The sequence below is a fragment of the Planctobacterium sp. AWM4_229 genome (assembly GCF_056160305.1).
Genome location: NZ_JBSWWX010000005.1, coordinates 230,686 through 346,028, shown reverse-complemented (window position 1 = coordinate 346,028; position 115,343 = coordinate 230,686). Strand labels below are relative to the sequence as shown.

The window sequence follows — 115,343 nt, the reverse complement described above, 5'->3', positions numbered from 1 at the left end:
GGCAATAAGCGTGGCCAAGGCAGCACCTTGTATCCCCATAGCAGGAATGGGACCCCATCCAAAAATAAGGATCGGATCAAGAATGGCATTGATGGCGCCACCTAAGGCCATAATCATGCTGGGTGTTTTGGTATCACCATTGGCTCTGAGCACAGCATTACCCACCATGGGCAACGACAAAAAGATTCCGGCACCGTACCAAACTAACATGTAATCTTTGATATACGGCATTTCCGCTTCAGATGCCCCCAGCAGGGTAAAAATAGGCTCAATTGAAATGAATCCCACAACGGCCAATACAGAAGCCATAATAAAGGAAAGTATTAACGCGCCAGTGCCGACCCCGTGAGCCGTGCTTTTATCACCGGCGCCCATCAGGCGGGCAATAGTCGCTGAGGTACCTATGCCTAAACCGATGTTCAAACTGATAACAGTGAAGGTAACAGGAAATGTAAAACTAATAGCTGCCAGTTGTTCAGTCCCTAACAGGCTGACGAAAAAAGTATCCACCAGTCCAAAGGTCATCAGCAAGATCATGCCGTAAACGACGGGTATGGTCATCGTTTTCAGGGTCGAGTGAATGTTCCCTTCTAATAAATTGGGTGCTCTTGAGGCGCTGGACACTATATGGTTACTCGTTTATTGGTAATGGAAGTTTGGGGCTTAGTTTAGATATCAAATATTGACCGGTTAAACGACCGTCTTATTCTTTGCTCAGCCAGAATTGTCGCTTAGTTTACTTTATGGTTTCAGGATAGGCTACGCCGTCTACAGATTAGTTTGTAACTTTTTTTTGTCGAATTATTGCTTTGCAATAAATTATAAAAATGACTGGCTGGCAGGTGCAACAGCAAAAAAGTACAAAAAGCGCAGCAAACCAACCCGATTGTCAAATAAATGTCATATAAATATCTATGTATTTGTTTCAACGAGGCGCCATTACAGTCACTTCGACTTTGGAACCGCTTTCATCTTTCTTGATGCCTTAGCCATTTGCAAAACAAAATCAAGCAAAAAAAGTGTGTTTTTTTAATTTTTTTTTGTTGACTTAACAAATAACACACAAGCTAAAAAACGCTGTTCAAAAATAAACCAGAGTCGGGGTGGCAATTCTTAACGAAATCTTAAGCTATTGTTTTGATTGAACTTAATCACTTATTTTAGATTTTTTTAGATAACAACTTGACACGGTACATTGGGGCCTGCGCGCATGTGTTCTAATTTAATTCACATAGTTATCCACAGATTTAGTGGATAACTGTGGATTTCCCAATAAACACGGGATGTTGGAGGTTTTGTGGTAAAAAAAAGGTAAGTTAACACTAACGTTAAGCAGCGCTTAATGTCGTTAACAAATTGTTAATCACTGTATGTAAAATCAGTATCCAGATCATTTAATAGATCTTTTTTTCATAAATTTGTCATTTTTATAATCGTATTCTGTGGGATACGTTTAACCCACAACTTATAAGTGACAAAAAACAGTCGTATACCAATCTAAATATGAATGACTTTTCATTTTGGTTCAGTCGCACCAGAACATTTCCGAAGAACTTCAGTACTTTCCGACAAGCCATTCTGTTTTTACGATTAAACGCAGTGATAGCGACTTCTTAGGCGAATAAATCAGCGATTGAAAAAATAATTTTGTAATAATATTGACACCTCCCGGTCAGCTCTTTATTATTCGCGTCCGTTGTGACGAGGCGGGTTGTGATGCCCTCAAACTTAAGCCTCTTTAGCAACGTAAAAATTAAGTTACGTTCCCCCTTAGCTCAGTTGGTTAGAGCGACGGACTGTTAATCCGCAGGTCCCCCGTTCGAGTCGGGGAGGGGGAGCCACTTAATTTGACACAAAATGTCTATCTGTTCCCCCTTAGCTCAGTTGGTTAGAGCGACGGACTGTTAATCCGCAGGTCCCCCGTTCGAGTCGGGGAGGGGGAGCCACTCTTTACTTCAGCATATTTCTTCGCACTTTTCAGTAAAAACTAAAAATAACCTTATGATTCATAAGTTGTTTATCTGCTCATAAAACTGGATAATAGACTCCGTTTTTCACCATTCACCCTATAATCTTTAAAATGCGCTCATGACTGAATTTTTGCTGCTGCTTTTAAGCACGGTACTCGTGAACAATTTCGTCCTTGTACAGTTTCTCGGTTTGTGCCCCTTTATGGGCGTTTCCAGCAAGCTGGAGACGGCTATTGGTATGTCAATGGCGACGACTTTTGTATTAACGCTCGCTTCAGTTTGCAGCTACCTGGTAGAACAATACGTCCTGTTTCCATTAGGGCTGACGTACCTGCGCACCCTCAGCTTTATCTTAGTGATTGCGGTGGTGGTGCAATTTACCGAAATGGTGGTGAATAAAACCAGCCCTACTCTATATCGTTTGCTGGGTATCTTCTTACCTCTCATCACTACCAACTGCGCGGTATTGGGTGTCGCCTTGTTAAATATTAAAGAGCAACACAGTTTTGTTGAGTCAGTATTATATGGCTTTGGTGCCGCTATCGGCTTTTCAGTGGTATTGGTGTTGTTTTCTGCCATGCGGGAACGCCTTGCCGCAGCTGACGTTCCGGTGCCATTTAAAGGCGCTGCTATCGCGATGGTAACTGCGGGATTAATGTCACTGGCCTTTATGGGCTTTTCTGGATTGGTTAAGTTTTCTTAGGGAGTCGGTTTGAGTTTTATTGCGATTACGCTGCTGGCATTACTTTTTGGCGCATTATTAGGCTATGCGGCAATTCGCTTTCGTGTTGAGAGCGATCCACTCGTTGATCAGATCGACCAGATATTACCGCAAACTCAGTGTGGCCAATGCGGTTATCCCGGCTGCAAGCCCTATGCCGAGGCTATCGCCAACGGTGACGACATCAATAAATGCCCTCCTGGTGGCGAAGCTACCATTAAAAAACTTGCGGAATTAATGGGCGTTGAAGCGAAACCGCTGGACGCCGCCCACGGCGAAGAAGACGTTAAAAAAGTCGCTTATATTCGCGAGGACGAATGCATCGGCTGTACTAAGTGCATTCAGGCCTGTCCTGTGGATGCTATTGTTGGTGCAACGCGCCAGATGCATACCGTTATCGTTGATGAGTGCACCGGTTGCGATCTCTGTGTCGCCCCCTGCCCAGTAGACTGCATTGATATGGTGCCTGTTAAAGAAACCGAAAAGAACTGGCGCTGGCAACTTAACGCCATCCCTATTAAAGAAGTAAAGTAGGGATAATGCCATGCTGACAGACATCATCGCTAAACTAAAAAAAGGCCAGTTTTGGCAGTTTCCTGGCGGCGTAAATCCGCCCGGTAAAAAATCCCTATCTAATGAGCAAGAGATTGAACGCCTTCCTTTGGCAGATAAACTGTATATCCCGGTCAAACAGCATGTTGGTGTTGCCGGTCGAGTCTCAGTAGAAATTAATCAGCGGGTGTTAAAAGGCCAGCAATTAACCCATAGTATGAACCCCTTTGCGGTGCCAATTCATGCACCCACGTCTGGCACCATTATTTCAGTAGAGGACCACGTATCCAACTCCCCTTCCGGTATTGAAGAAAAAACCATTGTGTTACAGCCCGATGGTCAAGAAGAGTGGATCGATCTCAAGCCCCTCTCCGACTACCAATCGTTGCCTCGTGTTTCGCTCGTAGAAGAAATTTGCAGTGCTGGCATAGCCGGAATGGGCGGTGCCGGCTTTCCTGCTCACATCAAGTTATCATCAGGCAAAAACATCGAGTTTCTGATCATCAATGGTGTCGAATGCGAACCTTACATTACCTCAGATGATCGCCTCATGCGCGAACACGCCTGGCAAATCCGCCAAGGCATAGATGTGTTGTGTCATATTCTAAAGCCACAGCAAGTACTCATTGCCATCGAGGACAACAAACCTGAAGCGTTTGCAGCGATGGAGATCGCCTTTCAGGATAACAGTAACTATTTATTGTGTGCGGTAGAAACCAAATATCCCGCTGGCGGCGAAAAACAGCTTGTTCAGGTGCTTACCGGCAAAGAAGTGCCATCAAGAGGCTTACCGGTAGACATTGGTATTATTATGCACAATGTCGGTACCTGCTTTGCGATAGCTGATGCGATATTCAGTGGTAAACCCTTGATCGAAAGAGTAGTAACCCTGACCGGAGAAGCGATTGAGCGACCACAAAACGCTTGGCTACCAATCGGCACTCCGGTGGGACATGCCATTGAGCAAGCCCGTTACATAACCGAAAAACAGGCGCAAAAACGTATCATTATGGGTGGGCCCATGATGGGTTATACCTTGCATTCGGACCTGGTGCCGGTGGTAAAAACCACTAATTGTTTATTAGTTCCCGCCGACACTGAAATGCCCACACCGGGAGAGGAACTACCCTGTATTCGCTGCGGAGCCTGTGCCGATGCTTGCCCAGCGGGTCTATTGCCACAACAATTGCACTGGCACGCGCAAAGTAAAGAATACGACAAAGCCAAAGAGCTCAATTTGTTTGACTGCATAGAATGTGGAGCCTGCGCGTTTGTCTGCCCCAGTAATATTCCGCTGGTGCACTCCTATCGCAGTGCTAAAGCAGAAATTCGCATTCAGGAAGATGAGGCACTGAAAGCCGCCAAAGCTAAAGAACGCTTTGAAGCCCGCAATGCTCGCTTAGAAAAAGAAAAACAAGAGCGAGAAGAAAAAGCCCGTCAAAGTGCGGCAGCCCGTGCTGAGCGGCAGAAAAAGAAAGAGACTCAACCCGACAAGCCCGAAGCCGGCACAGCAAATGATCGCGTCGCTGCCGCGCTTGCCCGTGCCAAGGCTAAAAAAGCGCAGCAACAATCAGAGGCTGCTTCTTTGCCAACCAAGGAAGAGGACGCACAAAGCAGCGTAGCGCCATCCGGTCAGCAAGATAGAGTTGCGGCAGCTATTGCCAGAGCCAAAGCCAAAAAAGCGCAACAAGCCCAGGCCACAAACGCTGAAGGTGAACAGCCAAGCACCTCGCAAACCGAGCCAGCAAAAGACACAACCGACGTCAGCCCTGAGCCCAAAGAAGTCGCTGAGCCCAAAGAAGTCACTGAGCCCAAAGACGCCGCTGAAGTGAATCCGGAAGAGGATAGAAAAGCCCGTGTTGCTGCTGCTATTGCCCGAGCCAAAGCGAAAAAAATGCAAAACAATGCAGCAAGCAGTACTCAATCTTCGACATCTGAGAAAGCTGAAGAGCAACAACCAGAGCTTGTGCTGGAAGAGCCAAGTCAAAACGATGCGCCTTCGGATGAAATGGCAACAGCTGAACCTTCCAAACAAGATAAAATTGCCGCGGCTATCGCCAGGGCTAAAGCCAAAAAAGCAGCCAAGGCTCAGTCTGAAAATAACACTGAGGACGAGAACTAACCCGTTATGAAATTATTCCTTGCCAGTTCTCCACATTTACGCCAGAAACGCAGCACCCAGGAAATCATGCAGCTGGTCATGCTGTTTGCGGTACCGGGTATCGCGGTGCAAACCTGGTTCTTTGGCTTTGGCACTTTAATCAATATTTTTATCGCCTGCCTTGTGGCAGTCGTTACCGAAGTGCTCATACTTGAGCTGCGTAAAAAGAATTTTGAACTGGCCATTAAAGATTCCAGTGCCCTTGTTACTGCATTGCTACTTGGTATCTCTATTCCGCCATTCGCCCCCTGGTGGATGACAGCCATTGGCGCTTTTTTTGCGATTGCTATCGCCAAACAGTTGTACGGTGGATTGGGTTTTAATCTGTTTAACCCGGCCATGACAGCTTATGTGGTGTTGTTAATTTCCTTTCCGGTACAAATGACTGCTTGGGCGCCAGTGATGGAACTGTCTCAGATCAGCCATAACCTGATGGACGCCCTGTCAATCACCTTTACCGGCTATACCACAGAAGGCTATAGCGTCTTGCAGCTTAGAACCAACATTGATGGCTTTACCATGGCCACCCCGCTGGATGAAATTAAGAATCAGCTAAACAAGGGCCTCACGGTGCCAGAAATTACCAGCTCTGCCCTTTTTATCGACGCAGGAAACATTGCGGCGGGTTTCGGCAAAGGTTGGTTCTGGATCAATATTGCTTTCCTGCTAGGCGGCTTTTTATTGCTGCAATTTAACCTGATCAACTGGCACCTCCCGGTGGGTATGTTAGCGGGTTTGGGCATTCCAGCTCTGCTGGCATGGATTGTTTCGCCTGATACCAATGTATCGCCACTGCTACATTTATTTAGCGGTGGCACTATGTTGGGCGCGTTTTTTATTATTACCGACCCAGTCACTGCTGCCACCAGTAACAAAGGACGAATAATCTTTGGTTTTGGGGTTGGGCTTTGGGTTTACATCATCCGCACCTGGGGTGGCTATCCAGATGCCATCGCCTTTTCGGTATTGCTGATGAATATGTGTGTTCCGGTGATAGACTATTACACGCGCCCAAGAACTTATGGTCACGGCCAGCAATCAAGCGCCCAGCACAAGAGCGGGAGCAACAAATGATCAAGGGTATTTCCAGAAATGGGGCGATCTTGGGTGGTTTTACGCTTGCCACCACTATGCTAATTGCCATCACTCATTGGGTCACTTCCCCGGTTATCGCCAGACAAGTGCAAAGCAAAGCCCTGCAAACCATCACAGAGGTATTTCCAGCAAACTATTGGGATAACGACATTGCTCAAAACTGCGCCGTGCTTAGCTCACCAGCTGGCGACGAATATAAAGTCTATCGCGGCTTTCTCAATCAACAACCATCGGGTTTAGTGATAGAAGCCGTTACTAAACAAGGCTATGGTGGCAATATCAAGTATCTGGTTTCCGTGGTCGATAACAGCAAGATTGGTGGTGTGAGAGTGCTAGAGCACAAAGAAACACCGGGGTTGGGAGATAAAATTGAACTGCGTATCAGCGACTGGATCCTCGCCTTCGATAACCAAGCCACAGTAGCCGTTAGCCGCCCTGATTGGGCAGTGAAAAAAGATGGCGGTCGCTTCGATCAGTTTACCGGTGCCACTATCACCCCCCGCGCCATTGTGAACGGTGTAAAAGACACGGTCATTTTCGTACAGGAAAACTACCAGGCGATATTTGATTTACCAAACCAATGCAACGCCGCAAAGGACACCGCCAATGACTGAATATCAACAACTGACCTGGCAAGGCTTGTGGAAAAATAATGCCGCATTAGTGCAATTATTGGGATTGTGCCCGTTACTAGCCGTAACCAGCTCGGTGGTGAACGCCCTCGGCTTAGGTATTGCCACTACCCTGGTATTGATCGGCTCAAACTGCACAGTTTCCTTAGTGCGAAACCTGGTTCCGAATGAAATTCGAATTCCGGTGTTTGTGCTAGTTATTGCCACCTTTGTAACGATCGTTGAATTGTTGATGCAGGCCTATACCTATAGCCTCTATCAAGCACTGGGGATATTTATTCCATTAATCGTAACCAACTGCGCCATCATTGGCCGCGCGGAAGCCTACGCGTCAAAAAATCCGCTGAAGCAATCCGCCTACGACGGTTTCATTATGGGGATGGGCTTTTTAATCGTGTTGGTACTGTTGGGCGCCATGCGTGAATTGTTGGGTAATGGCACCCTGTTTGACGGTATGCATTTATTGCTGGGTGAATGGGCGCGCAGCCTGAAGTTACAGATCTTCACCACCGACAGTCCCTTCCTGTTAGCAATTTTACCGCCCGGTGCCTTTTTGGGTATGGGGCTTCTCATCGCGCTGAAAAACCTGCTCAATGACCGCGTTGAGAATGCCGTGGAAGGCCCACAAACACAAAAAGAAGTGACCCGTGCCCGAGTCACCAGCGACGCCTGATCAACTCTCACAGATTAAAGAAATAACGCATGACCACAAGCCTGTCTAAACAAGAAAAAGTAAAGGCCATTGTTGCCATCCTTGATGAGCTCTATCCAGAAGTGCCAATTCCATTGGATCACAAAGACCCTTACACGTTATTGGTGGCGGTATTGTTGTCGGCACAATGCACGGATGAAAGAGTCAATCAAATCACACCAAAACTCTTTGCCAGAGCCGATACCCCATACGACATGGTGATGCTTAGCATTGATGAGATTAAAGAGATCATCAAACCCTGCGGCCTGTCACCCATGAAATCCAAGGGCATCTGGCACCTGTCAGATATGATCATCAAACAACACAACGGCCAAGTTCCAGCAGACTTCAAAGCCCTGGAAGCCATGCCCGGTGTGGGACACAAAACCGCGTCCGTGGTGATGGCACAAGCCTTTGGCATCCCCGCCTTCCCCGTCGACACCCACATTCATCGCTTGATGTATCGCTGGGGTTTGTCTAACGGTAAGAGTGTTGAGCAAACCGAGCGCGATGCTAAACGATTGTTCCCGAAAGAAAAATGGAATGACCTGCATCTACAGATTATCTATTACGGACGGGAGTACTGTCCGGCCCGCGGGTTCTCGTTGGACAAGTGCATCATTACCCGCCAATACGGGCGCAAAAGCTTTATCAACGAAGTATTGAAAGCACAGAGTAAAAAGAAAAAGTAGGCAGCGATACTTTTTCAAACTATCTAAGTAACTACGACAAGGACCGTCGTATCCCACCGTGTTTAGTAACTTCCACCGTTTACATAATTGAATAATGTCAGTGACTGCCTGTTTGCTAAGGAATACTCAAATAGCATACTATTTTGTCTGATTTTAGAGCTTTTTGATGAAATGCAACTGCTGGTTGACAAAATACCAACTCCAATTGCTAGTGTGCAACCCCTACTCTGCCTAATCTGTGGGAAATTTGATTAACCGAGAAACAAACATGCTCCTATCAGAAAAAATTAGCAAACTAAGAAAGAAATTTGGCTGGTCGCAAGAAGAACTCGCAGAGAAATTGGCGGTCTCCAGGCAATCTGTATCTAAATGGGAGAGCACAACAAGCATTCCCGAACTCAATAAAATTATTCAGATGGCCAACATTTTTAATGTAACCACTGACTTTTTACTAAAAGATGAAATTGAAACAGAGGAGTATCTGGACAGTAGCTCAGAGTCAACATTACCCGGTGTGGATTTGGAACAGGCAATCCAATATGTCGATTTTCATAAACTAAAAGCGAATCTCATCGTGAAAGGAGTGGCATTACTGGTTTGTTCAGCCGCGCCGATGTTTTTCCTCTTAGCTTTAGCGAGGGCCGGAAGTGTGAGTCTGGATGTCAATGCTGCTACCAGTATTGGTCTGATTTTGATTTTACTGATGGTTGCTGCGGGAATACGGTTACTCATCAAAACAACACAATATGATGCGCTACTTGCTCCAATAGAAAATAACGAGTTTGAGTTGGCCTATGGTGTGCACAGTGCGTTTACAGAAAAGCTGCACTCATTTACCCCTCGCTACAACAACAGATTATCGCTGGCCATCACCTTATTTATCTTGAGTTCCGCTCCGCTTATATTAACCGCCATATATTCTGGGCGCGCTGATTTGATTTTTCTTATGTTAGCAGTACTGCTGTTTATCGTGGCGGTGGGTTTGGCTGTCATTATTCCCGCTTCCAGCGAATATGAAGCATACAAACACATCTTGAATGAAGGCGACAAAAAGCGCGGATTAAGCCAGAGTGAAATACATGCAATGAAACTTGCCCCCTTCTTCTGGCCCCTTGCTATTGCAATCTATTTGGGTTGGAGCCTTTGGACAATGCAATGGGGTGTTACCTGGATAGTCTTTCCGGTTGCGGCGGTACTATTTGCTTCAATGGTAGGACTAATGGGTTTATTGGACAGCAAATCGCCTTAACCATAAACACTATTTAATTTTCAAATTGTGTGAGATTTACCAGCCATTCAACAAATCTTCGACTTTGCAGGTTATTGCTAAAACGCAGCTTTTGTTGACGAGTTTGGTCAGTGAATACCACATTACATTTGTTGATAGATATCGATGCAATAGGTAAGGCGGCAGAATAGTGGTGCCCTTCAAAATAGTATGACATTAAATAACTTCCTTGAATTATGAGAGGAGTTTCCCGGATACACTGTAATGTTTCGGAAACAGGTCTAAGAATTGAAAATAAATTTGAATCTTTGTGGGGGAGCAAAAGGCCGAGAAGAAAATTCGGCCTTTAATATAGAGTGGTGTCGCTTAGCCTACAACAACGTTGCTGGCTTGAGGGCCTTTCTGGCCTTGCTCAACGTTAAATGTAACGCTTTGGCCTTCAACTAAGGTTTTGAAGCCTTCCGATGCAATTGAACGAAAATGAACAAAAACGTCTTTACCACCGTCACTTGGTGATAAAAAACCAAAACCTTTTTCTTCGTTAAACCACTTAACCGTACCTGTTACTGAATTTGACATAATAATTACCTTTTAAAAATCTTTTTGTTTGGTGAAATCACCGATGAAGCGATAGAACGATCTGGCTAGTAAAGCATGTATATCGATAAAAGCCTTTGGATTAAAAAGAAGATTAAAGAGGGTACAGCGCAGTAGTAGAGAAGATTTACAATCTAAAGCCCAGCCACGATACAGGGATTACATGCCAATGTCTATTATTATTGGAAAGTTATTGGATAAAATTTAAACGCGCTTTTGATGTTTTTCAAAGTGCAACAATCACTACCTTAGGTACATTTGCGAATTTGTATGCGCCACTGCGCGCCTGAACCAATATTGTATTTCTTGGCAAAATTAGCGTTATTTACAGCTAATGACAGGCTAGAGCTACTGTTCAGGTAGACCAAAGGTTTGTTAGGTGAAACGCTGTTAAATGCCTCGACAAACGGTAAAATAGCATCAAATTTTTCGCTTTCAAATTTATGTATTCGTACACACACTAAATCCCCTTGTGCTATGTCCGCTTCTGCCAATAGTTTTGCTTGAATGTTGGTCCTCAAGTTTCCAAATCGTGAATCGACTTCAGTAATAATCCCTTGAACAATTCCTTCAGAAAAAATTGCATTGTGTTGAAAAGTCATTTCCTGCGATACGTTGTTGTGTCGAATATTGGTAAATCCACGCTTCGGACAAAACGTATAAGTATTATCCTGATTGCGCTTTTTACCTTGTCCTATTACCCATCGAAATGTCAGGCAATGGTCTGCTCCGTCAAGCTCAATAATTTCTATTTTGACTGGTCTTTTAGAGCCGTATATTCGCACTTCCCCTTGTTTCCAATACCCCAGAGGGAATTTACTGCCCAAGCCGTCATAAGTACGAGCCCCCCATTGCTTGCGTTTGTCGTAGATCCTTACCAGTCCATCTTTGCTATTATTGATAGTAAAAAATGATTCAACTTGGCCTGTATTTTTAGTTTCAAATACTCTGCGATAATAGGGTATTTCGTTGCCTACCCATTCAATCTTGGTGTCATTGACCTTGGTTTTAAAAGGTCCGGTAACATGATAAGTATCGCATGGTCTGTTTTTACCGCTCACAGTTGCACAAGCTTTAGCATCAACCTCTTTTAAAGTCAGCTCATGTTGTCCATCCCAGTTCGAACCAGTAAAAAGCTCTACCGGAATAAAACGCTTTTGGGTTTCATCATCATAGGCTTTATCCCAAACAGTCTCTTGCGCGTTGGCCATAGCGATAAAGGCCAAACATGAACTGCATAAAAAAATGAGAAGTAAGAGAGTGAAACGTTGCATTGAAATTATGTTTCCTTTTTAAACTGAGATCCTTCGGCAGATAAAACAAGCAGATAGCTATTCATCATAAAACTCAAGATGTGAAACCATAGTGATCTGCAAAAACAGACTCAACGGATCAATTGTAAAGCTCTGTGTCACGAATGATTCATGAGGGAATTGTTTCAATAAATGGCCGAGACTATTGTAGAATTCGGACCTTAGATAATTCGATAGAAAAAAGGACCGTTATTATGAGAATGCTGCACACCATGCTGCGTGTTGCCGACCTGGACAAATCTATCGCTTTTTATACAGATGTTATGGGCATGAAGCTGTTGCGCAAAAGCGATAACGAGCAATACCGCTATACCCTGGCGTTTGTGGGCTATGGGGATGAGTCAGAGCAGGCGGTTTTGGAGCTCACCTGGAACTGGGATACAGACAATTACGAGATGGGCAATGCCTATGGGCACGTAGCATTTGCCGTAACAGACATATACGCCATGTGCGACACCATCAAAGCGCGAGGTGGAGATGTTTACCGCGAGCCCGGCCCGGTAAAAGGCGGCAGTACCGTTATCGCGTTTGTGCGGGACCCCGACGGTTATGCTATTGAGCTGATTGAAATCAAAAGTTAATCCGCATACTGTAGGGTAAGGCTAATGTATCCATTTTCTTGAAAAACACCTCAAATCTTAGCCATGAATAAACAAACCATTGCTGCGCTACTTTTTTTCTTTGTATGTAGCTTTACCCTACTGGCAAAGCCTCTGGTCATCGCCCACCGCGGCGCTTCAGGTTACTTGCCAGAGCACACCAATGAAGCCTTAGTCATGGCTTATATGCAAGGTGCAGATTATGTAGAACAAGACCTGGTGCTCAGTAAAGATGGGTACCTGATGGTATTACATGATATTCACATTGATACCACTACCGATGTGGCGCAAAAATTCCCGAACCGAAAACGCCAGGATGGTCGCTATTACGCCATTGACTTCAATCTCACGGAACTCAAATCCCTGCAAGTTACAGAACGCACCAATACAGAACAACAACAAGTGTATGAAAACCGCTTTAGAGGCAAAGCCGGATTTCAGATAGCAACACTGGCAGAGCACATTCAGATTATTCAGCAACTAAATCGTCAACTGAATAAAAACGTCGGTTGGTATATCGAAATCAAAGCCCCCCAATGGCACCTCGACCAAGGCCAGGACATTACCGCAATTCTGCTTAATAGCTTGAATAAACATAACCTCAATCACAAAAAAGCCAAGGTATTTGTGCAGTGTTTTGATTTTAAACACACTAAACGCTTGCGCCGGGAACTGGGACTGAAAACACAGCTTGTACAACTTATTGCAGAAAATGACTGGGGTGAATCGGATACGAATTACCAGTATTTAAAAACCCCAGAAGGACTTTCAGAAATCGCAGCAGTGGCCGACGGCATTGGTCCCTGGATACCACAAATCCTGAGCTTGAAAGAAGATCAATATGTTACTACCGGTTATACTGAGCGAGCACAAGTCGCTGGACTGTTAGTTCATCCATACACTTTTCGTACAGATGCACTGCCAACAGGGATCTCTGAACAAGAATTATTGGATGCCCTATTCCAGATTGCCAAAGTAGATGGGGTATTTACCGACTTCACTGGTACAGTTGTACAATACCTCGAGGTAAACAAGGAAAACTAATATGCTTTTCACCGTGTTTAAACAATTTCTGTTGTTGGGTTGCATTAGTTTCGGTGGCCCAGCCGCTCACCTTGGGTATTTCAAAAAGCGTTTCGTGGATGAACTCAACTGGCTAAGTGAAGCAGACTACGCCCAAATAGTCGCGTTGTCACAATTCCTGCCAGGCCCTGGCTCAAGCCAAACGGGTTTTGCCATCGGCTATCGCATGGCAGGTTTGGCTGGCGGTATAGCAGCCTTTGTGGCATTTACCCTACCCTCGGTCATCATCATTTTATTATTGGCCAGCTTTGGTGCCGTGTTAAGTGACTCGCCTGTCTACCATGGCATTGTGCAAGGCTTAAAAATACTGGCAGTAGTGGTGGTGGCAGATGCCACTTTGGGTATGTTTAACAGCTTCTGTAAAAACAAAATCGCCCAGACACTGTTCGCTGTTACTGCTGCGAGCTGTATTTTATTACCATCACTCATGCTGCAAATGTTGTTATTGTTAATCTGTGCTGTGGTGGGTCTGATTTGGTTAAAGGCCAGCGCAGCGCCGCAAAACAAACCAACATCTGCCGTCAAACCCAATTCCCTGGCACTGTTGCTCTTTGGCTTAATGCTATTGGGTTTACCGTTTGCTGCTCACATTGCACCGGAACTGGCCATGGCAAATACCTTTTTTCACGCCGGTAGCCTGGTGTTTGGTGGTGGACACGTGGTCCTGCCCATGTTGCAAAGTATGTTGAGTGATACTATCAGTAACGATGTATTTCTGTCGGGCTATGCCGCCGCACAGGCTATTCCTGGTCCCATGTTTACCTTTGCCACCTGGTTAGGTTATCACTGGTTACCTGCAACACCTTTATTGGGAGCAAGTATTGCCACCCTGATGATCTTTTTACCGGGGTTTTTATTGCTTATTGGATTTTTGAAATCCTGGCAATCCTTATCTGACAACCCAAAATTACAAGGTGCAATGCTGGGTATTAATGCCTGCGTTACGGGATTATTACTTAGTGCGCTGTATCAACCAGTGTTTATCAGTGCAGTCAATGGGGCGATAGAAATGGTGCTGGTAATTGTGGGGCTCTGGCTTTTGAAGTCCATCAAAGCCCCGGTGATGTGGCTGGTTGGATTTTATGTATTAGCCGGGGCTACCCTGTTAGTTTAATAGCCCGCAGAACCGGTTTGTACCGTGACAAACGCCAGAAAAATCAGGTAGGCGGCGGCGCCAAAGCCAATGGAATTACAGCTCAAAAAGATGAATTTGCGAAATGCTTCTAACGGCCCTTGGTCTGCTTTTTTGCTTATGTTCATTAGGTTACCTTGCTATTTTTTAAAATCACTTGCTCTGCTTATGCTATCGGCCAAAATGCAAAAATACTTGAGCCTTTTTCATCACCCAAAAAACCAAAGCACAGCCAATATCGTAAATAATGATTTAACGACTAAACTACAATTACCGTTTCAGGACATGAGAACCTTCTTATGAAAGCAACACCATTTTCTAAAATCATCCTGCTGATCTCTTTCAGCCTGTTTTCGTTTGCCCTATGCGCAGATTCGCTGCCTGATATTAAGAACTTAAAGCAACTGCCAAATCAGGTTTACACCGGAGGCCAACCCGATAAAGCTGAACTTGAAGCTCTGGCCAAAAGCGGGGTTAAAACCATCATCAATTTCCGTGGTGAAGGTGAGTTCAGCGACTTTGACGAAGCTGCGCTAGTGGAACAACTGGGTATGAACTATTTGCATATCCCCATTGATAGCAAAGATGCTTTATCACAGGAAAACGTGGCACGCTTTCACGCGGCGTTAAACGAACATCAGGATGGTGTGTTTTTGCATTGTGGTAGTGGCAATCGCGTAGGAGCCATGTTTGCTTTGGACGCATTTTGGAACAACGACAAGTCTAAAGAAGAAGCCATCATTATTGGCCTTGAGTCAGGTATGACATCACTTAGAGGCCATGTAGAGAGTCTGCTCGACGCTCAATGATATAACTCGTTTGATCGTGTAGGGGTCAGAGTCAAAATAAATGAAAAGCAAGTTAACGATTTAAAAGTAAGACTTTGAGACCAATTTAATTTGACTCTGACCCCTCGATTTTTTTCTCGTTATCTCGCAAACTAAACAAAAACAACAATAAATAGTCTTACCATGATGAGTTTCATTGGCCTGTTCGGTGGCCTTGCCCTTTTGATCTTCCTTACCATTCGCGGTTTTAATTTGTTTATTGCCGCTCCCTTATGTGCGCTGTTCACGGCACTGTTTTCCGGCTTGCCCGTATTTTTGGGAGACAATAATTTCGTCAGTAGCTATATGAATGGCTTTTCCGGCTTTGTTGCCGCCTGGTTTTTTATGTTTTTACTGGGAGCCTTATTTGGCAAGTTCATGGAAGACACAGGTTGTGCTGATGCGATTGCCAATACCATCATTGGCAAACTGGGTAAAAAGCACGCTGTCGTTGCAGTCGTATTGGCTTGTGCGGTGTTAACCTATGGCGGTGTCAGTGTTTTTGTGGTGGCATTTTCGGTGTATCCCATGGCGCTGAGCTTATTCAAAGATGCTAACCTTCCCCGCCGCTTTATTCCGGCGGCGTTGGCGTTTGGCTCAGTGACCTTTACCATGACCAGTGCTGGCTCTCCGGAAATCCAAAACTGGATCCCCATTAAATATCTGGGTACATCCCCTTTTGCCGCCTGGGAAGTGAGCCTGGTGGTGTCTTTGTTTATGGCAGTTTGGGGGTTTTGGTGGCTGAATAAAATGATCCAAAACGCCGTGGCTAATGGCGAGCGATTTAAAAGCCGGGAAAGCGATCCCGACCTCACTGAGCAGCGTGAGTTACCAAACTTTTGGCTCAGCATCTTACCTTTGTTTGTGGTATTGGGGCTATCATTCGCCTTTCATGAATCCATTCAGCAACTGGCACTGATTGTGGCGCTTGGTGGTGGAGTGCTCACCTTGCTGGTGCTCAACTTTAAACGTTTCAAAGATATTTCTTCCGCGGTGAATCAGGGCACGGTGGGCGCGCTATTGGCAATTGGTAATACCGCTGCGGTAGTGGGCTTTGGTTCGGTGGCAAAAGTGACTCCGGCGTTCGAAAGCGCCGTATCTGTGATGACCAGCTTACCCGGCAATGAACTCGTAGGGGCGGCGGTGGCCGTGAGTGTAATAGCAGGATTAACGGGGTCAGCTTCTGGAGGTCAGGCGATAGCAATGCCACTGCTTGGGCCGCATTATTTAGAGCAAGGAGTGAATCCCGAGCAATTACATCGCATTGTATCTATCTCATCTGGTGCCATCGACACCCTACCCCACAATGGCTATATCGTGACCACTATTCGCGCCATCTGTGGCGAAACCCACCAGCAAGCATATTGGCCTGTGGCTGCGTTGACTGTCGTTATTCCACTAGTAGGTTTGATGTTAGCCGTTGCTCTGTTTTCGATTTTGTAGATTCGACTTTAGTCGGAAAGCGTTGGTTAAACCACACACTGTCGTCGAACTAAAGTTCGACCTACAAATAAACGGGCATTCACGCCATCCATGGTGCTCAAGCTCAACCTACAAAGACTTGATGTATGCCGTTTATGTCGGGAACATTTAAACGGCGATGTGGACAGCCTTGGTTAAAGCACACACCGTCTTCGAACTAAAGTTCGACCTACAAGGACAACGATTACGCATAAAAAAAGCCGCTTGATAGCGGCTTTCTCAAGAAATGTCAGGTCTATACCTTCTGCATGCGGATCACGACCCGTCGGTTTTTCGCCCGTGAGCTGGATGTACTATTGGGGGAAGCATGACGACGTTCCCCGTGACCAGTAACATCAATTCGCCCAGAGTCGACGCCTAATCCCACAAAATAATCCCGAATGGCGCCAGCCCGTTGTACCGAAACTTCCTGGTTTTTAGACTTACCACCGTAACTATCGGTATAACCATCTAGCAACACTAACTCCAATTCCGGATCTTCTTGCAGATAAGCACCAATCATATCCAGCTTGCGTTTGGAGGCCTTAGTCAATTCGGAGCCACCGAACTTGTAAGTTAACACTGTGTATTTAATGTCGTCGAAGCTAAAGGGCAACAGATTAGAGACACAATTGACAAACTGCTCGTAGGGCTCGTGAAAATTACTGGCGTTTAGCGCCACTGCCACCTTATCGTATTCGCTGTACCAATCCTGATAATAAAGTGTGGGCCAAAAGCCCTTCTCCAACTCAGATAACATTGTCCAAGCGGCTTGCTCGGGTAAGTCGCCATCGAATTGCTTGCGAATAGTCATATCCGCAATATTTTTGTGCATCAGTCCCGGCATCCATTTTGGCGGCACTGAGTACACTGCAGCTACGCCGTAATTCTTAGGCAAGCGCAGCATATCCAGGTTAAATTCCATGTTCAGAATTTTACTGGCCATACTGGTAAAAGACGCCGTACCGTATCCCGGAATGCGATGGTTCAATGTACACTGCAGCCGATTGGGTTGGTCATTGAACCAATTGGACTCTTCCACGTCCGCTTTGTATTGCCGCAAACTGGCATTCGCCAATAGGGGCATGACTAATAACAATGCCAATAACTTTTTCATTATTGCCTCGTTTATTCTTTTCTTTTATTACCGTCTAATACAGCAAACAACGCTTGCTGCTCTCTCCACACCCTGTATCGACCATAATAAAAAAAGGTTGAACTTAAAAAAACAACCTGGCTCTCAACCGCATACTTACATTGTTCAGTTTAACAGCGCAAAAGTAAGTTTGCCTAATTTGTTATCGTAAATTGCTGCTTCACTGAGCAACCGCTAGATTAAACATGGATAAGTGGCTCTAAGCCTGCAATAATCAGGGTTTTTGATTCTCAGGATCTCAGTCAGGATTACTATGCAGGATGATGGACACGCTATTAACGAGCGTTTTCGCGGTTACTTCCCCGTCGTTGTAGATATCGAAACAGCAGGCTTTAACGCCAAAACCGATGCATTACTGGAGATCGCAGCGGTTACATTGAAAATGAATTACGAAGGATTTTTGTCCATCGATAAAACTATTCATTTTCATGTAGAACCTTTTGAAGGCGCGAATCTGGAAAAATCAGCCTTGGACTTCAATGGAATCGACCCACATTGTGCATTGCGCGGTGCCGTATCAGAAGAAGTCGTACTTAAAGAAATGTTCAAGGAAATACGCAAGCACCAAAAAGATGCCGATTGTCAGCGCTGTGTCATGGTGGCGCACAATGCCGCTTTCGACATGAGCTTTTTAAATGCTGCCACCGAGCGACAAAATATCAAACGCAGTCCTTTTCATCCGTTTGTCTCGTTTGATACTACCAGTTTGTCAGCGCTCATTTATGGTCAAACGGTATTGGTAAAAGCTTGCGAGGAAGCTGGTATTGCCTTTGATCAGGAAGAAGCGCACTCAGCATTATATGATGCAGAAAAAACCGCACAGCTTTTCTGTAAAATCGTTAACCGGGTAAAACACTTAGGTGGCTGGCCGCTATAAGCAAGAAATTTAGAACACTAAAAACAGAAACCATTAAAAAACCCGGCAGCTGCCGGGTTTTTAGTATCTATTGGGAACGGAGCCTTACAGGCCTTCTGCGTTCTCAGACAGGTAAGCTGCAACGCCAGCAGGGCTTGCATCCATACCTTTTTTGCCTTCAGACCAACCAGCCGGGCACACTTCACCGTGCTCTTCGTGGAAGTTCAAAGCATCAACCATACGCAGCATCTCATCGATGTTACGGCCTAATGGCAAGTCATTTACTACCTGGTGACGCACCATACCTTCTTTGTCGATTAAGAAAGAACCACGGAATGCAACACCTGCATCTGGGTGCTCAACGTCGTATGCTTGACAAATTTCGTGCTTAACGTCTGCAACCAAAGTGTATTTAACCTGACCGATACCACCGTCTTTCTCGGCAGTGTTACGCCATGCGTTGTGAGTGAATTGTGAGTCGATAGAAACACCGATCACTTCTACACCACGCTTTTGGAACTCTTCATAGCGGTGATCGAAAGCGATCAGCTCAGAAGGACATACGAAGGTAAAATCTAAAGGATAAAAGAAAACAACAGCTGCTTTGCCTTTGATAGCTTCGGCAAGGTTGAATTCGTCAACAATTTCACCATTACCCAGTACTGCTGCAGCAGTGAAATCAGGAGCCGGACGACCTACTAGTACACTCATTATATTCTCCAATAATAGTTAACTAATTTTTCTCACAGACGCAGCGTCTGCGAGAATACAAAATCGAATACGGGAAGGATATAAGGACGGTTCAATAAAAACCAATCTATTAATTCAATCAAATGATTCGATTATTCCAATCATCTGTTGAGTTTCTAATCACTTGTTCGAAAACATAGCACAAACAAAAAGTTTTGATGCTGAAGTGCAGAAAAATAATACAAGTTAGCCCTTGCATTTTTCTAAATAACAATTATTATCATTTGTATCGGCAAGTGAGAATGATTTGCATCTCCAAATTTACCAAAAAGCCGATATGAGTTCACTTTAACTATTTTCAGGAATTATTGATGTACGTTTGCCTTTGCAACGCAATTACCGACAAAGATATTAGACAAGCCGTCACTGAGCAGGGTGCTGGCAATATTCGCGATCTGCGCAATCACATGTCTATCGCAAATCAATGTGGTAAATGTACTCAAATCACTCAGCAAATTATTGATAGCACGATTCTGGACGAGTCACTATTTAAAGAGGTTTGCTAAGCTACTCCTAAATTGTCCTTCTGAGATTTGTAGAGGGCCCGCGGCCCTCAAGCATTTTTAACTCTCTGCACTGTCACCGCTATTCGCGCGCTCAGCCGCTTCTTTAATCAATGGTTGTAACTCACCTTGCTGATACATTTCCAGCAGGATATCACTACCACCAATCAACTCACCTTCCACCCATAACTGAGGAAAAGTCGGCCACTCTGCGTATTTTGGTAACTCGGCACGAATGTCGGGGTTTTGCAAAATGTCTACATAAGCAAACTGCTCTCCACAGCTCATCATGATTTGCGCTGCCTGAGAAGAAAAACCGCAACTTGGCAGTTTAGGTGAGCCCTTCATGTACAGAAGGATCGGGTTTTCAGCAATCTGCTGTTTGATTTTATCTAGCGTTTCCATTGTCTGGTCCTGTTATTTACTGACTGTTGCAACCATAATTGCGGTGATTGGCATTTTTTCAAGATCCAGCCTGCCACGCAACCTGCTTTTCATACCAAAATTTAAAGTGATCGGTTTAAATATTTTAAAGCGTACCTATATACCGGAACGGAAATAGTTAAAATTTTTCTTTTTAAGAAATCCCGCACTCTGCCTTTTCATCCTGCGATTTAGGGTCTAGGATTGTGCTTCACGAACTCATCAGCCGATTATTTGGAGATTATTATGGCGTTTGAATTACCCGCATTACCTTATGAAAAGAATGCATTAGAACCACACATCTCTGCAGAAACTCTGGACTTCCACTACGGTAAACACCATGCCACTTACGTGACTAAACTCAATGGTCTGGTTGAAGGTACTGACATGGCAGACAAATCTCTGGAAGAGATTGTTAAAAATTCTACTGGCGGTGTATTCAACAACGCTGCACAAATCTGGAATCACACTTTTTACTGGAATAGCTTAAGCCCAAATGGTGGCGGTGAGCCTTCTGGTGCATTGGCAGATGCCATTAATGCAAAGTGGGGTTCCTTCGATGAGTTCAAAGCAGCGTTTAACGACAAAGCGGTAAACAACTTCGGCTCCAGCTGGACTTGGTTGGTTAAAACTGCCGATGGCAGTTTAGACATAGTTAACACCAGCAACGCGGCAACTCCTTTGACTGAAGAAGGCGTTACACCATTGATGACGGTAGACTTGTGGGAACACGCCTACTACATCGATTACCGCAACTTGCGTCCTAAGTACATGGAAGCTTTCTGGGCGTTGGTTAATTGGGACTTTGCTACGGAAAACTTCGCGTAAATCATTCCTGATACAATAAGAAAGCCCGCTGTCGCGGGCTTTTTTGTGTCTAGTGTAAATGTTCTTTGAGGAATGAAATGATTCTTTGCTGAACGTCTTCCTGATGCTTAGAAAGACCATGGTCACCATCGGGGTACACCACCAGCTCATGAGGATGATTCAGCTCTTTAAGACGCTCTGCGGCTCGCTGTGATTGTGATACATCCACACGCCAATCTTTATCCCCGTGTAGCAATAAAATCGGCACATCATGATTGAGTTCATCCATCCAATAAACGGCTGAACGTTTACTCAGCTCCGCTGCTCTATTCTGTTCAAATCCGGGGATCATGTGTTTCATCAAGCGTTCCATTTCCGGACGGCGCAGCAATTCCGGCGCTTGCTCTACTACGCCAGCCCCAACTATCATTGCGTCTATATCAGTTGTATTTTGGCGCATTGTTTGCCAGGTCATCATCCCCCCTCGGCTCCAGCCAAAAAGCGCGATCTTATCGGGGTTAGCATTAGGGATAGTCTTGGCGATTTCAATTAAACGCAAAACATCGTTAACGTCCGCTCCACCAAACTCATCTTTGCCTTCACTGTATCTTGAGCCGCGATAATTGGACGCCAGTACCAGGTAGCCTTGCTCGGCAATGGGCAACAATCGATTGGCTAAAGTCACCCGTGTAACGTTGTGTCTGAAATTGCCGCCACGGTTGTAGATCACCACCGGCAGCTTGCCGCCTTGCCAGTTTTTTGGCCAGGCCATTACACCGGATATTTTTAAGCCATCAGATTGATAATTCATCCAGTAACTTTCCGTGTTTTTAAGTACTCTATCTGTTTTTTCAGCATCAAGAGTTCGTTCAAAACCTTTGAGAAACCGGGCTGGGCTATTTGTTTTTACGTCTTGCAGCCAGGCAGCATACCCTGCAAAAGGTATTGCCCGCCCTACCCGGTTAATGGCATCAACATGATAACCAGTTTCAAGCAATGGTGTGGCCTTGCTTGGCACTTGTTGTGCTTGCGAACTCCTTTGTTCAGACTCAATAGAAGTGCTGGAGCAGGCCGTTAATGTAGCAATAAGAGTAAGACTAATTAGTCGTTTAAGCATATAAATTCCCTTTAATATCAATCAGGTGTAAATAATAATCACTTAAAAGCAATAAATTTTAATCCAGAGTATGCCTGGAAGACGGGGTAATTTCTACACCTGGTATCAGTAAGACATTATTTGATACATTGTTATTTTTGAATTGTCATCAGCAGGTCACAAAAAGGCGTAAAATCAGGTCCCTACTTTCCTCATGTTTATTCTTGTCATGTTAAGTGTTCTGGCAGTTCTTATTATAATAATTGGACTAATACTGGTGCCTCTCCCTATACCTTTTGGCGTATTTTTCATTGTTGCTGGTCTTGCCATGTTACTTTCTGTGAACCCCAACGCCCAGCAAAAAATGCAGCAGTTGCGCCGTCAAAACCCAAGGTTAAATCACTGGCTGCATGAGATCACAAAGCGCGCGCCTCGCTTTCTACGTGTGGTTTTGCACAAAACCCGGCATCGTCCCATTACTACCTCACGGAAAATACTGCTTCGGAATAATTCACAAAGCTGAACGTTTTACAATAAACAGCTGTATAAAACTTATGTGGGTTATAAAAAACGCTAACAATTCTCGTTGTGGTTAGCACAAAAAAAGCACAAAGCATTGATATAGCAAAACATTTTGATACGAATTTTCTTAGCTAAATTTAATCTAACAGTGCAACACATTAACCAGTTTTAGGGTCTAACATTAAAGAAGCGCTATACAAATAAAGCCAAATTATGGCTTACCATGTTGGGGGTTTTCTCATGGGAATATTCGAACATTATCAACAACGTTACGAAGCTCACAAAGAAGAAGAATTCAGCATTCAAGAGTATCTTGAGCTTTGCAAACAAGACAAAACGGTTTATGCCAACGCCGCAGAACGACTACTACAGGCTATCGGCGAGGCCGAACTCATCGACACGTCACAAAATCCGGCACTCAGCCGTATCTTTTCCAACAGGGTGATCTCCCGCTATCCGGCATTCGCTGAGTTCTACGGCATGGAAGATGCCATCGAACAAATCGTTTCCTACCTGCGCCATGCGGCTCAAGGCCTGGAAGAGAAAAAACAAATCCTGTATTTACTGGGGCCTGTGGGCGGCGGTAAATCCTCTTTGGCTGAAAAGCTAAAAGAGCTAATGCAAAAAGTGCCCATTTACGCCATTAAAGGCAGCCCGGTAAATGATAGTCCACTGTGCTTATTTGATGCCGGGGAAGATGGCGAATTGCTACAACGAGAGTACGGCATTGCACAGCGTTATTTAAAGCCCATTATGTCGCCTTGGGCGCGCAAGCGTCTGCACGAGTACAACGGAGACATCAGCAAGTTCAGGGTGGTTAAGGTTTATCCCTCTATCCTGGATCAAATGGGGATTGCCAAAACTGAACCCGGTGATGAAAACAACCAGGATATTTCGTCTTTGGTGGGCAAAGTAGATATCCGCCGCCTGGAAGAATTTGCCCAAAACGATCCCGACGCATACAGCTATTCTGGTTCTCTGTGTAAAGCAAACCAAGGGTTAATGGAGTTTGTAGAAATGTTTAAAGCGCCAATTAAGGTGCTACATCCTCTATTAACCGCTACCCAAGAGGGCAACTACAACCCTACAGAGGGCTTTTCTGCCCTGCCCTTTGACGGATTAATTCTGGCCCACTCTAATGAGTCAGAGTGGCAAAGCTTCCGCAACAACAAAAACAACGAGGCGTTTTTAGACCGGGTGTACATTGTAAAAGTGCCTTACTGTTTGCGGGTATCGGAAGAGATCAAAATTTACGAAAAACTGTTGCAAAGCAGTGAGCTTACCAAAGCGCCTTGCGCTCCCGGCACCTTGGAAACCCTGGCGCAATTTAGTGTGTTATCCCGTTTAAAAGAACCGGAAAACTCCAATATTTTCTCTAAGATGCGAGTCTACGATGGCGAAAGCCTGAAAGACACCGACCCCAAAGCCAAGTCTTATCAGGAATACCGCGACTATGCTGGCGTTGACGAGGGCATGGAAGGCTTATCCACTCGTTTTGCTTTTAAGATTTTATCGCGAGTGTTTAACTTTGATCATCAGGAAGTGGCGGCCAACCCGGTGCACTTGTTTTACGTGCTGGAGCGCCAGATTGAACGAGAGCAATTCCCCACCGATCAAGAAGAGCGTTATAAAGAGTTCTTAAAAGGCTACCTCATTCCCAAATACGTGGAATTTATCGGCAAAGAAATCCAAACCGCTTATCTGGAGTCTTACTCAGAGTACGGGCAAAACCTGTTTGACCGCTACGTGATTTATGCCGATTTTTGGATACAGGACCAGGAATATCGCGATCCGGAAACCGGGCAGCTGTTCGACCGCGAAGCGCTCAATGCTGAGCTGGAAAAAATCGAAAAGCCCGCAGGCATCAGTAACCCCAAAGATTTTCGCAACGAGATAGTCAACTTCGTACTGCGGGCCAAAGCCAATAAAAGCGGCAAAAACCCGTCCTGGACCAGTTACGAAAAACTGCGCACCGTGATTGAGAAAAAGATGTTCTCCAATACGGAAGATTTGCTGCCGGTGATCTCTTTCAATACCAAGAGTTCGGCAGAAGATCAGAAAAAACACGACGATTTTGTGAAACGGATGGAAGAAAAAGGCTATACGCAGAAACAAGTGCGTCTGTTATGTGAGTGGTATCTGAGAGTCAGAAAATCATCATAACGCCCCTTGCAGTAACACAGGAGAGGCTATGGCGCATTTTATCGACCGACGTCTGAACAGCAAAGGTAAAAGCACTGTCAATCGACAGCGCTTTATCCGGCGCTACAAACAGCAAATCAAAGAAGCGGTGTCTGACTCCATCAGCAAACGTAGCGTTACTGATGTAGATTCCGGCGAAGAAGTGAGTATTCCAACACGGGACATCAAGGAGCCGGTATTTCACACCACCAAAGGTGGCAAACGAGAGCAAGTACATCCGGGTAACGACCAATTCAGCACAGGTGATAAAATCAAGCGCCCACCAAGTGGCGGTGGTCAGGGCGGTGCCGGTGAAGGCGATGCCAGCGACCAAGGGGAAGGACAAGACGATTTCGTCTTTGAGATCTCCAAAGACGAATACCTGGATTTGTTATTCGAGGAATTAGAGCTACCCAATCTGAAAAAGAATCAGCTGGACAAGCTGGTGCAATACGAAACTTATCGAGCAGGCTATCAAACCGATGGTGTGCCTGCCAACCTGGATATCGTACGCAGCTTAAAAGGCTCAGTAGCCAGGCGCATTGCCCTCACCTCAGGCAAAAAGAAAAAGCTAAAAGAGTTGGAGGCCGAGCTTGCGGAACTAAAAGCTGACAAGTTAGACCATCAATTACGCATTCTGGAGCTTGAAAAGGAAATCGCAGAGCTTAAAAAAGCCATCGCCAAAGTGCCTTTTATCGATACCTTTGATTTGCGGTTCCGCAATTATGAAAAGCGCCCCAAACCCACAAGTAAAGCGGTTATGTTTTGTTTAATGGATGTGTCGGGCTCTATGGACCAGGCCACCAAAGACATGGCAAAACGCTTTTATATCTTGCTGTACCTGTTTTTAACCCGCACCTACAAAAATGTAGAAGTGGTGTATATACGGCATCACACCCAAGCCAAAGAAGTGGATGAGCAGGAGTTTTTTTACTCTCAAGAAACGGGCGGAACAATTGTATCCAGTGCCCTGCGCCTGATGGATGAAATTATTCGCGACCGTTACGATGCCACCGAATGGAATATCTATGCCGCCCAAGCATCAGATGGTGATAACTGGGCGGACGATTCCCCGCTATGTTCAGATATTATGATGCAGCGCCTGTTACCTGTGGTGCGCTATTACGCCTATATTGAAATTACTGAACGACAACACCAAAGCCTGTGGCGGGAATATCAAAAAATCGCTGAGATTCAGGACCATTTCGCCATTAAACACATTCAAACTGTGGAAGACATTTACCCGGTATTCAGAGAGCTTTTCCGCAAAAACGTGGCTAAACAACAAGGAGTCGCTTAGTGGCAGTATCTCCTCCAAAACGCAAACGCTGGGTGAAGCCCCTTTCCGATGGCCCCGACTGGAGTTTTGAATTACTCGAGCAGTACGAAGATGAGATTGACCGCGTAGCAAAACACTATGGCCTGGACACCTACCCCAATCAGATAGAGATCATCACTGCCGAACAAATGATGGATGCCTACGCCAGCGTAGGTATGCCTATTAACTACAGCCATTGGTCCTATGGCAAAAAATTTATCTCTACTGAGCAGCATTATCGCCGTGGTCAGATGGGCTTGGCTTACGAGATTGTGATCAACTCAGACCCTTGCATCTCCTATTTAATGGAGGAGAACACCATTACCATGCAAGCGCTGGTGATGGCTCACGCTTGTTATGGCCACAATTCGTTTTTTAAAAACAACTACCTGTTTAAAACCTGGACAGACGCCAGCTCGATTATTGACTACCTAGTGTTTGCCAAAAACTATGTGGCGAAATGTGAGCGCCGTTATGGTATCACCGAAGTAGAGAATATCCTGGACTCCTGTCACGCCCTGATGAATTATGGTGTGGACAGATATAAACGACCGCAAAAAATCTCCATTCAAGAAGAAAAAGAACGACAAAAAGAGCGCGCCGAATACCTACAATCGCAAGTAAATGAACTTTGGCGCACGTTGCCCAAAAGCGAGCAAGACAAGCTACCTCAAGAACGGCGTTTTCCGGAAGAGCCACAAGAGAACATTCTGTATTTCATTGAAAAAAGTGCGCCACTATTGGAGCCCTGGCAGCGAGAGCTGGTGCGCATTGTGCGCAAGATATCCCAGTACTTTTATCCGCAAAAACAAACCCAGGTGATGAACGAAGGTTGGGCTTGTTTCTGGCACTACCACATCCTCAACCATCTCTACGATGAGGGCAAAGTCACCGACCGTTTTATGATGGAGTTTCTCACCAGTCACACCAGTGTTGTCATGCAACCAGAATACAACAGCCCCTATTACAACGGCATTAATCCTTATGCGCTGGGGTTTAATATGTTTATGGATATCAAACGCATTTGCACTGACCCCACCGAGGAAGACAAAGAGTGGTTCCCGGAATTTGCCGGCGCTGATTGGCTGGAAACCGTGCATTTCGCCATGAAAAACTTCAAAGACGAAAGCTTTATCAGCCAATATTTGTCACCCAGGATGATGCGTGAATTTAAACTGTTTGCCATCGAAGACGACGAGCGGGAAAGCTTTCTGACGGTGTCGGCGATTCACAACGAGTCCGGCTATCGCGCCATTCGCGAAAAGCTCTCAGCACAGTATAATCTGAGCAATCTGGAGCCCAATATTCAAGTGTACAATGCCGATGTGCGCGGCGACCGCTCGTTAACCCTCAGATATATCCCACAAAACGGTATACCGCTGGCCAAATCCAGCAAAGAAGTAATGAAGCACCTGCACCGTTTATGGGGCTTCCCGGTAATTCTGGAAGTGGACGAGGATGATATGCTGCCCTATGTGCTGGAGCGCTGCCCTGCTGATTAGTTGTAGCCTCAGAGGCTAAATATCCAGATGACTCAAGGGGCTAACTACCCCGTTTCCGCCTTGTTGCAAAACGTGCGTATAAATCTGTGTGGTTCTAATACCAATTCCAACAAACATTTACCCAGCTCAGTGGGAGATGAAAAGCATTTAGGCAAGGCGGATGTTTAAAGGTCTAGTGGGGCTAAATCAAAAACATCCAACACCGTATAAATGCTTTTCAGCCCCATCGAAGACGCGCCTCAGAAACATTATTTCTTTGTTGTGCGAAGTTCACAAGACCACCAGTATTCTCTCATTCGCACGCCTCGAACTAATGTCTCTGAGGCTGCGCTGAGTGTGCAAATGTTTATTGGAATTGGTATAACATCACTGTGCCCCAACTGCGCCTGAACAGTTCTGATATCTGCACCAGATTGTAAAAGATGAGTAGCAAAAGAATGGCGTAAAGTGTGTGGGGAAACGAGCTTGCTGATTTTCGCCTCACGTGCCGCTTTTTTAATGGCTCGTTGCACACTTCGTTCATCAATATGATGACGCCTGAAGAGGCCAGATTGCGGATCGACTGATAAGTTTCCCGAAGGAAATAGATATTGCCAGCTTAGCTCTTTGTGAGCGTGTGGATACTTTCTCGCTAATGCATCTGGCAGCCAAACACCAGAGTAGTTTGGGTTGGCAAGGTCAACGGCATGAACCTTTTCCACTTCTGCAATTTGCCTTTTTAACGCCAGGTTGAGCTTTTCAGCCAGAGTGGCAATGCGGTTTTTGCCGCCTTTACCATTCCAGATACGGACACTTTTATAATCAAAATCAATGTCACCTACCCTTAACCGCACACACTCCATAAGTCTAAGACCGCTACCATATAACATCGAAACAGGTAGATTCATTCTTGCTGAAACGACACTTAATAGCTGTGCTATTTCACTTTTAGTTAGTACGACCGGGAGCTTCCTTTGTTTATTACTTTGCTGAAATCGCAAATCCTGATTAAGTGGTTTTTCAATGACACATTTATACAAATAAGATAAAGCATTTAAGGCTAAAGCCTGAGTGGCTGCTGACACCTTACGACGACATACCAAATCGTTCAGAAACGCCTCCACCTGCTGACCACCCATTTCTGATGGGTGGGTATAGTGATGGAAACGGATATATGCTCTGATCCAATACAGATAGGCTTCAATCGTTCGCTTGGCATATCGCCTTTGCCACATTTTGCTGGCCACCTGACTTAACAGTGATGACTTTTCCATGTCAGTCCTCCTTTTAACTCAGTTTAAGTCGACAAAAGTTTCTAATAAACCAATAAAAAGTACAGTTTTTGATAGAAAAAAATCATGACTCGAAAAGGTCAATAGAAAGTGATTCAACCAATAGCAGTGTTAGACGACACAAGTTCGTATTTTGCCAACTGAATGAACACAAGTTCATTCTGTATCCCAACAATTGCGGGGACTTCAGAGTATTGAGATAAATTGACTTTGCGGGTTAGACGAATTAAGTTCGTGTTTTAACACGAACTTTGTTCGTCTAATAATAGTTAAAAGCCATGGAAGAAAAACCCAAATCTAACGAAAAGAAACGAGTATTAAGGGTAGTACTCTACATTATCGGAGTTGGTGCATCTCTGATTTATGCAAGTATGAAAAAAGAAGAAGTAAATGAACATATCTTTAATGCGGTTCAGAATGATATCTTTGGGATCCAAGGTGTTAGCACAAATTTAAGCAAGTATTCTGTAAAAAATGACCTAATTCATATTGAGATTGCATCAAACGGCTTACCGAACAAAGCCAGCCACTACAAACCTACACTTCTGGCATTTGTTTGCACTGATATTCTTTTGGTGCAGCATCTAAGGAGTAATAAAACAATAGTACTGGACATGACAGCGTATGACCGTGAACATGGTCAGTACGTTAATATGCGAATAAAACAGGACAGGTGCGCACATGGCTCTTAACAAATCGGTTCAAAACGGACACAAAAACGTTGGCTGTGTTCGTGCCTCACAAAGTTTAGCCAACGCTTTTGTGCTCGTTTAACCGGGCCGTTATGTTTCAAGGAAGCTAATGAAAATAGTAGTTGTACTAATAATTATGCTTTTGCCCTACAAAGGGGCTTTGGCGAATGCTTGGTTAACTGACAGCGTTAAGCATGTGAGTGTTAAGTATGGGAACGGCTGTATTCTGCTCGAAGGAGGAGAAGTGATCAAAGTGGATTTAAGCACTGACGCTGGAAAAGTTGAGATGTCCCTTGCGTTAACGGCATTCACTGCTCAAAAACAATTGCAAGTTTATCAAACCGACGAAACGCCGGTAGGAGGCTGCAATAGTGGTGAAACTATTAAACCTCATACAATGATGAATATTAGAGATTGAAACATAACAAGAAAATTTAAAACTGGACAAATACTCGTTGGCTGACCTTCGTTCCTCAGGCAGTATAGCCAACAAGTATTTGCCCTTTAATTTAGACGTTATGTGTCACGTAAATTAACAGGCATGAAAGTTAAAGAAATCACTTCTATTGGATATTATCGGGATGGAGGCTCAATAGGCATGGGCTTCAAAGCAAAAAAAAGAATTTTTTTCTCACAAAGTAATTTTCTATGAACTGTTTTTGAAAAACAGAGCGTGGGAACAAACCCCAGATACAGATTTCCACTCCCCCAAGATATTCCTGGAAAGCTGCAATAGCGGCAATTTGGTTCGAGAGCTAACTTGGGAAGAGGCAAAGGATTTTGTTTCTAAACTCTCGTTTTCTGATGAAAAGTTTCATGAGATGGTTAAGATTATTAATAACAGCGGAAAAAACACATAACAAAAAATTTTAAAATTGGACGCTTACTCGCGGGCTCCCCCTCATTCTTCGGGTATTATAGCCAGCAAGTAATCGCCCTTTAAATTAACCGTTATGCGCCTATGGGCTCCAACAAAAAATGAACTTCTTAAAAAGATTTTAAAATGATAAAGATAAGTAAAGCCATTATCTGGTCTTGTATCCTGGTGAATTTTGTAGACGTCGCCCTCGCTGATTCCAACATTACTGACGTAGAAATAAGACGTATGGAAAGTTACACTTCTTATTCAGATGTAAACTTCGACATCCCTTTGATTTTAACTGAGCCGTGCCCTTCCGGAGGTGAATTTTATTTACCTTCTGGGGATGCAACTCAAAACGAGAATACTCAACAAGTTTACTCATTGTTGCTTGCGGCCTTTATAAGTAAGAAAAAAGTCAGTTTATCCTTTAAAATCAACATGTCGCCAAACTTCACTTCTTTAAGTAATAATTGCGAAGTTCGTAAAGTATGGGTTCCAATGTAAATTATTTAAGGAAGACGCATAACAAGAAAATTTAAACGTGGACAAATACTCTTTGGCTGGCCTTCGTTCCTCAGGCAGTATAGCCAACAAGTCTTTACCCTTTAATTTAGTAGTTATATGCCACCCGAATATGGACATCTTAAATCAATTACAAGCTTGGTATAAATCAAACTGCAATGGAGATTGGGAACATTCTTTTGGTGTATCAATCGACACATTGGACAATCCAGGCTGGACAGTAACCATCGATTTGGCTGAAACTCCTCTATGCAACAAAGACTTTGAAGCAATTGAACTAAATCTCAATAGTGATAATGATTGGCTATTTTGCAAAGTAGAGAAAGAGAAGTTTGTTGGTGCGTGTGGACCTGACAAATTGGAACAACTACTCACTGTCTTTTTAAGTTGGGCACGTGGCATATAACAAATGCAATCAATCTGGACAAAAATCCATTGGCTCCCCCTCGTTCCTCGGGCATTATAGCCAATAAATTTTCGCCGTTTATTGCGGTCGTTATGTGCCACGCTAGGTCAATTATGAAATTTCTTATTATCGTATTGTTTGCGGCAACTATATCATTGCCAATAAATGGAATGGAGCTTTCAGATCCTGCTGCAAAATGGAAAAAACTCTGTAATGGAGAGCTTATCGAAAATTTTAAAAGTGAGGATGAGGCCATTGGAGCATGCACTATGGGCTTCGCTTTTTACTTAATTGGCTTATCATCACCAAGCACTCCGGTGGAAGAGCATTTGTTCCCATGTGTTGACTTTGGCATTGAAAGTACCGCTGCAGAATTTGTAAAGTTTATGGATAAAAATAGAAAGTATGAATCAGTACCAATAATCGATGTCTTGCCAAGTTTCTACAAACTAAATAAAGACTGTGGCACATAACAAATTAAATCAAAACCGGACACAAACTCGCTGGCTCTGCTCGTCCCTCGCAAAGTTTAGCCAGCTCAATTGTGCCGTTTATTTACGACGTTAGGAATAACCTCTAAATTCGATGCGTAATCAAAGCACATTCAAAAAACTAGGTTTTGGCTCGTTGATACTGTCGCTATTAACTTATGTTTATGTCGCATGGGATGACCTCAATGGAAAGTATCTTTTAGCTGAGCAAGATTATGTTCAGATAGATGGAAAAGTAGTTTATTCAGCCGTCGAAGAAAAAGAAGTGCGCTACGATAAAATCAACTACTACCCAGTAGTTAAGTACGATTTTTTTGTAAATGGTAAGCGATACAATTCTGACAAAGTTCATTTCAACTATACAGCTCACAGCAACTTGGCAAGTGCTAATAAGGCTCTAGAAAAATATCCGATAAATAAAAAAATTATCGTTTTTTACGAGAAAGGCAACCCGAGCTTCTCTGTAGTCGAGCCTAATAACTATGAAAAAGGTAATGAAGTGGTTGTATTATTATGCATAGTTTGGGGGGTAGGAATTATTGCTTTATATAATTGGCATGAAAAAAGAAAGCGCCGTCAGAGTAGTTATTCCTAACAAACAAAGTCATCGGAAAACCACTCGCTGGGCTTCGCCCAAAGCGCTCGCGTTTTCCGCTGCTTTGAGGCGTTAGCTGTCTTAAGAATTGAGCAAGAAGGAGATAAAATGCCAACTATAAAATTTAAAGGTCCTGCTCTTGTTGCTAGTGCAGAAGAAAATGATGATGGGTCACTTGATTTAATAACAGACAAGGTAATCTTGGAGTCCTTAAATGGGCTAAAGTACGAAGAAGAGGAATTCTCCGATTATTTATTTGATGGCGAGGAAACAGAGCGTTTTGCAGAGCAAGTATCTGGCGGTATCTTGTCATTCGAATATGACGCTTCTTCTAGCTCTTTGATCGGGTCTATTGAATATCTGCTGTCTCGCCCCCTTTCTGAAGATGAAGTCGAAGCTCTCGAAGAATACACAGTGGAACAATTAACTGATGGTATAGGTTCCAATTTTTCTCAGGAAAGAGCTTTGAGTGGTGAAGTCACACCGTTTATAAACATTGAAGAATTGACCCGTGATCAAGCCAGCTAACAAACAGCTCAAACCGACCTCCACTGCGTTGCTCGTTTTGTGCGTTTCCGCTACGCTCGCACAAAACAATCAACTCCGTTCCGGCGGCTTAGCTGGGCGTTAGCCGCTAGGTAAAAGTTTGAAACCACCGTTCTACGAAAAAATCCTAGATTTGGCATCGTTAATGACAGATGAAGAATCTGAAGTAATGTGGAATGCTCATAGAGAACTGAGAGAAATCTGTGAGACTCATCAAGATTCACAATTAGATCATCCTTTCCAATGGGAAACCCTAGGAGACTTCACCCCTGACAACAATATTGCTATTTCAATTTACTTAGAAGCTCTGAGTCTCGCTGTTTCTTTGAGTTTGGTCGAATATATAGCTTCCATAAATTTTGCTCTTGCTGAAAGGTTTTTTGAATTAAATGATTACGCGAGTGCCCGAAAGTTTGTAAATGAAGCAAATTTTGCAGCTCAGCAAATAGAAGACCAAGACATCAAAAGTGATATAAGTGAATTGTTGCGGAGAATAACGGCTAACAATGGCAATTAATCCCGGACAAAAATCCATTGGCTCACCTTCGTCCCTCAGGCATTATAGCCAATAAATTTTCGCCGTTTATTACGGCCGTTATCTAGCAAGGAGTATCGGGTGAATCGGATTCTTTTATTTCTTATTTTTTTATCGTTTGCAACAAATGCAAATGAGTTTTCTTTTGCTGATGCGTCCATCAATATACCTAAAGGTTTTGAGGGGCCGATTGAGCGCAGTATGGGACAAGGTGCATCAACTATTGCATTTCGTCATCCACATGAAGATGGAAATAACGCGACGCTATTGCAAATAACGACTTGGAATCCAGGCACACCATTCCCTGAAATGAATGATGATGAGCTTAGAAAAGGTTCAGCTCAATATCTCGAACAATTCTTATCAGGTATAGCTCGAAAACGAAGCAATTTTGAAAAAAGTGAGATCGAGTTCATTGAAATATCGGGAGTTCCTGCGGCCAAAATTCAGTGGAGTGGTGAAATTGATTCAAAGCAAGTTCACGGTGTAATGTATTGTTATGTATTTAATTCGAAGATTATTAGCTTGCATACTCAAGATTTATTTGAGTTTAACGGTCGCTATTTGAATCAAGCTGTTATGTCATTTGAGTCAATTAAACTAGCTAGATAACAAGTTACTTAAAAGGACGCAAAACGCTTGGCTTGTGCTCCTTCGTCGCTAATTTTAGCCAAGCATTTGTGCGCCAGTTAGTAAGGCGTTAGGTTTAATCAATTCAGCTGGCACTTAATAAACAATTAAGAAGGGAATTAAAATGAAAAAAGAAATTTTGATGTTGTCTTTGGTAGGATTATTTAATACAGCTCATGCAAACTATGTTATTGATACAGAGATTTGTGCTGGAACGGAGTATATTAACGACCTTAATGATAATTTAGTTAAATACGATCCCAGCATTCACACATTTGTAACTGAATCTACACCTATTTACTATTCAGGGTATGAAACGGTTCCACATATTTGGTTAACTAAAAACCGAAACACCAATATTTTTGCTGTAAATACCGCAGAAGCCCCCGTGAACTTTTTCTTCCGACCCACTTATTACTCAGAATCGACAGGTACACAAACTTCAATAAGTCCAGAAAGTTTTTATGGAGCGTTTAGTAGTTCAAATTCGCCGATATCAGCTGGCGGAGCTAGCATGCAAGGAAAATCACATGGCCGAATCTCTGTCACAAGCTCAAGTTCATCTGTTTACTTTGGTTTTGGTGATATTTATTGGGATTCATCAACTTGTTTTGAAATTCCGCCAATGAAAGTTACCATCGAGTCCCAGTATTATGATCAAACCCCTGCTAGAGGCGGCATTTCAGTATATTTAGTTAATGAAGGAAAGGCTTGGTAAAACCTAACAAGAAAATTTAAACATGGACAAATACTCGTTGGCTGGCGTTCATTCTTCACGCAGTATAGCCAACAAGTATTTGCCTTTTAATTTAGCAGTTAGGCTGCATTAGCACTTATGAAAATTGAAAAACCTACAATTTTTGGAACTGGTTCCGTTGAACCATCTGCCAAGTGCCCAAAATGCAACCTTATAATGTATCTGGGACATCAATGCCCACATTGTGAATATTCCCTGACCTCCCAAGAGCAAATACACCAAAAGGAGTTTTGGATACGGAAACGAAATTCAAGCTATAAAAAAGGATTACTGGTTTTTGGCCTGTTTTTTCTGCTTGTCTGGTTGTTTCATGCTGCCTAACAAAAGCGATCAATCCGGACAAAAATCCATTGGCTCCCCCTCGTTCCTCGGGCATTATAGCCAATAAATTTTCGCCGTTTATTGCGGCCGTTAAGTCTCTAATGGAGCATCATGGACTTATTGAAATTACTAAAGGATAAAGCTGAATACTTCTCCGCATCAGAAGATGATAGAGGGGTATCTAGCGTTGTGAGTCACATTGAAATTGCCGAAAGACATTATGAGAACGGTAAGTCTGGAGACGATTACTTATTTAACGATGTGATCTATAGGAGTAATCAAGCATTTGAAGGTGCTTTAAAAGAAGCATATAGAATAATTGCTGGTAAAAATCCAAATAAAATCACTCCTCATAAAATAGAAAAACACTTTGAAGAGAATGACGTACTGAAAGAAAGAGTGTTGCAGTTGTTTACTAATTACAGAACGGAGTGGAGAAACAAATCAACCCATGATTATAAGTTGTATTTTTCTGAGCAAGAAGCTTTTCTAGCAATAGTAAATATCTCAGCATTTATTAATATTCTTTTAGATCAAATGGTTGAAAAGCAAGCCTACGACAAAGAATCTGAAGATTTAAAGAGATCTCCTGTAGAAAAAGATTTAGATTCGGCTCGTAAGACACTAAATGACAGAATAATTGACCTTCTCCTCTCCTTTTCTAAGGAGGTTCCTGACAAAGCAATGGGAACTACAATACCTCGAATAACTGAGGTAGCCCTAATAGGTTCACTGACAGCTTTCGTTAATAATTTGGCTGAGGATGTTAGTATCTATCCTGAATTCTCAATAATGCGTAAGAATGATGGACGGAGGTACATTGCAGACTTCTTCCTTCAAAAAGGTGAAGATAAACTAATTATCGAAATTAAAAATTCAATGCATGGCCTTTCTAGAGTCTTAAACGGTGGTACAGAGCAATTACTTAATTACCTTACAGCTTCTGGTGTAGAACATGGCATTCTTTACATTCCACCAATTTCACAAAATGAAGAGATGGAAGTTACTAAATTGACTAAGTCTATAGGTGGTGTTTCATATAGCTTAGTCCAAATTTATCCTAAGAAAAGACTTAACAAGTCAATGCAGCGGACCGCTAATGCGGCAGCTGATTGAGGCGTTAGCTACCAAAGGGAAATTGTATGCATAAAGAGAGTAATTACGAAGAATGGAAGGAAATCAGAGAGCGAGCTGACAAAATTGCAAACACAGCGTTTCTAATCTCTGGAGGGGCATTATCACTTTCAATTACCGTTTTATTGGGTAACAAGAAAACACTACAACTTTCTGAGCATACTAAAACATTAGCTGTTGATGCTTGGTATTTTCTTTTGGCTTCAATTTTTTTGTTTATCATTCTTAAGGTAATCCTGATTGCTCAGGCCATGACACTCCAATCAAATGCATCGTTTTATGACAAGCATTTGTTCAAATTCAACATCAGCTGTTAGTTAACGGGACTGGCGGGGCTTGTAACGTTGGCTTTGGGTCTGTTTAATATGATTGAGGCCGCCATTTCAGCAATTGGTAGCTAACAAAAAATTTTAAACTTGGACGCTTACTAGCTGGCTCCCCCTCATTCTTCGGGTAGTATAGCCAGCAAGTAATCGCCCTTTAAATTAACCGTTAGCTGCCACTTGAATATCGCAATTAAAATTTTGTTATCACTTCTCTTTTCAATCCTTTTAACCATTGGTGGCTTATTGGTTTATTACTCTGTAGATCGGACCATAAGAGTTGATTTTATTCCGGGTGAGTTTCATTACTGCGGACAGGTTATAACCGACCACGACTCAGAATACATAAATATTGTGGAGTGGCTTGGGAACAATGATGAAGGTTGGAACTATGATTGGAATACTCCCGTCGCAGGGGTTCGCTACGGAAGTCCAGCTTTCAACATTTCAGTGTTTAAAAGCGGAGTAAGTGTTTCATACAAAACCGATACTGGTTACGACAGATTTATCAAAACTGTAGAACACAATTTACCAATAAGCTGCCCTGTGCATTTTAGTGAGTAATAAAGTAACATTGAACTATGCCAACAGTTTTAAAGTTAGGCCCCTATCGTTTCTTTTTTTATAGCAACGAAAATGGTGAGCCACCACATATACATATTCAGCGCGAACGAATGCTAGCGAAGTTTTGGCTCCGGCCTGTTGCGCTTGCAAGTTCTACTCGCTTTCCCGCCGATGAGCTTCGTAAGCTGGGAAACTTGGTAGAAGAACACAAATCTTTGTTTTTGGAGACGTGGAATGAGTACTTTAGCAGTTGAACTTCATCCGTTAGCACAAGATGTTAAATGCACAGATGAATCTATTGTGGTGCAACTTCTTGATGGTCGGACAATTTCTGCACCACTTGTCTGGTTTCCTCGTTTAGCTAGTGCAACCAAAGAGCAACGAAATAACTGGGAATTATTAGGCGATGGTGATGGCATTCACTGGCCAGATGTTGACGAGGATTTAAGTGTAAAAGGTCTATTGTCGGGAACCCATTAAACGGCAGCTAACAATCGGTTCAAAACGGACACAGAAACGTTGGCTGTGTTCGTGCCTCACAAAGTTTAGCCAACGTTTTTATGCTCGTTTAACCGGGGCGTTATAACCTACAGAATCTTTTTGGCATCTCTGTAGAAATTTTCGTGGGAACCAAAAGTAAGAAGCTCCAAAACGACTGAACCACTTTCATAGCTATATCCCAAAAGTGTTAACTGTTTCGCCATTTTGAATTTGTATACACGCATAAAAGACAGATCACCCTTCTTTTGCTCTCCCAATTGAGGTTCCTGCATAAGCGCTTTAACCGCATTATCCAGATCTGCTTTCTGATTTTTATGGAGCTTTTTGACAGCTTTTTTAAAAGTACTTGTTTGCAGGACTTTTGTAACTTTAGCCAAAGTCATAAACCTCTAACTTTCCTGCGTCTTTTTCTGCTTTAGCAATAATCGCTTGTTTTACAAATTCATAGGGTAAATCAGGGTTGTCCTCCATCATTTCGCCAATCTTAGCCCAATGCTCAATTTGCTTTGGTGTTGAGCGATTCAGTGCTTTTCCTATTATGCTGGCTTTTTCAACCAGATCCTCATCGAGTCTAATACTTGCTGTAGCCATAATCGCTTCTCCTCTAAACACAACCATTGTGGCAATTTACCACAATTGTAGAATTCGGTTGTAACAAAAGCAATTAATCCCGGAAAAAAATCCATTGGCTGCTCCTCGTTCCTCGGGCATTATAGCCAATAAATTTTCGCTGTTTATTGCGGCAGTTATACAACTACAAGGGTGTTGTGATGGAATTAAAACTCGTTTCAGAAAAAACTATTAACGGAATATCGACTAGAACAAATAATGCAGCAGAAATGAGTCCAAATGGAAAAATACCCGCATTGTGGCAATCTTTTGATAAAAGTATTCCTGTTAACTATCAAAATGGTGAACGTGTTTATGGTGCTTACTACAACTACGAATCCGATCACAATGGGATGTTCACGGTTCTCGCTGGCTTCGATGGTGATTCCTACCCATCAAATGTAGATATTGAGAAAGTCACTATTCCTCAAGGAAAGTACCTGGTATTCACACATAAAGGGAAAATGCCTCAAATCGCCATCGATGCGTGGAAAGACGTTTGGGAATACTTCTCTAATGAAGGCTGTGAGTATAAAAGGCTATTTTCAACAGACTTTGAATATTACCCAAACGGCAATGAAATAGAAGTCCATATTGCGGTGCAATAGATACATAACAAGGTGCTTAAGGACGGACGTAAAAAGTTTGGCTTCGCTCGTTCTAATCTAGCAGCATATTTATAGCCAACAAGTCTCTGCCCTTTAATTTAGTAGTTAGATACCAAGGAGAATTAAGTGATATTTATTGCAGGATTAATTCTTGTCGCAATCGGGTTTATTCATTCATATCTTGGTGAAAGGTACATTCTCATTCGATTGTTCAGGGGCGATAACATCCCGCATTTGTTTGGTAGCGACCATTTTACAAAGGGTACTCTGCGTTTTTGCTGGCATGTAATGTCTTTGGCTGCCTTTGGTTTCGCTGCAATACTTTTTCATACGCCATCACATAGTAGCTTCATCCTGTTAGTTATTGGAATGGTGTTTTTCCTCAGTGCCGTACTTTCTATCTACTTCACAAAAGGCAAGCATTTGTCGTGGGTGGCTTTTTTAACAGTTGCTATTTTGTGTTGCCTGGAGTTTTATGGCCTCTGACAATCCAATTAGCTCGCTGGCTGCGTTCTTACCTCACTTAGTATTGCCAGCGATTATTCGCCCGTTATCGGAGCGTTTTTATACCTAAAACTTACGTTTGAGTCATGGATGAACCTCATGAATAAGATTTATTTTATTAAACTTCTAATTACGATTCTGTTCTTGTTCCCCTTCAAGGGTTTTGGAAACAGCCAATCAAGCCATGATGCTGATTACCAAAGCAAGTATCAACCTATGCTGGATAACCTTATATCTAAACACATTCCTGGAGCAGTACTTTTAGTCGAAACTAAAAATGGTAGTTACATAGGTAGTGCTGGTTTCAAAGACTTAGAAAAAAAGAAGCCTATGACAACAGATGTTGTCATGCCCAACGGGAGTGCTGGCAAAAAGTTAACTGCACTTTTGGTGGCGATGTTAGCCGATGAAGGAATACTTAGTCTCGATGCTCCGATAGATAAATATCTTGAAAGTGAAATACTCAGCCAAATTCAACATTCGAACAAAATGACATTGCGACAGCTGTTAAATCATACAAGTGGAATTTTTGAATATAATGATGTTGGTAACTTTGATTTTTTCAGTACGCAATATGCTCAAAAAGGAAATGTCACAACAGATATGTTTCCTTTAAAATTTGTGTTTAATCAGCCAGCCGACTTTGAGCCGGGAACAGGACACTCGTATTCTAATTCTGGCTACGCATTAGCTGGCGTAGTTTTAGAGCGAGTTTTGAAAGAGCATCCATCCAAGGCGATTCGAAATCGAATTTTTGTTCCACTCAATATGGCATCTAGCTACTCAAAAGGCGTGGAAGAGCATAAGCCAGAGTTAGCTTCGGGTTTCTTTATAAATGATATAGAGCCATCGTTTCCATTACCAATGAATATTTGGGTAGATACCAAAGAGATCATTGGAACAACCGCAACCTCTGATGCTCCACTAGCCTCAAGTGTAAAAGATATGGCTAAATTATTACGAGCTATCGTAATTAATAACGATGTCATCAATCAAAGTGTTAGAACACAAATGATAGGCGAAGAAAATTTAGTTGATTCTTGGGGCCCACGTTTTTATCGTTCCTCTGACTTCTATTATGGGCTTGGTATTTGGGTTGAAATAATAGACGGGAAAAAGTTCTATCATCATGGTGGTACTGAGTTTGGATATTTTACTCAAAATATTTATATACCGGATGGCGATATAAGTATTACTGCATTCGCTAACTGTGGTGTTAATGACCATTGTGAAGAGGAGTTTCAGGATTTCACGTTTGAAGTTTTAGACTCGTTTTTAAATATTAGAAAGGGCAAATAATAAGCGCATTAAGGGCGGACGCGTAACATCCTGGTTGCGCTTCTTCGCGAATTTTAGCCCGGTTTCATTAGCCCATTATGCCGACGTTATTTGCCCCAAATTATTAACACAAAAGGATAGTCTGTGACCTTCTATACTAAGAAGCTGCTACTAATATTGATTTCAGGATTAAGTTTTTTATCTTTAGTTGCGTGCAATGGAAACAATGAAGTCGATCTTGATTCTTTCGTGCAAGCTGAAATCAATGCGTTTTTAAATGCAGAAAAGGCTCAAGTTGCTTCTATTGCGATAGTCAGCGATAGCAACATTTACCAAAATCATTTTGGTAAGTTAGGCGATGGAGCGGGCCCAAACAACCATACTATTTACGAACTAGCCTCAATAACCAAAACTTATACCGGGTTGCTACTTGCCAAAGCCGTTCAGGATGAAAAAGTAGATCTTGATGGGGACATACGAGTCTACTTAGAAAATCAAGAATATAAAAACTTAGAACGTTCTGGTAAATATATCACTTTACGGCATTTAGCCACTCACACTAGCGGCCTCCCCAAAGACTTTGCATATAGCGCGGATGATGCTCAAAAAGGTCTGATCATTGAGCGCTTGTCCGCTTACTCAAGAGAAAACTTTTTCAGCGACTTGAGTCGATTTAAGCTTAACTCTGAACCCGGTGAGCACTTTCAATATTCTAATGCTGGTACTAAATTAACCGCTTATATCTTAGAGTCTGTTTATAACAAACCTTTTGACTCTTTAATATCTGAATTCATAACGGCAAAATCAGGAGAGCTGAATACCAAATTTCAGCGAAGTCACCCGGGTTTAGATAATGTCACAACGGGGAAAAATCAGCGGGGTAAAGTAATGCCCTTACTCAGTCCCTATTCATGGGCAGAGGGCGGGTTAACTTCCTCAACAGAATCAATGACACATTATCTGCTTTATCAACTTACATCAGAAAATCCTGAAGTAGCCCTCTCTCATCACTTACTTGCCGGGGATAGTTCAAATCATGGCACAGCGTTTTTCTGGAATACCTATGAATATGATTCTAAGACACGAATGCTCTATCACAGTGGAGGCTCACTCGGCACTTCCAGTTGGTTAGCTATCTACCCTAAACTGAATATTGGCGTATTCATTGTTGCCAATGTCTCAACAGAATACTCGCAAGGTAAACTCAATGAAATATCAAATAACATTGTGAATAAAATTAGTGATATATGACAAGCCGGTTAAGGGCGGAGGTAAACCAGTTGGCTTGCACTCGTGTCTCACTAATTTTAGCCTCTTAGCGGGGCGTTGGAATTATGGAAGAATTATTGTGGAAATCTGGAAGTTAGTGTTTTTTTTACCTGCCTGTTTCGCTCTGAATATGACGCCAGGTCCCAATAACCTATTGTCTTTGAACAATGCTCGTTGTTACGGCTTCAAGTCTGCTTTTATTGCTGGATTTGGTCGTATAGCGGCATTTGGTGTAATGATTGGCCTGGCAGCTTCAGGTTTAGCTGTTGTGCTCTATGCTTCTGAAAAGCTGTTTTTAACCATTAAAGTATTGGGGGCTACTTACTTATTGTGGATTGCCTTTAATCTTTGGCGTTCGGATGTAAGTCCTGTCTCAGAATTAAAAAACACTGACAACCTACCCGGTTTGGCCAAACAAGAGTTTTTGTTAGCCGCAGGTAATCCAAAGGCGATATTAATCTTTACCGCCTTCTTACCACAGTTCGTGGATGTTTCGGCTAATGTAACTGAGCAGTTCTTCGTTTTAGGCGCAATTTTCCTGCTCCTGGAAATGGGGGCAATATCGGTTTATGCCATGTTCGGAATATATTTAAGGCAATGGTTCATTCAGCCCAAAATGGCAAAACGCTTCAATAAAGGTTGCGCAAGCTTTTTAGCAATGTCAGGAGCGAGCCTGTTACTCAATCGCCAGCAATAATACTTATGCATGGTGTTGGGTCATTGAGGTGAATTATGGGAAATTTGCATTGCCGTTTAGCGATAATGTCTGTTAGCCAAGTGTTAAAGGTCACGTAATTTTTAGATACACGGAGTCAATTTTGTTCAAGCTTTACTATTACCCCAATAATGCCAGTTTAGCGCCTCATTTTTTGCTTCATCATTTGGAAGCTGATTACCAGTTGATATTAGTTGATAAGGAGTCAAACTCCCAAAAATCAGCGGATTATCTCAGGCTCAATCCGGCTGGCCGAATTCCTACCTTAGTTCTGAATGACCAGCCAATTTTCGAAAGTCCTGCTATCTGCATACACCTGTGCGAATTGCACCCCGATTCAGATTTGATGCCATCGTTGGGCGATGCCAATCGTCCCCTGTTTTTTCAATGGCTGGCGTTTCTCAACAATACGCTACAAGCAGAACTCATGGTCCGCTATTATCCTCATCGTCATACTAATGATGAAGCCACTATTCCAAATGTTGTGGCAGCACAGGACGAAAGGATTGCTGATGCATTGTCGATTATCGATGACCAGTTAGCGCATGGCGAATACTTGTTAGGGGATACCTTAACAGCATGTGATTACTTCTTATTTATGCTGGCAGAATGGTCGTTACCTGCTAAAAGGTCACCGCTCGAATTTAAACACCTGGCAGCGTATTTAAAACGTCTGTGCACAAATCCAACAATTAAAGCTGTTTGTGAGATTGAGGGAATAGACCTCACCCCATTTGAATCACACTCCTAAGGATAAGTTTAAGCCGATTTGCATGGCATGGGCTTTTGGTTTGAATCGGCTCAGGTGATTGGGGCACAATAGCTAAGGTTCGGTGGCAGCGCAGCTCAACAGGTTGTTGGGCGTTATATAAAAGGAGGAACAAAAAAACATGGATGAACTTTTTAGAAAATACACAGCCGCATTTGATGCATTTAATCCAGAAAATATAGCGCAGCTTTACCGTTTACCTTGTGCTATTTGCGATGCAGATGGTGCCCAAACGTTTACCGATAACGCTGCGCTTGTGAAGAAATTTTCTGCTAACTGTGAAACGATGCGCGGTTTTGGTTATCAAAAGGCTGAATTTAATGTGCTTGAGAAGCAACAACTAGGCAAAGATAAAGCCGCCATTACTATTAGCTGGAGAGTTTTTACCAATAGCTCCAACATTGATTTTCGTACGCTTTATATTTGCCACCAAATTGACAATTCCTGGTATATCTTTAGTGCCAACGTGTACGAAGGCAGTTTTTGTATTGCCGAATAACGAGTCAATTAACGTATTCGTTCGTTGGGCAGTGATTCGCTAACGGCTCTCGCCCTTCAAGAATGATTGCCAAATAAATTTCCGTCGTTTATTTTGTTCTGCTGCGGTTTTGTTGCCACTCATGGAGACATTAAGTTATGGACTTATTACCTTATCTTCCAGAATTGCTATCAGTTAGCCTCATTGCAATATTCATGGCTATCAGTCCTGGTGCTGATTTTGTTATGATCACCAGAAACAGTATTTTTTATGGCAGAAAAGCAGGTTTATACTCCTCGCTAGGGATAAGTCTTGCCATATGGGTCCACGTGGCATATTCCATAGCGGGTCTTGCCATCATCATTTCGCAATCCATTGTTTTGTTTTCCATTGTTAAATACCTTGGCGCAGCTTATTTAATTTACATGGGCTACAAAACGTTTAAATCAAAATCGACCTTACATATTGAGCAAGAGGCAAACTTTGAAGCGCTGTCGAACATAGCGGCATTCAAAATCGGTTTTATCACCAATTCACTCAACCCCAAAACTACAATATTTTTTCTGAGTATTTTCACCCAGGTAGTGGATCAACAAACTCCGATTTGGTTGCAACTTGTGTATGGCGCCATCATTTCATTGGCCCATTTACTGTGGTTTAGTTGCGTAGCTCTGTTCCTCAGCCAACCGGCATTGCTCAATAAGTTTCAATCGTGGAAACAAGGTATTGAGAAAGTGATTGGGTCTCTACTGATTGGTTTTGGCATTAAAGTGGCAACGACAAGTGCCAACTAAGCGCGCTTGTTAAAAAGCACGTCTGAGCGATAGCAGCAGAAGCTGCAGTCGTTAAGTATGAGCCAGATAATCATAAACAATGGACAGTTGAATGATACAAAATATGTCAATGGAGCCCTTAGCAATCAGTCATTGCCAGGAACTCTATGAGCTTACTGAGGCCAACCGTGATTATTTACGGGAATGGCTCCCCTGGCTAGATATGATTAATTCCAGTGCTGACACCAAGCACTTTATCGAGTCAAGCATTAAGGAGGCATCCGCTGGCGGAGCGCCAACTTTCGCGATTTTGTATAAAGGCGCCATCTGCGGTGTTGCTGGTTTTCACGAAATTAATAAGCAGCACAATATCGGCTGCATCGGCTACTGGTTAGCACAAAATTATACTGGAAAGGGCCTGATAACGGCGGCTGTAAAAGTACTCCTGCAAATCGGCTTTAGCCAGTTTAAACTGAATAAAATTGAAATACGCTGCGCTGAAGAAAACCATAAAAGCCGGGCGATACCAACGCGCCTTGGCTTTATCCATGAAGCAACGTTACGCCAGTGTGAGTGGCTTTATTCAAAATACGTTAACCATGCTGTCTATTCAATGTTGGCAGAAGAATACGATGCTGCAAACATTACTGCATCACCAGAATACAATTATAAAAGATAGAGCCAACAAACAATGTGTTGAGAGGAAAATATGGAAATTACAGCCAAGAACAACGACGTTTTTGAGTTTCGCCCATTAACAACTGACGACGGTCAACGGCTAGGGAATTTCTTTGAAGGGCTATCAGATGACACTCGTTCAAAGTTTGGGCCTCACCCGCTCACTAGCCAGTATGCCAGTGAAGAACTGTGCCCTCGCATAGGAACAGACAATGTATCCAGATTTGTTATAAGTTCTCCAGCCATGATTGTGGGCTACTTTATCGTGGACTTTAACCATTACCCACATGAGGCATCGCGTTACGATGCCTACCAAATCCCGCTGGACTTTAACAAAGATCCCGTCTTCGCTCCCTGTATTGCCGATAAATATCAAAGCCTGGGTGTAGCCAGTCAGGCTTTGAAAGCACTCATCAACCTTTTGACCGAAAAAGGCGTGCGCAGTTTGGTTTTAATGGGTGGTACTCAACAGCCCAATCTCTTGGCACGCAACTTCTACAAGAAATTTGGTTTCGAAGAACAAGGGGAGTTTTACACCGATTACAATGGCTTAAACAATATCGACATGCGATTAGTTTTATAATCACCTGACAATAAGCTAACTCGGTATTTAAGCACCTTGGGTTTAAAGCCACCAATCGCTTCTCAAAGGAATTGGCATTTTTATGGAATTACTTAACTATTTAAATAAGTACTTTGTTACCAAAACAGAATTAATAGAACTCACTAAGGTAAAGGAGGCAGAGTTAAATGAACTTCAACTGCAAGGTTTGATGCCGCAGTGTTCATACAAACTTAAGCTGAATCTGGAAAGCGACTCCTTTTTTGGTGTGCATAACGAGTCACAAGAGTTGCAGTATTTCGCAAAAGGCTACATCTCCTGGTTAACCGAAATCAACACCCTTAAAAGTCGCAATGACGCTTTTGCGACCTTCTCAAGTCGCTATAAAGCAGCGGTGAGCCGACTGAAAGATGAAGGCCACACGCCTAATGACCCCAAAGTGAATGAAGGCCTGGACTTACATGTAGAAGAGGAGTGGTCGCACTTCTTAAAAGGTATCTATGGTTTGTGTACCAAGACAGGTTTACCCGAAGACATCGCGGCTAAAGAGCTTGCAATACTTGAAATCAACGCGCTTAACGAAACAGAAGCTCTAAACCCGGAGCAGTTACAACAACTGCAAAAAGCGGTTAATCTGCTGGATTCGGTAAGTGCTTTGTTTGCGCCCCATGAACGCTTGAAAAGCTCGCGCCATAGGCTTGTGGATGAAGTTCGCCGTCGCTACCAATTAGCCATTAACTAAATTGTGTAAAGCCAGGAACAACGAATTAATATGAATATTGAAGAACACTTAAACCAGTTTGAAAAAAACAATAAAAACCTGTTTGGTAGTAAGCATATCTGGCTCATAACAGTTTCTATATGTGCACTTGCTTTACTGCTTTTTGTCACCCTTCCCCCAGTAACGGCAGCAATATTATTAGCCATAGCCGCGTTTTTTTGTTTATTTGCTTATACAGGGTATGCCATCAAAAAAACCAATGAGCGCATATCCTTATTAGAAACTAAAATCAGGAGCAATCAATGAGCGACTCTTGGGACGATTATGCCGATGGCTGGGACAGTAATGATGCTGTGATTCACTATGCCAATAAAGCGCATGAGGCTTTATTAGCAACAATTAATCCGGCTAGAATGACTGTTCTCGACTTCGGCTGCGGTACCGGGTTATTAACGCAAAAGCTGGCACTCGTTGCACACTCGGTAGTGGCACTGGACACCTCCTTAAAAATGCTTTCGGTACTTGAGCAAAAAGCGCTTAAAAACGTAACTACTTTCCATGGAGAGTTGACTCAAGTGGCGATTGAAAGTGAGTCATCGTTACAGCAAAAATTTGATTTGATTGTGGCTTCATCAGCCCTGGCATTCGTTCCGGACTATGTTGCTACTGTGAAGCTCCTGGCTTCACAACTGGCAACAAACGGTGCACTGGTGCAATGGGATTGGCTAAAAGCAGAGAGTGCAGAAGGCATGGGTTTTTCTAAAGAACAAATTGAGATTGCTTTGCAACGTGCCGGATTGAAAGATATTCAGATTTCCGTGCCATTTACCCTCAACAGTCCGCAGGGCGATATGCCAGTTGTGATGGCGGTTGCTAAAAAAACAATAGCAACACAGTAATTACCTCTGATGTAATTGCCTCGCTGCGTATTAACTTTACTCTTAGAAACTCTACTTCTGAGGCTTAAGAGATGAAAGTGGTTGCTGTATGTTTATTTCTGGTTGGGTTAATTCACCTGTTACCACTACAAGGGTTGCTCGGTGCTGAGCGCATTGCCGGGCTCTATGGCGTAGCTGTTAACGACAGCAATATGGCGATACTCTTATTGCACCGGGCAGTATTGTTTGGAATTTTGGGCGGTTTTTTTATTTTTAGTGCTTTTAAACCGGGGTTACAACCAGCTGCAATCGTATCGGGATTGATAAGCACGTTGAGCTTCATCCTCATCGCTCAGCTTTTTGCCCCTGTGAATAATGCCATGAACAAAGTAATTATCGCTGACTGGATAGCGGTAGTGCTATTACTAATTGCGACAGCCATCGTGTTGAAACAACAGTTATTGAGATAAACCTTTGCGGCCTACTGACATTGCGACGCACTTCTCAATAACAGCACTTAACATTGACAGTTTTACAAGGTGAGGTCACTCTGGTTGAGAATATTTAGTAAAAAGAGTGAGTTATGAACAACAAAATTATTGGAATAGTCATGATTGTTATTGGAGTCGCTCTGGCTGCGTGGGGTTACGATGTTTATGATTCTGCCAGTGCTCAAATTTCCCGAACCTTTAGCGGAGACACACCTATCGAAGCGTGGGCCGGTATGGTAGGCGGAGCCATTTTGGTTCTGGTGGGGTTACTGCGTCTCAAATAAAAAGCCATTTTTTATCGAAATTGTGAAGCAGCTAACATTATCGCCGCTAGCGGTAAAAGTTGGTTGCGATAAACTATATCCATTGTCTCAGACAACAGGAATTACCAAAAAGGAAAGCGAAGGAGCGCTTATCGCATGGACGCGAACGATTCCTCTCCTCTATTAATTAATTATCCTCTAAACTAAACTCACCTGCTTAAATCGGGCACCTGGGGTTAACACTTCAATTAACTTAATTTGTTCCACCAGCACAGCTTCTGTTCCTGATTTAGATTCGAGAGTTAAAACTTCCTGGCGCTCAGCACTTAACCCGACGTCTACTGCTTTACCTTCGATATCAGTATGATTTTTTAAGGTGATTAAAACCTCATAGTGAAACATACAAATGATTTCGAGGTAGTCGTGCAAATCACAACTTAGCATGATGCTCTCCGGTTAATGAACTGAGGATACAGACCAGATCAGAGCCTGGTCTATTTCTGCACATGAAAGAAAATGTTCCCCTGCTAATTCTTTAGGCCAGACAAAGATTGTTCCCATGTAATAAATCAGGCTAACATAGGAGAAACATGTTTTGATGAGTAAAAAACTGTGCGATTAGTGGTGATCCTGTTAAGTGGTTTACTGGCGCTTTCGGTGGCGCTTAATGTCTATTTTTACGCACAAATGACCATAGGAGGATTCGCCATAGAGCAAGAAGATGTGACCTCTGAAAAATCCAGGCTCACCGCGCCAGTATCTTCTGTAACCACCATCAATGCCCCCTCTCCCATTGAGATCGCTTTCAGCGAATTTGATTTTGAGACTGTGCTTAGCTTGTATGAACAACAACTGCAAACCTCACCTGAACAAGCAGAGCAGAACCGAAAGTACTGGTTTGAGCGCATCCATTCGGCCATTAATCATGCCAAAAGCAGCCAAACTACTCATCCCTTTGGGGGCTTTATTACCGACTATTTAAAGCTCTGGCCTTACGACAGTGAATTCCTGTATCTGGAGATACTCAACGAACAAAGTGATAACGATCCGTTGGAACTGTTGGTTTCTTTGTACAACCTGCAGCAGGCGGAGGTAAGTGAAGATTTGGAAGTACTACTGCAAAGAAAAACCAAACAAGAATTTGATTTTATGGTGCAACAATTAACTCAGTTAGGGGCCTGGGATGTGCTGGCCACATCGCTGGAAACCTTAATGCCCTACGATCAAGGTAATCGCGAGTTATTGGTTAATCTGGCTTATGCCTATTCACAATCAGGTCAGTTTGGGCTGATGGAAAGCATTATCGCGTATTTACCGCAAAACGATGCCGAAATCGCGCGTTTGCGGGAGTTCAGAGATAAGCAATTGGCCAAAGAAGAAGTTACCAGCACCCAAGACAGTGGTATTCCACTGGACAGAATTGGTGATCAATTCCTGGTTTCCACTCTTATCCAGGAGCGTTTTGAAGCCTTGCTAATGATTGATACTGGCGCTTCCACTACGGTTATCAGCAGCCAGCTGTTCCGTTCTATCCGGCGCAATGTGGACACTGAATATCTGGGTCGTTATAACATCAATACTGCCAGTGGCAGAGTGCGCGCCCCTATATATCGCTTTAAAAGTTTAAGTGTGCAAGGCTATCGAGTTAATGACATTGCTATGGTGGTTTTACCTTTAGATGAACTGCAAGCCGATGGTCTATTAGGCATGAACTTTTTGCGGGCATTCCGCTTTTTAATCGACCAGGACAGCGGCAGTTTGCACCTGTTCACTCGTGCTTAAACCGCCTTACGCATGTCGGCAGATTTGACCAGCGCCATCATTAGGGCACCTGTAAGGGAAGCCCCTGCTGCGATTAAAAAGGTGAGTTGAGCGCCATCTCCTTGTTGCCATAAATGCCCTGACAGATAACTTCCGAGCGAACCACCAAGGCCAAAAGACACACTGACATAAATAGCCTGACCGCGACTTTTTTGATTATTACCAAAATGAAAATGAATGAACTGCATGGCCGCGGCGTGAGCCAGACCAAAGCTAAAAGCATGAATGCACTGACTTAACAGCAATAACATTGGCTGATGGGCAAATTCCGCCAACGCAGTCCAGCGCAAGGCGGTCAAAACCAGACACAATATCAACGTGTATTTAACCCCCATGCGATTAATCATCTTACCCGCCAGTAAAAAGATGATCACTTCTGCCGCTACACCCAAAGACACCAGCCAACCAATTTCTTGAGCATCGTAGCCAATATCACGCATATAGAGCGCGAAAAAACCGTAGTAAGGAGCAAAGCTCAATTGCAACAAGATAGAGGCTAACATAAACAGCACAAAGGCCGGATGTGTCGCCACTTGCCAGATAGATTTTTGCTGTTGTGCCGGTGTATGGCTTTTACTGGCATCCTTGAGTAATAAACTCATTAGCAGTAAACCCGACAGAATAATGGTATTGAGTAACAGGATACTTTCAGAGCCACGGGCATCCACTAGCATGCCCGCCACAATTGAGGCTACAATAAAGCCCACACTGCCCCAGAGACGAATATTGCTATAGGTTTTGGCGTCACCGTCGACAGAATTTAAAGTAATGGTTTCCATTTGCGGTGCGATGGCTGTCCAGAACATCATTACCAGACCAAATGCCAGACTTATGCCCCAGAATCCTTGCACTTCAAACAGCAACAGATAGCTCAACAAAGTAATAACACAACCGGCCTGCATCACCCTGAGGGTTTTACCAGACTTGTCCGCTATTACAGCCCACAAGTTAGGCCCAAGAATGCGTACAAAGGTGATCACCGCGATAAGCTCACCTATTTGCTGCGAGCTAAAACCCCGCCCATCGAGGAAAACCCCAAGAAACGGCACTGTGACACCAAAATAGCCGAAGTAAAAGAAATAGGTGAGCGCCAGCAGGACCAAACTCTGCCCTGCTGTTTTGACTGTCTCAGAAGATGGAGAGAAATTATTCAGTGATACTTCCAGGTGAAACTTTTCCTGGTATCACAGGAGTTTCACAAGCCACATGAGCATTTTGCGCCCGGTGACGCAGCAGCTGGTCCATGATCACTAAAGCCAGCATGGCCTCAGCAATAGGCACGGCACGAATACCGACACAAGGATCGTGACGTCCTTTGGTAATGATCTCGGCAGAATCTCCGCGCACATCGATGGTTTCACCTGGTACACTGATACTGGATGTCGGCTTCAGCGCCATATGGGCCACAATATCCTGGCCGGTAGTAATGCCACCAAGAACCCCTCCAGAGCGATTAGAAGTAAAGCCTTTCGGAGTTAACGAGTCTCGGTGCTCACTGCCTTTTTGCGTGACTACATCAAAGCCATCACCAATCTCTACCCCTTTTACTGCGTTGATACCCATTAGCGCGTGGGCAATTTCGGCATCGATGCGGTCAAAAACCGGCTCGCCTAAACCCACAGGCATATTAGTGGCAACGACTGATACTTTCGCACCAATAGAATCGCCTTCTTTTTTCAAATCCCGCATATAGGCATCCAACGCCTCTAGCTTGCTCGCATCGGGGCAAAAGAAAGGATTATCGTTAATAATGGCGCGGTCTACCGATTCGATTTTTACCGGCCCTAATTGCGACAGATAACCAAAAATTTCGATATTGTGTACTTGCTTAAGATATTTCTTAGCGATACCACCAGCCGCAACTCTGACAGCAGTTTCTCTTGCTGAAGAGCGACCGCCACCGCGATAGTCTCTGGCGCCGTATTTTTGTTGATAAGTATAATCAGCATGACCAGGTCGAAAAATGTCTTTGATCTTTGAATAATCTTTAGAACGCTGATCGGTGTTTTTGATAAGTAATCCGATAGAAGTGCCGGTAGTTTTACCTTCAAATACTCCGGATAAAATCTGGACTTCGTCCTCTTCCCGACGCGCGGTGGTATAACGAGACGTTCCTGGCTTGCGACGGTCTAAGTCCGGCTGTAAGTCAGCTTCGCTCAATTCAAGTCCCGGCGGGCAACCATCTACAACCCCACCAATGGCAATACCATGGCTCTCGCCAAAAGTACTTACCGAAAACAATTTTCCAAAGGTATTTCCCGACATTATGCGTTCTTTTCTCCGTTGTTCCAGGCTTCTAATTCTGCTTTGTTTATGGCAAATATGCCGTCACCACCCAATTCCAAATTCACCCAGTGCAAAGGCAAATCAGGATAGGCAGCTGGAATATGTACCAGAGAATTACCTACTTCGACAAATAACCAACCGTTATGACTTAGGTGTTGTGCTGCATTTTTGAGGATATTATCCACTAAATCCAGACCATAGTTACCCGCTGCCAGCCCCAGTTCCGGCTCGTGATGAAACTCTAGGGGTAAATCCGACATATCCTCAGCATCCACGTAGGGCGGATTACAGATGATCAAATCGTAGATCTGCCCTTGCAAGTTGCTAAACAGATCCGACTGGATGGGAAACACCCTTTCACTGAGTTGGTGTTCCTGGATATTGATTTCCGCCACTTGTAATGCATCATCACTGATATCTACGGCATCAACGCTGGACTCAGGGAAAGCATAAGCAGCCGCAATGGCAATACAGGCGCTGCCGGTACACATATCTAAAATGTGCTTTGGTGGTGCTTCCAACCAGGAGCTAAAACCATTAGCCAGTAATTCCGCGAAAGGCGAACGTGGCACCAGCACACGCTCGTCCACATAAAAAGGGACCCCTGCAAACCAGGCCTGGTTGGTGAGATAGGCCAAGGGAACGCGTTTTTCAACACGCAATTGTACAAGCTCTAAAACTTGTTGTTTTTCACTTTGAGTTAAACGCGCCTTAAGGAAGTCTTCATGCACCGGCTGAGGTAACTGTAACACTTGCGCAATCAGGCTCAGCGCTTCATCCCAGGCGTTATCCGTACCATGGCCAAAGTATAAATTTGCCAGATTGAACTGCGTCATGGTCCAACGGGCCAGATCCAGCACGCTTTGCAGATCGCTTTTGACCTCATTCTTATGTTGCTCGGTAAGTTGGTAGTCGCCGGACACGTTTGCTCTCCATTGGCATTGTAAAAGCCGCAGTTTACCTTATTTTGAGTAATAACTGGAATGCGCTTGTGGGTAAAAACAAGATTAAACCCCACTGTTTTGCTAAACTGCGCCGACTGATTAACTAACAACCGATACCATGCACAGAAAAGACCCCGGGCGGGAATTCTCAGAAGACGACGATCTGCAGCTATTTCAACAAGCCGTGCGTGGTGTTAAACCCTTGTCTCAGGACAAGGTTGTTCATCCTTCAAGGCCCGTGAAACAAGCCCGCAAATGCACCGAGAAAAATCGCCACAGTGCTCAAGAGCAACGGCGAATGCGGGCCAGCTTTCAGTTTTCTGACGGCTATGAGGCCTGGTTCGATCCCAATCAGCCAGTGAAATTTTCTCGTTCTAAAACTCTTTCAGGGGAGGTAAAGCGACTTCGCCGTGGCGAGTATCCCCCCGATTTGACCCTGGATCTGCATGGTTACAATCGCGAAGATGCCAAATGGGAGATTGCGGAATTCATTCATACCGCCAAAAAATATCATCACTACTGTGTCTGTATTGTGCACGGCATTGGCAGTCGGATCCTGAAACAGCAAATACCCAACTGGCTGGTGCAACACCGGGATGTTTTGGGCTTTCACGAGGCACCACTGGAATGGGGTGGCAAAGGTGCACTACTGATCTTATTGGACGTGCAAGACCAGGAATCAGGGGAATGGCGACATCGCTAAGCCTGCCTAAGCACTAATCTGAAGCTTCCTGCCCCTCCTCGGCAAGCGGCAATACCAAGGTAAATACCGAACCTTTACCCGGCTCAGACTCCACCAGAATGTCCCCACCGTGGGCCTCGATAATCCCGTGGGACACACTTAATCCAAGGCCAGTGCCCACACCGATGTCTTTAGTGGTAAAAAACGGGGTGAACAAGCGATTCAAGGTGGTTTCGTCCATGCCACAACCGTCGTCAGCAACCGCGACATTTAAATGGTTATCACTTGCTTGTACCGACACCGTGATCTTGCCATTTTCCTCAGTGGCATGGGCGGCATTAACCAGCAAATTGATCAACACCTGCTGCAGCTGGCTGGCATTGCCGTTCACCGGCGGTATTTGTTCCGGCAGTTGTAAAAGTAATTGCCGATCATTTTTTAGTACATTGCCAGCCACTTTTCTCGCTTTAGAGATACAGTCAGCAATATCGACATTTTGATATTCTGCATCACCACTGTGGGAGAAGTTCTTCAGGCTGTTAACAATATCGGCCACCTTCTCGGCACCATCTTCATTGTCTTTAACCAGCGATTCGATATCTTCCATCAAAAACTCGATGTCATGCTCATCACATAGTTTGCTAAGGGCGGCGCTGTCCAGTTGTTGGTTTTCAGAAGCTCGTTGCTTAAGATCGGTAAGGAAGCTTTTTAGATCGTTGATGTAATCCTGCATCACGCGGTGATTAGACAATATGAAGCCAATCGGATTATTTATCTCGTGCGCAACGCCTGCCGACAGCTGCCCGAGTGAGGCCATTTTTTCTGAATGCACCAGTTGGGTTTGGGCAGTTTCAAGGCGAGTAATCGCCTTACTCAACTGGCGGTTTTTTTGCTCCAGTTTGCGTTCATCCACACGGCGTAAAATCCCGGCCCGAATATGGCTTTTAGCAGTATCCAGCACGTACAGAGTTTCTTCGTCTAACATTTCCTGGTCGAGTACAAACACCAGCCAGCCCACTTTGTCCTGAATCAGTTCAAAATTCAGTGCCACCAGCCATTGCCCATTAATATCGAATTTCGCCAGACCATTCGGTGCATCGCGCATATACCAGTTATCCAGAATCTCATCCGACTCAGGCAATGCGTTGAGAATAACTGAATACAGCTCAGGTACTTCGCGCCAGTCGTTTTCACCGTACCAGACAACCGCATTTTTGCTGGTGCGCACTTCCCCTCTGTCAGAAACAAAATAGGTAGCACACACGGCATTGGCAAACTTCGCGGTTAAATCTGCAGTGCTGTGCAACAGCTCATTGAGGTCTTGATCTGATGCCACGCTGGCAGAAGCTTTAGCCAGGTATTCCAACTCTCGTTGACGTTTGTGACTGTTATTTAAGGAGCGTTGCAGTGCTTGATTGGAATAATAGATTTGCCTGGAGTAGTCCTCCAGTTGTTTCTCCGCCGTTTTGCGGGCATTGCGCTCCCGTTCAACTTTGCGTTGTAACACGGCGATTCTTTTTTCCAGCTCCTGACTCAAAGTACACGCAACTCAATAAGATAGGTTAATAAAATACTAATACAGCCTAGAGAAAAGTCACCTGGACATTAGTCGAAATAGCTACACAGCATTAAAAAATACCGAAAAACCACCCGCTCTTAAGATCCTCTTCGCAAGTTTTAAGCTGTTTAGCATAGGTTAATGAGCGGGCCTTCACTTTTTTAGATACCGCGATCAACCATTTTTTCCTGAGATAAGTTTTGCGTTTGTAACCGCCCCACCCCTCGTGATAATTGAGGTATTGAGCATAGGCATCCCACTTGGAAATACCGTTAATTTTATAAGTCTTGCTAATAAACCATCCCATAAAATCGATGGCATCTTCAAAATCATCTCGGTCGGCGCCTGAATTCCCGGTTTCGCGAACATAATCAGCCCATGTTGGGGTTTTAGCTTGGGAGTATCCATAAGCGGAGCTGACTCGCCCCCATGGGATCAAGCCGAAAAAAACGTAGTCTCTGGGCGGCCGGGCATCATCTCGAAAAGAGCTTTCCTGATACATCATGGCCATGGGTACATGAATGGGTACGCCCCATTTGTCACGCATATCAGCAGCGGCATCATACCAATCATCTTTCTCTTCAAATATCTCACACAGGTTGTGCTTATTTTTAGGTGGAGTGGTGCTGCAGGAGGCTGCAAACAGTGAAACAAAAGCCACAATAAAAATAATTTTAATTTTTTTTGTATGATTCCGGAACTTTTTGCTCACTGATGACGTCCTAATTCATGTGTGTTCTAGTTATTGTGTTTTCCCTGGAAGTAACTTACGCCTGACCTTGTTGTCAGGCGTTTTTTTTTGCACCGCCAAAAAACACATTAAACACCAAATTGTTGCCGCATAAAGGTATCAAAGTCGATCTTGTCATTGGCTTCAATTTTGGCTCTGGCCTGTTGCGAAAGCTCAGCTTGCTGCACAAAGAATTCCTCACTATGCACCGTATATGCGGCGTCCATTAATGTGCGCTTGTGTTGCTCCGCAAGACTGATAGCTAACTCACCATTATCCAGTTTCTGCTCCTGCAGCATATTGAGTATGCGTCCGGATAAGGTTAATTCTGGCTCAAGGATTTTCTCCATCTCACCCGCCAGAGCCTGGGTGTAATCTTTACAGCGATTGACGTTGTCCAACAATTCTGCAAGAGGTTGCATTTCGGCTACTAGTTGTTTCGCCCAATCTCGCAATAACACGGGTTGCCCTGCCCGGCTGAGTGTCGCCTCAGGGCAACGACCGGTTTCCACCGCCACTTTAATATTGTGCTCGGTTTCCTCAAAATCCCCGGTTGCAAACGGGGCACTTGGACGAGTTAAACAGTGCAATAAAAACACATCCAAAAAGTGAATTTGCTGTGCTTCAACGCCAACCGGAGAAAACGGATTAACATCTAATGCGCGTACTTCGATATAGCTTACGCCTCTGTCGTCCAATGCATCCGTGGGTTTTTCCAAACTGCGCGTCGGCTGTTTTGGTCTGATGGGAGAATAAAGCTCGTTTTCTATTTGCAGCACATTACCATTCAACTGCTGGAACAGACCATTGTGCTTTCCGTTGAACTTTTCGAACTGCGGTGATGGCGTCTGAATAGCCTGACGCAGTGAGGCCACGTAGGCGTCCAACTCGTTATAACAAATCTGCAAACTGGATTGCGCATTATTGGTGTAACCCAAATCGCTCATACGCAGGGAAGTCGCTCCTTTGAGATAAATCGAGCCTTTGCCAATTTCCTCAAACGGTAGATTTGAGCTTTTACCTTGTAAAAATGAACTGCACAAGGCTGGTGAAGAACCATAAAGATATGGGATCAACCAACATGTACGGCGATAGTTGCGTACCAACCCCATATAAGCCGCAGAGATATCTTGTTGGGAACCTGATTGCCCCAGCGCTTCAGACAAATAAGGTGTCCAGAAGTGGCCCGGTAACGAAAAGTTAAAATGCACTCCAGCGATAGCTTGCATCATGCTGCCGTAGCGATTTTTTAAGCCCTGTCGATACAGAGTTTTCATACGACCGACGTTGGATTCACCATAATAAGCCAATCGAATTTCGTCCTGGCTTTTGATAAAACACGGCATGCTCATGGGCCACAACATCTCATCGTCAATGTTGTGTACCACAAACTTGTGGATATCCTGCAATTGCTGCAATGTTTTTTGCGTGCAGCTCTCAGGCGGAGTAATAAACTCCATTAAAGATTCAGAAAAATCAGTGGTGATAAAATGATGAGTTAAAGCAGAGCCTAATTTGGCAGGATGATCGGTACTGGCCAGTGTTCCATTGGTATTAATTCTCAAACACTCCCGCTCAATACCGTGCTGAATGTCACGCAATGTTGAGGCTACATGAGGTTGCTGTAGAACTGTCAACCTTTTGTAAAATGCTTTATCTGTGTTTTGCAAAACCCATTCCTATCTTTGCACCGCATCGTTATACGGTTTTACCATAAGGCTAGCCTGATATGCGGAGCATATCGGTTATTTCAAGGGCTTACCAGTAGATACCAGCAAGCCTTATCTATAAGAGCCGCCTGAGCTGGATTAAATTTCCAGTGGCATTAATTTTCTGCCTTGAGACTCAGCCCATCGTTTTATTTCTTCAGCCAACGCTTCGGTATCCGCAACCAATACAACTTGCATGGAATCGGTTTGCAAATGCTTTGCCGCGAGTTGATTCAGGGTATTTAACGTCACGTTAGCAATAATTTTATTCTGCTGTGCTGGATAGCTTTTATCCAGTCCATACACCGTCATTTGCCGTAAAAAACGCGCCTTACTGGCGGGTGTTTCGTATTTAAGTGCATCCCCTTGGGTATAGGCACGGCGCATAAACTCCAGTTCTTGTTGCGTCATCCCCTGTTGCTGATAGGTTTCGATTTCAGCAAACAGTTCTTTAAGTGCAGCAACAGTATGCTCTTTGTTAATCGCTCCACCGGCCTGAAAACGCCCCAATGTTTTACCCCCCACAAAGCTACTGCGGGCACCGTAAGTATAACCTTTGTCTTCTCTTAAGTTCAGATTGATACGACTATTAAACATACCGCCTAACGGGAAGTTCATTAAATTGGTTTTGAAGTGCTCACCAGTGGCGTCATAAGCTAAAAACGGTTTAATGATGGCCACAATAGACTGTGCCGCATCGGCATCGTTAACCAGATAAATGGCCTTTTCTTTAAACTCAGGAAACGGTTTATAGGCGGGTATTTCGTAAGCTTTAGCCGGCCAGCTATTGATAAAATCCAATGCCTTGAGTAATTCTGGCTTAGCCAAACTTCCCACTGATATCACACTGGCTTTGTGCGCATTGTAATAATCGTTGTAAAACTGTTTAACATCTTCAAGGGAAATATTGTTTAGCGTCTGTACTGTGCCTGAGTCAGGGATAGCGATGCGATTCTGTTCACCGTACAACACTCTAATTACCGCTTTTGAAGACAAGGTTTGCGGGTTCTTGTCCGCCTGCTGTAAAGACTGCATTAGGCGAGTTTTCAGTCTGACAAAATCAGCCTCGTGAAATGCTGGTCGAAATAGTTTTTCTTGCAACAAGGCCAGCGTAGCATCGATATTTTCTTCAAGACTGTTGACGTAAACCGAAGTAAAACGTCCACCGGCGGAAAAGCTGATGCTGCTGCCCAATTTAGCCAACTCGTTAGCCATAGCTTCATTACTGTAGTTTTGGGTGGCCTCGGACATCATCATGGCCGTCACGCTCGCCAGCCCCGCTTTATCAATGGGGTCTAGCAGAGGGCCACCTTCTAAATTGATAACCAGAGTAACGGTGGGTGTTTCTTCAGTTTCATGGGCCATCAAAGATACCCCATTTTTCAGTTCGGTTTGCCAGAAATCGGGAACATTAACAACCGGATTAGGCCCTGCTTTGGGCACAACTGAACGATCAAAATCATCTTCTGCTGGTACTGGGGCGACAGGTTCCTCAGTTACTTTGGCGCTGATAGTACGCTCTGGTTTAACAAAATCTGGCGCTTTGGCCTGCATCGCCAGTTGCCCTTTGGGCACAATACTTAAAATGACACTGGCTTTATCCTTGATGTAAGTATTGAAGACCCGCATAACATCAGCTTTAGTGACCGAGCTGTAACGCTCGATATCGTACTGCACTTTATCTGGCTCACCGGAAAAAATCTGATTTGAAGCCAGAGTACTGACTTTGCCAGCAACACTTTGCAAACCAAATACCGTCCCGGATTTAATGCTGGCTTTAGTGCGCTGCAGATCATCATCACTGACGCCACGCTGTTCAAATTCTTCCAGGGTTTTGCGCATGATCTCCTGCAATTGTGCCAATGACGGCACCCTCTGTGGATTGGGCAAAGCAATTAATTCAAATTGACATGCCAGTTCCCGGCAAGGATGGCCGACTCCGGCGTGTACCGCCCAACCTTCTTTCACCAGGTTTTTATAAAATAGTGAGGTTTTTCCGCCCCCTAAAATATCGGATAAAACATCCAGTGGCGCTTCATCTTCATGACGCACATATACCGTTGGAAAGGTCATTTGCAGCAATGGCAAATGCACATCATCTTCAATTGTCAGGTAGCGCTCTTCGGTCAAGGTTACTGGCATCTTTGCCAGTTTTTCCACCTTTTGGCCTCTGGGAATAGCGCCAAAGTATTTGTACACCCATGCCAGTGTTTGCGCTTCATCAATAGCACCACCGATACTAAGAACGGCGTTGTTTGGACCATACCAACGAACAAAGAAGGCTTTTAAATCATTAACGTCAACTCGGTTTAAATCTTCGATGTAGCCGATAACCGGCCAGCTATAAGGGTGGTCTTTGGGGTACAGGGCTTCTGCAATTTTTTCGGAGCGCAAGCCGTAAGGCTGATTATCCACCCGCTGTGCCCGTTCGTTTTTAACGGTTTCTCGCTGTACTTCAAATTTTTCCTGGGTCACGGCATCCAATAAGAAGCCCATACGGTCCGCTTCCAGCCACAACACCTTTTCCAATTGGTTGGCGGGGACAGTCTGATAATAATTAGTGCGATCGGAATTCGTGGTGCCATTCATGTCACCACCCGCTTCAGTAATCAGCTCAAAGTGTTGTTCGTCGGCGACATTTTCGGATCCCTGGAACATCATATGTTCAAAAAAGTGAGCAAAACCAGATTTCCCCGGCTCTTCTCTGCTGGAGCCCACATGATAGGTCACATCCACGTGTACCAACGGATCTGAATCGTCCTGATGCAGAATAAGCGTGAGTCCGTTGTCCAGTTGATATTTTTTATAGGGAATTTGGTAGTCGCCCTGCGCATCACTTTTATCTTCCAATAACACGATACCCGATGGCAAAGACGTTTGTTCCGAAGCTGGGTTATTGACCGAGCCAGAATATTGGCAAGCAGAGAGTGACAAAAAAGAGAGCGCCAAAATGAGGCGAAGTTTTACAACCATAAGATATTCCCTGAATCATAGTGGACATTGCAAATCACCAATAATGGCATCTCAGCTTGCGAATGAGAACCCGCATTGTGTAACAATCATTGGCCAGCACTGAATTGTGCAGTCAGACAACAAACAGAAATAATTCTTTTTTAGCTTTACTCGTAAAGCAGTTGCATTCTCTGCCAGGAAACTGAAAAATAAGGGAAAAGCAGTTGAAGGACTCGGGGCATCTTATGCAACAGGACAAAGAAACATTATTTGATACTGAGTTTGGGCTTAACCAGCTCAGTGGCAATAGAGAGTTACTGATCAAAATGTTAGATCGGTTTGCCGCCGATTACGCATCAGTGGGTCAAGAGCTGCAAGACGCTGTTGCACAGCAAGATATCGCCACAGGAAAAGCAAAAGCTCACACCATTAAAGGTGTTGCCGGTAACCTGGGACTTTGGAAGCTGCACCATAGCAGTAAAGAACTTGAGGAATTATTTAAGGCACCCGACAGCGACTTTACAACCTGTTTGGCCAGTTTTAACCAGGTAATGAGCGATACCTTCGCTGCCCTTGAACAATTTAAAACTGGAGATAGCGCCCCCAACGATACTGCTACTGATGCTGAAGAAACACAGTCCAGCGACTCACCCGTAGATGCCAAAGACGAACTCACCGCCCTTTTGGAAGGCTTTGAGTTTATTGATGCCGATAAACTACAACAACTCCTCCAGAATGCGGGTATCGCAGAAGACAAGCACGGTGAAATCACACAAGCCATTAGCGACCTGGACTACCCAACCGCCATTGAGTTATTAAATAGCTGACAGGTTCTCGTGCAAATAATCGATTCAATGACAATCCCGGTAATCGCAGAACACCGGGATTTTTTTATTGTGAATAAACCTGCTGGTATCAATGTTCATCAGCAGGAGCAGAGTGATGGATTAATCACTCGCCTCAAACAGCAACTGCAAAGCAACGAGTTATGGCTGGTTCATCGCCTGGATCAAATCACCTCTGGTTGTCTGGTTATTGCGCGCAATAAGGAAACTGCCAGCCAATTTGGCCAGCACTTTCAGCAGCGTAATGTAAATAAGTTTTACCTGGCTCTGTGTGACAAACGGCCGAAAAAAAGACAAGGGCTCATCAAAGGCGATATGAAAAAAATTCGCTCGGGTAAGTGGGCGCTGTCCCGCTCATTTGAAAATCCAGCAATAACGCAGTTTTACGATATGGGCCTGGGTAATGGGCTGAGATTACAACTATTAAAGCCCTATACCGGTCAAACCCATCAGCTCAGGGTAGCACTCAACAGCCTAGGAAGTACCATCTTAGGAGACAGTTTTTACGGTGGAACTGTGGCAGACAGAACCTATTTACACGCCTGGCAAATTGCCTTTGAACTGAATGGTGAAAGGTATCAGTTCTCTTGCCTGCCACAAAGCGGAGAACACTTTCTCTCACCTGAATTCATCAATAAAACTGAAGAAATCCAGCCGGTAATGACAAAATTCCGCTGGCCAGAGATTGCTTTCAATGACTCGGACAAAGCGCCGTGAAGGTTGCCGTTTTAGGTAGAGGTGCGATTGGCTCCCTGTTGGTTGCGCAAAGCCAAATCAACCAAACACCATTCGATATGTGGTGGCGCACGCCAGAACGAACGGATATTCGCGTATGGTTGAAAAATGGCGACGTGATACACCTGAAACACGCTGAAAAAGTACCGCCCGATTTGCTTATTTTACCGCTTAAAGCCTGGCAGATAAGCAAGGCATTGGAAGACATTAAGCCCTACCTCAATCCTGATACCTGTATTGGGTTATTACACAATGGTTTGGGAACCGAAGAAATTACGCTGAAGACTTGTCCCGAAAATCCGATTTTGCGTTTAACCACTAGTAAAGCGGCCCGTAAAAAAGGCAATGATGTGTATGAGACTGGCTATGGTCAAAGCCATGCCGGTTGGTTGCGCAAGCCAAACACTGCACAACGGATAGCCATTGAGCGTTTGATATCACAGGTACTCACACCTTGTGATTGGCATAGTGATATTAACCAGCCACTGTGGCAAAAGCTGGCCATCAATAGTGTGATTAATCCGCTTACCGCCATATATCAAGTGAATAACGGACAGCTTGCAGATAAACGCTTTCAAAAACACATTGATGAACTGCTCAGAGAGTTTTGCCGCATCAGTGCGCTGGAAAACAGACACTTTGATTTTGAGCAACTGAAGGCAGCCGTTGCCAAAGTGATAGCGCTAACGGCAGATAATTTCTCTTCCATGCACCAGGATATTAGTCATCAGCGGCCCACAGAAATAGACTTCATCAATGGATTTTTACTGAAACGGGCAGAGCGTCATGACATTACTCTGCCCCTGAATCAATCACTGTATAGCCAAATAAAACAGTTAGAAAACAGCTACCCTGATAGCTAAGTCACCTATTAAAGTCCGAGAACACTATGGACGGTAAACCTTAACATTTTTAAAACCGCGTTCTTTTAATACCAGCGCTTGCATTTTACTCATTACACCGCGATCACAATATAAATAATAAGCACGACTTTGATCCAGGTCGCCAAAGTCGGTGGCCAGCTTATAAAATGGCATGGTCTCTATCGTGCAGTGGTTGATTTGCAACGGATTGTGGTCGCGCTCTGCGGGTGCGCGAATATCCAAAAGCACTTCACCGGGTTGTAGCTCATTACTGGATTCAACGGCAATAATTTCCCGCTCGGTCTTTTCTCCCAGGGTTTTAATATCTTCTACATTTGCCGCCGACACCACTTGCTCAATGAGCGCCAGATTGCACTTACTTTCCTGCTCTAATACTTTGTCCAGCGGTGCTTTAACATTGGGTTTGATGGAAATCACACCACAATACTCCGGCATGGACTTGGCAAAATCCTCAGTACCTATCTGTCTGGCAACATCAATAATATCAGCTTTGTCAGAGCAGATGAGAGGACGCACCACTAACTTATCCGTTACCTGATCTATTACGTGCAAATTAGTCAGTGTTTGGCTGGATACCTGCCCCAAACATTCGCCGGTGACCAGGCCTTTGATTTGCAGATTATCAGCAACGATACTGGCAGCGCGCAACATCATCCTTTTCAGGATAACCCCCATGTAACCGCTTTCTACATTTTCCAGGATGTCGGCAACGATAGGTTCAAAATCCACAGCAATAAACTTAACGCGATGGGACGGACTGTAGTTTTTCCACAGATAGTGGCTCACTTCACGTACGCCAATCTCATGCTCTCGACCGCCTAGATTGAAGAAACAGAAATGCGTTTTCGCGCCACGGCGAATCATTTGATAGCTGGCAACACCGGAATCGAAACCACCCGACATCAAAGACAGCACATCTTCCTGGCTAGGCAACGGCATGCCGCCAAGCCCCTTAAATTTGCGCTCCACCAAAATGAGCTTGTTGCGATCAATTTCCAGGTGAATTGTTACATCGGGTTTCTTGAGTTTGACGCCGCCGGTTTCGCAAAACTGATTCAACCCCCCACCCACGTAAGCTGCTACCTCAGTTGAGGTAAAGGATTGCTCGCCTTTGCGTTTCACCCGCACCGCAAACGTCTTGCCTTGCAATTGATTGTGCCAAACTGCTTTAACCTGCTGATAGATATCATCAAGATCGGCATACTCAGACTCCTGTACCACCAGAACTTGATCCACCCCGGGAATACGAGCCAGCAGATACTCCACTTTGGTACAAACCTCGCTGTCATCGGATTTGACGTTAACCAGGATTTTGTCCCACTGATTCTGAATCGCAGAAGGAATGTGATTCTGTCCCAGAATCAAGCGAATGTTGGATTCCAGTAAACGAATAAAGCGCTTGCGCACATCTTTACTTTTAATGGTAATTTCGGGGTGTAACTTTACCAGGAATCTCACAGCTCTCTCCGGTTCAAAAAAGGGCGCAGATTATACCTGATTGCAATTCGAACAGGCAATTAATTGCAATAATTGTGGCTTATGCACCATCCTCAGAAACGGAAATGGGATCAGAAAATTTGGGTTTGCCCTGATTAATGGCAATTTCCACGCGGCGATTGCGATTGTTATCGGAGTCTTGTCCCGGCATCTCCAGCGGTTGAGTATCGGCTCGTCCCACCACTTCCATGCGTCCTTCGTCAAAGCCGTTTACCAGCCTCAACACCTCAGCCACCGCAACGGCTCGTTGTGCCGACAAGTCCCAGTTTGAACGATACAGTTCATTGGAAATTTGCTGGCTGTCACTATGGCCGGATATAGTAATTTCGCCGGGCATATCCACCAGCAGGCCACCTATTTTTTGAATGACTGGGACAAACTGTGGTTGTAAGAACGCAGAACCCGCAGAGAATGAACCATTCTCCTTGATACGGATCACGATTTGCTGACCCAGTGATTCCATTTCGATGGAACCATCAATAATTTCACGCTGCAGCTTTTCAGCCACTTTTTTCATATTTTCGTTAACTTGTTCCTGGCTTTGCTGCTGCGTAGGCACTGAAGAAGAAGAATCTGTCGCCGTTTGTTGTGCCTGACCACCACGCTGTTGCCCTCTTTGCTTTTGCCTGCCGCCAGCGGAATCTTCATCACCCGCCTGAAACTCCAGCATTTGCTGAGTCATTTCAATGGTTTGTTGCTGAATATTCTCAATAGGGGTTGGATCAGGACGACCCGGTCTGAATTCCATCGCGATAACACTGGTGCCTTTGGGAATGTCTTTAACTTCAATCTTGTTCTGTACACCAAAAGCGAACTTCATCGAGCCGGCGATTTGTTTGAATTTCAATACGTCCATTTCTGAGAAGGCCAACAACAGAACGAAGAAACACATCAATAACGACATGAGATCGGCAAAGGTACCCATCCAGGCGGGCAGGCCTTCGGGGGGACATTTGGGACACTCTTCAGCTTCTTCACTCATCTCGTTTCTCGGTTACCAAATACCGCTAATCGTCAGGCGTGGCTGCGCCACGTTTTGTTGACGCTAAGTAACTTTTCAAAATCCCTTCGATAACTCTTGGATTTTGCCCATCGGCAATACCAATAATGCCATCCAACACCAGGCTTTGATTGATCTTTTCTTCATCTTTTCGGTTTCCTAACTTAACTGAGATAGGTAAACAGATGACATTAGCAAAAAAAGCACCATACAAAGTGGTTAACAAAGCCACCGCCATGGCAGGCCCGATGGCTTTGGGGTCGTCCATGTTTGACAGCATAGCTACCAGACCAATCAATGTACCAATCATTCCCATAGCTGGTGCGACATCCCCCATGCCTTTAAAGATTGTTGCACCAAATTCATGCCGTTCAGTGGTCAGGGATATGTCTTTGTGCAGAGTTGTACGTACCACATCAATATCGTGACCATCAACCAACATGTCTACGCCCTTTTGCATGAACTCGTTTTCAATTTCCGCTTCTTCAAGCGCCAGAAATCCACCTTTGCGGGCAGCATCAGCCATCTCTACGATTTTTTGAATAAGCTCATCAGGGGCTTCAATTTTAAACATAAAGGCCTTAGCGGCTATTTTTCCGGCACCGAAGAATTGCCCTAGTGTCACCTGGGATAGGATTACAAAAATGGTGCCACCAAATACAATAAGTAACGAGGGTACATTGATGAACATGCCCATCTCACCACTCATCACCATGGACATTACGACAAAACCAATGGCGCCTATAATGCCGATTAGCGTTGCTAGATCCACACTGTCCTCCCCAAATAATCAATTAAATCTCGTCAGCTTGTTGGGCCTGAGCCACTGGAATTCTTATTTAAGTTGCTGACTTAACAACCATTCTATCGGCAAAGTGACATTTTTCCAGAGGAATAAAAGTAATTTATTTTCAATAGTGCTCAGATCCAGCAAATATTTCACCCGGGTTATTTTGATTGACCCTCGGTATTGGCTTATGTATCTTGCGCGTTCGCAACGGCAACAAGTGAATCTAATGGCAACAGATAACACAACATCACAGAACAGCTTTGAAGACTCGTTGGCTTCTTTAGAGAATATCGTCACGGCCATGGAAAAGGGTGAATTACCACTAGAGGAAGCGCTGAGTTCATTTGAACAAGGGATCAAATTAGTTAAACATTGCGAAGAAAAGCTAAAGTCCGCGGAGCAGCGTGTTAAAATCCTGACTCAATCGGATAAAGGCAATGAACTGCAAGACTTTGATATCCCAGAGACACAGAATCCGTAGTCATGAGCTGGCAAAACGCTGCAAATAAATATGCCGACTCGGTAACCAGCCTGTTACAAACAACGTTGGATGAATATCCTGATTTACCTGGCAATCTCAAAGAAGCAATGGCTTATAGTCTGTTTGCTGGCGGAAAACGCGTGCGCCCTTTCCTGGTATTTGCCATAGGCGAGATGTTCAAAATCCCAAAAGAAAAATTGCTGGCCTATGCTGCTGCTCTCGAATGTGTTCATACCTATTCTCTGATCCATGACGATCTCCCCGCCATGGATGATGATGACCTGCGCAGAGGAAAGCCTACATGCCATGTGGTTTATGGTGAAGCTACCGCAATACTCGCTGGTGATGCTTTGCAAACCCTCGCCTTTGAACTCATCAGTCATTCTGACGGTCTCAGTGCAACAGAGGCTTTGCAAGCCATCCAGGAATTAAGTCGTGCTTCCGGCCTCGCTGGTATGTGTGGCGGTCAGGCAATCGATTTACACCAGGCGGGTAAACACACCGATAAAAAAGCATTAGAACAAATGCACCGTTTAAAAACGGGGGCATTGCTCAATGCCAGCATTATGTATCCCGGTCATTTAGCCAATCTGACAGAGGCGCAACAACTACAACTACAAAAATTTGCCGATGCTGTCGGACTGGGTTTCCAGGTGATGGATGACATTTTGGACGTGGAAGGTGACACCGCTCAGCTTGGCAAACCGCAAGGCTCCGATGCAGAGGCAGAAAAAAGTACCTATCCTGTGCTTATGGGCCTTGAAGGGGCGAAAGAATATTTGCAGCTATTGCACAATGAAGCAACACAAGCGCTACAATCACTACCTTACAATAGTGAAACTTTGCTATCATTCACCGATTACCTGTTTAGTCGCAACCACTAAGGCATTACATACCCAAAATGACGCTGGATATTTCCCACTACCCTTTATTGGCTAAAGTTCACACCCCTGACGATTTGAGATTATTACCCAAAGAAGATCTCCGGCAAGTAGCGGATGAGTTACGAGCCTATTTGTTAGCTAGTGTCAGCCAAAGTAGTGGTCATTTTGCTTCCGGGTTGGGCACGGTTGAACTTACAGTGGCATTGCATTATGTCTACAACACGCCATTTGACCGACTTATCTGGGATGTGGGGCATCAAGCTTATCCCCACAAGATCCTGACTGGACGCAAAGAACGCATCACCAGTATCCGTAAAAAAGGGGGATTGCACCCCTTCCCTTGGCCACCGGAAAGTGAATACGACACCTTTGCCGTGGGACACTCCTCGACTTCTATCTCTGCCGCATTGGGCATGGCCATTGCAGCAGAAAAAGAAAAACGCAATCGCAAAGTCGTTGCGGTTATTGGCGATGGTGCAATGACAGCAGGCATGGCCTTTGAAGCGCTGAATCACGGTGGCGACATCAGTAAAGATATGCTGGTGATCCTCAACGACAATGAAATGTCTATTTCTGAGAATGTCGGCGCTTTGAACAGCCATCTGGCACGATTACTAACAGGTAGTTTTTTCAACTCCATTAGAGACGGTGGCAAAAAACTATTGTCCAATGTGCCACCTATCAAAGAATTTGCCAGCCGCGCTGAAGAGCACATAAAAGGCATGGTAGTACCCGGAACCATTTTTGAGGAGCTTGGCTTTAATTACATTGGCCCTATTGATGGCCATGATGTCAATGGTGTCGTGGACACTCTTAGCAATATGCGCAATTTAAGCGGACCGCAGATTTTGCATGTAGTGACCAAAAAAGGCAAAGGCTACGAAGTCGCAGAAAAAGATCCGATTAAATTCCACGCGGTGCCTAAATTTAATCCGGCAGATAACCAATTACCCAAAACGGCACCGGGCGCGCCCACCTTCAGCAAAATATTTGGCGACTGGATGTGCGATATGGCGGCACAAGATCCCAAGCTAATGGGCATTACCCCGGCTATGCGAGAGGGATCCGGTTTAGTGCAGTTTTCGCAGCAGTATCCCGAGCAGTATTTTGATGTCGCCATTGCTGAGCAACATGCGGTAACCTTAGCGGCCGGCCTTGCCATTGATGGCTTGCATCCGGTAGTCGCTATTTATTCCACCTTCTTGCAGCGTGCTTATGATCAGCTCATACACGATGTGGCCCTGCAGAATTTACCTGTCCTGTTTGCCATAGATAGAGCGGGGATCGTAGGTGCAGATGGCCCTACCCATCAAGGTGCTTTTGATATTTCATATTTGCGCTGTATCCCCAACATGGTAGTGATGACGCCTGCAGACGAACAAGACTGTCGCGATATGCTCTACACAGGGCATCTGCTCAAACAACCCGCTGCAGTGCGCTACCCACGTGGTGCCGGTAACGGTATTGCGGTGTCTAATGAGATGACCCAATTAGAAGTGGGTAAATCCAGAACATTAAGACAAGGTAAAGAAGTCGCTATTCTCAACTTTGGTACTTTGCTGCCTAATGCTGAACAAGCTGCACAACAGCTGAACGCGACGCTTATTGACATGCGCTTTGTCAAACCACTGGATGAAGCTGCCATCAAGGGAGTTTTAAGCTCCCACTCTTTACTGGTGACGCTGGAAGATAATGCTATCGCAGGCGGCGCAGGCAGTGCAGTGGCAGAATTTGTAAATACCCAACCACAGCTGGTAAAAGTGCTAAACATTGGTTTGCCCGATGAATTTATTATGCAAGGCACGCAGCAGGAAATGTATCAGGAGTTAGGTCTGGACGGTGCAGGGATTGTGGCGAAAGTCGCTGACACTATGTCAGCTTTGGGCCTTAATTCAGGCTCAGAAGTTCAACAACTGAAAATACAATAATAACTGCATACAAGCCAGAGAGAATACCCCAGCGAGTACATCATCTAACATGATCCCAAGCCCGCCGTGAACATGCTTGTCGCAATAGCGGATGGGCCAGGGTTTGAGGATGTCGAAGAAACGAAATATCACAAATCCCACGAGTAGATTGATGGCCGTCAGCGGCACCGCCAACATGGTGATTAGCATGCCCACCACTTCATCCCACACAATAGCAGAATGATCGTGCACGCCCATGTCCCGTGAAGCAACGTCACAGATACGAATACCTATTATGGTTAAGGCTGCCACAAAACAGAGCTGTGCGGCGAGTGGCATTATGGGAAGTAGAAACACCAGCGGTAAAGCCGCCAGAGTACCAAATGTACCGGGCATAAATGGCGCCAGACCGGTACCAAATCCAAGGGCTAAAAAGTGCCATGGGTTGGACAGTTTGAGTTTTTTAAGCGCCGCTTTTTTTGTGGCTTTATCCATGATTGACCCTGAAAAGTAGCGCTATTGGGCACTAGCTAAAATGTTGAAAGCCCATTTCGGGTAACTGATAAGGCTTATCGCCCTGTTGCATTTCCAGCTTTTCTTGCACACCATTGATTCGGCCAATGCAAGTGGCTGATACATTACAGTTAGCCAAGGCCACCTCCAGGCTGCCCTTCTGCTCTTCTGGCACGGTAAACAATAACTCGTAATCATCACCGGCTGTGAGCGCATAACGGATCCCTTCGGCTTTACCCACTGTGGCTATCATCGCCTCAGATAATGGCAACTGCTCAACATTGATGATAGCCCCGGTTTGTGAGGCGAATAGAATGTGTTGCAAATCGGACTTCAAACCATCAGATAAATCGATACAGGCAGTAGCTAAGCGTCTTAAGGTGGTCCCCACCATCAGTCTAGGTGAAGGAAAGTTGAGCCTGTTGATAAGGTAATTGCGATGCATAGGCTCAGCCGCTTTTTCGGTTTGCACCAGATCCAGTCCCAAACCAGCATCCCCTAAAGTTCCGGTAACATAAATCCAGTCACCGGGTTTAGCTTTGGAGCGCATCAGTGCCTGCCCTTCTGGCACAAAACCCTGAGCAGTAATGGTAATCGACAAAGGTCCCTGTACCGTATCACCACCGATGAGCTGGATAGAGTAATAATCAGTTAGCTCTTGCAAACACAAGGAAAAATCTCGCAGCCAAGCTTCGTCATATTCAGGAATAGATAGCGATAAACTGATCCAGGCGGGTTCAGCCCCCATGGCGGCTAAGTCGCTTAAGTTGACTGATAAGGCTTTATGGGCAACGGCTCTACCGGAAGTTCCTTTGGGAAAATGTACGCTTTCCGCCAGTGTATCAGTTGTAGTTACCAACTGCTGTCCTTCCGGTACAGTCGTCAGGGCGCAATCATCACCGATACCCAGTTGCACATCCTTGCGCTGATAACTTCTGGATAAGAAGTAATTTTTAATAATATCGAATTCTTTCACTGTATCACCGCGTTAGCGTGGCACTTCATCCTTGCGTAACAACCGCACTGCTTTATCCAGCACACCGTTGATAAACTTGTGGCTGTCAGCTGCGCCAAATTGCTTGCCAAGTTCAATCGCTTCATTGATAACCACTTTGTAAGGCACGTCGATACGCTGTGTCAGTTCAAAAGTGGCAAGACGTAAGATAGCCTTTTCAATGGGATCAATTTCGCTCAATGGGCGATCTGTAACGTAAAGCTTGTAAGCTTCGTCTAGCTCATCAACATGCTCAGCAACATAGTTTAACGCCGCTTGAAAGAAACTCATGTCGACCTTATTCATGTCTTGCTGAGTAGCGATGTTGAGTTCGATTTCACTCACGGGGTTACCCGTCATTTGCCACGAGTAAATGGCCTGCATAGCCAGTTCTCGGGCCTTTTTACGTCCTGCTACCTTCACGTTTACGCTCCAGCTAACTGGTCGATGACATTGACCATCTCAAGGGCTGAATGGGCAGCTTCTGCACCTTTGTTACCCGCTTTCGTGCCCGAACGCTCAATAGCTTGTTCGATGCTGTCCACGGTAATAACGCCAAAGGCTACCGGAATACCGTATTCCAGAGAAACTTGAGCCAGGCCTTTATTACATTCACCAGCAACAAAGTCAAAGTGAGGCGTACCACCTCGAATTACCGCACCAATGGCGATAATAGCGTCAAACTTACCACTTTCAGCCGCTTTTTTAGCCACCAAAGGTAGCTCATAAGCACCCGGAACCTTGACTACCGTAATATCTTGCTCATTGACTTCACCCGCTCTTTCCAGCGTGTCGATAGCGCCTTCAACAAGGTGATCTACAACAAAACTGTTAAAACGTGAAACCACTATGGCGAATTTTTTACCCGTAGCTCTGATGTTGCCTTCCACAATATTCATATTAAAGCTGCCTCAATTAATCATCCGGAAATTTTCTGGCGCGGATTCTACCACAACTGTATTGGGTTCACCGGATTTTTTGTACTATTTCCATCAAGGCCAACAGGCCCTGAACTCTTTATTCCGAGATTGTTTCAACCACTTCCAGGCCATAACCAGAAAGTGCATGATATTTAACAGGTTTACTAAGTAAGCGCATTTTTTGTACGCCCAAGGTTTTCAGAATTTGACAGCCGACGCCAACAGTTCTGGATGTACCCTTCCACAAATTGGTGACGGGCTTTTCCCCTTTGTCCTCTGCTTCAAACTGTTTTACCACGCGAACCAGCTCATCACTGCTCTCTTCACGGCCTAGAATGAGCAACACCCCACCATCATCGGCGATGCGCTGCATGGCTTGCGGCAAATCCATAGAACGGTCGATAGAACGCCCCGAACCCAGCACATCGCTGAAGGTGTTGCGCAAGTGAACACGCACAAGTGTTGGCTCATCTGGGGTAATATCGCCCTTACACAAGGCAAAGTGCACCTGGTTGTCGATGCTATCTTTAAAGGTCGCCAGGCGAAACTCGCCAAATTCAGTAGGCAAATTACAAGTGCCCACTTGCTCAACGGTGGCCTCGTTGATATTGCGATACTCAATCAAATCGGCAATGGTACCCAGTTTCAAATCGTGCTTCTTAGCAAAGGCTTCAAGCTCTGGGCGACGCGCCATAGTGCCGTCTTCGTTGAGAATTTCCACAATAACTCCGGCGGGTTCACAGCCTGCCAACCGGGCTAAATCCACTGCGGCTTCCGTGTGGCCAGCGCGATTCAATACACCACCTTCTTTGGCAATAAGTGGAAATATATGTCCGGGCTGGACGATATCAGCAGCAACGGCATCAGGGGCCACGGCGGCTAAAATGGTTCTGGCCCTGTCAGCGGCAGAAATACCAGTAGTCACCCCTTCAGCGGCTTCGATTGAAACCGTAAAGTTGGTGGAGAATTGCGCACCATTGTTGTCCACCATTAAGGGTAATTTGAGGGTCTCACAACGGTCACGTGTCATGGGTAGACAGACAAGTCCTCTGGCGTGAGTCACCATAAAATTGATAGCTTCAGGCGTAATATGCTCTGCGGCCATGATGAGATCGCCTTCGTTTTCACGATCTTCATCATCCATCAGGATAACCATCTTGCCGTTGCGGATGTCTTCGAGTATTTCTTCGGTGCTATTTAATGACATAAATTCTTTACTGTAGGGTTCTCGGCTGATTCAGATTAACAATCACACCAGCCTGATTTTTGTTTGTGCAATGAATGGTGGCGAATTGTACTATCGCAAATAACCATTTTCAGCTAAAAATGCCAAATTGATATCGCCAGACTGACTTTGTGCGGCTTTATCACCTAACATCAGGCGCTCCAGATAGCGGGCAATTACGTCAACTTCCAGATTTACCTTGGTACCAGCTTGATAATGCTGAATGATGGTTTCTTGCAAGGTATGAGGCACCAGAGTTAATTTAAATTTTGCGCCGTCCACATCATTTACCGTGAGACTGACACCATCCACCGTAATTGAACCTTTTTCAGCGATGTATTTGGCCAGATTATCGGGAGCTTTTACCCAGATTTCCCAGGTTTGTCCGGCATTCTCGATACTGGCGATTTCCCCCACCCCATCAACATGACCGCTGACAATATGACCGCCCAAACGAGATGTGGCCATCAGTGCTTTTTCCAGGTTAACCGCCATGCCTTGGGAGTAGTTAGCGAACCCGGTGCGTTTGATAGTTTCCATGGAAACATCCGCCACGTAGTGTTGTGAAGAAAATTCGACAACAGTCAAACAAACCCCATTAGTTGCGATACTGTCACCTAATTGTACGTCCGACATATCCAGTTTGCCGGTGGTAATGGCTACCCGCATATCGCTGCCTCGGGCCTGCATGGAAGCAATGCTCCCTACTGATTCAATAATTCCGGTAAACACTCTAACCTCTCGGGATAAATTAGCGAAAGTGAGCCACGATTTTCATATCGTCACCCACCATTTTAGTTTCTGTAATCTGAAGTTCCGGTACCTGTTGCATATTCTCGAATTCGGGTAACTCTACCAAACTGAAACTGCTATGCCCCATTAGTTTAGGTGCAAGGTAGAGAATGAGAGAATCCACCAATTCGGCTGCGATAAATGCCCCCGCTAATCGGCTGCCTGCCTCTAACCAAATATCATTTAGTTGCATCTGCGCAAGGTGGGCTAATACGGCTCGTAAATCAATTTTTCCGTTTTGGGCTGGCGCTTGCCACTGTTTGATGCCGACTTTTGATAATTCGGCATTAGGCGACAGATTGATCACCAGAACATTGTTATCGGCAAAAACTTTTAATTTACTGTGCAGTTGATTTCTGCCATCCAGGATCACCCGAAGTGGTTGCCTTATCTCATTGGAATAACCTGCTTCTACTGACTCCGGCAAATCTTCACGGCGCACGTTAAGAGATGGGTCATCTGCCAGCACAGTACCTGAGCCACTAATGATGGCACAACTCATTGCTCTGTGGCGCTGCACATCTCGACGCGCCGCGGCACCAGTAATCCACTTGCTTTGAGTATTTGAAAGGGCCGTTTTACCATCCAGCGACGCCGCCATTTTTAAGGTCACTTTGGGCATCCCGTGCAAATGACGTTTTATAAAACCGATATTGAGCTCTTTGGCAGCGGCTTCCATTAAGCCAACATCCACTTGAATCCCGGCGTCACGCAGCTTTTGAAAACCGCGGCCAGCTACTTTCGGATTGGGATCTTGCATCGCCACGACAACGCGCTTTACTCTGGCGTCGATCAAGGCATCACAGCAAGGCGGCGTGCGGCCATAATGAGAACAGGGCTCCAAGGTGACATAGACGGTAGCCCCTGCCACCGATTCAGTACTATTGGCAAGTGCAGCGGCCTCTGCATGGGCCTCTCCGGCTTTTTGATGGAATGCTTCTGCCAAAAGCGCGCCGCTTTCAGATACGATGACACAACCTACATTGGGATTGGGGCTGGTGGTAAATCTCCCCTGTTTAGCCAGTTCTATCGCTCTGGCCATATGTTTGGCGTCGGTTACGGAGAACATCTTAATCTCCCAGTCGGGCAATTGCCTCGCCAAATTCTTTAATATCTTCAAAGGAGCGATAAACGGAGGCGAAGCGCACATAAGCCACTTTGTCCAATTCAATGAGTTCCGCCATGATCAAGTTACCCACCAGTTCACTGCTGACTTCTCGCTCTCCGGTGCCACGTAAATGGGACTTTATGTGATGAACACTTTGCTCTACTTTTTCAGTATTAACCGGGCGCTTTTCCAAAGCCCGCTGCATGCCTGCACGCAATTTGTCCTCGTTAAAGGGTTCGCGGGTGCCATCTCGCTTCACTATTCTTGGCATCACCAGCTCGGCCATTTCGAATGTGGTAAAGCGCTCATGACATTGCGTACACTCCCGGCGTCGGCGCACCTGAGCCCCTTCGGATACCAAGCGAGAATCAATAACTTTGGTTTCCTGGGTCATGCAAAAAGGACAAATCATAGAAGTGAAAACCTGAAAAAGCGTGTATTGTGGTATAGGCAATATAGGTGCTGAAAGACTATTTTCAAGCCTTGACCAAGCCAAAAGAGAAAGGTGTATAGACGATGACAGACTTGCCAGCTGTCAATTTGCCATTACAAGCCTCGTTTAACGTCCTTTTCCCAAAATTCGTCCACTAACAAGGCAAGCATATCGTGCAGGTGTTCTTCAAACTCCTCCAGATTTTGACCGAACACTGCCAGGTACTTTTCAGCCTGATCGTGAGTGAGATTTTTATTCAATGCACGAAACTGCATTTCCGGAAGCTTTTTGTTCATTCGAGCGACGATTTCCCACTTTACAAATTCGGCATGCAGGTTCTGTACACGCTGCTGCGCATATTTACAGTAGTCCTGGATATAATCGATACCGGCAGGACCCATACAGCCGGGTTCAACCCGAAACAAAACGTGTAGTTTTTTATCGTCTGGAAGTTGCGTTACAACTGGCATTTATAATTGTTCGAAATATTTGCTATACCCAACAACATAACTTAATCGGGGCAAAAAATAAAATAGGGAATACGAAGAAGAGGCATTAAACTCGTTATTGGCCGGCCTGATGCGCTCATCAAGCCAGCCGTGGAAATCATCGTAGTCTTATTTAGCGGGCAAATGTTTGTCAAGAAAAGCATCTATTGCCTTCAGAGCAGCCATACGATGCTCGGCTTTACTGAGATAATGATCGCCTTCATCCAGTTCAACATAAGTCACATCAGCGTCGGCATCTTCAAGCTCATCATACATATTTTCCGATTGATGATCTGGCACAACTTCATCGTGAGTACCATGGATTAATAACACTGGAATTTTAATTTTGTCCACATGATTAATTGGCGAGATACTTTTGATGTGGGCTTCATCTACTTCACCATTTGAGATCAGTTTATTCCAGTAGGCCACCACCCAATGATCTTTGCCGTGTTCGTAACGGTCATCTTTTAGCATGCGTTCAATATCTGCAACACCATTCAATGAAATTGCACACTGATACACGTCAGGTGTAAAGGCAGCACCAGCTAAAGCTGCGTAACCACCATAACTACCACCTACTATACAAACCCTGTCAGGGTCTACATAGCCTGATTTAACCAGGGTTTTCACGGTATCGGTAAGGTCGTCCTGCATTTTACGCCCCCACTCACCGCGACCTTGCAAGACAAAGTCGGCACCAAAGCCTTTGGAACCTCGAAATTGCGGCTGCATGACCAGATAACCTCGACTGGAGAAATACTGCGCTAGCCAGTCAAACTCTATCGTGTCATAGGATTCTGGCCCACCATGCGGGAGCATGATTGCTGGCAGGTTTTTCAACTCTGCGACAGCGGGTAATGTGAGTAATGTCGGTAACTTCAAACCATCACGGGCTTTAATTTCGGTCTGGAATACTTGATTAATTTTATCAATGGGCATATCCGGGCGGCTGGAAGTAATGAAAGTAAACTTCCCTTTGCTGTACAGGTAATAGTCACCGGGACTGTCGATACCTGAAATCTTAAACACCATGTGTTGCCAATCCGGTGAATAGCTCTCTAATGAAACCGAATGATCCGGTAAATCAGCAATCACTTTGCTCACCACCTGCTGAATATTCTGATCAAAAAAATCATAGCTTGGTTTGAAGCCAGCATAACTGACACCGCGCACGATTCGATTGTGATCAGAAATAACATAAGCAATATCTTTATCCTCTGGATTAAAGATAGGACCCGACACTTCACCATCTTGCAAAGACATAGTGTAATAGGCGCGGCGTCCGTTTTCGCCTTGGGTTAACATCACCAGGCTTTTTAAATCAGCTGTTAACCCCACAAAAGAACGGGTGCGGATCTCCGTTTCTTCGCGATAGATTTCCAGCCATTCATCGTTTATCAATGCCTCGATACGGTGCAGATTCTTTTTATTATCGAAGCGTTCACGGGCAACAACCTCATCGTTGTATATAAAATAGTCGATGGCATCATGAGCGCCGCGTTTTACAGGCCGTGGCGTGCGTCTACCGGAAATCCGTACTTTCATCAAACTGTACACCCCCGCCGATTGCCAGGCAGGCATATAAGCAAACTCGCCATCGTTACTTAACCCAACAATCCAACCCAATTGAGTTTGCCCCGCATAAATTCCATCACCGGGTGTTAACAACTGCCTTATGCGATTTTCTTCAATGTTAAAGGAAAATGCGGCACTAACGTCATGACGGCCACGGAATCCAAATAATCGCGTATTATCTACCGTCTCCAGTATTAAGGTATTTTCATCTATAAACCATGCATGGCTGGGGCGGATTTTAGAAATATCGACACCGGTGATCATTTCTTTTTTAACCAAATCGTAAATGACATACATTTCTTTATTGCCTTTGGCAACGCGGTAAGCAATGCGATTGCCGCTGGGCGACACTTCCATCATGCTAATTTGTGGCAGCATGCCATAGACTTCTAAAGGTACCAGTTCATCAGCAGCGGAAGCAGTTAAGACGCTTAAAAACAGAATAATAGACAGGGTTATTTTTTTCATAACCTCTCCTTGGTTATTAAGATGCGAGAGTGAAAATTTGGTTTTGTTTACAGAAACGGTGTGGATTGTATTAAATAGCTCATGAGATAGCCACAAAAAAGCCAGCTTTCGCTGGCTTTTAACAAAAATGAAAAGCGTTAGTGCTTAAGCATATACAGGGAAACGCTCACACAAAGCAACAACCTGCTCTCTAACACTGGCAATATTCGCTTCATCTTCGATGTTATCCAGCACATCGCAAATCCAGTTAGCCACTTGAGATGCTTCTTCTTCACCAAAACCGCGACGGGTAATCGCTGGCGTACCAATGCGCAAGCCACTGGTAACAAATGGAGAACGAGGATCGTTTGGCACAGCATTTTTGTTTACCGTGATATAAGCTTTGCCCAATGCTGCATCAGCATCTTTACCCGTGATGTCTTTATCTATCAAGTCCAACAAAAACAGGTGGTTTTCAGTACCGTCAGAAACAATCTTATAGCCTCTGTCCTGGAAAGCTTTACACATTGCCTTGGCATTCTTAACTACTTGTTGCTGATAGGTTTTAAACTCTGGCTGCAAAGCTTCTTTAAATGCCACCGCTTTAGCTGCGATTACGTGACACAAAGGACCGCCCTGGCCGCCTGGGAATACCGCGCTGTTAAGCTTCTTGTAGATAGCTTCATCACCACAAGCAGACAGGATCAAACCGCCACGAGGACCTGCCAGAGTTTTATGGGTAGTTGTGGTAACGACATGCGCATGAGGCAGCGGGTTAGGATAAACACCTGCCGCAACCAAACCAGCTACGTGGGCCATATCCACCAACAAGAACGCGCCAACGCTGTCAGCGATTTCTCTGAATTTAGCCCAATCAACGATGCCTGAGTAGGCAGAAAAACCACCGATGATCATTTTTGGCTTATGCTCTTCAGCCAGGGCTTTAACCTGCTCGTAATCAATTTCGCCAGTTTCTTCATTCAAACCGTACTGAACGGCCTTGTATAATTTACCTGAGAAGTTAACGTGTGAGCCGTGAGTTAAGTGACCACCGTGTGCCAGGCTCATACCCAGTACAGTATCATTAGCTTCCAGTAACGCCATGAATACAGCAGAATTTGCCTGCGAGCCAGAATGAGGTTGTACGTTGGCGTAATCAGCACCAAAAAGCTGCTTAGCACGCTCAATAGCCAGCTCTTCAGCTACGTCAACATGTTCACAACCACCGTAATAACGCTTACCTGGGTAGCCTTCTGCGTATTTGTTGGTGAGCTGAGAGCCCTGAGCCTGCAAAACACGCGGGCTTGTATAGTTTTCTGAGGCAATCAATTCAATATGATGTTCTTGACGCTGAGTTTCTGCCTGGATGGCATCCCACAATTCGGGATCAAAATCAGCAATATTCATGTCTTTAGACAGCATCGCACTTCCTTCAGGTATTTGGGAAAAAGAAAAGCCGGGGGGATACGTATCCAAGCGCCCGCCTCAAAGGTTTCGGTATGATAGCGATTTTCAACCTTTTGTACATATGTACGCCAAAATCATTCTAAACTGACTTATGCTGCAATGGCATAGAGTAGAGTCACAGGTCGGATTTGCAGTAAGAATAACCTGACTTCTCAGCTCAGAATGGATTACAATATTAGCAATTCAATAGAGAATAAGAATCACTATGTCACAATACGTTTACACCATGTCGCGAGTGGGCAAGATTGTTCCACCGAAACGACAAATACTAAAAGATATCTCTTTAAGCTTTTTCCCTGGAGCCAAAATCGGCGTGCTGGGTCTTAATGGTGCGGGTAAATCCACCTTGCTGCGCATTATGGCGGGTATTGATACCGAAATAGAAGGTGAAGCCCGTCCCCAGCCGGGTTTGAATGTTGGCTACCTACCCCAGGAACCTAAACTCGACGAAAGCAAAGACGTACGCGGCAACATAGAAGAAGCCGTTGCCGATGTGGTCCACGCCCTTAAGCGCCTGGACGAAGTGTATGCCGAATACGCTCAGCCAGATGCTGATTTTGACGCCTTAGCCAAAGAGCAAGGCGAACTGGAAGCCATTATTCAAAGTAAAGATGGTCACAATCTGGATAACGCCCTTGAGCGCGCCGCTGACGCTCTGCGTTTGCCACCATGGGATGCCGATGTCAGTAAACTGTCAGGTGGTGAGCGCCGCCGCGTAGCGCTTTGTCGTTTATTATTGGAAAAACCAGACATGCTGTTGCTGGACGAACCTACCAACCACCTGGACGCTGAATCAGTAGCCTGGTTGGAGCGCTTCCTACACGATTATGAAGGCACCGTAGTAGCCATTACCCACGACCGCTACTTCCTTGATAATGTCGCAGGCTGGATTCTGGAACTAGACCGTGGCCATGGTATTCCATGGGAAGGTAATTACTCCACCTGGTTGGAACAAAAAGAGAAGCGTCTCGAGCAGGAAGAGCGTACCGAAAATGCACGCGTTAAATCCATGAAACAGGAACTGGAATGGGTGCGCAGTAATCCCAAAGGTCGTCAGGCAAAAAGTAAGGCTCGTATGACGCGTTTTGAGGAAATGAATACCTCGGATTATCAAAAGCGTAACGAAACCAATGAGCTGTTTATCCCGCCGGGCGAGCGTTTAGGTGACCAAGTTGTCGATGTGGTGAATCTGAAGAAAAGCTACGATGGTCGCGTACTGATTGATGATTTGAGCTTCTCCATTCCCAAAGGTGCGATTGTGGGTATTATCGGTCCTAACGGCGCCGGTAAATCTACCCTGTTCCGCATGTTAACCGGCCAGGAGCAACCGGATAGCGGTGAGATTAAACTGGGTGAATCAGTACAAGTTGCCAGTGTCGAGCAGTTCCGCGATCACATGGACGACACCCGCACCGTTTGGCAAGAAATCTCAGACGAGCAAGACATTATCCGCATCAATAACTTTGAAATTAACAGCCGCGCCTATTGCAGCCGTTTTAACTTTAAAGGCAACGACCAGCAAAAATTTGTTAAGGACTTGTCTGGTGGTGAGCGCAATCGTGTGCACCTGGCAAAACTACTCAAAGCTGGCGGCAACGTATTGCTGTTGGATGAACCCACCAACGACCTGGATGTAGAAACCTTACGTGCTCTGGAAAACGCCATTTTGGAATTCCCAGGCTGCGCCATGGTTATCTCGCACGATAGATGGTTCCTTGACCGGGTCGCCACCCACATTCTGGATTACCGCGACGAAGGCAAAATCAACTTCTACGAAGGTAACTACACCGACTACGAAGCCTGGTTAAAAGACAACTTTGGCAAAGATGTAGTCGAGCCCCATCGTCTGAAATACAAAAAGATTGCGAAGTAACGCTTCGCATTGAGTGCTACGAAGGCCGCCAGTAGACACTGAGCGGCCTTTTTTTGTAGATTGTAGGTTCGACTTTAGTCGGACAGCAGTGGTTAATTCAACTCCTCTGTCCGACTAAAGTCGAACCTACAAAAAACCTACAACTCAAATCGCTTCCAACGCTTCCTGAAGATTTTTCACCCCCACCACAGTAATCCCCTGTGGGTTTTTAGGCACATTGGCTTTGGGAACGATGGCACGGGTGAATCCGTGTTTTTTAGCTTCAGAGATACGCTCGCTGCCATTGTTCACTGGACGAATTTCACCAGATAAGCCCACTTCGCCAAATACAATCAAATCTCTGGGTAAGGTTTTGTTGCGAAAGCTAGATAGCAAAGCCACCAACAATGCCAGGTCGGCACTGGTTTCCGAGACACGAATTCCTCCAACCACGTTAACAAAAACGTCCTGGTCATTCATTTGCACGTCACCATGGCGATGCAGCACCGCTAACAACATGGTTAACCGATTTTGCTCCAATCCTACAGCGACCCGTCTTGGATTGGCCATCTGGCTGTAATCCACCAAACCTTGGATCTCCACCAATAACGGTCTGGTGCCTTCCCAAACCACCATAACCGCACTGCCCGGCGAGGCTTCTTCGCTGCGATTAAGAAAGATGGCTGAGGGGTTTTTCACTTCTTTTAAGCCTGACTCGGTCATGCCAAAAACCCCCAATTCATTAACTGCGCCAAAGCGATTCTTGTGACCACGTAAAGTGCGGTACCGTCCATCAGCGTCACCGTCCAGCATCAACGAACAATCGATGCAGTGTTCGAGAACCTTTGGCCCGGCGATGGAGCCCTCTTTAGTAACGTGACCAACGATAAACATGGCGACATTGTTTTGTTTGGCAAAGCGAGTAAGGAAAGCGGCGCACTCTCGCACTTGCGAGACACTGCCGGGTGCCGATTGAATATCCCCCATGTGCATCACCTGAATAGAGTCGATAACCATGACACCGGGCTTTTCGTTTAAAGCCAGTTTACAAATGGTTTCCACCTCAGTTTCTGCCAGCACTTTAACCTTGTCGCTGGGCAATCCTAATCGTTGCGCTCGCATAGCCACTTGCTGAAGAGATTCCTCCCCGGTGACATAAAGTACGTTCTGGCTTTTTGAGAGATGACAAATAGTCTGTAATAACAAAGTACTCTTGCCCGCCCCCGGGGATCCTCCAATAAGAATCGCAGAGCCAGGCACTATTCCGCCGCCCAAAACGCGATCCAGTTCCAGGAAGCCGGAGCTGAATCTGGGTACCGTTTGCAAATCAATTTCTGACAGGGTTTCGACTTTGGCTTGAGTCAGGCCGGAAAAACCACTCTTTGACGAATTGCTGGAAGCAGGTATTCGCATCTCCACAATAGTGTTCCAGGCCCCGCAATCATGGCATTGTCCCTGCCATTTTGAATATTCGGAACCACATTCGTTACAAACATAGCCAGTTTTGTTCTTTTTCATAAATTAAGTCGTACAAACCTTATCAATTGATTGTTTTATTGTGGCACTTTTAATAAAGTAAGGGGTTATAAAATATCGATTCCCCTCAATGTTTTAGCGCCTCCTGCCGAAACATTGGGTAATATAATAAAAAACACAGAGGTTTCGACTCTTCGTAATGGATAAAGTACTCGAAGAATACAGCGAAGTTGTTGATAAGTTAAAGCCGTTCGTCAATAAGCCTAACTTTGCGCAAATGGTCACCAAACACGCCGTTGGTGTGCCCAAACAAAAAGTGTTCCTCATCAAGATGGAGCTCAAACGCCTTGCGCAGCCTACCAAAAAGCCCGTGGATCTGCGAGGCAAAGTCGACGGCGAATGTAAACCCTTTGAATACGAAGGGGTGACCCACTTTCTCGATGACGCCGCAAAACGCGTATTTGCAGAAGAAACCATGTCTTATGGCGGATATACCGTCGGTGTCTGGGAAGCGGTAAACAACTCCGAAAACACTTACAAGCAAATCTACAAGAAAGAAAAGGAAGCCATTCTTCAGCACAAAGATGAGCCAGAAGAGAAATTCGAAGAAGAAGCTTCATCAGAAAAGCAAGATCACGTCGTTCAATCCATACTGTTTTCTCATGTGATCAGCCGTAAAGAAGAGCGCATGAACTTTGCGATTGCGGTTGAGATCATCTCCGAAGACGGTAAGAAGATCAAAGCGACAACCATGGACATTTCTGTGGGTGGCATGCGAGTTAAATGTGATGAAGACGTTACCTTTTTCAAAGACAAAAAATACGGCGTATTTCTGCGGGGATTAGAAACCGAATATGCGCTGGATAGAAAGAATCCAATTCCTTTTCAAGCAATGCGCATCGAAAAAGAAGGCAACGAACAACGAGTTAACTTCAAACGCGACATCGAAAACTCCAGTTCTTCAGTAAATAGCTTTCTGCAGAAATTTATCCACGGCTACAAGCGCCGCTACAAGATCAATCTGGAAAATACCGAAGAAGCAGTAATTTCCAAAATTTACGAACAATATTACACGCCCTACATGGAATCGGTTCCCGTATTTCTTGGAGTCAGACAAGGTAAATTGTTCCCTAAGTTTTTACTCACCAACACTGCTAATAAAGACTTTGTGCAGTATTGGACTGATGAAGCCGACCAGGTGCGCATTGAGCATCTATTATCTGCATCACGAGTAAAAACCGCCATGCACAAGGAAACCAGTGAGTTTCTGGTGTATTGCTTTAAGCAAGTGAAACAGAACAAGACTTTTTTCTGTTCTGCCACTATAGAAGAATTAGCAAGTAGCCCCACATTACGCAGTTCCTACTTTGCACTGGGCACAAAACGCGAAAGCTGGCGTGTGTTTAAAGTGCAACTCTCAGATGTGCATCCACAACAAGCGCACGCTCCACTGACGATTCCAGAATCGGTCAGTGAAAAGGTAAAAAAACTCAACGCACCACCCGCACCAAGGGTAATGGCGGACATCAAAGTACTGAAGTTTGTGGCGCTGATAACAGACATTACCACTGACGAACTGGTAAATCAGTTTAAGAATACCTCCCCCAATAAGGCAGACTTACCCCGTATCAGTAAAACCATTCACCCCAAACTGAGTACGCCCAGCGCCCTGACCGTGCATCCATACAAGTACGTAGATAATCGCCTTGAGCAGCGTTATTTTCTGTCGGAAAAAGCGCGCCTGGAGTGGAATGACGGCTATTATGACGGCAAAACTGTCGATATTTCTTACAGTGGCCTGATGATTGAAATGGACGAAGATTTCCCGGCCAGAAAAGGGGCTCTTATAAAAGTGAGCTTGCCCGGTCTGCAATCCATGACCACTAAGTACAAACTGGACAGAATGAATTATCAGCTGGTTAACGTCAGTGAACACGGCTCCCATCTGCACCTGAGAATCCTGGAAAATCGCGATAAAGAAACCAAACCACATCAGGGTAAACAGTTTTTTAACGATTTAATTCGTCAAAATCGAGAGGTATTGGAAGCCAAAGTCACTGAGGATACCAGTAACCACAGTAAAGCACTGCGCAATATCTTTGCTGCCAACATCTTTAATATGGCTCTGTTTTATGCCAAAGATGGCGTAAACCTGAAACACGATGTGATGGTGTGCGGTGATGTTCCTAACCAGCTGTGGCCCTTGTTTACCCACGGTGAACTGGAACGCAACCAGTTTAATATTTTACCCTTGTTTGGCCACGAAAATGTGCACGCCAACTGGCTAACACGAGAAATGCGGGACTTAAAGTCTCAAGAAAAGCCCAAACAGCATGAGGTATATATTGGCTTCAATCCCAAGCTGGAAGGGCCAGACGCCTTTAACGTAAAAGCAGACATTGACTTCCCCAATGCGGAGCTGAAAACCAGCTTTATTCGCAGCATATTAGAGGACAAAGAACAGCAATTTTATGCCATCAAGCTATTTATGGTGAAGGTAGGTAAACCCGACCCGGAAAACATCAGTGCGGAATTGAACTACATAAAAGTTTATGCGCCTCACAAAGCTCAATCCCTGCAAAATCATGTTTGGCAGATTATGAGTTTTGCCGACATGTTGGATATTACCGACGAAGTTAAAGTGCGCTTGAGTTTAGATTGAGCCGGGCCGCAGGTACAGGTGCAGCGCAATGAGTCATGAATTAGAACAATTTAAAGACATCATTGAACAGCTCAAACCCGTTGTCTACGAGCCTGACTTCAATCAAATTGTTGATGATACGGCTAAAACCATTCCTCGTCCCCACCGGCATATCCTCAAGTTGGAGTTACGACGCCAGGCGCGCCCATGTAAAAAAGCAGTGGATATGCGTAAAATTGAAGGGGCAGACTGCCAACCATTCGAAAATGATAAGATAATTCACTATCTTACGGATTCCGCACAAGATGTGTTTGAACGCCAAATTCGCGCTTTTGGGCAATACACTGTCGGGGTTTACGAAGCGGTGATGGAAGAGGTAGCTCGCTTTGAGCAAAATGGGCTTAACAAGCTTTTGTCCCCTCAAACCGACAGCGTCTTTGGCGAAACAGAGTATTACGTAGAAGAAGATGACGACTCGCCAGATAAGTATTTAGTGCCCGCTTTTCAGTTTTCAAACTCTGCCCATCGCAGTGAAGAGCGCATGAACTTTACGGTGCGAGTGGAGCTGCAAACCGGCCCCAAAACCATCAAAGCCAATACCATAGACATGTCGGTTAGTGGGGTGAAAATAAAAGCCGTAACCGAACACGAATTTTCTGTGGGGGAACAATTTGCGATCTTTTTCCGCGGCCTTGAAGTAGAGTTTGCACTCGACAGAAAAAATGGTATTCGCTATGAAGTAGTCAAAACCGAGAAAATTGACCATGAATACCACGTAGCACTCAAGCGGGATATTCGGGCACCCGATGTGCAATTTGATGAATTTTTAAGGCGCTTTATTCAAGGCAATAAACGCCGTTATAAGGTAAATATCGATAATACCTTGCACGCCATTCGCAGTAAGAGTTACGAACAGTACTATGTGCCCTACTTTAGCTCTATACCAATATTCATTGAAAGCGAAGGCGCAAAAATGCAGTGTCGTTACGTGCTCACTAACGACAATAATAAAGATCATGTTTTTTATTGGGTGGATGACAGTAACCAGCTACTACTCAGCCAGGCGCTAACACCAAAGCGACTAAAAGATATCTACAACAGTCCGCTTAAAGAAGCCTATTTGTACAGTTTTAATCACTACGACTCCGGTCAGGTGTTTTTCTATTCGGCAACCCATATCGAGCTACGCCAGAAAAAGGCGATGCAAGATGTATTCTTCGCTTTTGGCTCCAAGAAAGCCAGCTGGCGAGTATTTAAAATACAGATGACGAGCGTTAAACCTGAGCAATGTTATCGCCCCCTGTCCATACCCGATTCAGTGGGTGAGAGCGTCAAGGAACAAAACTCTCCTCCTGCTCCTCGGCTTATGTCAGCCTTAAATAAAATTAGCCATGTAGTATTGATCACTAATGTAACCGATTCACTCAGCAATCAGGCTTACCAACGACGCCAACTGGTGGATAAGCATTTACCGATACTAAAAAATTTCGCGCACGATAAAACTGAAGACATTAATCCGGTAGCGCTATATCGTTTTAAGTATCAAAATTTACGTGCCGAATCTCGCTATCAATTGCGCTCCAAAGTGATTGTTACCTTTAACGAACGTGAACTGGAAGGCGTTACCGAAGATGTCTCTCCCAGTGGCCTGAGTATTGAACTAAAACAAACCTTCGAAGGGGTCAACTTTTCCGTTGTTGAAGTCGCTTTTCCCGAACTACAACGCATGACCAAGCAAATTCCTTTAAAAGAATTACCCTACGAAGTGCGCAATATTTCTAAAGACAAAACCATCATCAACCTGAAAATATTTCAGGAATCTGAAACGATCCCCCATCCTGCTCATATCTTTTTTACGGAACTGTTGAAAAACAATAAAAATAAGTTGAAGAGTGATACGGAGCATGAAGGCATTCCGGGAATGGGTGAAGCGCTGCGCAACATTTACTGCTCGAATGTGCTTAATATTGGCTATTACATCATCAAAGATGGCGCCACTATGTTACCTCACGCAATGACAGAACCCAGCTCCCATCACCGCCTCAAAAACGTGTTTTCCTTCGGTGCAGAACAGGAAAATACGTTAAATTGTAAAGCGCTCTTTTCGGCCTCAGGGGACTATTCAAGACGTATTTTTGATTTGCTAAAAGAGTTAAAATCAAAAGCGCCGCCCGTAATGGAAGAGATGTTTATTGCTTTCGAACCCGATGCGATCAAAGAAGAAGACACGCTTCGCGGCCAATTCATGGACCAGTTCAGAGACGAGCACGCCCGCAGAGCATTTATCGTTGAAGCCATGTCAGTTGGTGTATTCTATGCTATCAAGGTTTTTGTATCGCGTACCGGACGACCAGATCAGGATATACTGCGCACCGAATTGGGCTACGTATCTGTATACGCAGCTCACAAAGCCAAGGAATTAGAAGAAGAGTTGTGGAACATCTGCGGTGCCGGAGACATAGTGGACATTACTGATGAAGTCATGCGCCGTTACGGCTTTACCGATCAACACATAGAACAAAACCAGAAACAGGATAAGCAAATTTTATTGGCTGAATAGCAGCAAGGCTTAGTCCTGGATTTATCCTAAACATTTTAAAATCCAATATAGCAAAAAGACAGTGAAGTTAAATATCCATCAAGCACTCCAGCATGCCATAAAGGCTCACCAGAATGGCAACCTCAAAGAGGCAGAAAAACTATACAGGGCCATCTTAAATGCGCAGCCACAACATCCCGATGCCAATCACAATCTCGGCATTATCGCCCTCCAGGCTAATCACCTAAATGCAGGATTAGCTTTGATTGAAAAGGCAATAGACATTAATCCTGCCACAGTGCAGTTTTGGATGACCTATACAGATGCCTTACTTAAAGCAGGTAAGACTAAAGAAGCCAGACAGATAGTAAAAAAAGCAAGAAAAAAAGGGCTAGCTAAAGAAGCTATTGATGTGCTTGAGACAAAAATTCAAAATCGAGAAAATCTCTCTGAAACAGCCCCTCCCAAGTCACTAGAGCAAGAACTGACAAGTTGTTACTCAAGTGGTAATTTCAGTAAAACGATAACCCTTGCTAATAAACTACTTTCCGCATTTCCCAAATTTCAATTGGGTTGGAAAATACTTGGTGCTGCGTTGATTCAAACGCAAGCCTTTGAAGAAGCCATTAAGGCCAACAAACAAGCATCGCAACTACAACCTGAAGACACGGATGCGTTAAACAACTTAGGCATAAGTTACAGACTAAATAAACAATACGCAGAAGCCGAGAGAGCATTTAATGACGTTGTTAAACTGAATCCTGAGGTATTTCAGGCATACAACAATTTAGGTAATTTATGCAGAGATATGGAGAGGTTCGAAGAAGCACAAACCTATTATGAAACTGCTATAAAGTTGAAACCTGATTATTTCGAGGCGCTTTATCACTTAGGAGATACCTTAGAAAAGCTTAATAAATCCGAACAAGCAATTGAGTGTCTTAAAAAGGCAATTAAGCTCAATCCAAACTATCCACCAGCCTATTATGACCTTGGCATTAGTCAAAAACGCCTCAACCGAATTGATGAGGCCAGAGAAAACTTCACTCTTGCTATTAAATTAGATCCAAAATATGGCAGGGCCCATCGCTCACTCTCATTATCGCAAACCTACAAAAGCGAAAATGATCACTTCAAACATCTGGTAAAACTCAGCGAAGATGAGTCTTTATCCCAAAGCCACAAATTGCACATACATTTTGCACTGGCAAAAGCCTATGAAGACCTCGGCCACTTTGAATTAGCATTTAGCCAATATTCGCTAGGAAATAAGATTGCTAAAAAGCAATCTGGTTATAGCATAGCGCGAGACACTAATATTATTGAAGCTATTAAAAAAAGTGCCAGTGCCGTTATGCAATGCAATCTGGATAACACAGTTGAGCAAAATAATTGTAAACCCATCTTTGTACTTGGCATGCCAAGGTCCGGAACAACATTGGTGGAACAAATTATCTCCAGTCATAGCGCTGTACTTGGCGCCGGAGAACTCAACTATATAGAATATTTTGGCGGCCGTATTGCAAGAGGTCTTGATGAACCTGACGGACAAAAAATCAACAACTTCAGAGAAGCTTATCTGGCAAAGCTCAAGGCCCTATCAAAGGATGGCTCAGAAAAGTGGATCACCGATAAGATGCCCCTCAATTTTCGCTATATTGGCCTGATCAGTAGCGCATTGCCTGAAGCCAAGATCATTCATGTGAAACGGGATAAAAACGCTGTATGTTGGAGTAACTTCAAACACTTTTTTTATTCCAGCGATCTTCATTATTCGAACGATATTAGTGACATCTACACTTACTACGAGCTTTATGAAAATCTAATGAGTTTCTGGCAAGAAACAGTATCAGCGAATATTTATGAGCTGAACTACGAGGAGTTAGTTAGCAACCCTGAACCGCAGATTCAGAAACTTATCAACTACCTTGAACTGGAATGGGAAGAAGCATGTCTGTCTCCACAAAACAATGAAAGAAGCGTGCTAACCGCATCAAATATGCAAGTAAGGCGTGGTATTTATCAAAATAGTTCACAGCAGTGGAAAAACTATGAGTCTTTTTTAAAAATTTAAAATTGAACGGTGGATGCAAATAAAAAAGCCAGTGACATTGGCCACTGGCTTTAACTCGTTCCCACATTCAGGACTTAGTTTTCCTCAGTCGTATCCAGCTGTTCGCTTTCTTCTGGCAACGGCTGTAAAAAACCTTCAATGGTTTGAGTGAGTCTACCGGCATTAAACGAGGACAATTGATACACCCACTGTTGCCATCGACTATCCAAAGTCTCGCTGTCTAGAACCAATAGATCCTTTTCATCAACCCGGTATAGCTTCAGGGTGATGGTATCACTTGAGTTGGTTTTGATGGTAACCTGCGATTGCAAGTTGTCCTCTTGTATCTCATAGGGACGCTGTTGAGCCAAAGCATCAAAACTCAAGCTGAGAATATTTTCAGCAGTATTTTCTAATATGCTGTCATATTGCAATGCACGCCCCTCTTCCAGTCCAGTCAATTGCCATTTAGCCTCGCCAGATGTATCCGCTTCCGAGTCGATAACTTCTCGCACTATACGCCAATGATCTACGCGGGAAATTTCGCTAATATCAGCAAGACTGATATCAAGAATTTGCGTATCAAGCCAGGCGTTAGGCTCAGAGGGCAAATTCAAAGGAGTATGTGACAACCAGGTCTGATTTTCTTCGGGTTTACGTACATAGATACCATTGCCTGAACTGGCTTTGTTGCCCACCAGCAAAGACCACTGCAGCTCTCCTGCAAAAAGAGTTAGCAGCTTTGCGGCGCTGTCATTTTGCCCTATGTCCTGCAATCCGAGGCGTGCAAAATTCTCTGGTTTGGCGGTTTTGGCGCTGTTTAACTCTGCCTGAACAACGTTATTCAACAGACGCACAACCTCGTCCTTTTGCAGCGGATAATCGCCGCTACTTTGAGCCAGCCAGTTCCCGTCTTGTTTTATCGCCGCCAGGATAGTACCTCCAGCACTCTCCAATTTGAAGGCGTCCACCGCTTCAATCTGGCGCTGCAAGTCGGGGAAAATCGGTTGCGCACTAAACTCACTTTGACGCTCATCAGACCCTAACAACCAGCCAACGAAAATTGCTGCCAGCGCAACAGTTGCGATGATTAGATTAATTTTTTTCATGTCATGCTGCTCCTCTTAAGCGAAACGAACGACGTAAAAAAAACACCGCCAATACCAGTAATAACGGAGCGACGATGATATTAATCAGTTTTAACTGTGCCCCCAATGACTCGATATCTTTATCTAGCTGGTGACGCACTTCCCGTAACTCTTTACGGATCTGGATTTTCTTATCCATAAAACTGTCAATAGCGGCTTGTTGCTCTTCGTTCAACACCAATAAACCGTCTTCTCCACCGCTGGTCTGTAGTTCAGCCAGCTGTTGCTCAGTTTCTGCTAGTTGTTCTTCCAGCGCTTGTTCTTGCTCTCTGAACCGTGCTTCGGCCTGAACCGTCAACTCATCCACTTTTTCAAATGGACGGGCAAAGGTACCCCGACTGCGAATACTGATGAGGGCATTGTTGCCCCCCAGGTTTTCGATAGCATTGGTAACAAAAGCCCCGTTGTCTGCAAAAGGTGTAGCGATCATCTGTCCAAAAAAGTTAGATTTATTTACCCAGAACCGATCTGTAAGCATGTCTGTATCAGCAACCACGATAACATTGAGCTCATCGGTTTGAGCGACGTGTTCAGCTTCTGATTCCAGGGTTTCCGGCTTGCCTTCAAAAGCGGATGACGCAGAGCCGCTGAGACGCACGGCTAAATTGTGTTGAGCAGCTTGAGTTTGATCAAATTGTTCAAACAATTGCTCCGGATCCCGTGTCATGGCGTAGACCATGCTCGACCCGGTAGCCGCATATTCACTGGATTGCAGCAGTGGCGTAATGGTTGTTGTGGCTTCCGGCAGTAACGATATTACGCCAAAGGAAGCACCGTTGATGGAGTCCAGGTTCGCGGTGGTCACATCTTCACTATCAAACCCCGAACCTTGTAAGCCTACAAACCCCAGGTGTTTTGTGATGCCTCCAGTTTGAGTACGGATATCCAAACCCAAAGCGGCATCCAGCAGCACTTTCTCTGCATTCACCTCGACACCCCAGGCACTGATGAGCCTGTTAATATTGGAGCTGTTTGCGCTCGCCATCCCGGACATTGCCGCCATAGGATCTGATTCGTGGTGCTCATCAACAAAAGCTAAAATCTTGCCACCGCTTAAGGCAAACTGGTCAATGGCATAGAACAACTCGTCTGAGATCCCTTTTGGGTGGATTAGCAACAAAACATCCAGTCCTTCAGGTAGCGACTGAGCCGAACTGTCAATGTCTTCTAGCTGATATAATTGCTGAATTTGCTCATAAATCGTCCACGCCGGATCAAATTGACCCGTCATGGGGTTTTGTCCCCCTGTGAGTGACAAACCGGTGATTAACCCTACTTTTACAGGCTCCGGGTCGCTCAATTCATAAATCAGCTGACTTAAGTCATATTCAAGGAATTGCTCTTTAGAAGGGTCGAAGAAGGGGACAATTTTTTCATCGTCCAGCGCATTGGTACCCGCAAGGCCCAGATAAATCGGGTCCATCCCCATGCCAGCAGAAGCTGCGGTAAGCCCATAATCATTCGCCAAATCTTCGGCTTCTGAAAACGGCTCCGGGTCAATCAGGTGTAATTTGATTTTACCGTTAGATGCTGACTCATACTCCTGTAACAGGCTCTCCACTCGATCTGCATAGTTGCGTATTGTGGTTAACCCCTCAGAGGCTTTATCTGAAAAAAAGAAGTACAACTCAATAGGTTCATCAATCTCAGCCAGTATTGATTTACTACCTTCAGACAGTGAGTAAACCTGGTTTTCCGTCAGGTCGATTCTGGCGCTTTTAAATAGTTGATTGCTCAGTAATACCAGGCCAAAAAATAGTACGGCCAACAATGGATAAGTAACAGTGTTAGAAAATTTCATTAGTCCGCCTTCTTTTGCTCAATGATTAACAAACTGGCAAATAACCAGACGCCGATGCTGATAAGAAAATACATTAAGTTGTTCATAGCCAGTACGCCTTTAGACATACTTTCAAAGTGAGTCAAGAAGCTGAAGGAAGCAATTGTGTCCACCAGAATAGTGGGTAACCATCCCTGAAACGCTTCCAGCACTACTCCGGAACCGCTCAAGACGAACAAGAAGCATATAACAACCGACAGAATAAAGGCGATAACCTGTGATTTGGTAATTGCTGACATGCAAATCCCGATAGCCAAATACGCCCCAGACATCAACCAACTACCAATGTAAGCAGCGAGGATAATGCCATTGTCCGGTTGTCCCAGATAATTCACGGTTAACCACAACGGAAAGGTTAGTATTAACGACAATCCCAAGACGGCCCATGCCGCCAAAAACTTGGCAAGGGTGATCTGCCAGGTGGCAACCGGCAGCGTCATCAGCAACTCGATAGTGCCGGATTTACGCTCTTCTGACCAGGTGCGCATTGCCATGGCGGGCACAAGAAACAGGTATAGCCAAGGATGAAAATTGAAAAACGGCAGTAAATCCGCTTGTTCACGTTCGAAGAAATTGCCGATATAAAAAGTAAAAACCCCTGACAACATTAAAAAAATCAGGATAAAAACATAAGCCACTGGCGTCGCAAAAAAGCCTGCGAATTCCCGTTTAAATAATACATTGACCATGTTCATTAGCTCGCCTCCTTGAGAGTAATAGTGCGAAACACTTCGTCCAGACGACCCGCCTCAATGTGCATTTGCTGAACCTGAAAGCCTTGCTGTGCAAAACGGCTCTCCAATTCGTGTAATTGAATGCTTTGGGCACCCGGAAACAGCACGATGTTCTGTTCATTTGCTCCAGCCTCCCACTGCACTCCGTCGGGCAGCAGTTCGTTCACCGAAGTTGTTATTGCCTTATCCAACGTCAAGTTTATCGCCTGGTAATAGCGAGACTTTTGTAACAAAGCCTGGGGTGTATCGTCGAAGCATTTCTGGCCATCAGAAATGATCACAACGCGATTACACACCGCCGTCACTTCTTCAAGAATATGAGTTGAAACAATGACAATCTTGTCTTTCGCCAGATTTTTAATGAGATTTCTGACTTGATGCTTTTGATTCGGATCCAGACCATCTGTAGGTTCATCCAGGATCAGAATTGCCGGATCGTGGATTAATGCCTGAGCTAAACCGACACGACGCTTAAAGCCTTTGGACAACGTTTCGATAGGTTTATCCAATACCGCGCTCAATTCGACTTTTGCCACGACATCGGCAATGCGATAGCTTTTTTGTTGGGCATCAATTTGACGAACTTCGGCGATAAAATTGAGAAAAGCCAGCACCGTCATATCACCGTAGGCAGGGGCCCCTTCTGGTAGGTAACCAATTTGCTGCTGAACTTCCTGTGGTGAAGTTATCACGGACTGTCCGTTTACCAGTACGTCTCCAGAATCAGGTGGTAAAAACCCGGTGATCATTTTCATACTGGTGGACTTCCCGGCGCCGTTAGGCCCTAAAAACCCCACAACATCTCCGGGATTAACATCAAATGAAAGCTGATTTACTGCAGTAAACTGAGCAAACCTTTTTGTTATATTTTTTACTGAAATCATGATATTCCCTAAAGGATCAAGCTGTTACACAAAGGTGGCGTAAAAAAGCAAGGAAAGATATGGCGATTTTCGCAAAAAAATTCAAGCGCTAACTTTTAATTCTTTGTTAACATCTTGCTCTCACAAAACACAGCCGCAAAAACTATGACCAGTCATAATGATCCAGAGACTATCTCGCCCATTGCCAATGTGAGTTCCCCATTTAAAGAAAAGTTTGCCATTCCAAGACAGCCTAACCTCACGCCGTCGGTTGTCAGTGAGATTGTTGTGCCGCTGCCGTTTGGCACCCAGGAGGCCTTTGAGGGCATTGAAGAATTCAGCCATATCTGGTTGCTGTTTCGCTTTCATCACAATTTGCAGAAAGGTTGGAAGCCACAGGTTCGTCCTCCTCGATTAGGTGGTAACCAGAAAAAAGGGGTATTTGCCACCCGTAGCAGTTTTCGTCCCAACGGCTTTGGTATGTCAGTTGTGCCCTTACTGAGTGTGACAGTTTCAGCTGCAGGGGTCAGGTTGCGAGTTTCCGGTCTGGATCTAGTGGATGGTACCCCCATTTATGACATCAAGCCTTATATTGCCTACGTTGATGCAATAGCCGATGCCCGTAGTGGCTTCGCTCCAAATCCACCTCAGTTGATGGAGGTGCACTTTCAGGCGGAAGCATTGCAGCAATTAAAAGCGCTTTGCAGGGACTATCAGGTAATCGAACTTCAGGTAAGAGAGGTTCTGGCTCAAGACCCTCGCCCCGCTTATCGCAAACAAGCCAAACAAGATCTTAATCAGTATGGCACCAGCTTTGATGATTTTAATTTTCGCTGGCAGGTCGTCGACAACAAAATCGAAGTGTTTGCTGTAAATAAGGTTTAATTTCGCCATTTTTTTGCTAGGAACATCACGCCGCTCTGGTACACTAGCGGCAGTTTTAATTTTTGAATTTATGATGCTTTTGTTTGCACTTCAAAGACACCAGACAAAAGCGATGGTACAGGACTAATTTATTAATGCGCACCAGCCAATATTTACTTTCCACCCAAAAAGAAACCCCTGCCGATGCAGAAGTTATTAGCCATCAGCTAATGCTGAGAGCCGGCCTGGTTCGAAAACTTGCTTCAGGCCTATACACCTGGCTACCTAGTGGATTGAGAGTACTCAACAATGTCGCCCAAATTGTACGGGAAGAAATGAATCGCGCCGGTGCCGTGGAAGTGTTAATGCCGGTAGTACAACCCGCGGATCTATGGCAAGAATCTGGTCGCTGGCAGGATTACGGTCCTGAGTTATTACGCATAAAAGACCGTCACGAACGCGACTTCGTTTTAGGTCCAACACATGAGGAAGTTATTACTGATCTGGTAAAAACTGAAGTTTCCAGTTACAAGCAATTACCACTGAACCTATACCAGATCCAAACTAAGTTCCGCGATGAAGTTCGTCCTCGCTTTGGCATTATGCGTGGACGAGAATTTACCATGAAGGATGCCTACTCTTTCCACTTATCACAGGACTGTTTATCCGAAACCTATCAAAAGATGTACGACGCCTATTGTCGCATCTTCGAGCGCATGGGATTAGATTATCGCGCAGTAATTGCGGATACCGGCTCGATTGGTGGTAGTGTTTCCCACGAATTCCATGTACTTGCTGATTCAGGTGAAGATGCCATTGCCTTCAGTACGGGTTCTGACTATGCGGCAAACGTTGAGATGGCGGAAGCTGTAACCCTTGAGCCTGATTCACCACTATCCGGTGAGACAAAGAAAGTCGCCACACCTGACACCAAAACCATTGAGCAGGTTAGCCAATCACTGGATGTTGCAGCACAAAACTGTGTTAAAACCTTAATCGTTAAAATCGTTCAAGACGAAACCTCTCACTTTGCTGCTCTGTGCTTACGCGGTGACCACCAACTGAACGACATTAAAGCTCAAAAAGTCCTGCCCTGGTCAGGAGAGATGCAGTTTGCCAGTGAAGCAGAAGTGCTTGAGATATGTGGTGCAGAACCAGGCTCTGTCGGTCCTGTAGGATTATCTATCCCGGTCTTTGCTGATCGCAGTGCGGCACAACTTTCTAAGTTTGTTTGTGGTGCCAATGAAACTGGCTTCCACACCTACGCAGCCAGCTGGTCAGATGTATCGGATTGCACAGTTGTGGACATCAGGAATGTTATCGCTGGTGATGCTTCACCGGATGGCAACGGCAATATCGAAATTAAACGCGGGATTGAAGTAGGACACATCTTCCAGCTAGGTAAAAAATACAGCGAAGCCATGCACTGTGGTGTATTGACTGAGTCAGGCAAACACGAAACCTTATCCATGGGTTGTTACGGTATTGGCGTTTCGCGGATCGTTGCTGCTGCAATCGAACAAAATCACGATAAATTTGGAATTATTTGGCCAGAAGCTATCGCTCCGTTTAAATTGGCTATAATTCCTATGAACATGCATAAATCCCATCGTATCCAGGAAGCCGCTGAAAGCTTGTATGAAAAGCTTGCGCCAATGGGGGATGATATTTTGTTCGATGATCGCAAAGAGCGTCCGGGTGTGATGTTTGCCGATATGGAATTGCTGGGTGTACCTCATTCTATCGTAATTGGTGAACGCAACCTCGACGCTGGAAAATGCGAATACAAAAATCGTCGTACTGGCGAAAAACAACTGGTAGATCTGGAAGGCCTTGATTCCTTTATCAAGGACTTGTTGAAGGACTAAAACAGGTCCTACTCACCTTTTGTTTGAGCTGTACGAGGTGAGATAATAAAAGTGACGAAAAAGGACGCTTAGAATGCCATTTCGCCGAAAGACAGCTCAATACCTGTCGATCCTGATATTAGCCACTGCGGGAGTGCCCGCATTGGCACAATCCTCCAATACGAATGCAAAGGCAACAACATCCTCGGTAACTGAGAGCCTGCCGGCAGATATCAAAAAATTACAATCCTTAATTAAACAAAAGCAGTTTCCAGAAGCGTTTGCCCTGTCCAACAAGCTCATTGAAGAATGGGGCGGCGAACCGGGTTTCGACTTGCTGGCTGGTCAAGCAGCCTATGGCGCCAATTATTTTCAGGAAGCGGTATTTGCCTTTGAGCGCGTTTTATTAGTTAAACCTGATGTTTTGTTAGCTCGTCTTTATCTGGCGTTCAGTTATTTTAAAGTGAAAAACTTAGGCGCCGCACAAACCGAACTGACCCGCCTGCTGCAAGAAGACTTGAAACCGGCAGATGCACAAAGAGTGCGCAATTACCTGCAACAAATTACCGAGCTAAAAAACAAAGCAGTACAAAGTCACGCTTTCAACGTGAAACTTTCCCAAACATACGACTCCAATGCCAATAGTGGCACGACCCTGGATAACCTCACCAACATCCCCGTGGAAAGTCCCTTTTATCCCATTATTGGTAGCCTGGATGAATCCAGTCTGGAACAAAGTGACCACAGTAGTGATGTGGGGTTCAATTATATCTACAGCAGAAAGCTCAGCCAAAAACGTTCCATCAGTTTTAATGCCGCTTATGTAAACACTCAATACAATCGTCAGAGTCAACTGGATAGAGAAATTATGAGTATGACCGGCACTTTCACTGACCAATACTGGGGGGCCATTGTTAATTTCTCCGGTTACGTGCAACCCATGATGCTCGATAGTGAGTTTTACCGTGCCGCTTATGGTGCTTCGCTTGACGCCAGTTGGTCGGTTGCCGACAACTGGCAATGGTTATGGGGGATTAGCTATGCCAGTGTTAACGTAAATGCTAATGATGACCAGGACATTCACCAATACTCTGGACGCACAAGATTGACGTATTTTGGCAATACCATTCATATGTTTGAGTTGGGTTACGGAGATGATGAAGGTAAACAAGACAATCCTGTCAGTATTAGTAATGGCAAAAACTTCTGGCTTTTGAGCTACACCTTGGTGCGCCCTGTAGGCAGCGAATGGTTGATTGTTGCCAACGGCCGTTTTCAAGATATCGAGCACGACGGTATTAATCCATCGATTGGAGTCCTGAGAAAAGAGGAAAGTTTTAATCTGTCCTTTAGCCTTGATTACCTGTTGAATGCCGACTGGAAGATATCCGGGGGTGTTACCTATACTGATAAACGCAGTAGTGTTGAAATATATGCTTACGACAGAACAACCGCAGCGTTATCGGTAACAAGAAGTTTTTAGTTAAAAACACTGAATTATGGAGTAAGAGTTTCCGAATTCTGTGAACTGATTCATTTTTAAGCGCCTTGTTATTTGAGTTAATTCCAGATTATCCGAAACTATACTTATAGTAATGTCGGGATCCGATGGGCACATTTTGCACAACATCAATATTCTGACTCGAACGAGATGAGAAGAGTTTATGCGATTCAAACTATCTTTGGTTGCCTTATCACTTTGTTGTGTATGTAATCCCGCTTTTGCCCTCAGTCCTGCGGGTAAGACCATGATAGCCAAAGGTAATGTAAATGCCTGGGAGGAAGAAACGAACGTCAGGAAACTGAAGCGTCGCGCCCCGATATTCGATGTCGATACGGTGAAAACGGCAGCTAAAAGTAAAGCACAGTTTCGCATGACGGACGGCACCTTACTAGCCTTAAAAGAAAACACAACTCTGCTTATTTCCGAATATCAATACGACGAAACGAACACTAATAACTCTGCTGTGCTGGAGTTGGTGGAAGGCGGTTTGCGCTCGGTTACCGGCGCCATCAAGTCTAATGACGGCACCTATGAACTCAAAACACCAGTAGGTTCAATCGGTATTCGAGGCACCCACTACGAAATTGAGATAGTGAGCGGTGAAATGTTTATCGCCGTTTGGGATGGTGCCATTGATGTGAATGTCGATGTTGGCGGAACTGAGCAAGAAGTATCATTTGGTGAAGGCGAGGATTTCTCTTTTGCCGTGATTAACGAAGAAGGTGAAGTCACAGAATTATTAGAGCCACCGGAAAACTTTGATCAAGGTCATTCCGAAGATGGCAGTGAAGAAGAAGAGGAAGAAGAATCTGACGATTCCGATGATTCCGATGATTCCGATGATTCCGATGACTCCGATGACTCCGATGATTCCGATGACTCCGACGATTCTGATGATTCCGATGATTCTGATGATTCTGATGATTCTGATGATTCCGATGATTCTGATGATTCCGATGATTCTGATGATTCCGATGATTCTGATGATTCAGATGATTCTGATAGCTCCGATGATTCTGATAGCTCCGATGATTCTGATAGCTCTGATGATTCTGATAGCTCCGATGATTCTGATAGCTCCGATGATTCTGATAGCTCCGATAATTCTGATAGCTCCGATAATTCTGATAGCTCCGATAATTCTGATGGCTCCGACGGTTCTAATGGCTCAGATAATTCTGACAATTCAAATGACAGCGGCGACACACAAACCGGGACCGGTGATAATGATGTAGACAGTGATGGGACAGACAGTACCAGTGGTGACAATTCAAGTCCCACACAAGGAACTGAGAGCTCAACAGGTAACGACAGTGGTACGGGAGGGACGACACCTGATCCTGAAACAACTGGGCCGGATACAGATTCCAGCTTTGATACTGACACTACTGGAACTCCAACCTTAGAAACTAACACGGAAACCACAGATACCGGGCTGGATACTGAAAATACCCCTTTTGACGATGAGAATGAACAGATTCGTGAAGATGAAATTATCCAAACCATTGATAACAACACAAAAGTAGCACCTGAAGTTATTGCCGCAAGAACCGGTTCTGCAAACTACTCACGGCTTATTAGCAGCTCGTTGTCGGGCAACCAAAATCCTCAAAATTTGAACATCAACATCGCAGTAAACTTTGATACCTCTTTTAGTGAGGGCAATATGTCTTTGCAAGATGACGGGGGCACTTGGGATGCAGTTTTTCAGGGAGTCATTGTGGAGGCTGATTTAGAATTGGATATGACCCGCGTTACCTATGGCCAACCCGGTGTACCTAACTCAGTGCAAGAAGGAAGTGGTGATATATCGGCATTTTTCGCCAATGAAGGCGATGTGCTCAATGGTGATTTTAACTTGTCTCAAGGAAGTAATCGCGTGAGCGGTAATTTTTTGGTCGGGGAAAGGTAACTGGAAGTCCTCATGAAAATATCAAACGTTTTTCGAAAATATACAGGCACTATCGTTGCTTCACTAGCAGGCATACTTTGCCTACCAGTTCTCGCCGCACCCACTGGTGAGTTTCGCTACCCCGCCAACAATCATACCTTTAGCGGTAATTTACTGTTCTCAGCAAGTATTGAAGACCCAGATGGCATAGGCAACCTTCGTCTAAGATTTAACAATGACAGTGGACGTCAAATTACCATCTGCAACAATTGCGGTAATACAGAATCATTTACAGATGCAGGCATTAATCCTCGCGACTACGACCTCAACATTGGCAGTCATGAAGCGCAATTGGTGGTAATAAAAAATGGCAACGAGCAGGTATTAGACAGCGTCAGGTTCACCTGGAGCCCACCAGAAATCAGCGGAATATCCGTCGTTCGCTCCATTGGGGACATTGCACTTAGTTGGTCAGCGCTAAATGGCTACAATTTATACAACTTGTACATTTCCTCTGAAGCCAATATCAGCCCAAACAACATAGATAGTCTTAATGACAGTATTACCTTTCGTTCCATCAGAGGGACCTCTCAATCTATCTCTGGTGTTGATGACGAATTAGGGCTCTTTGGTTTGATTACAGGAACAGATACCAGTGGTGAAAGTGCCTATAGCGAAGTTTTCCGAATCGAAGCACTGGATAATCAAGACCCTGAAGTCACATCGGAATCCTTCACTTTAGATGAAGACGGACAAGTTAACGGTAATTTACTGACTAATGATTCTGATCCTGAAGAACAACCGCTTACGGCCGAGCTGAGCAGCCAACCATTTAACGGTGAAGTGACTCTGGACTCAAATGGTGATTTTACTTATCGTCCTTTTTCAAATTTTAATGGTGAGGATAGTTTCAGTTACCTGGTTAGCGATCCACAAGGCGGTTCACAATTAGGCAGCGTTAGCCTCACCGTCAGACCTGTGAATGATGCTCCCGTGGCTGCGTCTGATGCCTATCAACTTGCTGAAGATACGGTTTTAAACATCGCCACTGCCGACGGTGTGCTAGCCAACGACAGCGATGTCGATTTAGACTCGTTGACTGCCACGCTTGAGAATTCAGCCCAAAACGGCGTTGTTAACTTAAATAGCGATGGTAGCTTTAACTATCAGCCTACAGAGCACTACTTTGGTTCAGATAGTTTTACCTATTCGGTCAGTGATACAAACGGCGGTTCTTCCACCGGTACCGTAACGATTACAGTATCACCTGTAAATGACATACCCGTTGCGACAGACGATAATTATCAGATGAATGAAGATCAAACTCTGGTTATTTCTTCTGTTGCTGAGGGAGTATTGGCTAATGACAGTGATGCCGATTTTGCCGGGGATGAGCGTTTTAGTGAGCTTACGGTGACCCTGCTCTCTTCACCTGATAATGGTGAACTCAATCTACAAAGTGACGGGACCTTTCAATATACCCCAGCGTCAGATTTTTTTGGCGCAGTGAGTTTTAACTATCAAGTTACTGACCCACAGGGTGCTTCTGCAAGTGCTGTGGTGTTTATTGAAGTGGCTGACCAGCCAGAATCCGCAATTGCTCAAGATGACGCATATATACTAGATGAGGATACCACGCTATCAGTTCAAGCCTCTGACGGAGTACTGGCGAACGACAGTAATGTTGACTCCAATGATGTTTCTCTCACGGTACTCACCTCAACTGAATCTGGACAGTTAACCCTAAATGCTGATGGCAGTTTTAGCTATCAACCAGCCGATAACTTCAATGGTAGTGATAGTTTTAGTTATCGCGTCAGCAATACAATCGGTAGCGACGAAGCCCAGGTTATACTCACCATCAATGCCATCAATGATGCACCTATTGTCACAGACGATACCGCCACCACGTTAGAAAACACCGCGGTAACCATTACACCTCTGGACAATGACAGTGATCCTGATGGTGATGCACTTTCGGTTGCTATTTCTTCAGTATCTGATGGTACGGCTGTAGTGCAAGAAAACAGTATTATCTTTACTCCAGCAACGGATTTTATTGGTGATGCAACTGTTAATTATCTAGCTAGTGACAATCAGGGAGGGGAGACCAACGGCATAATAACCATTAGCGTCATTGCACAAAATGAACCTCCAGTTGCCACAGACGATGAAGCGCAAACAGACGAAGACACACCTGTTACCATCTCACCACTAAGCAACGATACAGATCCTGATGGCGATCCCCTTACTTTAAGCATATTAGCGGTAAGTTCTGGCAGCGCCGAATTAAGTTCAGACAATAGCATCATTTTTTCACCAGAAGCGGACTTTAACGGTTTAGCAACAATTTCCTATCAAATTGCCGATGAAACAGGTGAAACCGACCAGGCTGTTATTAATGTTACCGTGAGTCCGGTGAACGATGCCCCTATCGCCCAAGACGATGAAGCAACAGTGGATGAATCAGCAACAATAACGCTTAGCCCACTCGACAATGACTCAGATGTCGATGGTGATGAACTTTCGATTACCTCAGTTGAGACATCATCAGGTACTGCGACATTTACCGGTAATGCAATCACCTATACCGCACCAGATGCACCTGGCACTGACAGCATTATTTACACGATTTCAGATGGCAACAACGCCACCGCGACAGCCACCATTAACGTAACTATCACAAATGTACAAGATGCGCCAGTTGCAGCAGACGATGCTGTAACTACCGATGAGGATACCTCGGTTGTTATCTCCCCTCTCGACAACGACACTGATGAAGATGGCGATACATTGAGCGTGACTATAGATTCAGTAACCAATGGTACAGCTGAACTTGAGTCCAGTACGAGTATTCGCTACACCCCCACGGCTGACTTTTTTGGTACAGCCAGTATCGTTTACACCGCGAGTGATGAGTCAGGAAACAGTGATAGTGCCACAATCAGTATTACGGTTAATTCCGTTAACGATGCACCAGTTGCAAATAACGACTCGGCTTCAACAGATGAAGACACGGCAGTGACAGTATCTGTACTCGACAATGACAGCGATGCAGAAAACGAGAGTTTGTCAGTGACCATTACTAGTAGTGGTAATGGTTCCGCCGTCGTTAACGGGGATAACTCAATTACCTTTACTCCAGATCCTGACTTTAATGGCTCCACCACTCTAGAGTATACGGTATCTGATTCCAGCGGAGGCTCGGATAGTGCAGAGTTAAGTATTGTTGTTATCGCGGTGAACGATGCGCCAATAGCAATAAACGACTCTGCAAGCGTTGACCAAGGAGAAAGTGTTGTTATCTCGCCGCTGGATAATGATAGTGATGTAGATGGGGACGATTTAATCATCACATCAGCAACCGCTGATGATGGTAATGTCGTTATCGCTTCTGATGAAATGTCTATCACTTACACCGCAACAAGCAGTTTTTCTGGCACCGATACCATTTCCTATGTGATATCCGATGGCACCGACTCTGACTCAGGTAGCGTTACTGTAACCGTTAACGATGTCAATGAAACCCCAGTAGCCAGTAATGATGAATACGATGTTAATTCGGGTGAAACTGCTGATCTAGATGTATTGTCCAATGATACCGATGGCGATGGCGATACACTTACGATCACCGAAGCCAGTGCGACACAAGGAACGGTAAGCATCAGTACTGATGCTACCAGTTTAAGCTACACAGCTCCCTCGGATACCACCACCACAGACACGGTCTCGTACACCGTGAGCGACCCGTCTGGCGCCACGGCATCTGCCACGGCTACCATTAATGTGACGGAGCAAACCTTCTCCGGTGACTTTGACTCTGATGGTGACGGCAACTCAGATGTTTCCGCCAGTAGTGATGGCACAGATTACACGGTGACCTTTGGTGATGATGTTGATGCCGTATATTACGAGGAAGACGGCAGCTATGTGTCAGTGTCAGCCAATGATGATGGCTCCTATGAACTGACTATTGAAGGCTCAAGTACCAGCGGCAAAGATGCTCCCAAAATGGGTGGTATCAAAATGCAGGCGAATCTTGATTTTGTCCTGCCATCGTCTACCAATACAGTTTATTACACCATAGATGGTGTTGAATACTCTTTCACGGTTAGCAACCTTGACCAACCAAACGCCAATGTTGCCTTTGGCCCCCCAACGCAACTAGATACTAGTTTTGAAGGGGCTACCAGCCATGACTTTTACCTGCGTCAAGCGACCTTTTCCGGCCCATTGCGCTTTGGTGTAGAAAACGGCGAGCACTATATTCTTGCTGCAGGCGGCACCGGGATGGTGAGAGGCGCAGATTTTGATGGCGATGTTACCTGGCAGGATAATAGTGGCATTTTGACTGTGAACATCGATGCTGCAGAAGAGTTTGAACAACAATACAATGTCTACGACCTGGACAATGATAGTTCTGATGGTATTGCTCTGAATATCATTACCAAAGCCGAAGCCGATGCTTACGTCACAGCGTACCAAACCGAGTTTGTTACGGTTAATATTACTGATGCCCGCCAGGAATTCCGGTTCTTGAGAGATAACCGCATTTACATTGATGCAGAAATTGATGTTTATTATCAATATCGCATAGATAGCAGTCTGTATCCTGAAATTACCAGCGCTAACAACGGCGTTGTTGAAACCACCCCGTCAGAAACTCAACTTCGACAGCTGTGGAATATCGACTCGCTTAAATTGCAGAAAATAACCTTTGCTGACATTTCATCCGGCATTGCCACTGAAATACCGCGCCTGTCAAACAACACATTTGAAACCTTTGCGGCGGATTTCTGCCTCTTTACTGAGACGACTACAGGCTCTGAATCTGGTTCGGGTTCTTGCCAGTTCAGTTCACAATCCTTTACCTGGACTATCAGTAACGACGTCTTGAATATAGATTTTGGCAATGACGTTACCGCCGCCTACCGCTGGCTGGATGATCTTATTGTAGAGAATACTTTCTCAATAGAGCTAACCGTTGGTTCAGGCAGCAACAGCGAACATTACAGTAAACATGTATATTGGCTGACATTAACCAATATCGCCGATTCTGATATTTCCAACCTATTAACTGGACACTATTTTGACAGCGCCTTGAGTAAGTCTAATCCGGACGCGCGTGGCACTGACAACTCCATTAATACATCAGAAACAGATGGCTTTTATTTTGATGCTAGCGGCCTTGGTAAATATCTCACCAGCCGCAACGAATTTGATGGGACTTCCTTAATCGATACCGACCGACGCTGGGAAGTTAATTCCGGTACTATAAATATCTTCAGTCAATCCACCCTTAGCTCCGGCAATAGCTTTAGCTATGAATACGATCAATGTATAGACAATGGCGATGCCAGTTGCTTTATCTGGCAGATTCAACTGTGGGTTCCAATCGTTGTAAGCGGTAATCGAATCTGGGTTTGGGAATGGTTACTTGTCAATGATACTGGTCCTGATTTCAATACCAGCGTGAACTATGAAGAGCACATCAAACCCCGTATTCAGTATTACGAACTGAACAGTTTAGTGCCCGGCGCTCCCAATTCGATTAGCTTTAATCAAGAGCCAATATGGCAAAGCATTGACTTTAATACTGATATCAATATCTCAGTCAGCAATTTCAATGTGCTTAATAATTTCGCTGATCCTGAATCAGATCCCCTTGCGATATTAGATGGCGCGGCTGAACAAGGAACCTTGACCATCAACAACGACAACAGCATAAATTATACCCCGCCTACTGACTTTATTGGCGATATCAAGTATTACCTGGAAGTGTCTGATAGCATAAATTCTGTTTATGCTTCAGGAACGATTTCAGTACTGAGTGAGAATTTCGCACCCGTAGCCGTTGATGATAGCTTCGCCGCCTTCAGCGGTATTCAAATCGCGTTGGCGCCATTAGACAATGATACCGATGCCAATAACGACCTACTCACCATCACAAGTGTCACCAGCGATGTTGGGGTGGTTTCTATCGATAGCAACAATACCCAGCTAGATTTTACGGCACCAGCAAGCTTCTCTGGCAACGCTACCCTGACCTACTTTATATCAGATGGTAGAGGCGGTTCGGATTCTGCCACCATCACGGTTAGTGTCACGCAACCCTCGTTTAGCGGCAGTTACGACTTTAATAATTCGACTGTGGATGATTTCACCATAGCTTCTTCCGCCAGTGATTTCAGTGTCGTGTTTGGTGAGGAAGTCAGTGCCGTGTATTACGAAGAAAACGGAAAAATCCACACAGTATCCCGCAATGCGGATGGTTTCTTCGAATTCGTTTATAACGCGGGAGACACCAACATTGCGCAACTCACCTATGTAATTAACGGTGTGGCCTATAGTTTTGCGCCTGACGATCTGTCGTTAACCCTCCCAAATCTGCTTTATTTTGGTGATACCGAGCTTATCAATGACTTCGCCGATCAAACCGAGTTTTTGCTGATAACCAGACAACCCACGTTTAACTCCGCACTAGCAACCGGGTTCGAAAATGGCAAACTATACGACCTGCAAAGCACCGGATTTGGTCAATACAGTAGTCCCACTTACAGCGATTCATTAACCTGGGATATGGATGCAAATGGTATTGTTACCGTTACCTTCGACAATCCCGTTTCTGAGACCATTTATTACAATGTTTATGATCTCGACGACGAAGTTAACAACGATGGCGCATTAGGCGTTATCACAAAAGCAGAGGCCGATGCTTATTACGCGGCTTACAACGATTTTTATGTTCCGGTCAACATCACTACCGTCGCCCATGAACTAGATGCCTATGCATTGCAAGCCTACTTCTATGAAGTGAATATTAGCTTTATTCAGTCATTTCAAATTGATAGCAGCACCTATCCGGAAATTACCTCGGCAAACAGCGGAGTACTGGTAACTAATGGTGGTGATTACCAGGAAATGTTGGATCCCAGTAAGTTTGATTTCTTGTCAGTGCAAAGCGCCGATATTTTGGGCACCCTATACCTGCCAATAGCCATTGAAGATGGCGCTGGTAACTTTATGCAGTTCGCCAGTGATGTATGCACCTTTACAGAAACCACCACAGGCAGCAACGATGGTAGCGTTAGTTGCAGTATTACGGGTAGTTCAGCTTCCTGGGCTATTGAAACCGATGGTTCGGTATCGGTGGATTTTGGCAACTCTCTCACGGCGGTTTATCGCTGGTTAGATCACAGTGATGTTGAAAACACCCTGTTCATCAAAGCTATTGATATCAATGGCGATGTTTACTCTACTTTAGATTATTGGTTGCACCCCAACCCACCCAGCGCCGCTGATGTTAACGCGCTGATTGATGGCAATTATCTGGAAATCGGTGACAACCTCAGCAACCGTTTTAACTATGACCAAGATGGCTTCTTAAATGATTCCATTGGCAATGGCTATTACTTCGATAATTCAGGTCTGGGCAAAGCGCTGTCCACCTCATTTGATGAAAACAATGATGTTCAAGTATCCGATGTCGATATGCAGTGGCAAGTGGATGGTTCTGGCAATGTCAGTATTAATGAGCTGAGCAATTTAAGCTCAGGAGATACCTACACTTACCTCAACTCACAATGTACGAATAGCAATGATCAATCCTGCTACATCTGGCAGACTCGCACCTGGCTCCCCATAGCACTGCAAAACGGTAGGTTGTGGATATTAGATTACGAAGAGCGAGATCCTGATGAAGGTTATTACGACAACAGTGATAGCTTGGAGTTATCAGAGTATCCCAAGCTTCGCTTCTATGAAGTCTATAGTGATATTCCGGGAGCACCAAACTCCATTAGCTTTAATCAGGAGCCGGTATTTTTCTCTTCAGGGTATAGTACTCCAGAAGATACGAACGCAACTTTCACATTGCTAAATGATGTGGCGGATCCTGAAAGTGACACGCTAAGTATACTTGAAGCCCAAGTAGACTCTGGGTCTATCGTTATAAACGGCGATTATTCAGTTACTTTCACGCCAGAAACGTCATTTGTGGGTAGTGTACAAATGAAGTTTAGGGTGGATGATGGCATCAATCAGGTAGAGTTTTTTGACTATCTGACAGTAACAGCCGCAAATATAGCGCCTGTAGCCAACGATGACACGGAAAATGCCGTAGGAAGTCATGTTTATAGCTTTAATGTGCTGGACAATGATAGCGATGCCAATAGCGACTTACTCACCATAACCAACTTGTCTACTTCCGCTTCCGGTTACAGCATCAGTAGCGACAATACTCAAATTGAATACAATGCCCCGGCATCTATAACTGCAACGGATACGGTGACTTATACCATTTCCGACGGCAACGGTGGCGCAGATACCGCCACTCTTACAGTGAACCTGGTCCCCAACAGTGACCCAACTCCTGCTAATGATTCTGCAGGGCCAGTGCTTTCCGGAAACCTCATCACACTGACACCTCTGGACAACGATTCTGATCCTGATAGCGATAGTCTCACCATTTTCAGCGCATCAAGCAGTGATGGTACTACGACAGTGGCGACAGACGGCCTGTCAATCGATTTCACACCGTCCATCAGCTCAGGTACCGCTTCTGTTGATTATACCGTTGTGGACGATTATGGCGGTTCTGCAACTGCATCCGTAAGTGTCTCTGTAACTGCCGTTAACAATGCACCAACCGATATCTCTGTCAGCAGTACCAGTATTGATGACAACAGCACCGGCACCGATGTGGTGGTGGGTAGCCTGTCTACCACTGACGCCGACTCCGGTGACGCCCACACTTATAGTCTGGTGACGGCAGGTACATCAGCCAACGGTACTTGCAGTGCCGATACCGGTAACAGCAGCTTTAACATCAATGGCAGCGACCTGCGTACCAACACCGCCCTAACCGCAGCTACCTACAATGTCTGTGTGCAAAGCAGTGATGGCACCACCACCTATGAAGAAACCCTGACGATCACGGTGAGCGTCGGCAATACTGCACCAACAGGCATTGCTATCAGTAGTGCCAGTATTGATGACAATGCTACCGGCACCGATGTGGTGGTGGGCAGCCTGTCCACCACTGATGCCGACTCAGGTGACGCCCATACATACAGCCTGGTGACTGCAGGTACATCAGCCAACGGTACTTGCAGTGCCGATACCGGTAATAGCAGCTTTAACATCAATGGCAGCGACTTGCGCACTAATACCGCCCTGTCCTCGGCTACTTATGATGTCTGTGTGCAGAGCAGTGATGGCACCACCACTTACCAGGAAACCCTGACGATCACAGTGAGCGTCGGCAATAGCGCACCAACAGGCATTGCTATCAGTAGTGCCAGTATTGATGACAATGCTACCGGCACCGATGTGGTGGTGGGCAGCCTGTCTACCACTGATGTCGACTCAGGTGACGCCCATACATACAGCTTGGTGACTGCGGGCACTTCTGCCAACGGTACTTGTAGTGCCGATACCGGTAACAGCAGCTTTAACATCAATGGCAGCGACCTGCGCACCAACACAGCCCTAACCGCAGCTACTTATAATGTCTGTGTGCAAAGCAATGATGGCACCACCACGTACCAGGAAACCCTGACTATCACGGTTAACGTGGGCAATAGTACTCCAACCGATATTCTGATTGATGGTGTCAGTAGTGATACCATTGCCGATGGAGACACCGGGACTAATGCCATCATTGGTGCGCTAACCACCACCGATGTGGATGGTGGCGACACCCACAGTTACAGCCTTGTAAACACAGGTACCTCAAGCAATGGAACCTGTAGTAGCGATACCGACAATGGCAGCTTTAATATTGACGGTAGCGATCTGCGCTCCAATGCAGCACTGTCTGCAGCGAGCTATGATGTGTGCGTAGAAAGCAATGATGGCACGACGAGTTTCCAGACAACATTGAATGTCACTGTCACCAGTAATACACCAGTAGCAACGGCCGATAGTTACATCTTGCTTTCAGCCAGTGGCATGACCGCCAGTATTGATAGCACTGTCGGTGTTCTTGCCAATGATAGTGATCCCAATTCCGATACTTTAACGGTTTCAATTGTCACTAATCCCGCCAATGACAGCGCATTTACATTAAATTCAGATGGTTCGTTTAGTTATCAACACGATGGCAGTACGGTGCTAACCGACTCCTTTGTTTATCAGGTTTCAGATGGCACTTACTCAAGTCAAGAAACGGCAAGTTTGACCATTAAACGCGCCAATTTTGTGCCAGGTATCTGCACCACACCAGAGGCCTATGCACAAGCCGGTGAAAACTTCAGCCAAACAATTCAAGTTATGGATTTGGATGGTGACTCACAAACTTTCACTGTCTCAGGTGAACCCACATGGATGACTCTGGCGACGGTAGATGGCAATACTGCAACCTTGAGCGGCACCCCTTCCACCAGCGATTTGGGTACCTCCAGCATTACCTTTAATTCTACTGATGGTTATGTCACAGAGAGCCTCACCTTTGACCTGACGGTGATAGATGAATTTGCCGTAAGTAACAATACCGACATCGAATTTGGTGGTACAACCGAGGTGGTATACGACGCAGTCATCGACAACTATGGAAACATCGTCGTGGTGGGTACCACAGACGGCGATTTTGCTGTAACAAGACTGCTCAGAGACGGCAGCACGGATAGCAATTTTAACTCCGGTAGCGTTAAGACCTATGATTTCGGAGGCACAAATGATGTTGCCATCAGTGTTAAAGTGCGTCCTGATAACGGTTTGATTATCGCCGGCCATACTGATGCTACCGGCGCCTCGGACAATGATTATGCCGTGATGGTATTAAAAGAAGATGGAACATTAGATACCAGCTTTAGCAGCGATGGTGTCCATACGATGGATCCCAGTCTCGGTTATGACGACTTCTTAGCAGAAGTACTATTACACGATAACGGTGATATAACACTGATTGGGCAATCCTTTGCCGGTGCAGACTATGACATTACTGCGGTACAACTAGACGGCAGCGGCTCAGTTGACGCAGGGTTTAACAGTGGTTCGACATTAAGCATTTCAGGTATCAATGATCTCAACCCAGAAGCGGCCATTGAAGATGGCGAGGGCAACATTTATGTGGTTGGTCATGGTAGCAATGGCACAGATAGCGATATATTCCTGACGCGCTTTAGTGTAGAAACCGGCGCCAGTAACGACTTCGCCAATGCTGAAGCCAATACGCCGCTTAAGTACCTTGATGATAGCGGGAACGAATACGGTTATGACCTGGCGTTTGATGCCAACGGTTCAGTAATTGTGGCTGGTACCAAAGATGATGACTTTGCCTTGTATAAATTCGCCATAACCTGGGACGATACCAATACCGAATGGGATGTAGACGTGGACACCAGCTTCAACTCATCCACAGGTAAAAACATCATTGACTTGAATAGTTCCTCTACCGATTTTGCTTACAGCATGGTGTCAGATAAACGCGGTAACTATTATATTGCCGGTAAACAAGGCACTGATACCAGTATCATCCGCATTTCTGCAGACGGTACACAAGACACTGGATACGGCACTAGTGGCGTTAAAACCATCACGCTGAGTAGTGGTGTAAGTAACACTCCCGTCATCATTCGCACTGATGCGTTGGGCCAGTTATTGATTTTCGATACAGAGGATGCAGGCAGTGATGCCCATGTTGCTATCACCTATGATTATATTCTGGACCCACCGACATTTGGCGATTGTGATTACACCAGTGAGTACCAGGCCACCAGCAACAAAACGCAAGATGAAGTAGTTGATGCCTCAGTTGCCAGCGATAACGATTACTTTGTGGCTGGCTGGAGTTTAGGCCAGGATGATGGCAATAAAGACTTTGTTGTGGTTAAAACAGATAGCAATGGCGATTTTGACGCCTTATGGGGCGAAAACGGCTACGCCCGAATTGACGCCGGAGCCTCAACCTCTATCACCCCTTATGATGTGATTGGATTGGCGGACACCGAGGTGGTAATAGCGGGTGTAATAACAGGCACAGATGATCTTTACCTTGCCAAACTCAACGACAAGGGAGAGCTGGACAGCGGCTTTGACACGGATGGCATCAGAGACTTGTCAGGGACTGTCGATTTAACCCCGGCACAAGGTATTTATGTTTCTAGCGCCAGCGCTTTTCTAATCGCAGGACAAGACAGTACCAACTTCTACCCGTGGGTTTATCGCTTTAATGATGACGGCACGGATGATTTAACCTTTGGTGCCGGTACCAATGTTTCTACCGCGGATACCGGGGTAAATTACACAGTGTATAGCGATGCTAACTTCAGTATCTACGATATGGTGGTCTTATCCAATGGTGATATCTATTTAGTCGGCAGCTACTTTGATACCTATAACAAGGTGGCCTTGCTCAAGATGGACGGCGATGGTCTTATCGATACCACCTTTGGTGCCAGTGGCCTTGTAACCTTTGATCAGGGCTCAGCTCACGTTGGTTTTAAAGCAGCCACTGACGGCACATCCATTTATATTCTGGGTAAAGATACCAGCACATTAGCTGTTTCTGTTTTAAAAGCCGATGCCTCAGGGAATCTCGATACCAGCTTTGATACCGACGGCATAGCAGAACCAAGTGACTATGAGATTTCCACCTCTTCCAGCTCCAGCATACAAATTGATAGTAACGGTGCTATCTGGTTGCAAGTAAGTAAATCTGGCACCAATGAGAGTATGGTGAGGCTGACTTCTTCTGGTGGCTTTGACACTAGCTTTATCAATGCTGGTAATACCCAATTTTCCCATGATATCGATAGCTGGACGGCCATCGCAGGCTTTCAGCTAAATAGCAGTAACGAAGCACTTTTATATGGTACCGTTTCCACTGATTTCGCCCTGGCTGGCATGTCGAACATTGGTGAAGTCAATAATACCAACCAAAAGGTATTATTTGACTTAGGATATGGTGAGCATGCGACATCCATTGCATTAGACGAGTATTCGGGTTTGTTCTTAGCTGGATATGGGCGCAATACCAGCGATTATGATGACGACATGGCCATTGCAAAGTTTGACAATACTGGCGCCGGTAGCAATAGCTTTGGCAGTTACGGACAAACCACAAGTGCCATCGAGTTATTCAGCCCTAATGGGGAGTCTACCCAGTTCAAGGATATTACTCTGAGCGCCAATGGACACATCTTTGCATCAGGGGAAAGTATCCTCAGTGGCGCTAACGCCGATATTTACAACGCCAAAGTTAGTGCGGATGTAGCCAGTATCGATACCACCTCTTATGGCTCAGGCTTAACTGACATCAGTGGCAGCAGTTCAGATGATTTGGTGGGCGGGCATTATCAGGCTGATGATGGCTATTTGTATATTGTTGGCAGTACAGACGGCAAAGCACTGGTGTACCGCTATGACTATTCTGGCAACTTCGACAGCAGTTTCAATGCTGCAACGGGCACGCTTGAATTGAGTACCTACTCAGACAGCCATTTTACAGCCATCACACCAACCTCCGATGGTAACCTGGTGGCCGTAGGATACTACTCCAACGGCGGGGATATCGATGCCTTGATAGTTAAGTTTTCTCCCGAAGGCAGCCTGGATAGTAGCTTCAGTAGTGACGGAATCTATGAATTTCAGGTAGCCAGCACAGAGGAGCGCTTCTACGATGTCGCCATTGATGGCAGTGGCACAATATACGCGGTTGGGGAATCCAATGGCGATGCCATTGTTATTGCTATGGATAATACCGCAACCGCCGCCACTTCCTGGAACAGCACTGGCGATTTATCCTATGATGTCAATTCAGGCTCGGATGACATAGCAACAGCAATAAAAGTGGATGCATTTGGTG

At 44.8% G+C, this 115,343-nt stretch carries 107 protein-coding genes and 2 tRNA genes (2 of these 109 only partly in view); 70 read left to right on the top strand and 39 right to left on the bottom strand.

What is annotated here, in order from left to right:
- On the bottom strand, positions 1 to 561 hold the 5' portion of the coding sequence (locus ACXAGP_RS13265) for an MATE family efflux transporter (RefSeq protein WP_475261954.1). It extends 768 nt beyond the left edge of the window; 561 of the gene's 1,329 nt are visible here — the first part of the coding sequence; the start codon lies at positions 559 to 561; the stop codon falls past the left edge of the window.
- A gap of 1,203 nt (positions 562 to 1,764) precedes the next feature.
- On the opposite strand from ACXAGP_RS13265, the gene ACXAGP_RS13260 reads away from it, so the two are divergent.
- The 10 genes from ACXAGP_RS13260 to ACXAGP_RS13215 all read left to right on the top strand — a co-directional run bounded on the left by ACXAGP_RS13260 (position 1,765) and on the right by ACXAGP_RS13215 (position 9,763).
- Positions 1,765 to 1,841 (top strand) — tRNA-Asn (locus ACXAGP_RS13260).
- 28 nt (positions 1,842 to 1,869) lie between these two features.
- Positions 1,870 to 1,946, top strand: a tRNA-Asn gene (locus ACXAGP_RS13255).
- Positions 1,947 to 2,088: 142 nt separating this feature from the next.
- Entirely contained in the window at positions 2,089 to 2,673 is a 585-nt protein-coding gene (rsxA, locus tag ACXAGP_RS13250) for an electron transport complex subunit RsxA (RefSeq protein ID WP_338293500.1), read from the top strand.
- Between the two features lie 9 nt (positions 2,674 to 2,682).
- Positions 2,683 to 3,225 (top strand): electron transport complex subunit RsxB, encoded by a 543-nt coding sequence (gene rsxB, locus ACXAGP_RS13245; RefSeq protein WP_475261953.1) that lies wholly within the window; start codon positions 2,683 to 2,685, stop codon positions 3,223 to 3,225.
- Positions 3,226 to 3,235: 10 nt separating this feature from the next.
- The gene (gene rsxC / locus ACXAGP_RS13240; protein ID WP_475261951.1) at positions 3,236 to 5,365 is read left to right on the top strand and encodes an electron transport complex subunit RsxC; all 2,130 of its coding nucleotides are present in this window, start codon (positions 3,236 to 3,238) and stop codon (positions 5,363 to 5,365) included.
- Positions 5,366 to 5,371: 6 nt separating this feature from the next.
- A complete protein-coding gene (gene rsxD, locus ACXAGP_RS13235) occupies positions 5,372 to 6,478 on the top strand; it encodes an electron transport complex subunit RsxD (protein WP_475261950.1) in 1,107 nt (368 codons plus the stop codon).
- Positions 6,475 to 7,113: an electron transport complex subunit RsxG gene (rsxG, locus tag ACXAGP_RS13230; protein WP_475261949.1), complete on the top strand. Its 639-nt coding sequence runs from the start codon at positions 6,475 to 6,477 to the stop codon at positions 7,111 to 7,113. The genes rsxD and rsxG overlap by 4 nt, the downstream gene beginning before the upstream one ends.
- Positions 7,106 to 7,804 (top strand): electron transport complex subunit E, encoded by a 699-nt coding sequence (locus ACXAGP_RS13225; RefSeq protein ID WP_475261948.1) that lies wholly within the window; start codon positions 7,106 to 7,108, stop codon positions 7,802 to 7,804. Before rsxG ends, ACXAGP_RS13225 begins: the two co-directional genes overlap by 8 nt.
- A 29-nt stretch (positions 7,805 to 7,833) precedes the next feature.
- On the top strand, positions 7,834 to 8,514 hold the full coding sequence (nth, locus tag ACXAGP_RS13220; protein ID WP_475261947.1) for an endonuclease III: 681 nt from the start codon (positions 7,834 to 7,836) through the stop codon (positions 8,512 to 8,514).
- A 268-nt stretch (positions 8,515 to 8,782) separates the two neighbouring features.
- Complete coding sequence (locus ACXAGP_RS13215) at positions 8,783 to 9,763, top strand: helix-turn-helix domain-containing protein (RefSeq protein ID WP_475261946.1); 981 nt, start codon at positions 8,783 to 8,785, stop codon at positions 9,761 to 9,763.
- Between the two features lie 13 nt (positions 9,764 to 9,776).
- Here ACXAGP_RS13215 and ACXAGP_RS13210 read toward each other — a convergent pair whose 3' ends face one another.
- The 3 genes from ACXAGP_RS13210 to ACXAGP_RS13200 form a co-directional block, all read right to left on the bottom strand.
- Positions 9,777 to 9,959: a hypothetical protein gene (locus tag ACXAGP_RS13210; RefSeq protein WP_475261944.1), complete on the bottom strand. Its 183-nt coding sequence runs from the start codon at positions 9,957 to 9,959 to the stop codon at positions 9,777 to 9,779.
- Between the two features lie 149 nt (positions 9,960 to 10,108).
- Positions 10,109 to 10,321 (bottom strand): transcription antiterminator/RNA stability regulator CspE, encoded by a 213-nt coding sequence (gene cspE / locus ACXAGP_RS13205; protein WP_475261943.1) that lies wholly within the window; start codon positions 10,319 to 10,321, stop codon positions 10,109 to 10,111.
- A 266-nt stretch (positions 10,322 to 10,587) separates the two neighbouring features.
- Positions 10,588 to 11,613, bottom strand: a complete 1,026-nt coding sequence (locus tag ACXAGP_RS13200) for an SAM hydroxide adenosyltransferase (protein WP_475261941.1) — start codon at positions 11,611 to 11,613, stop codon at positions 10,588 to 10,590.
- A gap of 233 nt (positions 11,614 to 11,846) precedes the next feature.
- Between ACXAGP_RS13200 and gloA the strand changes: the two genes are divergently transcribed.
- From gloA to chrA, 3 genes are all read left to right on the top strand, one after another.
- Complete coding sequence (gene gloA / locus ACXAGP_RS13195) at positions 11,847 to 12,233, top strand: lactoylglutathione lyase (protein ID WP_475261939.1); 387 nt, start codon at positions 11,847 to 11,849, stop codon at positions 12,231 to 12,233.
- Positions 12,234 to 12,296: 63 nt separating this feature from the next.
- Positions 12,297 to 13,295, top strand: coding sequence for a glycerophosphodiester phosphodiesterase (gene glpQ / locus ACXAGP_RS13190; RefSeq protein WP_475261938.1), 999 nt, complete (start codon positions 12,297 to 12,299; stop codon positions 13,293 to 13,295).
- Between the two features lies 1 nt (position 13,296).
- A complete protein-coding gene (gene chrA, locus ACXAGP_RS13185) occupies positions 13,297 to 14,448 on the top strand; it encodes a chromate efflux transporter (protein ID WP_475261936.1) in 1,152 nt (383 codons plus the stop codon).
- Here the strand turns inward: chrA and ACXAGP_RS13180 are convergent.
- A complete protein-coding gene (locus ACXAGP_RS13180) occupies positions 14,445 to 14,594 on the bottom strand; it encodes a hypothetical protein (protein ID WP_475261935.1) in 150 nt (49 codons plus the stop codon). The genes chrA and ACXAGP_RS13180 overlap by 4 nt on opposite strands.
- A 171-nt stretch (positions 14,595 to 14,765) precedes the next feature.
- On the opposite strand from ACXAGP_RS13180, the gene ACXAGP_RS13175 reads away from it, so the two are divergent.
- Complete coding sequence (locus ACXAGP_RS13175; RefSeq protein WP_475261933.1) at positions 14,766 to 15,275, top strand: protein tyrosine phosphatase family protein; 510 nt, start codon at positions 14,766 to 14,768, stop codon at positions 15,273 to 15,275.
- A 162-nt stretch (positions 15,276 to 15,437) separates the two neighbouring features.
- Positions 15,438 to 16,736 carry a GntP family permease gene (locus tag ACXAGP_RS13170; RefSeq protein ID WP_475261932.1) on the top strand — a complete coding sequence of 433 codons (1,299 nt, stop codon included), beginning with the start codon at positions 15,438 to 15,440 and terminating at the stop codon, positions 16,734 to 16,736.
- A gap of 274 nt (positions 16,737 to 17,010) precedes the next feature.
- Here the strand turns inward: ACXAGP_RS13170 and ACXAGP_RS13165 are convergent, their stop codons facing one another.
- Positions 17,011 to 17,871 carry a flagellar protein MotY gene (locus ACXAGP_RS13165; protein ID WP_475261931.1) on the bottom strand — a complete coding sequence of 287 codons (861 nt, stop codon included), beginning with the start codon at positions 17,869 to 17,871 and terminating at the stop codon, positions 17,011 to 17,013.
- 292 nt (positions 17,872 to 18,163) lie between these two features.
- Between ACXAGP_RS13165 and rnt the strand changes: the two genes are divergently transcribed.
- Positions 18,164 to 18,787, top strand: coding sequence for a ribonuclease T (gene rnt / locus ACXAGP_RS13160; RefSeq protein WP_475261930.1), 624 nt, complete (start codon positions 18,164 to 18,166; stop codon positions 18,785 to 18,787).
- An 84-nt stretch (positions 18,788 to 18,871) separates the two neighbouring features.
- On the opposite strand, the gene ACXAGP_RS13155 is transcribed toward rnt, so the two are convergent.
- Complete coding sequence (locus tag ACXAGP_RS13155) at positions 18,872 to 19,477, bottom strand: peroxiredoxin (protein ID WP_338293526.1); 606 nt, start codon at positions 19,475 to 19,477, stop codon at positions 18,872 to 18,874.
- Between the two features lie 350 nt (positions 19,478 to 19,827).
- On the opposite strand from ACXAGP_RS13155, the gene ACXAGP_RS13150 reads away from it, so the two are divergent.
- Positions 19,828 to 20,022, top strand: a complete 195-nt coding sequence (locus ACXAGP_RS13150) for a (2Fe-2S)-binding protein (protein WP_475261929.1) — start codon at positions 19,828 to 19,830, stop codon at positions 20,020 to 20,022.
- A gap of 57 nt (positions 20,023 to 20,079) precedes the next feature.
- Here the strand turns inward: ACXAGP_RS13150 and ACXAGP_RS13145 are convergent, their stop codons facing one another.
- Entirely contained in the window at positions 20,080 to 20,424 is a 345-nt protein-coding gene (locus ACXAGP_RS13145; protein WP_338293527.1) for a Grx4 family monothiol glutaredoxin, read from the bottom strand.
- 264 nt (positions 20,425 to 20,688) lie between these two features.
- Between ACXAGP_RS13145 and ACXAGP_RS13140 the strand changes: the two genes are divergently transcribed.
- Positions 20,689 to 21,270 carry a superoxide dismutase gene (locus ACXAGP_RS13140; RefSeq protein ID WP_475261928.1) on the top strand — a complete coding sequence of 194 codons (582 nt, stop codon included), beginning with the start codon at positions 20,689 to 20,691 and terminating at the stop codon, positions 21,268 to 21,270.
- A 49-nt stretch (positions 21,271 to 21,319) separates the two neighbouring features.
- On the opposite strand, the gene ACXAGP_RS13135 is transcribed toward ACXAGP_RS13140, so the two are convergent.
- Entirely contained in the window at positions 21,320 to 22,366 is a 1,047-nt protein-coding gene (locus tag ACXAGP_RS13135; protein ID WP_475261926.1) for an alpha/beta hydrolase family protein, read from the bottom strand.
- Positions 22,367 to 22,559: 193 nt separating this feature from the next.
- On the opposite strand from ACXAGP_RS13135, the gene ACXAGP_RS13130 reads away from it, so the two are divergent.
- The 5 genes from ACXAGP_RS13130 to ACXAGP_RS13110 all read left to right on the top strand — a co-directional run bounded on the left by ACXAGP_RS13130 (position 22,560) and on the right by ACXAGP_RS13110 (position 28,036).
- Entirely contained in the window at positions 22,560 to 22,868 is a 309-nt protein-coding gene (locus tag ACXAGP_RS13130) for a PGPGW domain-containing protein (protein ID WP_475261924.1), read from the top strand.
- A gap of 239 nt (positions 22,869 to 23,107) precedes the next feature.
- On the top strand, positions 23,108 to 25,030 hold the full coding sequence (locus tag ACXAGP_RS13125) for a PrkA family serine protein kinase (protein WP_475261923.1): 1,923 nt from the start codon (positions 23,108 to 23,110) through the stop codon (positions 25,028 to 25,030).
- 28 nt (positions 25,031 to 25,058) lie between these two features.
- The gene (locus ACXAGP_RS13120; protein WP_475261922.1) at positions 25,059 to 26,348 is read left to right on the top strand and encodes a YeaH/YhbH family protein; all 1,290 of its coding nucleotides are present in this window, start codon (positions 25,059 to 25,061) and stop codon (positions 26,346 to 26,348) included.
- Entirely contained in the window at positions 26,348 to 27,868 is a 1,521-nt protein-coding gene (locus ACXAGP_RS13115; RefSeq protein ID WP_475261921.1) for a SpoVR family protein, read from the top strand. The genes ACXAGP_RS13120 and ACXAGP_RS13115 overlap by 1 nt, the downstream gene beginning before the upstream one ends.
- A gap of 27 nt (positions 27,869 to 27,895) precedes the next feature.
- Complete coding sequence (locus ACXAGP_RS13110; RefSeq protein ID WP_475261920.1) at positions 27,896 to 28,036, top strand: hypothetical protein; 141 nt, start codon at positions 27,896 to 27,898, stop codon at positions 28,034 to 28,036.
- Between the two features lie 80 nt (positions 28,037 to 28,116).
- Here ACXAGP_RS13110 and ACXAGP_RS13105 read toward each other — a convergent pair whose 3' ends face one another.
- Positions 28,117 to 29,121, bottom strand: coding sequence for an integron integrase (locus tag ACXAGP_RS13105; RefSeq protein ID WP_475261919.1), 1,005 nt, complete (start codon positions 29,119 to 29,121; stop codon positions 28,117 to 28,119).
- Positions 29,122 to 29,417: 296 nt separating this feature from the next.
- Between ACXAGP_RS13105 and ACXAGP_RS13100 the strand changes: the two genes are divergently transcribed.
- From ACXAGP_RS13100 to ACXAGP_RS13030, 15 genes are all read left to right on the top strand, one after another.
- Positions 29,418 to 29,831: a hypothetical protein gene (locus ACXAGP_RS13100; protein ID WP_475261918.1), complete on the top strand. Its 414-nt coding sequence runs from the start codon at positions 29,418 to 29,420 to the stop codon at positions 29,829 to 29,831.
- Between the two features lie 109 nt (positions 29,832 to 29,940).
- A complete protein-coding gene (locus tag ACXAGP_RS13095) occupies positions 29,941 to 30,249 on the top strand; it encodes a hypothetical protein (protein ID WP_475261917.1) in 309 nt (102 codons plus the stop codon).
- A 585-nt stretch (positions 30,250 to 30,834) separates the two neighbouring features.
- Positions 30,835 to 31,197, top strand: a complete 363-nt coding sequence (locus tag ACXAGP_RS13090; protein ID WP_475261915.1) for a hypothetical protein — start codon at positions 30,835 to 30,837, stop codon at positions 31,195 to 31,197.
- Between the two features lie 37 nt (positions 31,198 to 31,234).
- On the top strand, positions 31,235 to 31,621 hold the full coding sequence (locus ACXAGP_RS13085; protein ID WP_475261914.1) for an immunity 53 family protein: 387 nt from the start codon (positions 31,235 to 31,237) through the stop codon (positions 31,619 to 31,621).
- A gap of 113 nt (positions 31,622 to 31,734) precedes the next feature.
- Positions 31,735 to 32,094 carry a hypothetical protein gene (locus tag ACXAGP_RS13080; RefSeq protein ID WP_475261913.1) on the top strand — a complete coding sequence of 120 codons (360 nt, stop codon included), beginning with the start codon at positions 31,735 to 31,737 and terminating at the stop codon, positions 32,092 to 32,094.
- A 112-nt stretch (positions 32,095 to 32,206) separates the two neighbouring features.
- The gene (locus ACXAGP_RS13075; protein ID WP_475261912.1) at positions 32,207 to 32,707 is read left to right on the top strand and encodes a DUF3592 domain-containing protein; all 501 of its coding nucleotides are present in this window, start codon (positions 32,207 to 32,209) and stop codon (positions 32,705 to 32,707) included.
- A 108-nt stretch (positions 32,708 to 32,815) separates the two neighbouring features.
- Entirely contained in the window at positions 32,816 to 33,235 is a 420-nt protein-coding gene (locus ACXAGP_RS13070) for a hypothetical protein (protein WP_475261911.1), read from the top strand.
- 163 nt (positions 33,236 to 33,398) lie between these two features.
- Positions 33,399 to 33,770 (top strand): hypothetical protein, encoded by a 372-nt coding sequence (locus ACXAGP_RS13065; protein WP_475261910.1) that lies wholly within the window; start codon positions 33,399 to 33,401, stop codon positions 33,768 to 33,770.
- A 99-nt stretch (positions 33,771 to 33,869) separates the two neighbouring features.
- Positions 33,870 to 34,400 (top strand): hypothetical protein, encoded by a 531-nt coding sequence (locus ACXAGP_RS13060; protein WP_475261909.1) that lies wholly within the window; start codon positions 33,870 to 33,872, stop codon positions 34,398 to 34,400.
- A 142-nt stretch (positions 34,401 to 34,542) separates the two neighbouring features.
- The gene (locus ACXAGP_RS13055) at positions 34,543 to 35,136 is read left to right on the top strand and encodes a hypothetical protein (protein ID WP_475261908.1); all 594 of its coding nucleotides are present in this window, start codon (positions 34,543 to 34,545) and stop codon (positions 35,134 to 35,136) included.
- A gap of 471 nt (positions 35,137 to 35,607) precedes the next feature.
- Positions 35,608 to 36,612: a GxxExxY protein gene (locus ACXAGP_RS13050; RefSeq protein ID WP_475261907.1), complete on the top strand. Its 1,005-nt coding sequence runs from the start codon at positions 35,608 to 35,610 to the stop codon at positions 36,610 to 36,612.
- A gap of 26 nt (positions 36,613 to 36,638) precedes the next feature.
- Positions 36,639 to 36,947 (top strand): hypothetical protein, encoded by a 309-nt coding sequence (locus ACXAGP_RS13045; protein WP_475261905.1) that lies wholly within the window; start codon positions 36,639 to 36,641, stop codon positions 36,945 to 36,947.
- A 186-nt stretch (positions 36,948 to 37,133) separates the two neighbouring features.
- Positions 37,134 to 37,517: a hypothetical protein gene (locus tag ACXAGP_RS13040; protein WP_475261904.1), complete on the top strand. Its 384-nt coding sequence runs from the start codon at positions 37,134 to 37,136 to the stop codon at positions 37,515 to 37,517.
- Positions 37,518 to 37,534: 17 nt separating this feature from the next.
- Positions 37,535 to 37,771 carry a DUF4160 domain-containing protein gene (locus tag ACXAGP_RS13035; protein ID WP_475261903.1) on the top strand — a complete coding sequence of 79 codons (237 nt, stop codon included), beginning with the start codon at positions 37,535 to 37,537 and terminating at the stop codon, positions 37,769 to 37,771.
- Positions 37,752 to 37,997 carry a DUF2442 domain-containing protein gene (locus ACXAGP_RS13030; RefSeq protein WP_475261901.1) on the top strand — a complete coding sequence of 82 codons (246 nt, stop codon included), beginning with the start codon at positions 37,752 to 37,754 and terminating at the stop codon, positions 37,995 to 37,997. Before ACXAGP_RS13035 ends, ACXAGP_RS13030 begins: the two co-directional genes overlap by 20 nt.
- Positions 37,998 to 38,104: 107 nt before the next feature.
- On the opposite strand, the gene ACXAGP_RS13025 is transcribed toward ACXAGP_RS13030, so the two are convergent.
- On the bottom strand, positions 38,105 to 38,401 hold the full coding sequence (locus ACXAGP_RS13025) for a type II toxin-antitoxin system RelE/ParE family toxin (RefSeq protein WP_475261900.1): 297 nt from the start codon (positions 38,399 to 38,401) through the stop codon (positions 38,105 to 38,107).
- Entirely contained in the window at positions 38,388 to 38,609 is a 222-nt protein-coding gene (locus ACXAGP_RS13020; RefSeq protein ID WP_475261899.1) for a TA system antitoxin ParD family protein, read from the bottom strand. The genes ACXAGP_RS13025 and ACXAGP_RS13020 overlap by 14 nt, the downstream gene beginning before the upstream one ends.
- A 179-nt stretch (positions 38,610 to 38,788) precedes the next feature.
- Between ACXAGP_RS13020 and ACXAGP_RS13015 the strand changes: the two genes are divergently transcribed.
- The 15 genes from ACXAGP_RS13015 (at position 38,789) to ACXAGP_RS12945 (ending at position 48,635) form a co-directional block, all read left to right on the top strand.
- Positions 38,789 to 39,235 carry a GyrI-like domain-containing protein gene (locus ACXAGP_RS13015; protein WP_475261897.1) on the top strand — a complete coding sequence of 149 codons (447 nt, stop codon included), beginning with the start codon at positions 38,789 to 38,791 and terminating at the stop codon, positions 39,233 to 39,235.
- Positions 39,236 to 39,361: 126 nt separating this feature from the next.
- The gene (locus ACXAGP_RS13010; RefSeq protein WP_475261896.1) at positions 39,362 to 39,721 is read left to right on the top strand and encodes a hypothetical protein; all 360 of its coding nucleotides are present in this window, start codon (positions 39,362 to 39,364) and stop codon (positions 39,719 to 39,721) included.
- Positions 39,722 to 39,838: 117 nt separating this feature from the next.
- Positions 39,839 to 41,038 carry a serine hydrolase domain-containing protein gene (locus ACXAGP_RS13005; RefSeq protein ID WP_475261895.1) on the top strand — a complete coding sequence of 400 codons (1,200 nt, stop codon included), beginning with the start codon at positions 39,839 to 39,841 and terminating at the stop codon, positions 41,036 to 41,038.
- A gap of 123 nt (positions 41,039 to 41,161) precedes the next feature.
- On the top strand, positions 41,162 to 42,268 hold the full coding sequence (locus tag ACXAGP_RS13000; protein ID WP_475261893.1) for a serine hydrolase domain-containing protein: 1,107 nt from the start codon (positions 41,162 to 41,164) through the stop codon (positions 42,266 to 42,268).
- Positions 42,269 to 42,365: 97 nt separating this feature from the next.
- On the top strand, positions 42,366 to 42,983 hold the full coding sequence (locus tag ACXAGP_RS12995) for a LysE family translocator (RefSeq protein WP_475261891.1): 618 nt from the start codon (positions 42,366 to 42,368) through the stop codon (positions 42,981 to 42,983).
- Between the two features lie 121 nt (positions 42,984 to 43,104).
- Entirely contained in the window at positions 43,105 to 43,752 is a 648-nt protein-coding gene (locus ACXAGP_RS12990; RefSeq protein WP_475261890.1) for a glutathione S-transferase family protein, read from the top strand.
- A 139-nt stretch (positions 43,753 to 43,891) separates the two neighbouring features.
- Complete coding sequence (locus tag ACXAGP_RS12985; protein ID WP_475261889.1) at positions 43,892 to 44,269, top strand: ketosteroid isomerase family protein; 378 nt, start codon at positions 43,892 to 43,894, stop codon at positions 44,267 to 44,269.
- A gap of 137 nt (positions 44,270 to 44,406) precedes the next feature.
- Positions 44,407 to 45,042 carry a LysE family translocator gene (locus ACXAGP_RS12980; RefSeq protein ID WP_475261888.1) on the top strand — a complete coding sequence of 212 codons (636 nt, stop codon included), beginning with the start codon at positions 44,407 to 44,409 and terminating at the stop codon, positions 45,040 to 45,042.
- Positions 45,043 to 45,133: 91 nt separating this feature from the next.
- Positions 45,134 to 45,700: a GNAT family N-acetyltransferase gene (locus ACXAGP_RS12975; RefSeq protein WP_475261887.1), complete on the top strand. Its 567-nt coding sequence runs from the start codon at positions 45,134 to 45,136 to the stop codon at positions 45,698 to 45,700.
- A gap of 30 nt (positions 45,701 to 45,730) precedes the next feature.
- Complete coding sequence (locus tag ACXAGP_RS12970) at positions 45,731 to 46,282, top strand: N-acetyltransferase family protein (protein ID WP_475261886.1); 552 nt, start codon at positions 45,731 to 45,733, stop codon at positions 46,280 to 46,282.
- An 82-nt stretch (positions 46,283 to 46,364) separates the two neighbouring features.
- Positions 46,365 to 47,003, top strand: coding sequence for a DUF6058 family natural product biosynthesis protein (locus tag ACXAGP_RS12965; RefSeq protein ID WP_475261885.1), 639 nt, complete (start codon positions 46,365 to 46,367; stop codon positions 47,001 to 47,003).
- A gap of 30 nt (positions 47,004 to 47,033) precedes the next feature.
- On the top strand, positions 47,034 to 47,288 hold the full coding sequence (locus tag ACXAGP_RS12960; protein ID WP_475261884.1) for a hypothetical protein: 255 nt from the start codon (positions 47,034 to 47,036) through the stop codon (positions 47,286 to 47,288).
- Complete coding sequence (locus ACXAGP_RS12955) at positions 47,285 to 47,881, top strand: class I SAM-dependent DNA methyltransferase (RefSeq protein ID WP_475261882.1); 597 nt, start codon at positions 47,285 to 47,287, stop codon at positions 47,879 to 47,881. Before ACXAGP_RS12960 ends, ACXAGP_RS12955 begins: the two co-directional genes overlap by 4 nt.
- A gap of 71 nt (positions 47,882 to 47,952) precedes the next feature.
- Complete coding sequence (locus ACXAGP_RS12950; RefSeq protein ID WP_475261880.1) at positions 47,953 to 48,330, top strand: hypothetical protein; 378 nt, start codon at positions 47,953 to 47,955, stop codon at positions 48,328 to 48,330.
- A gap of 113 nt (positions 48,331 to 48,443) precedes the next feature.
- Complete coding sequence (locus ACXAGP_RS12945) at positions 48,444 to 48,635, top strand: DUF3185 family protein (protein ID WP_475261879.1); 192 nt, start codon at positions 48,444 to 48,446, stop codon at positions 48,633 to 48,635.
- Between the two features lie 177 nt (positions 48,636 to 48,812).
- On the opposite strand, the gene ACXAGP_RS12940 is transcribed toward ACXAGP_RS12945, so the two are convergent.
- Positions 48,813 to 49,058: a Rho-binding antiterminator gene (locus tag ACXAGP_RS12940; protein ID WP_475261878.1), complete on the bottom strand. Its 246-nt coding sequence runs from the start codon at positions 49,056 to 49,058 to the stop codon at positions 48,813 to 48,815.
- Between the two features lie 168 nt (positions 49,059 to 49,226).
- Here ACXAGP_RS12940 and ACXAGP_RS12935 point away from each other — a divergent pair, with 168 nt between their 5' ends.
- Positions 49,227 to 50,396 (top strand): retropepsin-like aspartic protease family protein, encoded by a 1,170-nt coding sequence (locus ACXAGP_RS12935; protein ID WP_475261876.1) that lies wholly within the window; start codon positions 49,227 to 49,229, stop codon positions 50,394 to 50,396.
- On the opposite strand, the gene ACXAGP_RS12930 is transcribed toward ACXAGP_RS12935, so the two are convergent.
- The 3 genes from ACXAGP_RS12930 to prmB are packed head-to-tail and all read right to left on the bottom strand — an operon-like array spanning position 50,393 to position 53,644.
- Complete coding sequence (locus ACXAGP_RS12930) at positions 50,393 to 51,538, bottom strand: MFS transporter (protein WP_475261874.1); 1,146 nt, start codon at positions 51,536 to 51,538, stop codon at positions 50,393 to 50,395. The two genes, ACXAGP_RS12935 and ACXAGP_RS12930, sit on opposite strands and share 4 nt — an antisense overlap.
- Positions 51,539 to 51,581: 43 nt before the next feature.
- Positions 51,582 to 52,700, bottom strand: a complete 1,119-nt coding sequence (gene aroC / locus ACXAGP_RS12925; RefSeq protein ID WP_475261872.1) for a chorismate synthase — start codon at positions 52,698 to 52,700, stop codon at positions 51,582 to 51,584.
- A complete protein-coding gene (gene prmB, locus ACXAGP_RS12920; RefSeq protein ID WP_475261871.1) occupies positions 52,700 to 53,644 on the bottom strand; it encodes a 50S ribosomal protein L3 N(5)-glutamine methyltransferase in 945 nt (314 codons plus the stop codon). The genes aroC and prmB overlap by 1 nt, the downstream gene beginning before the upstream one ends.
- Before the next feature lie 139 nt (positions 53,645 to 53,783).
- On the opposite strand from prmB, the gene smrB reads away from it, so the two are divergent.
- Positions 53,784 to 54,368 (top strand): endonuclease SmrB, encoded by a 585-nt coding sequence (gene smrB, locus ACXAGP_RS12915; RefSeq protein WP_475261870.1) that lies wholly within the window; start codon positions 53,784 to 53,786, stop codon positions 54,366 to 54,368.
- A 13-nt stretch (positions 54,369 to 54,381) separates the two neighbouring features.
- On the opposite strand, the gene ACXAGP_RS12910 is transcribed toward smrB, so the two are convergent.
- The 4 genes from ACXAGP_RS12910 to ACXAGP_RS12895 all read right to left on the bottom strand — a co-directional run bounded on the left by ACXAGP_RS12910 (position 54,382) and on the right by ACXAGP_RS12895 (position 61,317).
- Positions 54,382 to 55,854 carry a sensor histidine kinase gene (locus ACXAGP_RS12910; protein ID WP_475261868.1) on the bottom strand — a complete coding sequence of 491 codons (1,473 nt, stop codon included), beginning with the start codon at positions 55,852 to 55,854 and terminating at the stop codon, positions 54,382 to 54,384.
- A 121-nt stretch (positions 55,855 to 55,975) separates the two neighbouring features.
- Positions 55,976 to 56,584, bottom strand: coding sequence for a transglycosylase SLT domain-containing protein (locus ACXAGP_RS12905; RefSeq protein ID WP_475262130.1), 609 nt, complete (start codon positions 56,582 to 56,584; stop codon positions 55,976 to 55,978).
- 140 nt (positions 56,585 to 56,724) lie between these two features.
- The gene (gene gshA / locus ACXAGP_RS12900) at positions 56,725 to 58,305 is read right to left on the bottom strand and encodes a glutamate--cysteine ligase (protein ID WP_475261867.1); all 1,581 of its coding nucleotides are present in this window, start codon (positions 58,303 to 58,305) and stop codon (positions 56,725 to 56,727) included.
- 138 nt (positions 58,306 to 58,443) lie between these two features.
- The gene (locus ACXAGP_RS12895) at positions 58,444 to 61,317 is read right to left on the bottom strand and encodes a M16 family metallopeptidase (protein ID WP_475261865.1); all 2,874 of its coding nucleotides are present in this window, start codon (positions 61,315 to 61,317) and stop codon (positions 58,444 to 58,446) included.
- A 224-nt stretch (positions 61,318 to 61,541) separates the two neighbouring features.
- On the opposite strand from ACXAGP_RS12895, the gene ACXAGP_RS12890 reads away from it, so the two are divergent.
- Genes ACXAGP_RS12890 through ACXAGP_RS12880 form a run of 3 tightly spaced genes read left to right on the top strand, consistent with a single transcriptional unit; the run spans position 61,542 to position 63,739 of the window.
- Positions 61,542 to 62,123, top strand: a complete 582-nt coding sequence (locus ACXAGP_RS12890; RefSeq protein WP_475261864.1) for an Hpt domain-containing protein — start codon at positions 61,542 to 61,544, stop codon at positions 62,121 to 62,123.
- A 27-nt stretch (positions 62,124 to 62,150) separates the two neighbouring features.
- Entirely contained in the window at positions 62,151 to 62,858 is a 708-nt protein-coding gene (locus ACXAGP_RS12885) for a TIGR01621 family pseudouridine synthase (RefSeq protein ID WP_475262128.1), read from the top strand.
- Entirely contained in the window at positions 62,855 to 63,739 is an 885-nt protein-coding gene (locus ACXAGP_RS12880) for a ketopantoate reductase family protein (RefSeq protein ID WP_475261863.1), read from the top strand. Before ACXAGP_RS12885 ends, ACXAGP_RS12880 begins: the two co-directional genes overlap by 4 nt.
- 24 nt (positions 63,740 to 63,763) lie before the next feature.
- On the opposite strand, the gene thiI is transcribed toward ACXAGP_RS12880, so the two are convergent.
- The 3 genes from thiI to pomA form a co-directional block, all read right to left on the bottom strand.
- Complete coding sequence (gene thiI / locus ACXAGP_RS12875; RefSeq protein ID WP_475261862.1) at positions 63,764 to 65,218, bottom strand: tRNA uracil 4-sulfurtransferase ThiI; 1,455 nt, start codon at positions 65,216 to 65,218, stop codon at positions 63,764 to 63,766.
- Positions 65,219 to 65,297: 79 nt separating this feature from the next.
- The gene (locus ACXAGP_RS12870; protein ID WP_475261860.1) at positions 65,298 to 66,239 is read right to left on the bottom strand and encodes a flagellar motor protein MotB; all 942 of its coding nucleotides are present in this window, start codon (positions 66,237 to 66,239) and stop codon (positions 65,298 to 65,300) included.
- A 25-nt stretch (positions 66,240 to 66,264) separates the two neighbouring features.
- Positions 66,265 to 67,029, bottom strand: coding sequence for a flagellar motor protein PomA (gene pomA, locus ACXAGP_RS12865; RefSeq protein ID WP_475261859.1), 765 nt, complete (start codon positions 67,027 to 67,029; stop codon positions 66,265 to 66,267).
- A 244-nt stretch (positions 67,030 to 67,273) separates the two neighbouring features.
- Here pomA and ACXAGP_RS12860 point away from each other — a divergent pair, with 244 nt between their 5' ends.
- From ACXAGP_RS12860 to dxs, 3 genes are read left to right on the top strand one after another with little or no spacing between them, the layout of a single operon-like run.
- On the top strand, positions 67,274 to 67,528 hold the full coding sequence (locus tag ACXAGP_RS12860; protein ID WP_475261858.1) for an exodeoxyribonuclease VII small subunit: 255 nt from the start codon (positions 67,274 to 67,276) through the stop codon (positions 67,526 to 67,528).
- Positions 67,529 to 67,530: 2 nt separating this feature from the next.
- Entirely contained in the window at positions 67,531 to 68,412 is an 882-nt protein-coding gene (locus ACXAGP_RS12855) for a polyprenyl synthetase family protein (RefSeq protein ID WP_475261857.1), read from the top strand.
- A 17-nt stretch (positions 68,413 to 68,429) separates the two neighbouring features.
- Positions 68,430 to 70,340 (top strand): 1-deoxy-D-xylulose-5-phosphate synthase, encoded by a 1,911-nt coding sequence (gene dxs, locus ACXAGP_RS12850; RefSeq protein ID WP_475261855.1) that lies wholly within the window; start codon positions 68,430 to 68,432, stop codon positions 70,338 to 70,340.
- Here dxs and ACXAGP_RS12845 read toward each other — a convergent pair.
- The 11 genes from ACXAGP_RS12845 to glyA form a co-directional block, all read right to left on the bottom strand.
- Positions 70,311 to 70,814, bottom strand: coding sequence for a phosphatidylglycerophosphatase A family protein (locus ACXAGP_RS12845; RefSeq protein WP_475261854.1), 504 nt, complete (start codon positions 70,812 to 70,814; stop codon positions 70,311 to 70,313). The two genes, dxs and ACXAGP_RS12845, sit on opposite strands and share 30 nt — an antisense overlap.
- A gap of 31 nt (positions 70,815 to 70,845) precedes the next feature.
- Complete coding sequence (gene thiL, locus ACXAGP_RS12840) at positions 70,846 to 71,808, bottom strand: thiamine-phosphate kinase (RefSeq protein ID WP_475261853.1); 963 nt, start codon at positions 71,806 to 71,808, stop codon at positions 70,846 to 70,848.
- A gap of 12 nt (positions 71,809 to 71,820) precedes the next feature.
- Positions 71,821 to 72,249, bottom strand: a complete 429-nt coding sequence (nusB, locus tag ACXAGP_RS12835) for a transcription antitermination factor NusB (protein ID WP_338293582.1) — start codon at positions 72,247 to 72,249, stop codon at positions 71,821 to 71,823.
- A 2-nt stretch (positions 72,250 to 72,251) separates the two neighbouring features.
- Positions 72,252 to 72,725, bottom strand: a complete 474-nt coding sequence (gene ribH / locus ACXAGP_RS12830; RefSeq protein ID WP_338293583.1) for a 6,7-dimethyl-8-ribityllumazine synthase — start codon at positions 72,723 to 72,725, stop codon at positions 72,252 to 72,254.
- Between the two features lie 118 nt (positions 72,726 to 72,843).
- The gene (gene ribBA / locus ACXAGP_RS12825) at positions 72,844 to 73,953 is read right to left on the bottom strand and encodes a bifunctional 3,4-dihydroxy-2-butanone-4-phosphate synthase/GTP cyclohydrolase II (RefSeq protein ID WP_475261851.1); all 1,110 of its coding nucleotides are present in this window, start codon (positions 73,951 to 73,953) and stop codon (positions 72,844 to 72,846) included.
- 90 nt (positions 73,954 to 74,043) lie between these two features.
- Positions 74,044 to 74,703 (bottom strand): riboflavin synthase, encoded by a 660-nt coding sequence (locus tag ACXAGP_RS12820; protein ID WP_475261849.1) that lies wholly within the window; start codon positions 74,701 to 74,703, stop codon positions 74,044 to 74,046.
- A 19-nt stretch (positions 74,704 to 74,722) separates the two neighbouring features.
- Positions 74,723 to 75,838: a bifunctional diaminohydroxyphosphoribosylaminopyrimidine deaminase/5-amino-6-(5-phosphoribosylamino)uracil reductase RibD gene (gene ribD, locus ACXAGP_RS12815; protein WP_475262127.1), complete on the bottom strand. Its 1,116-nt coding sequence runs from the start codon at positions 75,836 to 75,838 to the stop codon at positions 74,723 to 74,725.
- Complete coding sequence (nrdR, locus tag ACXAGP_RS12810; RefSeq protein ID WP_475261847.1) at positions 75,834 to 76,283, bottom strand: transcriptional regulator NrdR; 450 nt, start codon at positions 76,281 to 76,283, stop codon at positions 75,834 to 75,836. The genes ribD and nrdR overlap by 5 nt, the downstream gene beginning before the upstream one ends.
- A 134-nt stretch (positions 76,284 to 76,417) precedes the next feature.
- Positions 76,418 to 76,774, bottom strand: coding sequence for a hypothetical protein (locus ACXAGP_RS12805; protein WP_475261845.1), 357 nt, complete (start codon positions 76,772 to 76,774; stop codon positions 76,418 to 76,420).
- 147 nt (positions 76,775 to 76,921) lie between these two features.
- Positions 76,922 to 78,838: an alpha/beta hydrolase family protein gene (locus tag ACXAGP_RS12800; protein ID WP_475261844.1), complete on the bottom strand. Its 1,917-nt coding sequence runs from the start codon at positions 78,836 to 78,838 to the stop codon at positions 76,922 to 76,924.
- A 144-nt stretch (positions 78,839 to 78,982) separates the two neighbouring features.
- Positions 78,983 to 80,239, bottom strand: coding sequence for a serine hydroxymethyltransferase (gene glyA / locus ACXAGP_RS12795; RefSeq protein ID WP_475262126.1), 1,257 nt, complete (start codon positions 80,237 to 80,239; stop codon positions 78,983 to 78,985).
- 250 nt (positions 80,240 to 80,489) lie between these two features.
- Between glyA and ettA the strand changes: the two genes are divergently transcribed.
- The gene (gene ettA / locus ACXAGP_RS12790; protein ID WP_475261842.1) at positions 80,490 to 82,157 is read left to right on the top strand and encodes an energy-dependent translational throttle protein EttA; all 1,668 of its coding nucleotides are present in this window, start codon (positions 80,490 to 80,492) and stop codon (positions 82,155 to 82,157) included.
- Between the two features lie 144 nt (positions 82,158 to 82,301).
- Here ettA and radA read toward each other — a convergent pair whose 3' ends face one another.
- A complete protein-coding gene (gene radA, locus ACXAGP_RS12785) occupies positions 82,302 to 83,654 on the bottom strand; it encodes a DNA repair protein RadA (protein WP_475261840.1) in 1,353 nt (450 codons plus the stop codon).
- 157 nt (positions 83,655 to 83,811) lie between these two features.
- On the opposite strand from radA, the gene ACXAGP_RS12780 reads away from it, so the two are divergent.
- From ACXAGP_RS12780 to ACXAGP_RS12770, 3 genes are all read left to right on the top strand, one after another.
- Complete coding sequence (locus ACXAGP_RS12780; RefSeq protein WP_475261839.1) at positions 83,812 to 86,274, top strand: PilZ domain-containing protein; 2,463 nt, start codon at positions 83,812 to 83,814, stop codon at positions 86,272 to 86,274.
- Positions 86,275 to 86,302: 28 nt separating this feature from the next.
- Positions 86,303 to 88,813 (top strand): PilZ domain-containing protein, encoded by a 2,511-nt coding sequence (locus ACXAGP_RS12775; RefSeq protein WP_475261838.1) that lies wholly within the window; start codon positions 86,303 to 86,305, stop codon positions 88,811 to 88,813.
- Between the two features lie 61 nt (positions 88,814 to 88,874).
- A complete protein-coding gene (locus tag ACXAGP_RS12770; protein WP_475261837.1) occupies positions 88,875 to 90,866 on the top strand; it encodes a tetratricopeptide repeat protein in 1,992 nt (663 codons plus the stop codon).
- Positions 90,867 to 90,940: 74 nt separating this feature from the next.
- On the opposite strand, the gene ACXAGP_RS12765 is transcribed toward ACXAGP_RS12770, so the two are convergent.
- Genes ACXAGP_RS12765 through ACXAGP_RS12750 form a run of 4 tightly spaced genes read right to left on the bottom strand, consistent with a single transcriptional unit; the run spans position 90,941 to position 95,451 of the window.
- A complete protein-coding gene (locus ACXAGP_RS12765; RefSeq protein WP_475261835.1) occupies positions 90,941 to 91,954 on the bottom strand; it encodes a DUF4340 domain-containing protein in 1,014 nt (337 codons plus the stop codon).
- Position 91,955: 1 nt separating this feature from the next.
- Positions 91,956 to 93,794: a GldG family protein gene (locus tag ACXAGP_RS12760; protein WP_475261834.1), complete on the bottom strand. Its 1,839-nt coding sequence runs from the start codon at positions 93,792 to 93,794 to the stop codon at positions 91,956 to 91,958.
- Complete coding sequence (locus tag ACXAGP_RS12755; RefSeq protein WP_475261833.1) at positions 93,794 to 94,528, bottom strand: ABC transporter permease subunit; 735 nt, start codon at positions 94,526 to 94,528, stop codon at positions 93,794 to 93,796. Before ACXAGP_RS12755 ends, ACXAGP_RS12760 begins: the two co-directional genes overlap by 1 nt.
- Complete coding sequence (locus tag ACXAGP_RS12750) at positions 94,528 to 95,451, bottom strand: ABC transporter ATP-binding protein (RefSeq protein WP_475261832.1); 924 nt, start codon at positions 95,449 to 95,451, stop codon at positions 94,528 to 94,530. Before ACXAGP_RS12750 ends, ACXAGP_RS12755 begins: the two co-directional genes overlap by 1 nt.
- A 144-nt stretch (positions 95,452 to 95,595) precedes the next feature.
- Between ACXAGP_RS12750 and tsaA the strand changes: the two genes are divergently transcribed.
- The 5 genes from tsaA to ACXAGP_RS12725 form a co-directional block, all read left to right on the top strand.
- On the top strand, positions 95,596 to 96,315 hold the full coding sequence (tsaA, locus tag ACXAGP_RS12745) for a tRNA (N6-threonylcarbamoyladenosine(37)-N6)-methyltransferase TrmO (RefSeq protein WP_475261831.1): 720 nt from the start codon (positions 95,596 to 95,598) through the stop codon (positions 96,313 to 96,315).
- A gap of 134 nt (positions 96,316 to 96,449) precedes the next feature.
- A complete protein-coding gene (locus ACXAGP_RS12740; RefSeq protein ID WP_475261830.1) occupies positions 96,450 to 98,162 on the top strand; it encodes a proline--tRNA ligase in 1,713 nt (570 codons plus the stop codon).
- 73 nt (positions 98,163 to 98,235) lie between these two features.
- Complete coding sequence (locus ACXAGP_RS12735) at positions 98,236 to 99,624, top strand: hypothetical protein (protein ID WP_475261828.1); 1,389 nt, start codon at positions 98,236 to 98,238, stop codon at positions 99,622 to 99,624.
- Positions 99,625 to 99,805: 181 nt separating this feature from the next.
- Positions 99,806 to 101,557: a FecR family protein gene (locus ACXAGP_RS12730; protein ID WP_475261826.1), complete on the top strand. Its 1,752-nt coding sequence runs from the start codon at positions 99,806 to 99,808 to the stop codon at positions 101,555 to 101,557.
- A 12-nt stretch (positions 101,558 to 101,569) separates the two neighbouring features.
- Positions 101,570 to 115,343, top strand: partial view of an Ig-like domain-containing protein gene (locus ACXAGP_RS12725; protein ID WP_475261824.1) — the 5' portion only. Its footprint extends 230 nt past the window's final position; 13,774 of the gene's 14,004 nt are visible here — the first part of the coding sequence; the start codon lies at positions 101,570 to 101,572; its stop codon lies off the right edge, out of view.

Excerpts from the sequence above, each read along its gene's own strand:
- rsxA (WP_338293500.1), top strand. The coding sequence starts at position 2,089 with ATGACTGAATTTTTGCTGCTGCTTTTAAGCACGGTACTCGTGAACAAT.
- rsxC (WP_475261951.1), top strand. The coding sequence starts at position 3,236 with ATGCTGACAGACATCATCGCTAAACTAAAAAAAGGCCAGTTTTGGCAG.
- rsxD (WP_475261950.1), top strand. The coding sequence starts at position 5,372 with ATGAAATTATTCCTTGCCAGTTCTCCACATTTACGCCAGAAACGCAGC.
- rsxG (WP_475261949.1), top strand. The coding sequence starts at position 6,475 with ATGATCAAGGGTATTTCCAGAAATGGGGCGATCTTGGGTGGTTTTACG.
- ACXAGP_RS13225 (WP_475261948.1), top strand. The coding sequence starts at position 7,106 with ATGACTGAATATCAACAACTGACCTGGCAAGGCTTGTGGAAAAATAAT.
- nth (WP_475261947.1), top strand. The coding sequence starts at position 7,834 with ATGACCACAAGCCTGTCTAAACAAGAAAAAGTAAAGGCCATTGTTGCC.
- ACXAGP_RS13215 (WP_475261946.1), top strand. The coding sequence starts at position 8,783 with ATGCTCCTATCAGAAAAAATTAGCAAACTAAGAAAGAAATTTGGCTGG.
- ACXAGP_RS13210 (WP_475261944.1), bottom strand. The coding sequence starts at position 9,959 with ATGTCATACTATTTTGAAGGGCACCACTATTCTGCCGCCTTACCTATT.
- cspE (WP_475261943.1), bottom strand. The coding sequence starts at position 10,321 with ATGTCAAATTCAGTAACAGGTACGGTTAAGTGGTTTAACGAAGAAAAA.
- ACXAGP_RS13200 (WP_475261941.1), bottom strand. The coding sequence starts at position 11,613 with ATGCAACGTTTCACTCTCTTACTTCTCATTTTTTTATGCAGTTCATGT.
- gloA (WP_475261939.1), top strand. The coding sequence starts at position 11,847 with ATGAGAATGCTGCACACCATGCTGCGTGTTGCCGACCTGGACAAATCT.
- glpQ (WP_475261938.1), top strand. The coding sequence starts at position 12,297 with ATGAATAAACAAACCATTGCTGCGCTACTTTTTTTCTTTGTATGTAGC.
- chrA (WP_475261936.1), top strand. The coding sequence starts at position 13,297 with ATGCTTTTCACCGTGTTTAAACAATTTCTGTTGTTGGGTTGCATTAGT.
- ACXAGP_RS13180 (WP_475261935.1), bottom strand. The coding sequence starts at position 14,594 with ATGAACATAAGCAAAAAAGCAGACCAAGGGCCGTTAGAAGCATTTCGC.
- ACXAGP_RS13175 (WP_475261933.1), top strand. The coding sequence starts at position 14,766 with ATGAAAGCAACACCATTTTCTAAAATCATCCTGCTGATCTCTTTCAGC.
- ACXAGP_RS13170 (WP_475261932.1), top strand. The coding sequence starts at position 15,438 with ATGATGAGTTTCATTGGCCTGTTCGGTGGCCTTGCCCTTTTGATCTTC.
- ACXAGP_RS13165 (WP_475261931.1), bottom strand. The coding sequence starts at position 17,871 with ATGAAAAAGTTATTGGCATTGTTATTAGTCATGCCCCTATTGGCGAAT.
- rnt (WP_475261930.1), top strand. The coding sequence starts at position 18,164 with ATGCAGGATGATGGACACGCTATTAACGAGCGTTTTCGCGGTTACTTC.
- ACXAGP_RS13155 (WP_338293526.1), bottom strand. The coding sequence starts at position 19,477 with ATGAGTGTACTAGTAGGTCGTCCGGCTCCTGATTTCACTGCTGCAGCA.
- ACXAGP_RS13150 (WP_475261929.1), top strand. The coding sequence starts at position 19,828 with ATGTACGTTTGCCTTTGCAACGCAATTACCGACAAAGATATTAGACAA.
- ACXAGP_RS13145 (WP_338293527.1), bottom strand. The coding sequence starts at position 20,424 with ATGGAAACGCTAGATAAAATCAAACAGCAGATTGCTGAAAACCCGATC.
- ACXAGP_RS13140 (WP_475261928.1), top strand. The coding sequence starts at position 20,689 with ATGGCGTTTGAATTACCCGCATTACCTTATGAAAAGAATGCATTAGAA.
- ACXAGP_RS13135 (WP_475261926.1), bottom strand. The coding sequence starts at position 22,366 with ATGCTTAAACGACTAATTAGTCTTACTCTTATTGCTACATTAACGGCC.
- ACXAGP_RS13130 (WP_475261924.1), top strand. The coding sequence starts at position 22,560 with ATGTTTATTCTTGTCATGTTAAGTGTTCTGGCAGTTCTTATTATAATA.
- ACXAGP_RS13125 (WP_475261923.1), top strand. The coding sequence starts at position 23,108 with ATGGGAATATTCGAACATTATCAACAACGTTACGAAGCTCACAAAGAA.
- ACXAGP_RS13120 (WP_475261922.1), top strand. The coding sequence starts at position 25,059 with ATGGCGCATTTTATCGACCGACGTCTGAACAGCAAAGGTAAAAGCACT.
- ACXAGP_RS13110 (WP_475261920.1), top strand. The coding sequence starts at position 27,896 with ATGACTCAAGGGGCTAACTACCCCGTTTCCGCCTTGTTGCAAAACGTG.
- ACXAGP_RS13105 (WP_475261919.1), bottom strand. The coding sequence starts at position 29,121 with ATGGAAAAGTCATCACTGTTAAGTCAGGTGGCCAGCAAAATGTGGCAA.
- ACXAGP_RS13100 (WP_475261918.1), top strand. The coding sequence starts at position 29,418 with ATGGAAGAAAAACCCAAATCTAACGAAAAGAAACGAGTATTAAGGGTA.
- ACXAGP_RS13095 (WP_475261917.1), top strand. The coding sequence starts at position 29,941 with ATGAAAATAGTAGTTGTACTAATAATTATGCTTTTGCCCTACAAAGGG.
- ACXAGP_RS13090 (WP_475261915.1), top strand. The coding sequence starts at position 30,835 with ATGATAAAGATAAGTAAAGCCATTATCTGGTCTTGTATCCTGGTGAAT.
- ACXAGP_RS13080 (WP_475261913.1), top strand. The coding sequence starts at position 31,735 with ATGAAATTTCTTATTATCGTATTGTTTGCGGCAACTATATCATTGCCA.
- ACXAGP_RS13075 (WP_475261912.1), top strand. The coding sequence starts at position 32,207 with ATGCGTAATCAAAGCACATTCAAAAAACTAGGTTTTGGCTCGTTGATA.
- ACXAGP_RS13070 (WP_475261911.1), top strand. The coding sequence starts at position 32,816 with ATGCCAACTATAAAATTTAAAGGTCCTGCTCTTGTTGCTAGTGCAGAA.
- ACXAGP_RS13065 (WP_475261910.1), top strand. The coding sequence starts at position 33,399 with ATGACAGATGAAGAATCTGAAGTAATGTGGAATGCTCATAGAGAACTG.
- ACXAGP_RS13055 (WP_475261908.1), top strand. The coding sequence starts at position 34,543 with ATGAAAAAAGAAATTTTGATGTTGTCTTTGGTAGGATTATTTAATACA.
- ACXAGP_RS13050 (WP_475261907.1), top strand. The coding sequence starts at position 35,608 with ATGGACTTATTGAAATTACTAAAGGATAAAGCTGAATACTTCTCCGCA.
- ACXAGP_RS13045 (WP_475261905.1), top strand. The coding sequence starts at position 36,639 with ATGCATAAAGAGAGTAATTACGAAGAATGGAAGGAAATCAGAGAGCGA.
- ACXAGP_RS13035 (WP_475261903.1), top strand. The coding sequence starts at position 37,535 with ATGCCAACAGTTTTAAAGTTAGGCCCCTATCGTTTCTTTTTTTATAGC.
- ACXAGP_RS13030 (WP_475261901.1), top strand. The coding sequence starts at position 37,752 with ATGAGTACTTTAGCAGTTGAACTTCATCCGTTAGCACAAGATGTTAAA.
- ACXAGP_RS13025 (WP_475261900.1), bottom strand. The coding sequence starts at position 38,401 with ATGACTTTGGCTAAAGTTACAAAAGTCCTGCAAACAAGTACTTTTAAA.
- ACXAGP_RS13020 (WP_475261899.1), bottom strand. The coding sequence starts at position 38,609 with ATGGCTACAGCAAGTATTAGACTCGATGAGGATCTGGTTGAAAAAGCC.
- ACXAGP_RS13015 (WP_475261897.1), top strand. The coding sequence starts at position 38,789 with ATGGAATTAAAACTCGTTTCAGAAAAAACTATTAACGGAATATCGACT.
- ACXAGP_RS13005 (WP_475261895.1), top strand. The coding sequence starts at position 39,839 with ATGAATAAGATTTATTTTATTAAACTTCTAATTACGATTCTGTTCTTG.
- ACXAGP_RS12985 (WP_475261889.1), top strand. The coding sequence starts at position 43,892 with ATGGATGAACTTTTTAGAAAATACACAGCCGCATTTGATGCATTTAAT.
- ACXAGP_RS12980 (WP_475261888.1), top strand. The coding sequence starts at position 44,407 with ATGGACTTATTACCTTATCTTCCAGAATTGCTATCAGTTAGCCTCATT.
- ACXAGP_RS12975 (WP_475261887.1), top strand. The coding sequence starts at position 45,134 with ATGATACAAAATATGTCAATGGAGCCCTTAGCAATCAGTCATTGCCAG.
- ACXAGP_RS12970 (WP_475261886.1), top strand. The coding sequence starts at position 45,731 with ATGGAAATTACAGCCAAGAACAACGACGTTTTTGAGTTTCGCCCATTA.
- ACXAGP_RS12965 (WP_475261885.1), top strand. The coding sequence starts at position 46,365 with ATGGAATTACTTAACTATTTAAATAAGTACTTTGTTACCAAAACAGAA.
- ACXAGP_RS12960 (WP_475261884.1), top strand. The coding sequence starts at position 47,034 with ATGAATATTGAAGAACACTTAAACCAGTTTGAAAAAAACAATAAAAAC.
- ACXAGP_RS12955 (WP_475261882.1), top strand. The coding sequence starts at position 47,285 with ATGAGCGACTCTTGGGACGATTATGCCGATGGCTGGGACAGTAATGAT.
- ACXAGP_RS12950 (WP_475261880.1), top strand. The coding sequence starts at position 47,953 with ATGAAAGTGGTTGCTGTATGTTTATTTCTGGTTGGGTTAATTCACCTG.
- ACXAGP_RS12945 (WP_475261879.1), top strand. The coding sequence starts at position 48,444 with ATGAACAACAAAATTATTGGAATAGTCATGATTGTTATTGGAGTCGCT.
- ACXAGP_RS12940 (WP_475261878.1), bottom strand. The coding sequence starts at position 49,058 with ATGCTAAGTTGTGATTTGCACGACTACCTCGAAATCATTTGTATGTTT.
- aroC (WP_475261872.1), bottom strand. The coding sequence starts at position 52,700 with ATGTCGGGAAATACCTTTGGAAAATTGTTTTCGGTAAGTACTTTTGGC.
- smrB (WP_475261870.1), top strand. The coding sequence starts at position 53,784 with ATGCACAGAAAAGACCCCGGGCGGGAATTCTCAGAAGACGACGATCTG.
- ACXAGP_RS12895 (WP_475261865.1), bottom strand. The coding sequence starts at position 61,317 with ATGGTTGTAAAACTTCGCCTCATTTTGGCGCTCTCTTTTTTGTCACTC.
- ACXAGP_RS12890 (WP_475261864.1), top strand. The coding sequence starts at position 61,542 with ATGCAACAGGACAAAGAAACATTATTTGATACTGAGTTTGGGCTTAAC.
- ACXAGP_RS12885 (WP_475262128.1), top strand. The coding sequence starts at position 62,151 with ATGACAATCCCGGTAATCGCAGAACACCGGGATTTTTTTATTGTGAAT.
- ACXAGP_RS12870 (WP_475261860.1), bottom strand. The coding sequence starts at position 66,239 with ATGAGTGAAGAAGCTGAAGAGTGTCCCAAATGTCCCCCCGAAGGCCTG.
- ACXAGP_RS12860 (WP_475261858.1), top strand. The coding sequence starts at position 67,274 with ATGGCAACAGATAACACAACATCACAGAACAGCTTTGAAGACTCGTTG.
- ACXAGP_RS12855 (WP_475261857.1), top strand. The coding sequence starts at position 67,531 with ATGAGCTGGCAAAACGCTGCAAATAAATATGCCGACTCGGTAACCAGC.
- dxs (WP_475261855.1), top strand. The coding sequence starts at position 68,430 with ATGACGCTGGATATTTCCCACTACCCTTTATTGGCTAAAGTTCACACC.
- ACXAGP_RS12845 (WP_475261854.1), bottom strand. The coding sequence starts at position 70,814 with ATGGATAAAGCCACAAAAAAAGCGGCGCTTAAAAAACTCAAACTGTCC.
- ribH (WP_338293583.1), bottom strand. The coding sequence starts at position 72,725 with ATGAATATTGTGGAAGGCAACATCAGAGCTACGGGTAAAAAATTCGCC.
- ribBA (WP_475261851.1), bottom strand. The coding sequence starts at position 73,953 with ATGTCATTAAATAGCACCGAAGAAATACTCGAAGACATCCGCAACGGC.
- nrdR (WP_475261847.1), bottom strand. The coding sequence starts at position 76,283 with ATGATTTGTCCTTTTTGCATGACCCAGGAAACCAAAGTTATTGATTCT.
- ACXAGP_RS12805 (WP_475261845.1), bottom strand. The coding sequence starts at position 76,774 with ATGCCAGTTGTAACGCAACTTCCAGACGATAAAAAACTACACGTTTTG.
- ACXAGP_RS12800 (WP_475261844.1), bottom strand. The coding sequence starts at position 78,838 with ATGAAAAAAATAACCCTGTCTATTATTCTGTTTTTAAGCGTCTTAACT.
- glyA (WP_475262126.1), bottom strand. The coding sequence starts at position 80,239 with ATGCTGTCTAAAGACATGAATATTGCTGATTTTGATCCCGAATTGTGG.
- ettA (WP_475261842.1), top strand. The coding sequence starts at position 80,490 with ATGTCACAATACGTTTACACCATGTCGCGAGTGGGCAAGATTGTTCCA.
- radA (WP_475261840.1), bottom strand. The coding sequence starts at position 83,654 with ATGAAAAAGAACAAAACTGGCTATGTTTGTAACGAATGTGGTTCCGAA.
- ACXAGP_RS12780 (WP_475261839.1), top strand. The coding sequence starts at position 83,812 with ATGGATAAAGTACTCGAAGAATACAGCGAAGTTGTTGATAAGTTAAAG.
- ACXAGP_RS12775 (WP_475261838.1), top strand. The coding sequence starts at position 86,303 with ATGAGTCATGAATTAGAACAATTTAAAGACATCATTGAACAGCTCAAA.
- ACXAGP_RS12765 (WP_475261835.1), bottom strand. The coding sequence starts at position 91,954 with ATGAAAAAAATTAATCTAATCATCGCAACTGTTGCGCTGGCAGCAATT.
- ACXAGP_RS12760 (WP_475261834.1), bottom strand. The coding sequence starts at position 93,794 with ATGAAATTTTCTAACACTGTTACTTATCCATTGTTGGCCGTACTATTT.
- ACXAGP_RS12755 (WP_475261833.1), bottom strand. The coding sequence starts at position 94,528 with ATGAACATGGTCAATGTATTATTTAAACGGGAATTCGCAGGCTTTTTT.
- ACXAGP_RS12750 (WP_475261832.1), bottom strand. The coding sequence starts at position 95,451 with ATGATTTCAGTAAAAAATATAACAAAAAGGTTTGCTCAGTTTACTGCA.
- tsaA (WP_475261831.1), top strand. The coding sequence starts at position 95,596 with ATGACCAGTCATAATGATCCAGAGACTATCTCGCCCATTGCCAATGTG.
- ACXAGP_RS12740 (WP_475261830.1), top strand. The coding sequence starts at position 96,450 with ATGCGCACCAGCCAATATTTACTTTCCACCCAAAAAGAAACCCCTGCC.
- ACXAGP_RS12735 (WP_475261828.1), top strand. The coding sequence starts at position 98,236 with ATGCCATTTCGCCGAAAGACAGCTCAATACCTGTCGATCCTGATATTA.
- ACXAGP_RS12730 (WP_475261826.1), top strand. The coding sequence starts at position 99,806 with ATGCGATTCAAACTATCTTTGGTTGCCTTATCACTTTGTTGTGTATGT.